This window comes from Catenulispora sp. EB89 (genome assembly GCF_041261445.1).
GTDB lineage: Bacteria > Actinomycetota > Actinomycetes > Streptomycetales > Catenulisporaceae > Catenulispora.
Genome location: NZ_JBGCCU010000017.1, coordinates 112,545 through 227,887, shown reverse-complemented (window position 1 = coordinate 227,887; position 115,343 = coordinate 112,545). Strand labels below are relative to the sequence as shown.

At 69.4% G+C, this 115,343-nt stretch carries 102 protein-coding genes and 1 tRNA gene (2 of these 103 cut by a window edge); 70 read left to right on the top strand and 33 right to left on the bottom strand.

Features of this window, described 5'->3' with window-relative positions; translation table 11 throughout:
• Positions 1-431: the 3' portion of a hypothetical protein gene (locus tag ABH920_RS31795; protein WP_370352892.1), read on the top strand. The gene continues 229 nt to the left of window position 1, outside the view; 431 of the gene's 660 nt are visible here — the last part of the coding sequence; its start codon lies off the left edge, out of view; the stop codon is at positions 429-431.
• On the opposite strand, the gene ABH920_RS31790 is transcribed toward ABH920_RS31795, so the two are convergent.
• A complete protein-coding gene (locus tag ABH920_RS31790) occupies positions 421-930 on the bottom strand; it encodes a pyridoxamine 5'-phosphate oxidase family protein (RefSeq protein ID WP_370352891.1) in 510 nt (169 codons plus the stop codon). The genes ABH920_RS31795 and ABH920_RS31790 overlap by 11 nt on opposite strands.
• Positions 931-1,116: 186 nt before the next feature.
• On the opposite strand from ABH920_RS31790, the gene ABH920_RS31785 reads away from it, so the two are divergent.
• The 3 genes from ABH920_RS31785 to ABH920_RS31775 all read left to right on the top strand — a co-directional run bounded on the left by ABH920_RS31785 (position 1,117) and on the right by ABH920_RS31775 (position 4,783).
• Complete coding sequence (locus ABH920_RS31785) at positions 1,117-2,559, top strand: DUF4082 domain-containing protein (protein WP_370352890.1); 1,443 nt, start codon at positions 1,117-1,119, stop codon at positions 2,557-2,559.
• Between the two features lie 122 nt (positions 2,560-2,681).
• Positions 2,682-4,232, top strand: coding sequence for an FAD-dependent monooxygenase (locus tag ABH920_RS31780; RefSeq protein WP_370352889.1), 1,551 nt, complete (start codon positions 2,682-2,684; stop codon positions 4,230-4,232).
• Positions 4,233-4,267: 35 nt separating this feature from the next.
• Positions 4,268-4,783 carry a MarR family winged helix-turn-helix transcriptional regulator gene (locus ABH920_RS31775; protein ID WP_370352888.1) on the top strand — a complete coding sequence of 172 codons (516 nt, stop codon included), beginning with the start codon at positions 4,268-4,270 and terminating at the stop codon, positions 4,781-4,783.
• 147 nt (positions 4,784-4,930) lie between these two features.
• Here ABH920_RS31775 and ABH920_RS31770 read toward each other — a convergent pair whose 3' ends face one another.
• Positions 4,931-7,009 carry a cell wall-binding repeat-containing protein gene (locus ABH920_RS31770; protein ID WP_370352887.1) on the bottom strand — a complete coding sequence of 693 codons (2,079 nt, stop codon included), beginning with the start codon at positions 7,007-7,009 and terminating at the stop codon, positions 4,931-4,933.
• Between the two features lie 392 nt (positions 7,010-7,401).
• Between ABH920_RS31770 and ABH920_RS31765 the strand changes: the two genes are divergently transcribed.
• A complete protein-coding gene (locus tag ABH920_RS31765) occupies positions 7,402-7,656 on the top strand; it encodes a hypothetical protein (protein WP_370352886.1) in 255 nt (84 codons plus the stop codon).
• Positions 7,657-7,701: 45 nt separating this feature from the next.
• Here ABH920_RS31765 and ABH920_RS31760 read toward each other — a convergent pair whose 3' ends face one another.
• Positions 7,702-8,556, bottom strand: a complete 855-nt coding sequence (locus ABH920_RS31760) for a hypothetical protein (RefSeq protein WP_370352884.1) — start codon at positions 8,554-8,556, stop codon at positions 7,702-7,704.
• Between the two features lie 648 nt (positions 8,557-9,204).
• Here ABH920_RS31760 and ABH920_RS31755 point away from each other — a divergent pair.
• The 4 genes from ABH920_RS31755 (at position 9,205) to ABH920_RS31740 (ending at position 11,407) form a co-directional block, all read left to right on the top strand.
• The gene (locus ABH920_RS31755; RefSeq protein WP_370352883.1) at positions 9,205-9,705 is read left to right on the top strand and encodes a WhiB family transcriptional regulator; all 501 of its coding nucleotides are present in this window, start codon (positions 9,205-9,207) and stop codon (positions 9,703-9,705) included.
• 95 nt (positions 9,706-9,800) lie between these two features.
• Positions 9,801-10,211 (top strand): hypothetical protein, encoded by a 411-nt coding sequence (locus tag ABH920_RS31750; protein WP_370352882.1) that lies wholly within the window; start codon positions 9,801-9,803, stop codon positions 10,209-10,211.
• Positions 10,212-10,339: 128 nt separating this feature from the next.
• A complete protein-coding gene (locus tag ABH920_RS31745; RefSeq protein ID WP_370352881.1) occupies positions 10,340-10,948 on the top strand; it encodes a phage tail protein in 609 nt (202 codons plus the stop codon).
• A gap of 165 nt (positions 10,949-11,113) precedes the next feature.
• The gene (locus tag ABH920_RS31740) at positions 11,114-11,407 is read left to right on the top strand and encodes a hypothetical protein (RefSeq protein WP_370352880.1); all 294 of its coding nucleotides are present in this window, start codon (positions 11,114-11,116) and stop codon (positions 11,405-11,407) included.
• Positions 11,408-11,442: 35 nt separating this feature from the next.
• On the opposite strand, the gene ABH920_RS31735 is transcribed toward ABH920_RS31740, so the two are convergent.
• Positions 11,443-11,631, bottom strand: a complete 189-nt coding sequence (locus ABH920_RS31735; RefSeq protein ID WP_370352879.1) for a hypothetical protein — start codon at positions 11,629-11,631, stop codon at positions 11,443-11,445.
• 30 nt (positions 11,632-11,661) lie between these two features.
• Between ABH920_RS31735 and ABH920_RS31730 the strand changes: the two genes are divergently transcribed.
• From ABH920_RS31730 to ABH920_RS31680, 11 genes are all read left to right on the top strand, one after another.
• Entirely contained in the window at positions 11,662-11,811 is a 150-nt protein-coding gene (locus ABH920_RS31730) for a hypothetical protein (RefSeq protein ID WP_370352878.1), read from the top strand.
• 66 nt (positions 11,812-11,877) lie between these two features.
• Positions 11,878-12,504, top strand: coding sequence for a hypothetical protein (locus ABH920_RS31725; protein WP_370352877.1), 627 nt, complete (start codon positions 11,878-11,880; stop codon positions 12,502-12,504).
• Between the two features lie 47 nt (positions 12,505-12,551).
• Positions 12,552-13,670 carry a hypothetical protein gene (locus ABH920_RS31720; protein WP_370352876.1) on the top strand — a complete coding sequence of 373 codons (1,119 nt, stop codon included), beginning with the start codon at positions 12,552-12,554 and terminating at the stop codon, positions 13,668-13,670.
• 242 nt (positions 13,671-13,912) lie between these two features.
• The gene (locus tag ABH920_RS31715; protein ID WP_370352875.1) at positions 13,913-14,800 is read left to right on the top strand and encodes a phage tail protein; all 888 of its coding nucleotides are present in this window, start codon (positions 13,913-13,915) and stop codon (positions 14,798-14,800) included.
• Between the two features lie 67 nt (positions 14,801-14,867).
• Positions 14,868-15,968 carry a hypothetical protein gene (locus ABH920_RS31710; protein ID WP_370352874.1) on the top strand — a complete coding sequence of 367 codons (1,101 nt, stop codon included), beginning with the start codon at positions 14,868-14,870 and terminating at the stop codon, positions 15,966-15,968.
• Positions 15,961-16,362 (top strand): hypothetical protein, encoded by a 402-nt coding sequence (locus ABH920_RS31705; protein WP_370352873.1) that lies wholly within the window; start codon positions 15,961-15,963, stop codon positions 16,360-16,362. The genes ABH920_RS31710 and ABH920_RS31705 overlap by 8 nt, the downstream gene beginning before the upstream one ends.
• Positions 16,363-16,434: 72 nt before the next feature.
• Positions 16,435-17,724: a hypothetical protein gene (locus tag ABH920_RS31700; protein ID WP_370352872.1), complete on the top strand. Its 1,290-nt coding sequence runs from the start codon at positions 16,435-16,437 to the stop codon at positions 17,722-17,724.
• A gap of 83 nt (positions 17,725-17,807) precedes the next feature.
• A complete protein-coding gene (locus tag ABH920_RS31695) occupies positions 17,808-19,094 on the top strand; it encodes a hypothetical protein (protein ID WP_370352871.1) in 1,287 nt (428 codons plus the stop codon).
• Between the two features lie 56 nt (positions 19,095-19,150).
• The gene (locus tag ABH920_RS31690) at positions 19,151-19,441 is read left to right on the top strand and encodes a hypothetical protein (protein ID WP_370352870.1); all 291 of its coding nucleotides are present in this window, start codon (positions 19,151-19,153) and stop codon (positions 19,439-19,441) included.
• Between the two features lies 1 nt (position 19,442).
• Positions 19,443-20,336 carry an N-acetylmuramoyl-L-alanine amidase gene (locus ABH920_RS31685; RefSeq protein ID WP_370352869.1) on the top strand — a complete coding sequence of 298 codons (894 nt, stop codon included), beginning with the start codon at positions 19,443-19,445 and terminating at the stop codon, positions 20,334-20,336.
• A gap of 2 nt (positions 20,337-20,338) precedes the next feature.
• Complete coding sequence (locus tag ABH920_RS31680; protein ID WP_370352868.1) at positions 20,339-20,788, top strand: hypothetical protein; 450 nt, start codon at positions 20,339-20,341, stop codon at positions 20,786-20,788.
• 74 nt (positions 20,789-20,862) lie between these two features.
• Here the strand turns inward: ABH920_RS31680 and ABH920_RS31675 are convergent, their stop codons facing one another.
• Positions 20,863-21,654, bottom strand: coding sequence for a hypothetical protein (locus tag ABH920_RS31675; RefSeq protein WP_370352867.1), 792 nt, complete (start codon positions 21,652-21,654; stop codon positions 20,863-20,865).
• Positions 21,651-22,547: a helix-turn-helix domain-containing protein gene (locus ABH920_RS31670; protein ID WP_370352866.1), complete on the bottom strand. Its 897-nt coding sequence runs from the start codon at positions 22,545-22,547 to the stop codon at positions 21,651-21,653. Before ABH920_RS31670 ends, ABH920_RS31675 begins: the two co-directional genes overlap by 4 nt.
• Before the next feature lie 232 nt (positions 22,548-22,779).
• On the opposite strand from ABH920_RS31670, the gene ABH920_RS31665 reads away from it, so the two are divergent.
• The 8 genes from ABH920_RS31665 (at position 22,780) to ABH920_RS31630 (ending at position 33,786) form a co-directional block, all read left to right on the top strand.
• The gene (locus tag ABH920_RS31665; RefSeq protein ID WP_370352865.1) at positions 22,780-23,013 is read left to right on the top strand and encodes a hypothetical protein; all 234 of its coding nucleotides are present in this window, start codon (positions 22,780-22,782) and stop codon (positions 23,011-23,013) included.
• A 570-nt stretch (positions 23,014-23,583) separates the two neighbouring features.
• A complete protein-coding gene (locus tag ABH920_RS31660) occupies positions 23,584-23,928 on the top strand; it encodes a CU044_2847 family protein (RefSeq protein ID WP_370352864.1) in 345 nt (114 codons plus the stop codon).
• Positions 23,928-29,624 (top strand): pentapeptide repeat-containing protein, encoded by a 5,697-nt coding sequence (locus tag ABH920_RS31655; protein WP_370352921.1) that lies wholly within the window; start codon positions 23,928-23,930, stop codon positions 29,622-29,624. Before ABH920_RS31660 ends, ABH920_RS31655 begins: the two co-directional genes overlap by 1 nt.
• Before the next feature lie 283 nt (positions 29,625-29,907).
• Positions 29,908-30,522: an HD family hydrolase gene (locus ABH920_RS31650; protein ID WP_370352862.1), complete on the top strand. Its 615-nt coding sequence runs from the start codon at positions 29,908-29,910 to the stop codon at positions 30,520-30,522.
• A gap of 91 nt (positions 30,523-30,613) precedes the next feature.
• Complete coding sequence (locus ABH920_RS31645) at positions 30,614-31,000, top strand: hypothetical protein (protein WP_370352861.1); 387 nt, start codon at positions 30,614-30,616, stop codon at positions 30,998-31,000.
• The gene (locus tag ABH920_RS31640; RefSeq protein WP_370352860.1) at positions 31,000-32,370 is read left to right on the top strand and encodes a hypothetical protein; all 1,371 of its coding nucleotides are present in this window, start codon (positions 31,000-31,002) and stop codon (positions 32,368-32,370) included. Before ABH920_RS31645 ends, ABH920_RS31640 begins: the two co-directional genes overlap by 1 nt.
• Positions 32,363-33,040 (top strand): hypothetical protein, encoded by a 678-nt coding sequence (locus ABH920_RS31635; protein WP_370352859.1) that lies wholly within the window; start codon positions 32,363-32,365, stop codon positions 33,038-33,040. The genes ABH920_RS31640 and ABH920_RS31635 overlap by 8 nt, the downstream gene beginning before the upstream one ends.
• Positions 33,037-33,786 carry an NDP-sugar synthase gene (locus tag ABH920_RS31630; RefSeq protein WP_370352858.1) on the top strand — a complete coding sequence of 250 codons (750 nt, stop codon included), beginning with the start codon at positions 33,037-33,039 and terminating at the stop codon, positions 33,784-33,786. Before ABH920_RS31635 ends, ABH920_RS31630 begins: the two co-directional genes overlap by 4 nt.
• Before the next feature lie 169 nt (positions 33,787-33,955).
• On the opposite strand, the gene ABH920_RS31625 is transcribed toward ABH920_RS31630, so the two are convergent.
• The 7 genes from ABH920_RS31625 to ABH920_RS31595 form a co-directional block, all read right to left on the bottom strand.
• Entirely contained in the window at positions 33,956-34,276 is a 321-nt protein-coding gene (locus ABH920_RS31625) for a hypothetical protein (RefSeq protein ID WP_370352857.1), read from the bottom strand.
• Positions 34,277-34,676: 400 nt separating this feature from the next.
• The gene (locus ABH920_RS31620; RefSeq protein WP_370352856.1) at positions 34,677-34,868 is read right to left on the bottom strand and encodes a hypothetical protein; all 192 of its coding nucleotides are present in this window, start codon (positions 34,866-34,868) and stop codon (positions 34,677-34,679) included.
• A 237-nt stretch (positions 34,869-35,105) separates the two neighbouring features.
• On the bottom strand, positions 35,106-36,461 hold the full coding sequence (locus ABH920_RS31615; RefSeq protein WP_370352855.1) for a TIGR02679 family protein: 1,356 nt from the start codon (positions 36,459-36,461) through the stop codon (positions 35,106-35,108).
• A gap of 5 nt (positions 36,462-36,466) precedes the next feature.
• Positions 36,467-40,681: a TIGR02680 family protein gene (locus ABH920_RS31610; RefSeq protein ID WP_370352854.1), complete on the bottom strand. Its 4,215-nt coding sequence runs from the start codon at positions 40,679-40,681 to the stop codon at positions 36,467-36,469.
• On the bottom strand, positions 40,678-41,877 hold the full coding sequence (locus ABH920_RS31605; protein WP_370352920.1) for a TIGR02678 family protein: 1,200 nt from the start codon (positions 41,875-41,877) through the stop codon (positions 40,678-40,680). Before ABH920_RS31605 ends, ABH920_RS31610 begins: the two co-directional genes overlap by 4 nt.
• Before the next feature lie 74 nt (positions 41,878-41,951).
• Positions 41,952-43,589, bottom strand: coding sequence for a TIGR02677 family protein (locus ABH920_RS31600; RefSeq protein WP_370352853.1), 1,638 nt, complete (start codon positions 43,587-43,589; stop codon positions 41,952-41,954).
• Between the two features lie 285 nt (positions 43,590-43,874).
• Entirely contained in the window at positions 43,875-44,411 is a 537-nt protein-coding gene (locus tag ABH920_RS31595) for a hypothetical protein (protein ID WP_370352852.1), read from the bottom strand.
• Between the two features lie 216 nt (positions 44,412-44,627).
• On the opposite strand from ABH920_RS31595, the gene ABH920_RS31590 reads away from it, so the two are divergent.
• Entirely contained in the window at positions 44,628-45,683 is a 1,056-nt protein-coding gene (locus ABH920_RS31590) for a LacI family DNA-binding transcriptional regulator (protein WP_370352851.1), read from the top strand.
• A gap of 86 nt (positions 45,684-45,769) precedes the next feature.
• On the opposite strand, the gene ABH920_RS31585 is transcribed toward ABH920_RS31590, so the two are convergent.
• Positions 45,770-46,768: a glycoside hydrolase family 11 protein gene (locus tag ABH920_RS31585; protein WP_370352850.1), complete on the bottom strand. Its 999-nt coding sequence runs from the start codon at positions 46,766-46,768 to the stop codon at positions 45,770-45,772.
• A gap of 357 nt (positions 46,769-47,125) precedes the next feature.
• On the opposite strand from ABH920_RS31585, the gene ABH920_RS31580 reads away from it, so the two are divergent.
• The 6 genes from ABH920_RS31580 (at position 47,126) to ABH920_RS31555 (ending at position 50,686) form a co-directional block, all read left to right on the top strand.
• On the top strand, positions 47,126-47,320 hold the full coding sequence (locus ABH920_RS31580; RefSeq protein WP_370352849.1) for a hypothetical protein: 195 nt from the start codon (positions 47,126-47,128) through the stop codon (positions 47,318-47,320).
• Positions 47,321-47,598: 278 nt separating this feature from the next.
• Positions 47,599-47,961, top strand: a complete 363-nt coding sequence (locus ABH920_RS31575) for a hypothetical protein (RefSeq protein ID WP_370352848.1) — start codon at positions 47,599-47,601, stop codon at positions 47,959-47,961.
• A 32-nt stretch (positions 47,962-47,993) separates the two neighbouring features.
• Positions 47,994-48,266: a cell wall-binding repeat-containing protein gene (locus tag ABH920_RS31570; RefSeq protein WP_370352847.1), complete on the top strand. Its 273-nt coding sequence runs from the start codon at positions 47,994-47,996 to the stop codon at positions 48,264-48,266.
• Positions 48,263-48,667 (top strand): cell wall-binding repeat-containing protein, encoded by a 405-nt coding sequence (locus ABH920_RS31565; RefSeq protein WP_370352846.1) that lies wholly within the window; start codon positions 48,263-48,265, stop codon positions 48,665-48,667. The genes ABH920_RS31570 and ABH920_RS31565 overlap by 4 nt, the downstream gene beginning before the upstream one ends.
• Positions 48,630-48,806 (top strand): hypothetical protein, encoded by a 177-nt coding sequence (locus ABH920_RS31560; protein WP_370352845.1) that lies wholly within the window; start codon positions 48,630-48,632, stop codon positions 48,804-48,806. The genes ABH920_RS31565 and ABH920_RS31560 overlap by 38 nt, the downstream gene beginning before the upstream one ends.
• Positions 48,807-49,312: 506 nt before the next feature.
• Positions 49,313-50,686 carry a hypothetical protein gene (locus tag ABH920_RS31555; protein ID WP_370352844.1) on the top strand — a complete coding sequence of 458 codons (1,374 nt, stop codon included), beginning with the start codon at positions 49,313-49,315 and terminating at the stop codon, positions 50,684-50,686.
• Positions 50,687-51,124: 438 nt separating this feature from the next.
• Here ABH920_RS31555 and ABH920_RS31550 read toward each other — a convergent pair whose 3' ends face one another.
• Together ABH920_RS31550 and ABH920_RS31545 are read right to left on the bottom strand one after the other, a co-directional pair.
• On the bottom strand, positions 51,125-52,783 hold the full coding sequence (locus ABH920_RS31550) for a UvrD-helicase domain-containing protein (protein WP_370352843.1): 1,659 nt from the start codon (positions 52,781-52,783) through the stop codon (positions 51,125-51,127).
• Positions 52,780-54,723, bottom strand: coding sequence for an ATP-dependent endonuclease (locus tag ABH920_RS31545; RefSeq protein ID WP_370352842.1), 1,944 nt, complete (start codon positions 54,721-54,723; stop codon positions 52,780-52,782). Before ABH920_RS31545 ends, ABH920_RS31550 begins: the two co-directional genes overlap by 4 nt.
• Positions 54,724-54,890: 167 nt before the next feature.
• On the opposite strand from ABH920_RS31545, the gene ABH920_RS31540 reads away from it, so the two are divergent.
• Positions 54,891-56,513 (top strand): endonuclease NucS domain-containing protein, encoded by a 1,623-nt coding sequence (locus ABH920_RS31540; RefSeq protein ID WP_370352841.1) that lies wholly within the window; start codon positions 54,891-54,893, stop codon positions 56,511-56,513.
• A gap of 89 nt (positions 56,514-56,602) precedes the next feature.
• On the opposite strand, the gene ABH920_RS31535 is transcribed toward ABH920_RS31540, so the two are convergent.
• Positions 56,603-56,749, bottom strand: a complete 147-nt coding sequence (locus tag ABH920_RS31535) for a hypothetical protein (RefSeq protein ID WP_370352840.1) — start codon at positions 56,747-56,749, stop codon at positions 56,603-56,605.
• Between the two features lie 250 nt (positions 56,750-56,999).
• Here ABH920_RS31535 and ABH920_RS31530 point away from each other — a divergent pair, with 250 nt between their 5' ends.
• From ABH920_RS31530 to ABH920_RS31430, 21 genes are all read left to right on the top strand, one after another.
• The gene (locus ABH920_RS31530) at positions 57,000-57,275 is read left to right on the top strand and encodes a hypothetical protein (RefSeq protein WP_370352839.1); all 276 of its coding nucleotides are present in this window, start codon (positions 57,000-57,002) and stop codon (positions 57,273-57,275) included.
• Between the two features lie 6 nt (positions 57,276-57,281).
• Positions 57,282-57,458 (top strand): hypothetical protein, encoded by a 177-nt coding sequence (locus ABH920_RS31525; RefSeq protein ID WP_370352838.1) that lies wholly within the window; start codon positions 57,282-57,284, stop codon positions 57,456-57,458.
• A 241-nt stretch (positions 57,459-57,699) separates the two neighbouring features.
• Positions 57,700-58,533, top strand: coding sequence for a transposase family protein (locus ABH920_RS31520; RefSeq protein ID WP_370352837.1), 834 nt, complete (start codon positions 57,700-57,702; stop codon positions 58,531-58,533).
• 202 nt (positions 58,534-58,735) lie between these two features.
• Positions 58,736-59,827, top strand: a complete 1,092-nt coding sequence (locus ABH920_RS31515; RefSeq protein WP_370352835.1) for an integrase core domain-containing protein — start codon at positions 58,736-58,738, stop codon at positions 59,825-59,827.
• A 632-nt stretch (positions 59,828-60,459) separates the two neighbouring features.
• The gene (locus tag ABH920_RS31510) at positions 60,460-61,305 is read left to right on the top strand and encodes a hypothetical protein (RefSeq protein WP_370352834.1); all 846 of its coding nucleotides are present in this window, start codon (positions 60,460-60,462) and stop codon (positions 61,303-61,305) included.
• Between the two features lie 46 nt (positions 61,306-61,351).
• Positions 61,352-62,032 carry a hypothetical protein gene (locus ABH920_RS31505; RefSeq protein WP_370352833.1) on the top strand — a complete coding sequence of 227 codons (681 nt, stop codon included), beginning with the start codon at positions 61,352-61,354 and terminating at the stop codon, positions 62,030-62,032.
• Between the two features lies 1 nt (position 62,033).
• Complete coding sequence (locus ABH920_RS31500; protein WP_370352832.1) at positions 62,034-62,819, top strand: PP2C family serine/threonine-protein phosphatase; 786 nt, start codon at positions 62,034-62,036, stop codon at positions 62,817-62,819.
• On the top strand, positions 62,816-63,904 hold the full coding sequence (locus ABH920_RS31495) for an FHA domain-containing protein (protein WP_370352831.1): 1,089 nt from the start codon (positions 62,816-62,818) through the stop codon (positions 63,902-63,904). Before ABH920_RS31500 ends, ABH920_RS31495 begins: the two co-directional genes overlap by 4 nt.
• Positions 63,901-65,379: a serine/threonine protein kinase gene (locus ABH920_RS31490; protein WP_370352830.1), complete on the top strand. Its 1,479-nt coding sequence runs from the start codon at positions 63,901-63,903 to the stop codon at positions 65,377-65,379. The genes ABH920_RS31495 and ABH920_RS31490 overlap by 4 nt, the downstream gene beginning before the upstream one ends.
• A gap of 25 nt (positions 65,380-65,404) precedes the next feature.
• Entirely contained in the window at positions 65,405-71,686 is a 6,282-nt protein-coding gene (locus tag ABH920_RS31485; protein WP_370352829.1) for an Ig-like domain-containing protein, read from the top strand.
• A gap of 14 nt (positions 71,687-71,700) precedes the next feature.
• Complete coding sequence (locus ABH920_RS31480; protein WP_370352828.1) at positions 71,701-72,669, top strand: AAA family ATPase; 969 nt, start codon at positions 71,701-71,703, stop codon at positions 72,667-72,669.
• A gap of 118 nt (positions 72,670-72,787) precedes the next feature.
• On the top strand, positions 72,788-74,020 hold the full coding sequence (locus tag ABH920_RS31475) for a DUF58 domain-containing protein (protein WP_370352827.1): 1,233 nt from the start codon (positions 72,788-72,790) through the stop codon (positions 74,018-74,020).
• Positions 74,017-76,389, top strand: coding sequence for a transglutaminase family protein (locus ABH920_RS31470; protein ID WP_370352826.1), 2,373 nt, complete (start codon positions 74,017-74,019; stop codon positions 76,387-76,389). Before ABH920_RS31475 ends, ABH920_RS31470 begins: the two co-directional genes overlap by 4 nt.
• On the top strand, positions 76,386-80,792 hold the full coding sequence (locus ABH920_RS31465) for an FtsK/SpoIIIE domain-containing protein (protein WP_370352825.1): 4,407 nt from the start codon (positions 76,386-76,388) through the stop codon (positions 80,790-80,792). Before ABH920_RS31470 ends, ABH920_RS31465 begins: the two co-directional genes overlap by 4 nt.
• 79 nt (positions 80,793-80,871) lie before the next feature.
• Positions 80,872-81,141 carry a WXG100 family type VII secretion target gene (locus ABH920_RS31460; RefSeq protein ID WP_370352824.1) on the top strand — a complete coding sequence of 90 codons (270 nt, stop codon included), beginning with the start codon at positions 80,872-80,874 and terminating at the stop codon, positions 81,139-81,141.
• Positions 81,142-81,801: 660 nt separating this feature from the next.
• Complete coding sequence (locus tag ABH920_RS31455) at positions 81,802-82,488, top strand: integrase catalytic region (RefSeq protein WP_370352823.1); 687 nt, start codon at positions 81,802-81,804, stop codon at positions 82,486-82,488.
• Positions 82,485-82,850: an integrase core domain-containing protein gene (locus ABH920_RS31450; RefSeq protein WP_370352822.1), complete on the top strand. Its 366-nt coding sequence runs from the start codon at positions 82,485-82,487 to the stop codon at positions 82,848-82,850. Before ABH920_RS31455 ends, ABH920_RS31450 begins: the two co-directional genes overlap by 4 nt.
• 207 nt (positions 82,851-83,057) lie before the next feature.
• Positions 83,058-83,393, top strand: coding sequence for a helix-turn-helix domain-containing protein (locus ABH920_RS31445; RefSeq protein WP_370352821.1), 336 nt, complete (start codon positions 83,058-83,060; stop codon positions 83,391-83,393).
• Between the two features lie 15 nt (positions 83,394-83,408).
• Entirely contained in the window at positions 83,409-84,272 is an 864-nt protein-coding gene (locus ABH920_RS31440; protein ID WP_370352820.1) for an ImmA/IrrE family metallo-endopeptidase, read from the top strand.
• On the top strand, positions 84,269-84,898 hold the full coding sequence (locus ABH920_RS31435; protein ID WP_370352819.1) for a hypothetical protein: 630 nt from the start codon (positions 84,269-84,271) through the stop codon (positions 84,896-84,898). The genes ABH920_RS31440 and ABH920_RS31435 overlap by 4 nt, the downstream gene beginning before the upstream one ends.
• Positions 84,899-85,432: 534 nt before the next feature.
• Complete coding sequence (locus ABH920_RS31430; protein WP_370352818.1) at positions 85,433-86,503, top strand: integrase core domain-containing protein; 1,071 nt, start codon at positions 85,433-85,435, stop codon at positions 86,501-86,503.
• A 112-nt stretch (positions 86,504-86,615) separates the two neighbouring features.
• On the opposite strand, the gene ABH920_RS31425 is transcribed toward ABH920_RS31430, so the two are convergent.
• Positions 86,616-86,688: transfer RNA gene (locus tag ABH920_RS31425), tRNA-Arg, on the bottom strand.
• Positions 86,689-86,925: 237 nt separating this feature from the next.
• Between ABH920_RS31425 and glnII the strand changes: the two genes are divergently transcribed.
• Together glnII and ABH920_RS31415 are read left to right on the top strand one after the other, a co-directional pair.
• The gene (gene glnII / locus ABH920_RS31420; RefSeq protein ID WP_370352817.1) at positions 86,926-87,948 is read left to right on the top strand and encodes a glutamine synthetase GlnII; all 1,023 of its coding nucleotides are present in this window, start codon (positions 86,926-86,928) and stop codon (positions 87,946-87,948) included.
• Between the two features lie 214 nt (positions 87,949-88,162).
• The gene (locus ABH920_RS31415; RefSeq protein ID WP_370352816.1) at positions 88,163-90,238 is read left to right on the top strand and encodes a PIG-L family deacetylase; all 2,076 of its coding nucleotides are present in this window, start codon (positions 88,163-88,165) and stop codon (positions 90,236-90,238) included.
• Between the two features lie 82 nt (positions 90,239-90,320).
• Here ABH920_RS31415 and ABH920_RS31410 read toward each other — a convergent pair whose 3' ends face one another.
• Positions 90,321-90,734, bottom strand: coding sequence for a VOC family protein (locus ABH920_RS31410; protein ID WP_370352815.1), 414 nt, complete (start codon positions 90,732-90,734; stop codon positions 90,321-90,323).
• 57 nt (positions 90,735-90,791) lie between these two features.
• Between ABH920_RS31410 and ABH920_RS31405 the strand changes: the two genes are divergently transcribed.
• A complete protein-coding gene (locus ABH920_RS31405; protein WP_370352814.1) occupies positions 90,792-91,241 on the top strand; it encodes a MarR family winged helix-turn-helix transcriptional regulator in 450 nt (149 codons plus the stop codon).
• Between the two features lie 258 nt (positions 91,242-91,499).
• Here ABH920_RS31405 and ABH920_RS31400 read toward each other — a convergent pair whose 3' ends face one another.
• Positions 91,500-91,733 (bottom strand): hypothetical protein, encoded by a 234-nt coding sequence (locus tag ABH920_RS31400; RefSeq protein WP_370352813.1) that lies wholly within the window; start codon positions 91,731-91,733, stop codon positions 91,500-91,502.
• A gap of 227 nt (positions 91,734-91,960) precedes the next feature.
• Between ABH920_RS31400 and ABH920_RS31395 the strand changes: the two genes are divergently transcribed.
• Both ABH920_RS31395 and ABH920_RS31390 read left to right on the top strand, forming a co-directional pair.
• Positions 91,961-93,646 (top strand): hypothetical protein, encoded by a 1,686-nt coding sequence (locus ABH920_RS31395; RefSeq protein WP_370352812.1) that lies wholly within the window; start codon positions 91,961-91,963, stop codon positions 93,644-93,646.
• Between the two features lie 118 nt (positions 93,647-93,764).
• Positions 93,765-94,616 (top strand): SAM-dependent methyltransferase, encoded by an 852-nt coding sequence (locus tag ABH920_RS31390; protein WP_370352811.1) that lies wholly within the window; start codon positions 93,765-93,767, stop codon positions 94,614-94,616.
• Here the strand turns inward: ABH920_RS31390 and ABH920_RS31385 are convergent.
• Positions 94,583-96,604: a ThiF family adenylyltransferase gene (locus ABH920_RS31385; protein ID WP_370352810.1), complete on the bottom strand. Its 2,022-nt coding sequence runs from the start codon at positions 96,602-96,604 to the stop codon at positions 94,583-94,585. The two genes, ABH920_RS31390 and ABH920_RS31385, sit on opposite strands and share 34 nt — an antisense overlap.
• Before the next feature lie 116 nt (positions 96,605-96,720).
• Here ABH920_RS31385 and ABH920_RS31380 point away from each other — a divergent pair, with 116 nt between their 5' ends.
• A complete protein-coding gene (locus tag ABH920_RS31380; RefSeq protein WP_370352809.1) occupies positions 96,721-97,734 on the top strand; it encodes a beta-ketoacyl-ACP synthase III in 1,014 nt (337 codons plus the stop codon).
• 109 nt (positions 97,735-97,843) lie between these two features.
• Here ABH920_RS31380 and ABH920_RS31375 read toward each other — a convergent pair whose 3' ends face one another.
• The 3 genes from ABH920_RS31375 to ABH920_RS31365 form a co-directional block, all read right to left on the bottom strand.
• Positions 97,844-98,467 carry an FMN reductase gene (locus tag ABH920_RS31375; RefSeq protein ID WP_370352919.1) on the bottom strand — a complete coding sequence of 208 codons (624 nt, stop codon included), beginning with the start codon at positions 98,465-98,467 and terminating at the stop codon, positions 97,844-97,846.
• Between the two features lie 464 nt (positions 98,468-98,931).
• Positions 98,932-100,083, bottom strand: a complete 1,152-nt coding sequence (locus tag ABH920_RS31370; protein ID WP_370352918.1) for an LLM class flavin-dependent oxidoreductase — start codon at positions 100,081-100,083, stop codon at positions 98,932-98,934.
• Positions 100,084-100,178: 95 nt separating this feature from the next.
• Complete coding sequence (locus ABH920_RS31365; RefSeq protein WP_370352808.1) at positions 100,179-101,249, bottom strand: FUSC family protein; 1,071 nt, start codon at positions 101,247-101,249, stop codon at positions 100,179-100,181.
• Positions 101,250-101,350: 101 nt separating this feature from the next.
• Here ABH920_RS31365 and ABH920_RS31360 point away from each other — a divergent pair, with 101 nt between their 5' ends.
• Genes ABH920_RS31360 through ABH920_RS31350 form a run of 3 tightly spaced genes read left to right on the top strand, consistent with a single transcriptional unit; the run spans position 101,351 to position 103,060 of the window.
• Entirely contained in the window at positions 101,351-101,713 is a 363-nt protein-coding gene (locus ABH920_RS31360; protein ID WP_370352807.1) for an L-rhamnose mutarotase, read from the top strand.
• Positions 101,714-101,719: 6 nt separating this feature from the next.
• Positions 101,720-102,559 carry an amidohydrolase gene (locus ABH920_RS31355; protein ID WP_370352806.1) on the top strand — a complete coding sequence of 280 codons (840 nt, stop codon included), beginning with the start codon at positions 101,720-101,722 and terminating at the stop codon, positions 102,557-102,559.
• A 36-nt stretch (positions 102,560-102,595) separates the two neighbouring features.
• A complete protein-coding gene (locus ABH920_RS31350; protein WP_370352805.1) occupies positions 102,596-103,060 on the top strand; it encodes a hypothetical protein in 465 nt (154 codons plus the stop codon).
• A gap of 84 nt (positions 103,061-103,144) precedes the next feature.
• Here ABH920_RS31350 and ABH920_RS31345 read toward each other — a convergent pair whose 3' ends face one another.
• Positions 103,145-103,969 carry a TrmH family RNA methyltransferase gene (locus ABH920_RS31345; RefSeq protein WP_370352804.1) on the bottom strand — a complete coding sequence of 275 codons (825 nt, stop codon included), beginning with the start codon at positions 103,967-103,969 and terminating at the stop codon, positions 103,145-103,147.
• A gap of 23 nt (positions 103,970-103,992) precedes the next feature.
• Between ABH920_RS31345 and ABH920_RS31340 the strand changes: the two genes are divergently transcribed.
• A complete protein-coding gene (locus ABH920_RS31340) occupies positions 103,993-104,844 on the top strand; it encodes a class I SAM-dependent methyltransferase (RefSeq protein ID WP_370352917.1) in 852 nt (283 codons plus the stop codon).
• Between the two features lie 111 nt (positions 104,845-104,955).
• Here ABH920_RS31340 and ABH920_RS31335 read toward each other — a convergent pair whose 3' ends face one another.
• The 8 genes from ABH920_RS31335 to ABH920_RS31300 form a co-directional block, all read right to left on the bottom strand.
• Complete coding sequence (locus ABH920_RS31335) at positions 104,956-105,780, bottom strand: NAD(P)-dependent oxidoreductase (RefSeq protein WP_370352916.1); 825 nt, start codon at positions 105,778-105,780, stop codon at positions 104,956-104,958.
• A 138-nt stretch (positions 105,781-105,918) separates the two neighbouring features.
• A complete protein-coding gene (locus ABH920_RS31330; RefSeq protein WP_370352803.1) occupies positions 105,919-106,689 on the bottom strand; it encodes a hypothetical protein in 771 nt (256 codons plus the stop codon).
• Positions 106,686-107,804: a globin domain-containing protein gene (locus ABH920_RS31325; RefSeq protein WP_370352802.1), complete on the bottom strand. Its 1,119-nt coding sequence runs from the start codon at positions 107,802-107,804 to the stop codon at positions 106,686-106,688. Before ABH920_RS31325 ends, ABH920_RS31330 begins: the two co-directional genes overlap by 4 nt.
• Before the next feature lie 2 nt (positions 107,805-107,806).
• Entirely contained in the window at positions 107,807-108,190 is a 384-nt protein-coding gene (locus ABH920_RS31320) for a group 1 truncated hemoglobin (RefSeq protein WP_370352801.1), read from the bottom strand.
• Positions 108,191-108,481: 291 nt separating this feature from the next.
• On the bottom strand, positions 108,482-109,426 hold the full coding sequence (locus ABH920_RS31315; protein ID WP_370352800.1) for a M48 family metalloprotease: 945 nt from the start codon (positions 109,424-109,426) through the stop codon (positions 108,482-108,484).
• A 140-nt stretch (positions 109,427-109,566) separates the two neighbouring features.
• Positions 109,567-110,517 (bottom strand): TNT domain-containing protein, encoded by a 951-nt coding sequence (locus ABH920_RS31310; protein WP_370352799.1) that lies wholly within the window; start codon positions 110,515-110,517, stop codon positions 109,567-109,569.
• A gap of 74 nt (positions 110,518-110,591) precedes the next feature.
• Positions 110,592-111,392, bottom strand: a complete 801-nt coding sequence (locus ABH920_RS31305) for an alpha/beta fold hydrolase (protein WP_370352798.1) — start codon at positions 111,390-111,392, stop codon at positions 110,592-110,594.
• Between the two features lie 52 nt (positions 111,393-111,444).
• Entirely contained in the window at positions 111,445-113,163 is a 1,719-nt protein-coding gene (locus ABH920_RS31300; protein WP_370352797.1) for a dolichyl-phosphate-mannose--protein mannosyltransferase, read from the bottom strand.
• Positions 113,164-113,231: 68 nt separating this feature from the next.
• On the opposite strand from ABH920_RS31300, the gene rsmI reads away from it, so the two are divergent.
• The 3 genes from rsmI to metG form a co-directional block, all read left to right on the top strand.
• On the top strand, positions 113,232-114,122 hold the full coding sequence (rsmI, locus tag ABH920_RS31295; RefSeq protein ID WP_370352795.1) for a 16S rRNA (cytidine(1402)-2'-O)-methyltransferase: 891 nt from the start codon (positions 113,232-113,234) through the stop codon (positions 114,120-114,122).
• Between the two features lie 48 nt (positions 114,123-114,170).
• The gene (locus ABH920_RS31290) at positions 114,171-114,356 is read left to right on the top strand and encodes a type II toxin-antitoxin system Phd/YefM family antitoxin (RefSeq protein ID WP_370352794.1); all 186 of its coding nucleotides are present in this window, start codon (positions 114,171-114,173) and stop codon (positions 114,354-114,356) included.
• Between the two features lie 139 nt (positions 114,357-114,495).
• On the top strand, positions 114,496-115,343 hold the beginning of the coding sequence (gene metG / locus ABH920_RS31285; protein ID WP_370352793.1) for a methionine--tRNA ligase. The gene runs 970 nt beyond the window's last position; the window shows 848 of its 1,818 coding nt (coding positions 1-848); its start codon is at positions 114,496-114,498; the stop codon falls past the right edge of the window.

Below are 115,343 nucleotides of genomic sequence, written 5' to 3'. Positions count from 1 at the left end.
CGATGACCGCCACCGCGATCACCATCGCCCTGTGGCCGTCCGGCAGCGCCGCCGGTCCCGGCCCGGTGGCGCCGCTCGGTCCGGGGGTGCACGCGACCGGCCCGACGAGCGAGGCGACTACCGGAGTCACGACCGGCGCCACGACCGGCAATACCAGCGGTACGACGCCCCACACGTCGCAGCCCCCGACGACACCGCCCGCCACGACGTCCACCTCGACCGGGCCCCTGGCAAGCGCCAGCACTTCCGCCTCCGGGCCCTCCTCCGCGCCCACCACCACGCGCTCCGAACCGGTGTCCCCCATTCACAATCCGCCGCGCACCGCCCCCACCACTCAGGCGCCGTCCGCCCTCACGCCGCCGAGCACCTCGCCCTCGGCCGGTGCCACGACCCGGCCCGGCGCCTCCGCGACCCCGACGGCTAGACGGTGAAGCGGTACCGGGTCTGGCTGTAAGGGCCCTTGCCGAACACGAGGACCTTCGCCGGGCTGACGCCGAAGACGAGGACGGGCCTGCCGAACACGTCGCGGAACCCGTCCTCGGTGACCTCGTAGTCCCAGTCGAGCCTGGACTTCCACAGCGCGGCCAGGAGCGGCAGCTGCTTGGCGTCGGTGACGCGGACGGCTTCCCCCTCGACGACCACGTCGAGGCCGGAGCGGAACCGGTTGGGGCCCGCGGTGAGGACGCAGTGCGCGTTGGCCTCCAGGTTCCTGGTCTTCTGCACGTGGGCGCCGGTGCAGAAGTGGAGCGTCCCGTCGAGCCAGACGGCGGGCAGCGGCGTCACATGCGGCCGGCCGTCCGCGCGCACCGTCGCCAGCCAGAACATCTCGCTGTCCGTCAGCAGTTCGGAGACCTCGGTCCACGGCGGGGGTGTGGCGCCGGGCTCGCTGAATCCCTCGTGGAGTTCCGTGGTCGGTTCGGTCCGGGGCATCGGCGTCTCTCCTTGACCGCTCGTGATCGCTGTCCCTGCCGGGGCACCCGGCCGTACTGGCACGAACCCCGCAATATCAGAATACTTACTTAGCCGCCGAGTCTCGCCTACTGTGCTCGGATATCCGGGTCGGTGCCGGTGCCCGCTGGTTCGAGCGGGTTGTTCCCGTATCGAGGGGGTTCTGGAATGATCGCGTCCACATCGCGCCGGGGTGCGCGCGTCCGAGCGGGCTTCGCCGCCCTCCTGCTGGCCCTCGCGGCCGCGGCCGGCGGCCAGATAGCGGCGGGCGGAACCGCGCTGGCGCAGACCCGGGCGCAGTGCGCCTGCTCCGTCTTCCCGGCGTCCGCCACGCCGGACGACCCTGATTCCGGCACGTACTTCCCGGTCGTGCTCGGCGTCAAGGTGGTGCCGTCGGACGCGGGCTGGATCCAGGGGGTGCGCTTCTACAAGTCGAGCGCCAACACCGGTACGCACACGGGATCGCTGTGGACGTCCGACGGGGCGCTCCTGGCGACCGGCACGTTCACCGGCGAGACCGCCACCGGCTGGCAGACGCTGATGTTCTCCACGCCGGTGCCGGTGCGTGCCGGTGCGACGTACATCGCGTCGTACTACGCGCCGAAGGGGCACTACGCCTACAGCGTCGGCTACTTCCTGAACGGCCCGGCCGGCACGGCGCCGATCACCGCGCCGTCCGACGCTTCTGCGGGTGGCAATGGCGTCTACAGCGACGCCGGCGCCGCAGCGTTCCCGGGCTCCAGCTACAACGCCGCCAACTACTGGGTCGACGTGGTCTTCGACGACGGCGGCGTGCCGACCGCCGCGCCGACGGTCACCGCCAACACCCCCGACGACAACGCCACCCAGGTGTCCGGCGTGAGCACGGTCAGCGCCACCTTCTCCGCGCCGGTGGACCGCGGCAGCGTGCAGTTCGGCCTGGCCGACGCCGCCGGGACGCAGGTCCCCGGCACCGTCGGCTACAGCGCGGACGACAGCACCGTGACGTTCACCCCGGGAACCCAACTCCTGGCAGGCGTGACCTACACCGCCTCGGTCCAGGCCACGGACGCCTGGGGCAACGCCATGACCGGCCCGAGCACCTGGAACTTCACCATCGGTACCACTCCGCCGCCGTATACGTGTCCTTGCTCGCTGTTCTCGTCCGGCGCGGACCCGGCGGTGGCTGATTCCACCGACCCCAACTCCGTGGAGCTCGGCGTCCGCTTCGTCCCGGCGGTAAACGGGACCGTCACGGGCGTTCGCTTCTATAAGGGTTCGACGAACACCGGGACCCACACCGGGACCCTCTGGAGCAACACCGGCACCGCCCTGGCGACCGGCACCTTCTCCAACGAGTCCGCGACCGGCTGGCAGACCGTGACGTTCGGGACTCCGGTGGCCGTCACCGCCGGGACCACGTACGTCGCCTCGTACCACGCACCGGTCGGGCACTACTCCTACACGACCGGCTACTTCTCCTACGCGCACCAGGCCTATCCGCTGACCGCGCCGGCGAACACCAGCAGCCAGGGCGACGGGACCTACGGCTATGGGAGCTCGACGACGTTCCCCGGCGCCGGGGGGAACGGGAACAACTACTGGGTCGACGCGGTGTTCACAGCGTCCTGATAAATCAGAGTCTTGCTATAGCCGTGCCTCGGGGCGTCAGACACTCTTGCCACTTCCACGAACGTTCATTATCTTCATGTTCATAGAACGAATCAGGGTTCTGTGAGGGATGGGAGACGGCTGTGGAGCTCGACGTGCTGGTGGTCGGCGGCGGCCCGGTGGGTCTGATGAGTGCGGCACTGCTGGACGCCGCGGGGGTGCGGGTGGAGGTGTACGAGCGCAATCCGGGGCCGAGCACGGTTTCGAAGGCCACGACGATGCATCCGCGCACGCTGGAGGTGCTCTCGATGCTCGACGTCGGGGACGGTCGGCGGGTGAGCGACGTGCTGCTCGGCGAGGGGAGGAAGGTGCCGAGGACGCACTTCGCGACGCTGCCGAGCCGGCTGGACTACACCGGCCTCGACACGCCTTTCCCGTTCGTGCTGATGAACCCGCAGTGGCGTACCGAGCACGTGCTCGCCGACCACCTGCGCGCGCGGTCCGTGCCGGTGCACTACGGGACCGAGGTGAAGGCCGTGTCCCAGCCCGAGTCCCCTTCGGACGAACCGGTGCTGGTCACGGTGGTCGGCGCCGACGGATCGGAGACGACACGCGCGGCGCGCTACGTCGTGGGCGCCGACGGTGCGCACAGCACGGTCCGGAAGGCTGTCGGCATCGGCTTTCCCGGGAACCCGCCTTCCACTCTCAACTTCGTCGCAGATGTCGAACTCGCCGAGCTGTTCACCGAGGCGGAGTACTTCTGGCGCCACGATGCGGGCCTGGTCGGCGTCATGCCGCTGCCCGGTGGTGTCTACCGGGTCTTCGGGGTCGAGGTCGGTGACGTGGGCCTGTCCGCGTACGAGGTGCGGCGCCGGCAGGGCGAGCCGCTCACGGTCGAGGAGTTGCGGGCTGCCTTGAAGCGGGTGTGCGGCACGGACTTCGGCGTCCGCAACGCGCTGTCGCTCGCGAGGGCCAGCAACAGCAGCCGGTACGCGGAGCAGTACCGGCTCGGGCGGGTGCTGCTCGTCGGCGACGCCGCTCACGTGCACCTGCCGGCGGGCGGCCAGGGCCTGAACGTGGGCCTGCAGGACGCCACCAACCTGGCCTGGAAGCTTGCCGCCGAGGTGGCCGGTTGGGCGCCGGAGCACGTGATCAGCGGCCCGGCGGCGTACGACGCCGAGCGCCGGCACGTCGCGCACCGCCTGCTGGACGACACGCTGGCGCAGGACGCGTTGATGCACACCTTCAGCCCCGCGGGTCGGGCGCTGCGCGAGAAGTTCAGCGGCTTCATCGCGCGCGGCGGCGAGGTTTCCGAGGAGCTGTCGGGCTGGCTCTCCGGACTCGCGGTCCACTACCCGCAGCCCGAGGGGAGTCATCCGCTGGTCGGTACGAAGGCGCCTGATGCCGTTCTCGGTGGCGAGGGGCTGGTGCGGTCGCTGCGGCCTGACCGGTTCATGCTGCTCGACTTCGGCGATGACAGTGCTCTGACTGAGCTGGGCGGCGCGCGGGTCGAGGTGCGCTCCGCGCGGCGGCACACCGGTGTGTGGGCCACGGTGCGTGCCGCGCTGATCCGGCCGGACGGCCATGTCGCGTACGCGACCGACTCGGCCGAAGCCCTGGCCGAATCCTTGTCGGCCGCCGTCGCCGCCTGGACCCGGCCCACGGCTCCCAGCGAAGGTCTCGTCTCCGTATGATGCCGCGCGGCCGATGACACGAGAGGGCGGAACCGATGGATCAGCGCTCAGCAGGGCAGCAGGACTACGTCGACCGGCTCATCGGGGCGATGGAGCGCACGCACGAGCCCGACGTGACCGAGGCGAAGGCGCTGGCCTACCGTCTCCGCCGGCTCGCGCACCGGCTGGAGACGGACATCAAACGGGAGCTCGCGCCGCACGGCATCGAGCTGTGGGAGCTGGAACTGCTCGCCTGCCTGATCCGCTCCGGGCCCGACCACCGGCTGTCCGCCGGCCGGCTCATGGCCCAGCTGCAGCTGACCTCGGGCGCCATCACCAACCGGGTCGCCCGGCTGGAGGGCAAGGGCTGGCTGGTCCGGGAGGTCGACCCGAACGACCGGCGCTCCGTACTGGTCACCCTGACACCGGCCGGGTACGAACGGGCGCTCGAGGTCTTCTCGATCAAGACCGATGCCGAGTTCTCGCTGCTCGCCTCGATTCCGCCGGATGCCCAGCGCCGGATCAACGAGGATCTGCGCTCCGTGCTCATCACGCTGGAGGGCCCGGCCTGAGCGAGGCGGGGCTGGAACGGCGACGGCGTCCAGTGGGGCCCGATGAATCAGGACCCTGCTGGACGCCCGCGGCGTGGATCGGCGTGATCGGCCCGGATCAGCGCGGATCACTGTGGATCAGCGCGGATCAGGGCCGATGAGCACCGATCAGAACGGTCCGGCGATAGTCGCCAGGTGCCGGTTGACGAAGACGTCGTACTTGCCCGCGCCGTACAGCGCGGTGCCGACCTGCTTGATCACGCTGTCCGGCACGGCGGCCGGCCCGCCGAACACCGGCAGCGCACCCATCAGCAGCGCACTCGGACCCGTGCGGGTCAGCGGAGCGTGCTGCTTCAGCCAGGACAGCTCGGCCGCCGGCAGCGTCGGCCCGTCGGCCAGCAGCAGCGGCGAGTTCCAGCGACCGGTCAGCGCGCCGCCGGACAGCGCGTCCGGCCAGTTCTGCCCGGTGGCGATACCCGGAACCAGCGGACCGCCGTTCCCGGCCTGGAACATGGTGCTGCCGGCGACCGCAGCGGCGGTGGCGTAGCGGTCGCGGCCGGCCAGGTCGGTGACCTTGCCGTGCCAGCCCGGCTCGCCGGTGGCCACCGCGGTGACGCCCTGGCCGCCGACCGCGTAGACCTTGCTCACGTCGGGGTTGATGCCCGCGAGGTAGGACTTGGTCTCCGCCGGCATGACGCCGTCGTGGGTGAGCAGGACGACGCCGGTGCCCAGCTGCGGCGAGGTGCGGTTGCCGTTGACGCCGGCGCCCGCGGTCAGCGCGTCGGGGAAGTTGTCGCCGGTGGCGATGGCCACGCTGCCCGGGGTCCCGCCGATGGTCTGCGCGATGCGGACCGAGGTCGCGTAGCGGTCGGTGCCGCCGATCCGGTCCACCTTGAAGCCCAGGGCGGTCACATCCGCCGCCACCTGAGGCGACAGCGCCTTCTCGCCGCCCAGCAGGTAGATGGTGGCGCCGGGCGGCAGGATCCGGGTCAGCTCCTTGGCCACCTCGGGGGAGAGCTTGTGCGGGTCGCTCAGCAGCAGCGGGCCGGCCTTCGCGACAGCCAGGGCGTTGCCGGACAGCGCGTCGGCGAACTGGTCGTCGCGGGCGATCACCGCGGACTTGGCGACGCTGTTGCCGGCCATGTCGGAGAAGGGGGTGCCGCGGTCGGCGGTGTTGTAGCCGGACACCTTCACCGCGGTGTCGACGCGGTCGGTGCCGCCGAGGCGGTCGATCGTGGGCCGGGTGACCGGCGGCAGGAAGGGGGTCGGCGTGTACGACGGGCCGGAGTAGAGCGGTCCGTTGTCCCAGTCCAGGTATCCGCCGGCGATCGAGGCGTTGGAGACGACGGCCTTCGGGGACCCGCCGGTGGCCGCGATCACGTCCAGGCTGTTGCCGCCCCAGTCGCCGCCGGTGCTGGACGAGATCCAGGCCTGCTCCTGGAACGCGATCTGGGTGCCGTCCGGCGACCAGACCGGGTGGAAGGTCGAGCCCGCGACGTTCGTCAGCTTGGCCGGCGACGTGCCGTCGATGTTCGCGATGATGATCTGCGCGGTGCCGTGCCCGCCGCCGTACACGGTGTAGGCGATCTTCTTGCCGTCCGGCGAGAAGCTGATCGAGTCGGCGTTCGTCACCGTCGCGACCTTGGACGTGGCCGGGTCGAAGATCGAGATGTTGAACGTGTACGCGTTGCTCGAGATCCCGGCGACCAGGCCGCCGGGACCGAACACCAGCTGGCCGGTCAGCCCGCCGGGCGCCTTGTAGGCGGTGAGCCCGGTGCCGTCGGCCTTGATCTGGAAGGATCCGCCGTTGTTGTTCCGCTCGAACACGACCGTAGCGTCGTCCATCCACTGGGGGTAGAGGTCCGCGGGGTTGACGCCGTCGAAGGGCTGGCCGGTCGCCTTGTCCAGCAGCCGGGCGCCGGTGCCGTCGGCGTTCGAGATCCACAGATCGCCGGTGTTCTCGTCGGAGAACACCGCCTTCGTCCCGTCCGGCGAGAACACCGGCGAGGCGATGCCGTCGGTCGGGTTGAAGCCGGTGCCGGACGGGGTGACGATGTGCTGCCCCGACCCGTCCGGGTTGACCGCGTACCAGTTCTGGCCCTCGCTGTAGCTGAGCTGTCCGTTGTGCGGCGCCCCGGAGGCGGCGTTCGCCGCCGGCGCCGCGAGGCCCCAGACGCCGGAGGCGGTGGCGGCGCCGACCGCGGCGGCCACGGTGAGGGCGCGGGCCGCCCTCGAGTCGCGAGTCAAAGTGATCTTCCTCCCCGTGCCGCGGTTTCCGACCGCGGTGCAAGAACCTCTGAAGTGGGCGGCTCAGATTAGCGCCAGGATTCCTCAGGCGGGAAGGTGTTCGACTGTTTGCATTTCCGGCCCACCGGGATGCACAACCATGCCGAATCCTTAATTTTCACAGCATCCTGAAGTAGGATGCGCCGGACCGATGGGCCCGGCGGGGGCGCGGCGGGCCGCGGCCCCGTTCCCCTTGCGGCCGATTGATCCGAGACGCATCCTTGTGGACAGGTCTAGCCGTTGGGGCGCGATCTGCGCCGGGGGGCGAAGAAGGATCACACGTCGACGACGCTGGATACTAGGGGCCTCACACGATGGAAGTTGTTCGGGGAACGGAATTCCGGGATGTCGCCATGCCGGACGACGCCGGGGCGGCGGCCGCCGCCGACCGGCGGATGGCCGACGCGGTGGCGGCGTCGTGTGCCAGGAACGGCGCCGATCTGAACGACGACGCCGCGCACGCCGGGTTCACCGCCGCGCTGGTGACTCTGACCGGGATGTTCAAGGGCTACCTGGCGAACGAGCTGGTGGATCAGGACTCGTACGATCTGGTCGTGGCCACGGTGGCCGCGCTGGTGCAGGCCGGCGACGTCATCCGGCAGGACTAGGCACGGCAGGACCGGACACGCACGGCAGGACCGGACCGGGCCGGGTCAGTCGCGGAGCCCCCCGAGCCGGACGCGCGTGGCTCTGCGCAGCGCCGGGAGGGCCTGGACGTCCGCGAGACGGAACAGGCGCGTTGCGGCGCCGGCGTTCGTCGAGGCCGCCGCCGAAGCCGCCGCCGACGCCGAACTCGATGACGAGTTCGATGATGACGACGTCGGCACCGGCGCGATCTTCGCTCTGCGCACCGCGCTGTCCAGCGTCCGGTACGGGATGCCGGTCATCGCCGCGAGCTCCTTCAGACTCACCAGCGCGCCGCCGTCGACGCCGGGGATGATGCCGGAGTCCCGGACGAGGTCGAAGCGGCGCCAGCGGCCCGGCGCCGGATCGCACTCCGGGGTGGAGCAGACCAGCACGTGCCCCCGGCCGTCCGGTGCGACGGCCGTCTCCGGGAGCAGGCTCGCCTGGTCGCAGGTGGGGCAGCGGCGAGAGCGTTCGCCGTACGCGCCGGCCAGGGTCCTGGCGTAGCGGCCGTGCTCCCTGCGGCACGTCATCGCCACCGTGTCGCCGACTTCCTCGGGGACCTCGTCGAGGTGTTCGGCGAGGAAGGCGAACCCCGCCTGCAGGGTCTGGACCGGCACGTTCACCGTGGCCGCCGCCGGGTCGGCCAGGGCCTGCCGCATGGTGTCGATCTCGTCGAGCACCACCTCGTAGGACTGCACCAGGCAGTCCAGGATCGTCACGTCCAGTGGTGCCGAACCGTGGACGGGAGCCTTGCGGCCGCCTCCGGTCCGTTCGGAATCCCGTGCCGATCCGCGTCCCGACGCTCCGGTCTCCAGAGCGTGTTGGAGCCGATCGGCTGCCCGCGCGGCTTCCCGCACGATGCGCCCCCGTTCCTCGATCACGTACCTCATCTCCTGTGTCACCGAAGGTGTCATCGGATCCGCTCCCGCCGCGGTGCCGCCGGCTGTGTGCGTTCCCGACAGTTTGACAGTGCCCTCATTCACTCTTCATGGTCCCGGACCTGTGGGTCCGCGCGCCACCGAACCTGCCGGCGGCCCGCGTGGCGATGGCCACGCCTGCTCTGGCGTGCCCTCGGGTCAGCCAAATCAAACATCAGTTCGAATTGATTTGAAGCATATGCCGAGGCGGGCTTCGAGGGCCACCGTTCAGGCCTTGGCTGGCCGCATCCGGCCGTGCGCCTCGGCGCCGCCGTCATCGACCCCTGATCCGGGCCGATCGCAGGTCGGACCCTGTGGATAACTAAACGCTTGCGCCGCCGTGGTCGGAGGATGCAACATTCCTGACGATAAGTTGTTCTCGGTGTGGCCGCAGGGCCCCGGAGCAACGAGACCCTCGAGCCCGACGATCGTCGACCTGTTCCCAGGTGCGGTCGCCGGGCTTTCGTCTTCCCACGCCCCGCCGGCCACGCGCCGCGCGGCGTCGGGAGCCCGGCCCTGTGTGGTCGTCATCTGATTCCCCGAATTCCCGCGAAGGGGTGGCTGCTTGTTCTCGACTCGTATGACGTTCTCGCGCTGATGGAAGTTGCCGATGTGGACGTCGCAAATCAGTCACCGATCGATGACGGACCCGAAGCCCAGGCGGCGCGTCGGCGCGCGTTGGAGCAGGCGCTGGTCGGGGTCCGGACCGCACGCCGCCGCCGGCCGCCCGAGCCGGCGGCGGCGGTGACGGTCCAGCCACCGCCCGAACCTTCTGAAACCGTTGCCGCTGAACCTGGAGACCCTGGTGATCCGGGCGACGGCGGCGACGCTTGGCCCGCGGTCTCGACCCTGCCCTGGATCGTGCAGGCCGCTTGTCAGGGGGCTGATCCGACGCTGTTCTTCGGCCCGGATGTCCTCAGCACCGACGGCCGCCGCGAGCGGATCGCCGAGCGCCGCCGCCGGGAGGCCGAGGCGATGGCCTTCTGCGCTGACTGCCCGGTCCGTGCCCGGTGCGCCGAGCACGCCTTGTCCCTGCCCGAGGCCCACGGGGTCTGGGGCGGGATGGGCGAGATGGAGCGGCTGGCGCTGCTTCGCCGCGCCGTCGTCGCCTGACCGTCGCGGTTCCCGAAATCCCCTGCCCCGGCTTCGTGCCGCGCTCTCGTGCCGCGGCCTCGTGCCCAAGACCTGCAACGAAAGGAGTGATCCGGATGACCACCTCACCTCCGAGCAGCCTGCCCGACGTCGAACTCGTCGTCATCGACTGGCTCAAGAACACGGCGTCGGCGCCGTGGACCACCGTCGACCGCGTCCCGCCGAGCGGATTCGACGGCACCCAGGCGGTGGTGCTCGTCTCCCGGATGGGCGGCGCCTGGATCGACACGACCTACGAGGACGTCCCGATCATCCAGCTGGAGTGCTACGGGTCGACCAAGCTCATCGCGATGACCGTGGCCATGGCCGCCCGGGCGCGGCTGCTGGCGATCGACGGCTTCGTCGACGGCGGCGCGACCGTCGTGATGGTGACCGAGTGCGACGGTCCGCGCTGGCTGCCGGACTACCTGCACAACGGTGCCAACCGCTACGTCTCGATGACGCAGCTCAACCTGCGCATGGCCTGAGCGCCGCCACTGCGCCTCCCGCGCGCCGCCGCCGCTTTCCGCGGACGCGGGCCCACGACACCGGCGGGCCGTCCGGTACCGACCGGGTGAGGTAACCCTCAACAGACAAGTCAAAGGAGAGATGGTCCATGCCTGGAACCAACCCGAGCCAGATCCGCGTGGCCGGCCACGGTCACGTCTTCGTCGCCCCGCTGGGCACCGCCGCGCCGGCGGACACCACCACCGCGTGGGGCGCGGCCTGGCACGACCTGGGCTACACCGACAACACCGGGGTGAAGTTCAGCAAGAAGGACAAGCTCGACAAGATCGACTCGTGGCAGACCGCGTCCGCGGTGCGCCACGTGTTCTCGGCGCGCGAGCTGACCCTGAAGTTCTCGATGATCCAGATCAACACCGACACCCTGCCGTTCTTCTTCGGCGGCAACCCGACCGCCAACGCGGTGACCAACATCGGCACCGGCACCCCGCCGGCCCCGCTGTGGTCCTACGCCGTGCAGACCACCCCGGACCTGGACGAGCGCATGCTCGGCATCGAGTTCACCGACACCGTCCAGGGCTCCGGCGGCGGCGCGGTGAAGTACCGCATCATCGTCAACCGCGGCTCGGTCACCGACACCGACGACCTGTCCCTGGTCAACAACGGCTCGATCAAGCTCGGTGTGACCTTCGAGGCGATGGAGGTCAACGACGCCACGCCGCTGGCGACCTGGCTGATGAACGACCCGGCGCTGTCGTAGTCGGCCGCGCGACCCAGCCGCGCGCTCCAAGCACCGAACGCGCCGACCGGACCGGCGGCCGGGGCTCCTTCACGGGAGCCGCGGCCGCCGTCCGCTCGGCGCGCCCCGTTTCTCAGAACCCATATTCACCCGCTTCCACACCCGCTCGTCCCGAAGGAGACATCCATGACAACGTTCGATGTCAACGCGGCGCGCGCCCAGCGCCTCGAGGCCGCCGGCGGCCACACCTGGCCCTTCACCCTCGACACCGAGACCTTCACCCTGCCGCGCGAGCTGCCCCGGGCAACCGCCCGCGCCATGGCCGCCACCGACGACAACGACATCGACGCGATGCTGCGCCTGCTGCTCGGTGACGTCCAGTACGAGCGCTTCGCCCGCCACGACCTGACCGTCCAGGACATCGCGGCGATCCTCACCGCCTACGGCGAGCAGACGGGCCTGTCCCTGGGGGAAGGCTGAGCCTCGGCGTCCTGGTCGAGGACCACGCCGAGGCGCTAGAAGCCGACCTGCTCCGGCACTACCGGGTCGACCTGCTCGACTGGTACCGCGGCGACCTGTCCTCCCGCCGCCTGTCCATCCTGATCCGCCACCTCCCCACCGACAGCGCCCTGGCCCGCGAACTGCACGGCGAGGGCGCCGAGTGGAGCGTCGCGGAGTACCTGCTCGCCGCCGCGGTCGACCACCTGGCCATCGGCAACTGGATGTTCTCGGCGGTGAACCGGGACGAGGACAGCCCCATGCCGGAGGCGCCGGAGCCGGTTCCGCGACCGGGGGAGGCGGAAGCCGCGCCCGAAGCCGCCGGCGAGGCCGTGGAATCGGCGAGGGCACCGTCGCTGCCGGAGATCGCCAGGTTCTTCGCATGAGTTCGCCGCGGCCGGACTCTTCGCGACTCACAGACATCCGCGTTCGTTCCTCAAGGAGGTGTCGCCATGGCTGACGACGGCGGTGACGGTTACACGGCGATCGTCAATGATCTCAACATGTTGTGGGGCGCCATAAGACGTGACGGCGCCGCGTGGAGCAGGGTGCTCGCCTCCGCCAAGAGTGCCTCGACGACGACCGGCAGCCTGTCGAACACGGCCGTCGGCATGGACAACACGGTCTCGGCGGTCTACACGCAGTTCCAGGCTGTCAGCATCGGCGGGAGCGCCTTCAAGTTCGACATCAACGACTGGCTCGCCGACCGCAAGTCGCGGCTCGCGACCGGCGGCACGAAGGGCGGCCTGGGAAAGATCACCGGCGGCAAGAAGGTCGCGGAGAAGGCGGAGGACGTCTACAAGGCCGTTTTCCCGCACGGCACGGACCTGGTCAACGAGCTCTATGTCTCGGTGCACGGGTCGCCGGGCGGTCTGGAATCCGAGACCCGGCGGGTCCGTGACATGGCCACGGAGACCCGAGGCAAGGTCGCCAGTATCCAGCGGACTCTCGAGCGGCTGCCGAGGACCATGACGCAGGCCCGCAGCGACGCCGGGCGGTGGTCGTCGAAGAACGCTGCCGAGATCAAGGCGCTCAAGGACGAGGTCACAGCGCTGAACAAAGAGCTCGGCAGCAGCTGACCGCCCTCGCCGATGAGACCCCGAACCAAGTGGAGTGGAGATGAACCATGGCTACGTTGAACGCGAGTCTCAACACGGCGATCGCGAGACTCGGAACCTTCAGCACCAGGACGTCCGAGGCCGCCCGCTCGGCCCGAGAACTCGCCACCGGCACGGCGGCCGCCGAGCGGGAGGTGAAGAAGTCCGGTGAGACGGCGGCCACCGGCGGCGGCCTGTTCACCAAGCTCAAGGCCGGCCTCGGGCTGTCCGAGGAGGGCATGAAGGGCCTGAACGGGGCGATGAAGGCCAACGCGTTCGGCCTGCTGCTGACGCTGCTCTCGCCGCTCATCCAGAAGTTCACCGACATGATCATGAACTCCAAGGCGGTGCAGGCCGCGATCCAGATCGCGTTCAAGATCATCGGAGACACGATCAGTACCGTCTCCAAGTTCGTCAAGGGCGTGTTCGACCTCGTCTGGCCCTATGTCTGGGGCCTGTTCAAGTCGGTCATCGGCAACATCGTGACCGAGGTGAAGTCCGGGTTCGAGATCGTGAAGAACCTGATCATGATCCCGATGAACTACGTCAAGGGCGAGATCAAGGTCACCTGGGACATCATCTCCGGGATCTTCAACGTCGCGATGGACCTGCTCACCGGCAAGACGGGCAAGGCCTGGACCGACATCAAGAACATGATCAGCAGCGTGATCAACGACGTGGCCGGCACGCTGCGCTCGGTGTGGAACGGGCTGGCCGGGATCGCCAAGGCGGCGTTCGAGGGCGTGCTGGCCGCGGTCCGGGATCCGATCAACGCCATCATCGGGCTCGTCAACATGGCCATCGACGGGCTGAACTCGGTCCACATCTCGATCCCGTCCTGGATCCCCGGCATCGGCGGGAAGTCCTTCGGGGTCCACATCCCGCACATCCCGACGCTGGCCGACGGCGGCATCGTGCTGCCGCGTCCGGGCGGGACGCTGGCCCTGATCGGCGAGGGCGGGCAGTCCGAGGCGGTGCTCCCGCTGTCAAAGCTGTCCGCGATGCTCGGCGGGCAGCGCGGGCCGGTGCTCGGGGCGGCGGGCGCCGGGGGCGGCGGGTTCACCGTCACGAACTACTACGAGTCCAACAGCGGTTCGGCGCGGCGCACCGCCGAGGAGCTGATGTTCCTGGCCAAGGCGCGCGGCTGAGGGCTGAAGCAGAGGGCTGATACAGGGGGCTGATACAGAGGCCCATCGTTGGTGCCCGCCAGCCCCGCCCTGCCTCGCCCCGCCCCGCCTCGCCCCGTCCCAAAAAATCGCCGGCGCCCCGCCCCCGCGCGCAGCGGCGCCGGTCCGGGTGCCCCCGCACCCGCCGCCGTGCCCGGCCTCCCTGCCCTCCAGGCCGGGCACGGCCCATCTCAGATTCCTGACACATCTCCAGGGAGATCCGCATGTCCGTCATGCTCACAGATCCGCCCGCCCTGAACGCTGACGGGCAGATCGGCTACAACGGCCTCGTCTTCGGCTCGGGCACCTCCTATGTCATCGCCGAGACCGGCATCACCGGCTGGGAGGACCTCCCCGGCTTCGACACCGCCGACTCGCCGCGCTCCGGGGACCACGGCTCCTGGCCCGGCCCCCGCTACGCGCAGCCGCGCGTCATCACCGCCACCGTGTGGCTCGCGCCGGCGGCCCGTACCGACACCTCCGCGCTCACCGCGCTGCGCGGCGCGACCGGCATCGACCTGGACGAGCGGTGGCTCACCGTGCAGCTCCACGGCGAGACGCTGATCAGCGCGGTCCGGATCAACCAGCGGGCGATCCCGACCGACCGCCAGTACGTGCTCTACGGCGTGACCAAGGCGAGCCTGCAGTTCATCGCGACCGACCCGCGCCGCTACACCCTCACGCTCCAGACCCTGGCGACCAACGTCCCGCAGCCGGAGACCGGCATCGTGTGGCCGCTGACCTGGCCGCTGTCCTGGGGCACGGCCGGGTCCAGCGGCAACCTGCAGGTCACGAACGTCGGCAACGCCGCCACGCACCCGGTCGTCACCTTCACCGGACCGTGCACCGATCCGCAGCTGGCGAACGTCGACACCGGCCAGATGATCGGCTACGACCTGGTCCTCGCCGCCACCGACGTGCTGACCGTGGACACCGGCAGCGGCCAGGTGCTGCTCAACGGCGCCGCCGACCGCCGGTACGCGGCGATGCCGAACGCGACGCTGGAGGAGGCCTTCGTCCTGCCGCCCGGATCCACCACCCTCGCCTTCCGTCCCTCGGCCGGTGCGCCGCCCGCGTCGGCGCAGGTCGCGTGGCGTTCGGCGTACATGTAGCCGACCGGCGCCCCGACACTACCCCGACACGCCCCGACACCGCATCGACACCCTCGAAGGAGGCCGCATGAACGACTCCACCTACCGGGTGATCTTCGCCGATGTCAGCACCGACCAGACCATCGACGTCCTCCCGGTCGACGACGTCGAGTTCGACGACTACATCGGCAAGCCCGGATCCCTGTCCGGCACGGTCCCGATCCCCAACACCGACCTCGGCGCGCGGGCCGCGCGGCTCATCGAGGGCCGCACCGCGGTGTACCTCGCGCGCGGCAACGACCTGTGGTGGGGCGGGCTGCTGTGGACGATGACGCCCCAGTGCGACGACACCGGCGTCATCACCTGCGCGATCCAGGCCGCCACGTTCGACTCCTACGCCGCCCACCGCTACATCCGCGCCGACCTCGGCTACACCGCGGTCGACTCGCTCCAGGTGGTGCGCGACCTCTGGCAGTACGTGCAGTCGGCGCCCAACGGGAACATCGGGCTCTCGTTCGGGACCGAGACCTCCGGCGCGGTGATCAGCCCGTCCTGGCGCGACGGCGACGAGACCCTGGTCGACGACGCCATCACCCAGCTGGCCGGCGCGACCCCGGGCTTCGAGTACTGCGTCAGCGTCTACCGCGACCCGGACTCCGGGAGCCGCGTGCGGCTGCTCAGGCTCGGCTCGCCGACCATCACGACCGGCGCGACGCCGCTGATCGTCGACAAGCCCGGCACCATCCTCACCTACGCGTTCCCGCGCGACGCCACCCGCGCCGCCACCGCGACCCGGGCCCGCGGCGGCTCGGTCCCGGCGTCCGACGGGTCCGGGCAGGACGTGCCGCTGGTGTCCAGCGTGCACAGCGTCAGCGTGCCCGGGTTCCTGGAGCTCGACGCCAGCGCCGACTACAACGACGTCACCGACCAGCCGACGCTGGAGAACCTGGCGCAGGCGAACCTGGCCGCGGCCGGCACCTCGGTGGTCGTGCCCTCGCTGACCGTCCAGCTCGACGGCTCGTTCGGCCCGCAGCTGCTGGGCGCCACCGTCCGGGTGCGCATCAACGACCACTGGTTCCAGCCGCCGCTGGACCAGACCTACCGGATCGTCGGCTTCCACGTGCTGCCCGCGCAGCGCGGCCGCCCGGACACCGTCGACCTGTTTCTGGACGGAGGCTCCGATGCCTAACCTGCCCGAGGACATCATCGACCGGATCCGGCAGATCGAGCGCAAGCTGCAACGCACGGCGACCGCCGCGGCCACCTCGGCGGCGGTGGTGCCCTGGCAGAACCTGCCGCTGGCCGCCGGATTCACGACCCAGACCACCACACCGCAGTACCGGATCCAGGGTCCGGTGGTGTTCGTGCGCGGCGACCTGACGGCCACCGGCGGCAGCCTCGCCGAGGGCGCGGTGGTCGCGCATCTGCCGTCCGGTGCCAGGCCCGCGCTCCAGCAGGTCATCACGGTGGCCACGCCCAACACCACGGCGTCGCGCGTCGACGTCGACACCGACGGCAGCGTCGTCTACCACGGGCCGAACGCCGCGTGGATCGCGTTCAACTTCGTCGTCGCGCTGGGCTGAGGGCCGGGAGGCCGGTTCTCCGGCGGCTCCTCAATCAGGCTTCTTATGTACGTCAGGAAGGAAGGGATAGCCGTGGCTATTCACAGTGCGTGGCTGGAGCTGACCGGTCAGAGCCGTGCGGACACCAGGCTGGCCACGTCGGTCGGGATGGCTCCGGCCGGGGTACTGACCTCTCGCTCCGGTGTGGTCCCCGACGGCGGGTTCGCGCTGCAGTCGGTGGCGGCGATGCAGTGTCAGATCATGCCGGGGCGGGCGTTCGTCCAGGGCGTGGTGGCGCAGGGCGGATACCAGATCGCCTCGGACGCGCCGGTGGTGTTGACGGTTCCCGACGGTGATCCGCAGTACGGCCGGATCGACGTCATCGCTCTGGAGATCCAGGACCAGCAGTTCGACAGCTCGGGGCAGACCCAGGCGGCCGTGGTGCTGATCAAGGGGACGCCGACGGCCACGCCGGTGGCTCCGGTGGTTCCGCCGGCGGCTCTCGGACTGTTCCAGATCAGCGTGCCGTCGAAGACGTCGGCCGGTACCACCGGCGTGGCGTGGTCGACGGCGGTCACGGATCTGCGCGTCTACACCTCGGGTCTGGGCGGGATCGTGCCTTCCGGGACGACGCCGTGGACGCCGCCGATGGCGGGCCAGTACGCGGACCTGAACGGCGAGTTGCAGCGGTGGAACGGTGCTGCGTGGACGCCGGTGTACGACGCGATGACCAGTGGCGGCAATCTGCCTCCGGTCACTTCGACCACGCGGCCGTCGAACGCCCCGGCGGGCAAGCTGGTGTACGAGACGGACAGCGGTGCTGTCGCGCTGTGGAACGGCACGAACTGGCGTCATCAGCCGGGGCTGATCGCGGCCCAGACGGTGGCCACCGCGACACCGTCGATCACGTTCACCGGGATTCCGCAGGTCTACCGGGATCTGCGGCTGGTGATCAGCGCGAAGTCCGACGGTACGACCTCGACCACTGGATGGGACACCGTCCTCATGCAGTTCAACGGCAACACCACCGCGAACTACAACTGGATCTCGTACTGGGCCACGCAGGGCGGGACCAGCATGACGTGCCAAAGCGGGTGGCAGGCGCCGTGGATGCTGTGCGGCAAGTCCTGGAACAACCACTACCCGACGCAGGGCCGAGGCGTCTCGACGATCGACATCCCCAACTACGCCGATCCCGTCGGGGCCAAGAACTTCGTGGGTCTGACGTCGGCGACCGACGGCGGAGTCGCCGGTCTTCTCCAGTCCTTCTCCGGGACGCTCTCGCCGAGCGGCAGCGGCAACAACATCACGTCGATCACGCTGACCATGGACGTGGGCAACTTCCTGCCGGACTCCACTTTCACGCTCTACGGGCTGGGCTGAGCGTCGCCCTCGGCGCCGCTGGCGCCGCCGGCAGGCCCGTTCGTCAGGATTCTTATACATCATCGAGAAACAAGGGGATAGTTGTGGTCATTCACAGTGCCTGGCTGGCGTCGACCGGTCAGAGCCGGGTCGACACCCGGCTGGCGACGTCGGTCGGGATGGCTCCGACGGGCGCGCTCGTCTCCCGGTCCGGCGTCGTGCCGGACGGCGGGTTCGGGTTGCAGTCGGTGGCGGCGATGCAGTGCCAGATCATGCAGGGGCGCGCCTTCGTCCAGGGGGTGGCGGCGCAGGGCGGGTATCAGGTCGCTTCCGACGCGCCGGTGGCGCTGACCGTTCCGGACGGAGATCCGCAGTACAACCGGATCGACATCATCGCTCTGGAGATCCAGGACCAGCAGTTCGACAGCTCGGGGCAGACCCAGGCGATCGTGGTGCTGATCAAGGGGACGCCCGCGGCCACGCCGGCGGCTCCCGTGGTTCCGCCGGCGGCTCTCGCGCTGTTCCAGATCAGCGTGCCGTCGAAGACGTCAGCCGGGACCAATGGCGTGGCGTGGTCGACGGCTGTGACAGACCTGCGGGTGTACACCTCGGGTCTGGGCGGGATCGTCCCTTCCGGGACGACGCCGTGGACGCCGCCGATGGCCGGGCAGTACTCGGATCTGAACGGCGAACTCCAGCGATGGAACGGCGCCGCGTGGACTCCGGTGTACGACCCGATGGCCACCGGCGGGAATCTACCCCCGGTCACCTCGACCACGCGGCCGTCGAACGCCCCGGCCGGCAAGCTGGTCTACGAGACGGACAGCGGCGCCGTCGCGCTGTGGAACGGCACGAACTGGCGGCACCAGCCGGGGCTGATCGCGGCCCAGACGGTCACGACGGCGACGCCGTCGATCACGTTCAGCGCGATCCCGCAGGTCTACCGCGACCTGCGGCTGGTGATCAGCGCGAAGTCCGACGGTACGGCCGCGACCGCTGGATGGGACAGCGCGTACATGCGCTGGAACGGCGCCGCCGACAGCATGTACCTCTGGAACACGTACTACCTGGCGCAGGGCGGGACGGCCGTCGGCGTCGCGAACACCAACCAGGTGACGAGTGCGCAGTGCGCCGCGGTCTGGAACAGCCACTGGCCGACCCAGGGCAGAGGCATCGCGACGATCGACATCCCCGAGTACGCCGACCCCACCACGCTCAAGGCCTTCACCGGGACGTCGATGGCGACCGACGGCGGCACCGCCGGGGTGCTCCAGACGTACGGCGGGGGGTACATGACCACGACGCCCGTCCCCATCACCTCGCTCACGGTCTACCTCCCCGGGAGCAACTTCCTGCCCGACTCCACCTTCAAGCTCTACGGGCTGGGGTGATCCCCGCGGAGCCGACGGAGGGAGCACCCGAACCACCTTCGACCCACGGGACATCCATGAACGTTGAAGCCATCACCGCGACAGCCTCCTCGCTGTGCATCACCGGCGCCGCCATCGGCGCCGGTTTTCGTTGGGCCAGCCGGTTCTCGCACGTCATGCACGTCGTGGAGGCCCGCTCCAAACAGCTCGAAACCAACGGCGGGCAGTCGCTGCGCGACGACGTCCGCGAGATCCGCGCGGCGGTAGACGCGCACACCCACGAGTTCGCCGCGATCCACCAGACGGTCGGCGCGCTGGCCGTCCTGGTCGCGGGCCAAGCCGCGCACCACTTCGACGAAGGGGGCTGACATGGCCCGATTCCCCAAGGCGACCTGGCGCGGCCCGGTCCCGAACCTGACGCCCGGCGGCATGTCCGCGCACCGCGGCCTGGTGCTGCACATCCAGGAGGGCACCGAGTCCGGCACGGACGCCTGGTTCCACAACCCGGCCTCGCAGGTCTCCGCGCACTTCGGCAACCCGAAGTCGGGCCCGCTGGACCAGTGGGTCGACACCGACGACCGGGCCTGGGCCGAGGTCGACGGCAATCCGGAGTGGATCTCGGTCGAGAACGAAGGCAACTCCGGCGACGTCCTGACCGCCTCGCAACTGGAGAACGCGGCCCAGCTGTTCGCCTGGATCCACACCACCTACGGCGTCCCGCTCCAGCCCTCGGACAGCACCGTGCCCGGCCTGACCGGCCACGGCCTCGGCGGCCAGGCCTGGGGCGGCCACCTGGACTGCCCCGGCCAACCGATCCTGGACCAGCGTCCGCAGATCATCGCCCGCGCGGCGCAGATCGCCGGCGGCGCGCCGACGCCCAAGCCGCCGACACCGAACCCGCCGACACCCGCACCGCCGACCCACCCGTCGTCACCCCTTTTCGGAGGCAATCCCGTGGCCACCATCCCCTCCAGCATCGGCCAGTTCTGGCCGGAGATCGCCGGCCAGTTCCCGGCGAACCAGAACTTCGACAACGAGACCGCCCTGATCTGGGCCGACGGCGGCGCCCGAGCCGCGGCCCTGTACGCCAAGCAGGCCCGCGACGCCGTCACCGCCCTGGCCGGACGCGTCGGCGCCCCGCCGGCCGTCGACATCAACGCCCTCGCCGCCGCCCTGGCCCCGCACCTGGCCGGCGGCGCCAATGCTCAGCAGATCGCCCAGGCGGTGGCCCAGCACCTCGGCGCCGACCTGGCGAAGGGCTGACGATGTCGAGCCTGACGACGCTGGAATCGGGGCTCACGAAGGACTTCCGCCGCTATCACCTGGCCGCTCAGGCGCTCCGGCTGCTCGGCGGATCGGTGTCGACGTTCCTGGTGGAACTCGCCGCCGACGGCACGCACGGCTGGAGCACCAAGGCGCTGATCGCGGCTGCGGTCGGCGCCGTGTGGACGACGGCGCGGGTGCAGTGGCCGACGCTGCCCTGGAGCTTGGTGAGCGGGCACTTGCAGGCCGCCAAGGCTTCGGAGGCGGCGGCTGTTGCCGCTGGCCAGGGCGGTGCTGCGCCAGGCAGCGCTGCGCCGGACAACGCCACTCAGGGCACTGTCACTCAAGGCAATGTCATTCCGATCAATGCGGCTCAGACCAACGCCGCTCAGACCAGTGCCGCTCAGGACAATGCCGGCGCCGACGCCGCGACCTGTGGCCCCGGCGCCTGATCCACCTCGCCGTCATCGCCCCGGCACACAGATTCGTTCTGTGTGCCGGGGCCTTTTTTGCGTTTGCCGGTCAGCTAGCTCCAGCAGACCCAGGGGCGGCCGTTGCGCACGCCGAGGAAGCAGGAGAGCCCGATCCGCGTGCCCTTGATCTGCTTGGCGACGCCGTGCAGGGCGGTGGCGTCGATCACCACGAGGTCGCCGGGGGCGACGGCGAGGACCACGTCGGGCGCGGGGACCAGGGACCGGTCGGTGCCGTATCCGCTGCCGTCGGCCTGCCAGGACGCCAGCTGCTCCTCGGTCGGCCGCAGGTTCCAGATCTGGAGTTCGCCGCCGACCTCGGGCGCCCGGAGGTAGATGTTGGCGGCGAGCTGCGCGTCGAGTTCGAGGCCCAGGGGCAGCCCGGGCGCGTCGCGGGCCAGCCGGTCGTTGTGCGGCAGCAGTTCGGTGCCCTCCGGGAAGACCCGGCCGATGCCGGCGAACATCTCGCGGTCGACGATGCGGGCCCGTTCCAGCCCGAACTCCTTTTCCAGCATCAGCCAGAGCTGGTCCAGCGGCGACTGGTGCGGCGCGCAGGCGGCGCGGATCTCGTTCATCAGCATGTCCGCGCGGCGGAGGTACTCCTCCAGGGCCGCCTCGTTGGTGCTGCCGTCGTCGTCGTGGGTCTCCCAGTGGCTCTCGCCGACCCGCACGAGCTCCGGCGTGTTGCGGTACCGGGACAGGCTCCAGTGCCTCGCGAGGCTGTCGCCGATCTCCACGGCCGTCCCGGCGGACACGAAGCCGCGGACCCGGACGGCGGAGACGTCGCCGGCCACCAGACGGTCCACGTGCTCTTGGCGGATCTCCGCGACGTCCAGGACAGCGTTCACAGGGCATCTCCAGCGGAACGGTGGCGCGCGATCAGGCTTTTGATGAGCGTTCGGCTGTCGTCCGGGCTCAGGGCGAGCTCGGCTTGCCGGTTGAAGAGGCTTTCGAAGTGTTCGACGTTGACCGCCTGCTCGAGGAAGGGGTTGCCCTGGATGCCCTCGACGTAGCACACCTTCGGCATCTGGATCTCGTCGTTCTCCAGCAAGGTGTAGGCCGGTGCGTACATGCCGGGGTAGTAGCCGACGGTCCGAGCCAGGATCTGGAGACGGATGTTCGGCTTCGCGCAGACGGTGTAGAGGTGCTCGAGTTGCTCGAGCAGCGTCCCGTCACCCGGCTCGCCGATAGGCCGGTGCAGCATGTTCTCGTCGATCACGGCATGGACGAGTTCGACGGCGCCCGGACCCGTCAGCCGCTCCTGCCGGCGCAGCCGCGCCTGGACCCGCGCCGCGACCGTGTCCGGGTCGAAGTCCACGGCGCTGGTCGCCGTGGCGTACCGCGGCGTCTGCAGCAGACCGGGCAGGACGATGGCTTCGAAGGTCCTGATCCGCGCGGCGACACTCTCGAGCTCGATGAAGACGTTGTACTGGTCGTCGATGTTCGGATACCCGTGCCACCACTGGTCCTCGGTGGCGGGCCGCCGGGATTCGCGGGCCTGCTGCAGCAGGACCACGGTCGTCGCCTCGTCGGCGCCGTAGAGCGCGCACAGGTCGCTGACGTCCCGGGGATTGACCGGGAGCTTCCCGGTCTCGATCCGGCTGATCTTCGCCGCCGACATCGGATTGCGCACCTGCAGCTCGCGGACGACGTCCTCGATGGTCCTGCCACTGCGCTCCCGCAGGTCGCGCAGCGCGCCACCCAGCTTCCAGCGCAGCAGCCTGGGTGTCTCTCCTGCCATCGCGCGCCTCTCGACCAGGGCCCCGGAGCAGTGTGCACGTGTGCGATGCATTCGCGCCATGCACTTGCATTTCGACCTTACGCGATGGACATTATCAGTAGTCGCAGATGAAAGCACGGCCCCGAACCCCAAGGCCGGCACGAATCTGGAGCGATGAGTTCGGGCCGGTGCAGCCACACCGGCCCGAGCTGGGAAAGCGTCCGCGCCCGTCAAGGAACGAAAGGACCCTTCCATGAACCAAGCTAGCAAGCCCCGGGGCCCCGGTCACTGGGTGATCTGTCCCCTCTGTGACGGCACCGGCCGCAACGGCCCGCTCCGCGCCGTCTGCAACCTGTGCTGGGTCACCGGCGTCATCCCCTGGTGGCGCTACGAGCACCTCCTCAACGACCACGAGCGCAGGCACCGCACCTCTCGCGCACAGGAGCCCGACGGCCCGCCGCCGGAGGCGCTTGATCTCGCGGCTTGAGGGGCCGCGCAGTTTTCATGACCCCGTCGCGGCCCTCGCGGATTGGCGCAGTCGGTGGACGACGGATGCGGCGGGTTCGCGGGGGCTGGTCGGCGGCTGTTCGTGACTGTCGGCCGAAGACAGCTGGGCCGCAGCGAGCGTCGTGCCGCAGGACGGAAGCAGCAGACGCCGGGGCTCAAGCCTGAAAGTCGCAAAGGCCTGTCTGTGAACACCAGTCAGGAGCTTGAGCCAGTCGCTGCGGAGCGTACCGTCCGGAGGAATTCCGGCAATGGAACCGATACGGACTGGCACGGAAGCCGAGTGGCGATTCCTTGTGCACTTTCGAGAAATGCTCTAATTGGGCCGCCCTCTAGCGAACCGACACTCGACACCAGATCAAAGACTGTACAAGGCACATCGTTCGCACACGCAGGACTGGTGGCTTGGCGGCCGCCGCCGAACATGGCCTGGTTGCATTCTTGGGATTTCGAGCGAGAGTGGTCAAGATCTCGAGAGTGACATCGTGCCGTTCGCACATCTCGATTTCCCCACAACCGCTCGCGCTCGCAGCTGGATCAGTACACTGCGATTGTGGTCAACATCCTGCAAATCCCGCTGGACGGCGGCGGCGAGCTCCTGGTTGAGTCTGTGGATTCAGGCGCCGGAGATCTCGGGCTTGCGTCTCCGAACGGCGACCGTACCTTTGCCGTGGCAAGCCAGTCCCTCGAACGTTCCCTTGACGAGATCACGCCCGCATTGCATACGGTGGCGAGGCGCCTGCGCGCCATTGCCCCTCAGGAGTACACCGTCGAGTTCGGGCTGACCTTGGCCGCAGAGGCTGGACTCATCGTCGCGAAGGGCAGCGTTGAGGCGCACTTCACCGTCACGTTGAAATGGAAGTCGGAGGAGCACGCAGATCGTTCCTCGACCACGTGATGGCTGCTCATTCGAACACAGAAGGCTCCATCGTTCATGTACGCGCTCACGGCGGCAAGAGCGCCGGCGTCGGGGTGATGGTGAGCCTGAACGAATTCGTTACGTGCGCACATGTGGTGAATGTCGCGATGGGACTGGATCCGCGGTCACAGTCTATACCGCGTGGTCTCGTTGAAGTCGCCTTCCCGCTGCGCAGTGCGCAGCCGTCCGGGATTGTGTTGGCCTCGGTCACGTTGTGGAGGCCACCGCCGCAAGAAGGTGTCGACAGCGGAGACTTGGCCCGTCTGCGGATCCGCTCAGATGTCCGTCCCGAACCCGTTCCCGCCCGACTCTTCCCGGACCCGGTGAGATCAGGGCTGAAGGCCCTGGTATTCGGTTTTCCGACCAAGCCTGCGCGCCCGGGTGGGGCTTGGGCCGAGGTGGTGGTGCGGAACCGTGTTGGTGGTGGACGTCTGCAAGTCGACAGTGCGCATGACTCCGCTGTGCGTATTCAACCGGGGTTCAGTGGGAGTCCCGTCATCGATATGGCCAGCGGGTATGTGCTGGGAATCGTCTCAGCCGCGCCTTCGGCCGCATCCGGCGAGCGCGATGCCTACGCGATCTCGGTGCAGGAATTGTCCACACTGGTGAGCAGCCGCGACCTCCACCTTCCTGACGCGTTCAGTGTGCTGGCTTCGGGCATTCGCCGAGCGCCGGTCGACACGGTGAATGTGCTCCATGTGTCGGACACGCTGTTCGGATCGCCGAGGAAGCACGGCGGTAGCGACGGAGCGCTCGAGGCCGACACCGACGTTCTCTTCGACGGTCTCCTTGCAGACCTCGCGGACACGGTTTCCTATACCGGCGTAAATCCGGATTTGGTTGTCGTCGCGGGCAACCTGGCTGCGAGCGGGAAGCCGTCGGAGTTCTCAGCGGCTGGGCGCTCCCTCTCCAAACTCGGCGTCGCTGTCGGGCTGCCCCGGGATCGAATGATCATTGTTCCCGGGAGTCAGGATGTGAATCGCTCGGACTGTGCCGCATATCATCTGAGGCAGGAGGGGAACGAGAAAACGCCACTTCCCCCGTTCTGGCCGAAGTGGGAGAAATTCGACGCGATGTTCCGCGAATTCTATCGCGACCGGGACGGCACCAGTTTCACGCCTGACGAGCCCTGGACCCTGTTCGAGATACCGGACTTGTGTGTCGTGGTCGCCGGGTTCAACTCGACCATCGCTGAATGTCATCAGAACCAAGACCGTAATGGCTTCATCGGTAGTGCGCAAATGCAGTGGTTCGCCGAGCGGCTGGTGCGGTACCGGGACGAAGGATGGCTTCGGCTGGCGACTGTCCATCACAATTTGCGGGGAGCGGCTGACCCGTTCGGTGAGAACTTGCATGACGCATCCGATCTCGAAAGGATGTTCGGCGAGGAGGACTCCCAGGGCCGGCGGCTGATTCAGGTGCTGTTCCACGGGCGCGGTACCGACGGGTGTGCGCGAGTACTGCCGTCGGGAATCGCGGCAATATCATCCGGGGCCTCGGCCATGGTCAAGGGGCCATTCGCGGATGTCCATCCTCAGCAGTACCAGCTGGTGGAAATCAACCGCGACGGCATTACACAGCATGGCAGGATTTACAACCATCGCCACGGGCAGTGGACGGGCGATATGGAGGTGTCCGAGTCACGCTCCAGCTGGCAGGTGCAGAGCAGTCATCAATTGTCCGACTCGGTCGCGGTCTTCGCAGACCCGGAAGCGCAATTGGGCTGGGGAACAGCGCTGGATATGCGGAATTCGGAATCCGCGGTGCGGCCGACCGCCATGGACGGCCTGCTGGAACAGGTCCGCGAAGTCACGGCGATGCTGCACCAGCATGCTTCGATAGTGGTGTGTACCCGTGACGGCCGCGACCGGTATCTGCGGGTCACCTCGAAGCTGGCCGACGAGGCGTGTGAGCAGTGGGCCGTCGGCGTCGTGGAAGGCGTCCCGGACAGGGCGAGCATCGATGGTTTCGTTCGGAATGTCCATGACCACTTCGCGGCCGCGGACCCGGGCACCCCGTCGAAGCTTGTGTATTTCGGGGAGCCGGCCGCTCCCGACCTGGTCCACACTGCGATTTCCAGCGGCGTCCGACTGATCCGCTTCATCGAGTACCAGGGCATTGCCGACCTGTCGGCGTTCGACAAACAGCAGAGGCGCAGGCTGGCGACCGACCAGCGCTATCCGTCACGGCTTTACGTCCCGCAACGCTTCTTGGAGGACAACAGGAGTCATACACGCGCCGTCAAGGAAGACCTGCTCGAACGCGTACTGGGCTGGCTCGCCGATGAGCAGGCGATGTTCATCATGGTGCTGGGCGACTTCGGACGGGGTAAGACCTTCCTCCTCAACGAGTTGTGCCGTCGCATGCCTGACCGCCTCCCGAGCCTGCAGCCGATACTCGTCGAGCTGCGCCATCTGGAGAAGCGGCCCAGCCTCGACGAGTTGCTTTCCCAGCATCTGGTTCGCATGGGTGAGCGGCAGATCGATCTGGAGAAGCTGAGATACCTCGTGCGCAGCGGCCGGATAGCCCTCTTGTTCGACGGCTTCGACGAGCTTGTGCTGAGAATCAGCTACGACAACGCCGCACTGCACCTCCGGTCCCTGATCGACGCCGCAAGCGGACAAGCCAAGATCGTTCTGACCAGCCGCACGCAACATTTCCGCTCCGAGCAACAGGTGCGCACTGCGCTCGGCGAGCGTGTCATCGGCAGGGACGTCAGCCGGGTCGTCGAGCTCGCCGACTTCAGCGACGATCAGATCCACGACTACCTCGTCAAGTACTTCGGCGGAGACGTGGACGCGGCAGCCGAACGCTACACGCTTCTTCAGGACATCAAGGATTTGTTGGGGCTTTCGCACAACCCCAGGATGCTGTCGTTCATCGTCGGACTCGACATCGAGCGTCTGCGGGAGATCCGGAACGCGAAGGGGCGAATCAGCGCGGCCGACCTCTATCAGGAACTGATAGCCAGATGGCTGGCGTACGAGGCCGAGCGTCAGCACCATGACGGGGGTCTGCCGTCGTTCAGCGACGGGGATCGACGACAGGCCTGCGAGGCGCTGGCTGTGGCCCTCTGGTCGTCGCCCACAGGCGTGATCACGTTGACGGACCTGTCGATGGAGGTTTCGCACGCTCTCGTTCGCATGTTCGACTACGGGTACAGCTCGGATCAAGCGACACAAGCGATCGGATCGGGAAGCCTCCTGGTTCGGACGGCGGACGACGAGTTCGATTTCGTTCATCGATCGGTGATGGAGTGGCTGGTCGCGGATGCGGCGGCGCGGTTCCTGAAAGCAGGCGTCTCGGCCGATGTGCTGTCAGTCCAGCCGCTCTCGCCGTTGATGATCGATTTTCTCGGCGATCTCGCCGGGACGGAACTGGTGATGGCTTGGGCGGAGAGGACCGTCCAGGACGGCCGAGCCCCGGCGCCGGCCCGGCAGAACGCCGCCGCCATCATCCTGCGGCTGAGTCAGAACATGAATGTGCGAGTGAATCTGGCGGGCATCGACCTGCGGGGGCTGGACTTGTCCTCGACGAACTTGCGAGGTGCTGATCTGCAGCTGGCTGATTTCCGCGGCATGCGGTTGGTCGACCTGGACCTTCAGGACGCTGATCTGCGGGGAGCCGATTTCACCGGCGCGTGGATGATCAAGGGCAGCCTTACGGGGACGAGTCTGACCGGCAGCCGATGGGAGCGTGCCGCGCTCGTCGGGGTGGCTGGCATCGAAGACAGGCCGGACGCGGTCGAACTCCGGTCGGCCGCTGTGGTGGGCCGGGACGCCGCGACTCCGGCGCGGCCGGCGGGCGGTCGGGCCCGCAGTGTCGCGGGTGATTTGGGTGTCAATGGCCTGGTTGCAGTGAGCCGACATCAATCGGTCGAGATCGTTGACACCGTTTCTGCCCAGACGCTGCGGGTCCTCACCGGTCATACCGCTCCGGTGTTGGCCGTAGCCGTATCGCGTGACGGTCGGCTCGTGGCCTCTGCATCCGCAGATCACTCAGTTCGCGTCTGGACGATGACCGGTGAGCTGCAAGCAACGTTCACCGGGCACTCTGCCGCGGTGACCGCCGTGACGTTCACACACAACGGTGCCCTTGTCGCAACCGGGTCGGCGGATGGGTCGGTCCGCTTCTGGAGCGTAGGAGGCGGGTCGCTGTCCGAGCTTCGACTCGGTCAGAGGGGAGCGGTGACCGCGATGGCCTTCTCTGCTGACGACGACTATCTGGTCTTTGCCACGGCACAGGGGATTGTCTCAGTGCTGGACGCCCGCAATGGCGGGCAGACGTTGCTGGGTGAGCATCCGGCTGCTGTGACCTGCGTTGCGATGTCTTCGGACGGCCAGATCGTCGCCACCGGGTGCAAGGACGGTATCGCACGGCTTTGGGAAAGGTCCGGCGCACAATTGGCGGCGGTACCTTATCTGGATGCCTCGGTGGAGGCTGTTGCGTTTTCCCAGGAGGGAAACCTCGTGGCCGTCACGGTCGGTGCGGGGCGGACTCGGGTTTGCGATGCCCACCGGGGTGTGGTTGTCGCCGATGTCCCCCAGGGCGCCGTCGGGGTCGCACTGGCGTCGAACGCCCAGGCGGTCGCCCTGGTCCTGCCGGGCGGCGAGCTCGCGACGTGGCAGGGCGCGGGGGAGTTCCAACTCGTCGACAGCCATCGCGCCGAACCGATCTCATCAGTGGCCTTCGCGCCGGACGGCCGGCTCATTGCGACAACCGGGGACCGGGTATGGGCCTGGGACACCAGAACTGGCCAGGCCACGGTGATGAGGTCGGACGAGGGTTCAGCCGGTTCCGGCGCAATCCTCACTAGCGACGGTCGTTGGGTGGCACTTCAGGATTCCAGCGGGGCGGCTCACATCTGGAGCACCGCTCCGGCAAGGCGCGTCATCACTGTCCGCAATGCCGGCCGGCTCAGAAGCCTCGCGGTGTCTCGGGACGGCACCATGCTGGCCACAACGAGCTGGAACGGCCCGAGCCGGCTGTGGAGCGTCCTCGACGGCCGTGAAATCGCCACGCTCACCACATACGAGTCCAGCAGGGTCGCGTTCGCTCCCGACGGACAGCTGGCCGTCACTGGGTTCAAGGACGGAAGCGTGTCGCTCTACAACCAGTCGGGATTCTCGTCGGGGTACAGCCATCAGGCCGTCGACAGCGTCGCGTTCACGTCGGACGGGGCGCGAATGGCCAGCGCCTCCCGCAACGGTTCGGTGCGTATCTGGGACACGCGTGGTCGCTCGTTGCGCAAAGAGTTCCGGGCCAGTGCGACGGTTGGGGTCGTGTTCTCCCCGGATGGTGGCCTGATCGCGACCGTGTCCTCTGAGTCGATGCGCGTCTGGGACTGTGTTACGGGCCGGTGCCGTCTCTCGCTCTCGGACTCCGCGGGTCTCGTCACTGGCGGGGCGTTCAGTGCTGACGGTACACAGATCGCGACCTCGGCGATGGATGGGTCGATCCGTCTGTGGGATGCTTCAGGCCGACTTCTCGCCACGTTCGTCGTATATCCCACCGGCACGGCTGTCCTCTTGCCGGACGGCTCGTACAAAGTACAGGGCGATGTCGGCGAAGGTCTCTGGTGGGCGGTCAAGTTGTGCAGATTCCGTCCCGGCGAGATCGACAGATTCTACCCGAATATCAAACTACTCGCAGCGGACGAGCCGATTTTGTCTTGATGCGTTCGAAGCCCTCGAGATCGGTGCCCAGGGGCGGCATCCTGGGTCGATTCGCTCGTTGCCGGTCGGTCGTCTCAGGATGGTGGATGCTTGTGTGTGCTCGCGGGGAGAAATTCCCGTCCTGTTACATCCCGTCCACGTCAGGCGTTTCAGGGTTTGATCTGACCCCCTTTGGTCGACCACGGTGCTACCTTGAGTGTTCGGCAGGTAACTCGGCTTCCGGCGATGCGGGCAGGCAGGCCGCGCTCCTGGACGTAGGGCGAGATATGGGCGGTGGGGCCGCGTGACGGACCGTGCGAGCGAGAAGATCCTGAATGACCTTCCCGAAGAGCTGGTGGTGCTGCTCGGTTTCGAGCCTCTGAAGGATGTCGAGCGCCAGAACCCTCTGTTTTCGGGAGAGCGCAAGGAACGGGTCGCCGAGCACTCCTGGCAATTGGCTGTAGCTGCGTTGCTATTGGCTGAATATTCGCCCGAGCCCATCGACGTCGCCAAGGCCGCATTGCTCGCTGTGCTGCACGATGCGGCCGAGGCGTTCGTCGGCGACACCTTCGCCTATGACGCTGTCGCGATCGTGGGCAAGAAAGACCGCGAGGTTGCGGCGATGCGCGAACTGCGCGCACGGCATCCGAACAACGCGGCAGTGGGCAGGCTTGTGGATCTGTGGTCGGAGTACGAGGCCCAGACCACTCCCGAGGCGCGTTTCGTGAAGGGTATGGACACACTGTGTCCGATTGTCCTGAACTTCAGCAACGTCGAGCGTTCCTCGTGGGTGGAGCACGGCGTTCGCGCCGACGACGTGCGGAGCAGGCTCAAGCGGGTTCGCGACACCATCGGTGCTCTCGCGGCGGTCTGCGACCAGATGATCGACCAGGCCGAGAGCGACCGGCATCTGGGTTGACCGGGTATCTGTGGTCTGATTTGATGCGCTGAAAACCGTATCGTCACACTCAGTGCCGTCTTGTGCGTGGTGCGCCGCCGAAGGGGGGTTGGTGCTGGTGGTACAGCAGGTGTTCACTCTGGCGGGCACCACTCTGGGTGCGGTGCTGGCGCTGCTGGCCCCGATGACGACGTCGGCGCTCTCCCGCCGTGACAAGGACCGTGACGTGCAGCGCGGGACGGCCGCCGACATCATGGCCCTCTTCGATGACGGCGCGTCGCCGACGGCGGTGTTCACCGGCCGTCAGAGCCCGCCGCGTCGGCGCCTGTACCTGCTGGCCCTGCGACTTCAGGACGCCGCCGCCCGCGAGGCGTGCATGCGATTCATCGCCAGTGCGGGGCAGTCACCTGTTGACGAGGACGCCTTGATGGAAGCATGGGAATCCATGATGGACCGGATCGGGTCCGTGTATCGGCGGGGCCGCCAGGCGGTGTCCTGATGGCCGTTGACGAGGACGTCCCGGCCGAGGTCCGGGCGGCGCAGCGCGCGCTCGGCGGGAGAAGATCCCAAGGCGCCGCTGCCGGCTCGGGGACGTTACCCGCCCACACGGATTCCAGCATGGCCATCGCTTACGCCCCGATCGGTCCGGACATCGAGGGCCTGATGCAAGAGGTGATCGCCGCTGATGTGGTCGACATCCTCGGCGTCCTGCCCTGGCCTTGTGCGGAACGGCTCATCGAGTTGGAGGGTGAGCGGACTCGCGAAGGGCTGCCGGTCATCCACCCGCGCCAAGTTCGCTATCTGACGCCCGCGCGCGACCGGATCACCCTGTACCGGCACTCCGGTGTTCTGGGGCGAGTCGTGCAGCGATGGGTCGCCGGCATCACCGGACTGCGCAACTGGCTGGCGCCGCTGTCGGACGGTCCGGAGGCACTGCAGATCTTCGAGTTCGACGACGTGTTCCTCGACTGCATCGTCTACACCCGGCGCGGACGGACGCACAGCATCACCATCATCAGCCAGCTGCCGCCGGTTCGTACGGCCGCGGCGGCCGGCGGTGCCGACGAGACCACCCTCGTCCTCTCGGCGATGCCTGCTGACCAGGTCAGCGACTTCCTGGAGTACCTGGAGTCACTGGTCGGTCGGTCCATGCCGTTGGCGCCGCGCCAGGTGTTGTGCGGCCTGGAACCGGAACCGGCCGAGCCAGCGACAACCGGCCGTGAGTTCCATCCAGTAATCACCGGATTCAACACCCAACGCAGGCCCGCCGATTCCGTGGTCCCAGCAGTGGCCGTCGCGATCTGTACGCCTACCCCGCGCGGGCCGGCCGTCTTGCTCAAACTCCGCACCCCGCGCAACTCCCGCGACGACTTCGGACTGCTGTCGCTGATCAGCGAGCGGGTGCTTGTGGAGGACCTCGCAGAGCTGCTCACCGGACCAGCCGATATGGACCTGGAGAAGGCGCTGGAGGATATGTGGCTGCGCGCCGGCCAACCGGAGACCTTCGAAGTGCCGGAGGCAGCCTTCCGACGTGCCGCCCAGCGTGATCTGTTCATGAGCTGCGGTCTGGACATCTCCGCCGACCGGCTGGACTTCCGCGGAACCTGCCTGCTGGATCGCGAAGGCGAGAACTCCTGGCTGGGCTTCTACGTCTACCGCCTGGATCTGGTGCGATCCTCGACCGCCGACGAACTGGCGCATGCCAAGAACTGGAGTCCTGACCTGCAGACCGTGCCGCTGCGGAACCTGTACGCCAGCCAGACCAGGCCCCAGCTGAATCGATTGCTGCGGCGTCGGGACGCATGGCTGCGCGAGGCCGTGTTCGGCTACCGATTCCCAGGGAACGCCAAGGGGCAGGGCGATGCCTGACGAGGCCATGGCGAACCTGCTGCGCACGACAGAAGGTGCGGACAGAAACAACCCAGTGCGTGTGGTGTCTCTCGTGTTGTTCCGCGACGATACCCGGCAAGAGGTGCTCCTTGGGGTCCGGCGCAACGTTCCGTCGATGCCCAGGCACCCCGGTGTTCTGAGCACGCCCACCGCCCGTGTTCCCGAACCCCTGTTCGCGATACTCGCCCATGAGGCCTGTCCGCGCCTGACCGAAGTTGGCATCAAGCCGAGGAGCGCGGGTAGATCCTTCCGACTCGGGACAGGCGACGTCTCGCGCCATCCTGCGGCGTTCGTGCTGGAGAGCCTCGTCGCCCGGAAAGTCGGCATCGCCGATGCCCTGGTCGGCCAGCGCTTCGAGGCTGTCGCGACCTTGGCAGCCACCGCACTGGACCTCGTCGAGGACCCGCTGGGTACCGAGACTGCCGAGTGGACCGAGATGCTGACCTACGAGGCCGTCGTCACAGCCGGGGCCAAGGAGATCCCCGAGTCGACGCAGGCGTACACCCGACTTATCTGGGCGCGGCACGATTTGGTCGTGCGCGCGATGAACGCCGGCGACGCGCTCATCGTCGACGACTCGCTGAACCCGTTCGAGGTCTGCATCGGCGGTCTGTGTATCCGCTCCGCTATACCGCTGTTGGAACGATGAGCATTGACCACAGGTGGCGAGCGCAGTCGGTCGTCGTTCTGGCCGGGGGCAGCAATACCCGGATGGAGTCGCTTCGCGGGACCATCTACAAGGCGTTCCTGCCGGTTCACGGCATGAGCTTCGTCGCCCGCCATGTCCTGCGCGCGCAGGCATATGGCATCACCACGGTCGATGTCATCGTCGATGAGCCGGACCCGGTCCTGAGTCTGCTCGCGACACCGGCCGACGAAGCGGACCGGGCCAAAGCGCCGGAGGTACGCGTCCTTGTCCACCGCGGAACCCAGGCCGAGAAGATGACCTGGTGGCACACCCACAGCGACCAGGCCCTGCCGACCCTCGTCGTTCTCGGCGATACTCTCGCGCCCGTCGATCTGGCGGCACTGTGGCACCTGGCAGCCTCCGGTCGCTTCGACAGCGCTATCGCTGTCGCCGAACTGCGGCTCCCGTTCGGATTCGTCCAGACCGCCGACGACCATGTCACGGCCTTCCACGAGCGACCGATCATCGACCTGCCCGTCAACACCGGCTACATGGTGATCGGCCGAATCCTTCTCGGCTACCTGCGCGACGGCATGGCCTTGTCGGACGCGCTCGCCAGGCTCGCCGACGAATCGCTCCTGGGGTGCCTGGCCTGCCCGGGACCGATGATCACCGCCGACTCGATCGAGAGCCTGACCGCAGCCCATGCATACCTCGGCCGCGAAGCCACCCCCGAGGACTCACAGGCACAGTCGGGACTGCCGTGAACGCCAGCCACCCACATGGGGTGCTTCGCACCACCCGAGCCGCGGGAGCCGCCCCGCAGGGGCGGGGGCGCGCGTCGTGAGGCGAAAGCTCTTGGTCACGCTTAAGGAACCCGAAAGGCGGGCGCTCTCGTAGCTGGTTGGCTGGGTTGTCGGATGAGGTCTGGAGAGCTCAGAAATGAGGCCCTCGTGCTTTGTCGGGATGGTTACGGCACCGGTCGGCCGTGACCAGCGCGATGACGATGGCCGCCTCGGGCCCGATCATGCCGCCGCCGACGAGCGCGGCGAGCAGTGCGACGTCCGGCTTGCACGGCTCGGAGGTCCGGTCCAAGGCTGATGTGGAGAGGCGGCTGGGGCGCGAAACAGGTCGAGCCCGTCCGGTGACGTAGCGAATCGCGGGAGTCGAGGCCGCGTACCAGTTCCACGCACGACGGACGGCGGCCCACATGGCGCGGGCCACCACCAGCGAAGCGTCAGCGATCTTGTGCACCATTCAGATCATGCTGGGCTCCTGGTCAAAACCACGCGAGCGTGGGGATGGCGGGTGAGGCGTGTCGTGATTGCCACGCATGAGCACGGCTGCGGCTGGGCAACCGAGTGGCCGAACCGTGGCTGGTGCGGACGGCCATTTATGATCAAACGAGAACTGCCAGGTCAGTATGCCTGACCTGGCAGTTCTTCGACTGTGCGCACGGAGGTGCTTCATGCTGCGGCGCAGCGGAGACTCCACGTTCCTTGACTCCGACTCTCGTTGATCGTGGCGGAGACTGCCAGTCGGTGCTGGGACGCGCGTTCCCGGACCGTTCCCGGACTCTGCCGCGTTGTGTCACCTCGTAGCGATCCATACGGACACGAATTCGAACCCAAGACTGGACCCTCGCGGAACGCTCGTACTATGCGTCCTGTATCTCGCGCTCGGAAGCGTCGACGTGAGCGAGGCCGAAACTGTAGTCCGGCCCCTTGACGGTAGCGGCGTCGGCCCCAGCAGCCAGCAGGTACTCGGCCAACGTGGACAAGAGCATGTCCGAACAAGTCTCCAGCTTCGAAACGCTGCTCTGGTCCCGGCCGGAGATCGCGGCGTTCATCTCAGTTCAGTAGTCTCGTCCTCCGCGCCCGGCGGTTCGGTCAGCGCGCGCATCACGGCCACCTCACTCAAGACCAACCGGCGCTTGAGCGCGGCCTGTTCGTCGCCTTCGGCAGCGGACTCGGCCAGTTGGGCAGGCCGCTCCTGGAACTCTGCGGGCCCATGTATGTATGCCCACAACCCCCGTATGCATCCAACTGCCTATGTCTGGCGCCGCAGCTCAGCCGCTCCGTCGCCGTCAGCGTTCTCCGCGAGCGAGGTCGTCCAGGAGCTCGCCCACGACATGCTCCTCCTCGACGCGGACGGCGTTGGTCTCGAGGTGGTGGCGCAGGTCGGGATCCCAAGGCGTGTCCGGGGACGACGGCGCTGCCAGCGGACTGCCGAGGCCGCGCGCGGCGGCGTCGAGGTAAGCCCGACTGTCGTAGCGCCAGGGGGCGGCGGGGATGCCCGCGCGAGCGGCGAGGGCGAAGACCTGGACGGCGATGCGGAATCCGCCCGGGTCGAAGTCGCCGTGGTAGCGGAGTCGTGCTCCCCGGTCCAGAAGCCAGCGGAGCAGGCGGGTGGCGGCGACCGAGGGGGTGCCCTCGAGGCACACCAGCGGCAGGCACTCGGCGCTGAACGCGTCGGCCGCTGCCGAGACCACCGCCGGGTTCTCGCAGACGCTCACCGTCTGCCCGGACAGGTCGGCGTGGCCTGCGGGCAGCCCCCGCAGCTGGCGGAGAGTCAGCGTCAGCGGTTCGCCGTCGGCCGCGGCCAGCTGTAGCACGCGTGACAGGATGCTGTCATCGCCGGGCGGCGTCGGGATGTTGAGGACCAGGACGCGCGACGACAGGTCGTCGGTGGCGACGCCGACGCCCGCCCAGGCGGCGCGACGACCCTCGGCGTGCGCGGTGTCGGCGGCGGTCAGTCCCGACAGGGAGCGGATCGCGGACAGGATGAGGGCGCTCAGCGGGCGGCCGTCGTCCAGCGCGTGCGCGTCGCCGACGGCGCCGGCGGCGAGGATCGGGCGGACGGTGCCGGAGTGCGGCAGCGCGGACAGTACGCGTGCGGACTGCTCGGCCAGGCCGAGAGCCGCATCAGGGGTCGGAGCATGTCGCTTGAGCAGGCCGGTCGCCCGGGCGTGACGCAGCCACGGCGCCAGTTCGGGACGGTCGGCGGCCAGGCGCTCCAGCGGTTCGTGGGCGGAGTCCCAAGCCGTACGGTCGGCGGCCGCGGTCTCGTGCCGGACCGGGATCGGGCCGCGCAGGGCGGTGACCGCGGCGGCGAGGCCGTCCGGGCTGATCCGGGAGTCGCAGAGCACTGTCTCAACGTCGCCGAGCCTGATCGTCAGGGTCCTGCCGCGGCCGGGCGGCCGGCCGAGCAGGCGTTCGGCGGCGCGGCGCTGCTCCGGGCTGGGGTCGGTCAGCGCCGCGGTGCCCTCGGCGGCCGGGGTGCCGGCTGCGAGCCGTTCGGCGACCCGGTCGACCAGCCAGGCGAGTTCCGGTGCGCCGAGCAGGCGGCGCAGGCGGTCGTGGTCCACGTGGTCCATGTGGTCCACGTGGTCCATGTGGTCCACGTGGTCCACATGGTTGGCGGGGACGTCGGGGGCCGCCATGCGGATCAGGTGTAGAACAGGGGCTGGTCGGGGCCCGTCGGGGCCCCTGCGTCGCGGGCACGCTGCGGCGGCAGATACGGCTCCGGCCGCGGCAACCGCAGACGGTCGCGTCCGTCCCAGCGCCACGGCGTGACCAGGACCGCGTCCACGCCCTCGGTTCGGGCCAACTGGGCGATCCCGATGCCCGGCACAGTCGGATAGCACGCCCACTCCCGCTCGGACGTCATGACGACGTCCAGGTCGAACGCCGCCAGCAGCCCGAGGCACTTGGCACGCGAGTCGTCGTCCACCCCCGCGAACGCCTCGTCCAGGGCGATCAGCCGCGGTGCGTGCGGATGTCCGGACGAGTAGTGCGACGACGCGGCGGCGAACAGCGGAACGGACGCGGCCAGGACCCGCTCCCCGCCGGACGCGGGACCGGCGGCCGACGTCCAGGCGCCGTCGGTGCGGCGCTGGATGCCGAACTCGTGCCAGGCGCGGTAGTCGAACGCGCGGGTGAGCTGGTCGTGCCAGGTGTCGGCGGGGTTGGCGGCACGGTCGTCGGTGATGCGCCGGGCCAGGAAGTCACCCACGGCCGTGCGGTCGGCCGGGCTCCACGCGTCGACGGCCTTGCGCAGCAGTCGCGTCCGGATCGCCTCCAGCCCGTCGGGCGCGCCTTTGGCGGTGCGCCAGACCAGGCGCAGGGCCATGCCGGTGGAGGTGGGGCGGGCCTCCAAGTCGTCGTTCATGGACTGGACCGTCGCCTCGGCTTCGGTGATCAGTTCCTGGAGGGCTCCGGCCACCTCGCCGACGAGGTGGTTCTCCAGCAGTTCGCGCTCCTTCGCGGACAGCAGGCGGGTGCGCTGGGCGACCTCGGCGTCCAAAGCAGCGGTCAAGGACGGGACGTCCTGGGTACGGCCGGCGAACAGGACGTCGACGACCATGAGGCCGTCCTGCAGGGTCATGCCGACCTGGTGGCCGTGGCGGGCCAGGGCTCCGGAAAGCTCCTGCTGTTCGCGGGAGACGCGGGCCTGGACGCGTTCCCACGCGCCGTCGGAGTCGTCGACCGCCGCCAGAGCCGCGTCGATCGCGCGGGCGAGCGCGACGGCCGGGGCCGGGACCCAGGCCTCGGCGGGGTCGGGGTGTTCGAGATCGGGCAGCGCGGCGGTGAGCAGGCCGGTGGCGGCGAAGCGCCGCAGGAGGGTGATGGCTTCGTCACGCAGGCTCGTTGCCTCGGTGATGTCGGTCTCGAGCTGGAGCCGGCGGCCCTCGGCGCGTTCCCGGTCTTTGAGCGCCTGCTCACGACGGCTGCTGACGACCTTGGTGGCAGCCGATGCGGTGGCCAGCTCGACGCGGACGGCCTCGAGCCGCCGGTAGAGCTCCTCGACCGCGGCTCCCGAGGTCGCCACCAGGGTGCGGTGCTCCTCGGCGGCGGCCTCGGCGTCGTGGCGGGCCGCGAGTCCGGCCTCGTCGGCTTCGGCCAGTCGGGCGGCGGCGAGGCGACGCTCCTGCTCGGCCACGGCGGCCTCGGCGGCGGCACGCGCGGCGGCGGTCACCGCGGGCCACAGCCCCGACAGGCTGTGGCGATACTCGGCGAGGGCTTCGGCGACCGTCTCCAGGGCAGGCGCCTCGGCCGGCAGGCGGGTGTCCTCGGCGAACGCCAGGACCGCCGCCACACTGTCGGCGGCGGTCTCGGCCGCCGGCTCCACGGCGGCGAGGGCTTCGGCGCGCGCCGCGGCCGCCTCCCGCGCGGCTGCGGCGTGTGCGGTCGCGAGGGTGTGCGCCTCGCGGAGTGCGGCGTCGGACGGCTGTTCCCTCATCTCGCCCGCGAGCGCGTCCAGCCGCGCGGCGATGGTGTGGACCTCGCCGGTGAGAGCCGCGATCTCGGCCGTCAACCGGGCGGCCTGCCCGGCGAGTTCGGCGAGGCGGGCCCGGCGGGCGGTCTCGCGGGAACCCTCGCCGATGTAGCGGGCTGATTCCTTCTGCCAGGCGCCGCGCAGCACGCCGACCCGGAACCGGCCGTCCGGGCTGATCCAGGTGTGATGACCGGGCTCCGCAGCCCCCGCCTGGACGCTTCCGATCCCCGCGAGTATCGCCGCGACGGCCTCCTCGTCCAACGTGGCGGCCTGCGGATCGGCGGAGTCGATCGCGGGACGGAGGGCGGCGGCCAGACTCGGGTCCGGAGCGGCGGCGGTCGGCGCGACGACCACATCGCCGGTGACGTCGTCGAGGAGCCGGCCGTCCGGGGCGAGCCACGCGTCCAGCAGGCCCGAAGCCTCCAGCGCCGCCTCCAGGCCGGCGCGGTCGGCGGCCGTGACGTCGTCCAGGTAGTCGACGACCTTCCACAGCGGCGCGCCAGGCCGGGCCGACCGGGCGTCGGCGGCGCGGGTGTGGGGCTTCGGCGGCGCGTCGTGGCCGCCCTGCTCCAGGCGCGCGATCTCGGCCGCGAGCGCCGAGTGCTCAGCCTCGGCGCGCGTCCGACGTCCGTCGACCTCCGCGACGCGGCGGTTCAGGTGCGCGGCGTGGACGCGGCCGGCCTCCTCGACGCGCCGGGCAAACGGGTTCGGGCCGTCGAGTGTCGTCACCCACAGACCCAGCTCGGACACGGCCGCGTCGCGGTCGGGCAGGGCAGTCTCGACGCAGTGCGCGCTCCAGGACTCCCAGGCGGCGACCAGGGATTCGCCCCGTGCGGCGACGGCGTCGGACGAGGCGGCGGCGCGCTCGGCGGCGGCAGTCGCCTCACGCGCGGCACGTTCGGCGGCGGCACGCGCGGCGGAGAGCGAACGCGCGGCCGTCTCAGAAGCCTGGTGCAGCGTCCGCAGCCCGCTGATCGCCTGCTGCCGGTCGCGGATGAGTGCGTCGCCGGACCGGCGCGCCGCGGCGACGGCGGCCTCGGCGACCGTCACCTCCGGCGTTTCACGCGACGGGACAGACCGAGCGTTCGGGTCCGAAGCGACCGACGCGGTGACGAGCGCTGATCGGAGCGCGCCGTGGTCGACGCCGGCCGCCTGTCCGGCGGCGTCGGCTTCGCCGTGCCGGGCGTCGACGTCGGCCGCGTCGGACTCGGCGCGCTGCTGCGCCTGCCCGGCACGGGCCGTCCAGTTGTCCGCGTCCCGTACCGCGCGGCGGCGGTCCTCCTCACGTGTCCGCACGACGCCGGCGAGGGTTTCGGCGACCTTTGCCAGGCGGTCGATCTCGCGGGCTGTGTCCATGGCCGGGTCGCGGTTGTACGCGTCCTTCTGCGCGGTGAGCAGCGTCTGGCGTTCGTCGAGCTCGGCCAGCTCACCGTCAGCGGCAACGACTGCGGCGTGCGCCAGTTCGCGGGCGGTGGTCGCCGCGCCGAGGTCCCGCCCCAGCTGCTCGTACCGGCTGTGCGACTGCCTGACGCCGGCGGCGGTGCGCTTGGCGGCGACCTGGGCGTAGCGGCGGTAGTGGGCGAGGAACGCGGTTGCCGCGCCGTGCGCCTCGACGAGGGCGGCCAGCGCGTCGCGCTCGTCCTGCAGGCCGCGGAACGCCTCGGCGATCTCACCGACGAGGCCGTCGGCCAGCGGCGGCAGCGCTTCGGTGAGCGCCCTGGACAGCAGCTTCTCGTCGGGCTTCTTCGACAGCTGCGGCTGGCGCAGCTGGATCAGCAGGTTGACGAGTGCTTCGTAGCGTTCGGCCCCGAGGCCGAACAGCGCCTCGTCCACCGCCCGGCGATAGGCCTTGGCAGTGGTGAACACCGCGTGTGCGCCGACCCTCTCCTCCAGGGCCTTGCGGGAATAGGAGACGCGGTGCTCGTTGCGCAGCGGGAGATCGGGGCCGACGCGCTCGTCGGTGACGAAGAACCAGTGGTCGGCGATGCCGCGTCCCTTGACCGCCTTCAGCCCGCACCCGATGGTCCGGTACTGCGGCACGCCGTTCTCGTCGAGACGGCCGAACTCCAGCCAGGTGTAGCCCAGCCGCTCGTCGTTGGGGTGCTTGCCGCCCAGCAGCAGGTTCCACTCCATGCGCTTGGCGCGGTCGCCGTCCGGTTCGACGCGGGACGGGGTCAGCTCCCCGTCCAGCAGGAACGGCAGCGTGAGGGCGAGGACTTTGGACTTCCCGGTGCCGTTGTTGCCGCGGAGCAACAGCCGTCCGTCGTGGAAGCGGAATTCCTCGGCGTCGTAGTAGAACACGTCGACCAGACCCGCGCGCAGCGGCTGCCACCGGCCGCGGGAAGGGGACGGGAGATCGGTCGGTTCGGCTGTCACGGTCCTCACGCGCGGGTTCCGGTCTTCTTGATCGTCGGGTCGGTCATGGCGTAGCGCATCAACGCGGAGCGCGGATGGATCCGCACTTCGCCGCGGTCGTCGAGGACGCGGATCACCAGGTTCAGGGCCTCGAGCTTGGCGACCGCCTGCTCGGCCAGGTCGGCGGCGGCCGCGGGTTCGACTGCCGTCTTGCGCCAATACGACGCGTGGAGCTTGGCTTGAGTCTGAACGAAGCCGATCAGTTCCGGGACGGTCGGGGCCTTGCCGTCGGTGGCGAGCTTGGTGGCGATCAACAAGGTGACGTGTCCGTCGGTGCCCTGCTCGGGCATGCGGACGTCGGTGAGCGCGTCATCGGGGTCGACCATGGCGATGCCCTCGGCACGCATCTCCGGGATCAGCCCGGTGAGGTCGGTGATCCGGCGGGTGATGGCGACGCGCTGGTTGGCGAGGTAGGCGCGTTCGGGCTCGGTGAGATCGGCGTAGTAGACGACCGGATCGTCCAGCAGGCGGCGGGTCATCGCGTGCCGCAGCGCGCGCAGCCGCAGGTCGTCGGTGTCCGGGACCGGTTCGGCGGCGAGCGCCGTCAGCCGCTGTTCGAACGCCGTCTCGGTGACGGTCGAAGCACTGCGCGAGGTGGCCAGGAGCCCGCCGGTGACCTGCCGGTCGAGGTCGTAGAGCACGTCGTTTCCGCCGTCGGCGACGAACGCCTCCTCATCACCCTGGACCCGGGCCAGTACTCCCCAGGACAGCAGGAGCCTGACGACGGCGACCAGATCGGCGCGTTCCTCGCGGCGCTCCATGGCGAACGTGATCCCGGCCTCGGCCAGGGCCGGGTCGGCGGCGCCGGTGAGGACGCCTTCGGCCAGGCGGCCCAGGGTCGTCTGCGACTCCGACCGCTCCAGGGCGGCCAGGGCCAGGCAGAGCAAGACGTATCGGCGGCGCGTGAACGGGACCTTGGTCTTCGGCGCTCGGGCCGGGCGGGTGCTGTCGTCGAGGGCGGCGGGCTTCTTGAACAGCCGGGCCGTCTCGGCGTCCACGGTCAGTCGCCAGCCGGTCTGGTCGGCGAACCAGCCGGCCAGTTCGGCGGCGTGCTTGCGGACCAGGCGGAAGTCGTCGTCGCGGGCGGTCAGCAGCGGCGAGGCGAGCAGGGCCCGTGCCGCCCGGCGACGCTCGACGTCGTGGTCGGACGGCTGGTGGAATGCCATCGGACCGGGCCCGGCCGGCTCCGGGTCGCCCAGCGGTTCGTCCGCCGTTTCGACCACCGTGTCGCCCATGGCGCTCATCGGACCGCCACCGGACGCGCGGTCAGGTCGATGATCTCCACCACGTGCTCCGGCCCGGACAGGACGCCGTCCTCGGTCGGTATCGCGACGATCGTCCCCGCGTCCACCAGCTTCAACCGGATCTCCATCGTGCCGTCGCCGCTGGTGGCCGTCGTGGTGGCGATGCCGGGACGGCGCGCCGCCAGCGCGTCGCCGAGCACGGACAGAAACAGGCGGAAGGCACGCGGGTCCAGACCTTCGTCTCCGGCGAGCTCGGACAACAGGACGGGCCCGTCGGTCGCCAGCAGCCGCCGCGCCTCGGCGATCTCGGCGGCCTCGCGCTCGGCCCGCTCGGCGAGCTGTCGACGTCCCTGCTCGCGATCGACGGCCCTGTTCGGAGCGCCGCGCCGCTCGTAGGATCCGGTCTCGCGCAGGCGCGGGCTGATCAGCAGCGGCGCGGCGGCGGCCCACGGCGTGCCCGGCGGATATTCGGCCTGTTCCCACGTGTCCTCGGTGTCGGAGTCCACGGTCAGGTGCCGGGCCGGAGCCAGGGCGAACGCCGCGCGCCACAGCCGGTGTGCGGCGGCGTCGTCCGGGGCCTGGGCGAAGAAGCGGGCCAGCGTGCGGAAGTCCGCCGACCGGTCTGACCGTCCTCCGCGCCGCTCGTTGAGTGCGGCGACCGTGTTCACCAGGTTCGTGATGCCGCTGACGGCCGCGTTGCGCAGCAGCCGGGCCTGCGAGGGACGGCGGGTTCCGGAGCTGACGAACCACTCACGCAGGCCGCGCCAGCGGTTCTCCCAGTCGCGGGTCGCTGCCTGTACAGCCGTGGCGTGGGCGTGGGCGACCCCGGCGTCCGCTCCATCAGTTCGGTCGGTGTCGGGAATGGCGTCGACGGCGTCCCGACGAGCCGCCGCCTCCAGGATCCGCGCTATGCCGGCCGTCTCGATCCGCTCGATGAGCCCGGCGATCTGGGCTCCGCGGTTGGCCAGGTCGGCGATGAACTTGTCGATGTACTCGATCAGCCGGTCCTTGTAGGCCAGGAACGCTTCCTCATCCCCGTCACCGTCACTGAAGTCGACGGTGCGCCGAAGCGAGGACATGAACGCCTCGGCGTTGTCGGCCAGACCGGTGAAGCGCTCGGTGAGGGCGAACAACAGCAGACCGACCGTGGCCTGGTCCGGCGCGTCGGCGGCCTCGGCGTGGAGCGCTAGCGCGGACAACTGCTCGGCGATGTCGGCCAACGCGACCGTCTGCAGCCGCCCACGCTGCCCGAGGGCCTGCTCGTAGTGCTCGATCGCCGCCAGCGCCGCCTGCCCGTGCCGGGTGAGCTGGTAGATCCTCCGGGCCCGGTTGAAGTCCTCGACCGTGGTCACCCGCCCGGTGTCGGCGTCCGAGCGGAGGTTGCCCCACTCGACCAGCTTGTCCAGGGCCTGGACCAGCTGCTCGACCGTAGGTCGGACCGCATCGGCGCGGCCACCGTCCAGTGCGCCGGGAGCACCGGGCCAGTCCGACAGGACATCCTCGGGCCGGAGGTGGACGGTAAAACGCTGCTTGGCCAGGGCGAACACGTCCAGGATGCCGGCGTAGAGCGGCGCGTTCGGGGTGCCGAGGTAGGCGAAGGGCTGTGGCGGCGGCACGTCGGTCACGTATGCCATTGTGGCAGTTCGTGCTGGACCATCTGATCCAAATGGGTGAAACCAGGCCACAGCCACTCCGGGCGCGGCGAATTCGCGTCACGCACCAAATGTCGTGGCAGCCGTCGCGACGCCCCATACGCCGTCCGGATCATCGGCGGCAATTTGGCCAATCCGCTTGGCCGCGCATGATCCGGTGGCATCATCGGGATCTGTGCCGGCGTGTCGAGCCGTGTCCGCCTTGATACGGAAACGCAGGACGCCCGCCTGCGTCTGTGGGATGAGAGGCTGGTGGCGCTCGCGGAACTACTCGGCCGCGGCCTCGATGAGCGCCAGGATTCGTCGCTGGTTGCGCAGGCCGTCCGGTGCGTCGGACTCGGGGTCCACAAGCATCCAGCCGTGGCCGTCCCCGACGAAGGACTTGAAGTCGAATAGCTGCCGCCGATAGCGGTCCTCGGCCTCCGGCAGGTCGCGCAGATGCGCCAGCGGTGCCCAGGACGACGGCTCGCCCGCCAGCCGCCAGCATGCGGCGTGCAGCGCCATCCGGTCGTCGCCTTCCCCGTCGAACAGGTCGGCGCTGAAGAGTTGTCCCGCCGGACTCTCCAAGTCGCCATCGTGCACGATCCCTGAGACGGTCGGCATAAAGAGTGCGTCGCCGTCGATCCGCAGCCCCAGTGCGTCGCGCAGCCAGGCGTGTTCGGCTTCGAAGGCGATGATCGGGTCGCACGCGTCGTCGCCGTCGCCGCGCCAGATATGGAAGTAGTCGCCGACCTCGGCCGGAACGTAGTGGTCCTGCTGGACCGGTAGACCGCACACCTGGCAGTACGTAGCGAAGACGGCCATACTCTCAACCCCCACGGAGACGGCGCCCCTGCGGGGCCGGCGCTGAAAGCCTCACGGTATCGGCCTGGTCCGACTGCGCGCCGCCGGACCGAACGGATTCGCCGGAGACGACGTCTTGGAGCGACCACGACCAGTCCGGGGTGTGGGAGCAAGACATCGAGGGCTGATCCGCTGCTACTCTGACCGAAATTTTCGGTGAAGACGGGTGATGTTTCGATGGCGTCTCACAAGCTGCGGAACGGTCCGGACCCGGTCTCGCCGACCGCCACCATCGCGGCCATCGCCGAGGAGGTCGGCGTATCGGTGGCGACCGTTTCGAAGGTGCTCAACGGCCGTGCCGACGTCGCGGCTCAGACCCGGGCCAGGGTCGAGGAGAGTCTGGAACGGCACCGCTACCGCCGGCGCGCCAAGAAGAAGCCGGTCGGCACCGGGCAGATCGACCTGGTCTTCCACGAGTTCGACTCGGCGTGGGCGATGGAGATCATCCGGGGTGTGGAGGCGGTGACCGAACCGGACGGGGTCGATGTGGTCCTGTCGCAACTGGGCGGCGCGCACCATCCGCCGCAGCACTGGCTGGACGCGGTCCTGTCGCGGCGGCCGCTCGGAGTGCTGTTCGTCCTGTGCAGCCCGACCCAGGTGCAGCAGGAGCGGCTGCGGCGCCAGGACATCCCGTTCGTGGTGGTCGACACCGACAGCGCCACCACGGCCTCGGTGCCCACGGTCGGCTCCAACAACTGGAACGGCGGCCTGCTCGCGACCCGCCATCTGCTGGCGCTCGGCCACCGCCGGGTCGGCATCATCTCAGGGCCCGCAGACGTGCTGTGCAGCCGTGCCCGCCTGGCCGGGTTCCGCGCCGCGCATGAAGAGGCGGGCATGGAGATCGACCCGGACCTGATCCGCTACGGCACCTTCCACCTCGACGCCGGATACCAGCACGGTCTGGCGCTGCTCGACCGCGCCGACCGGCCGACCGCCGTGTTCGCCGGCTCCGACATGCAGGCCCTGGGAGTACTGCGCGCGGCACGGCAACTCGGCATCGACGTACCGCGCGGGTTATCGGTGATCGGCTACGACAACCTGGAGGTCGCCGCCTGGACCGATCCGGCGCTGACCACCATCGACCAACCGATAAGGGACATGGCCGGGACGGCCGCGCACATGGTCCTGGACCTGGCCCGCGGCCAGGTCCTGCGCACCAGCCGGATCGACCTGGTCACCGAGCTTGTGGTGCGGGAGAGCACAGCGCCGCCGGCGGCTGGGCTCAGTCCGTGACCGCGGGCTGTCCGGCGAGGTCACCGCGATTCGCGAGACCTCGCCGGAGCCGGGCCGGTGTCCTTCTCGTTGTGTTTCTCGATGCGCTACGAGGTACTACAGGACACTGATGGCCATGTCCATTGGCCGTTCGGACTTATCGTGACGCCCCAGTTGTTGCCGCTCCCGTTCGGTTTGGCGACCATCACGTACTGGCTGGGCCATGTGGCGCTGACGTTCCACGTGCTGTAGACGACAGCGGGCGAGACGAGGTTCATCGTCACTGTCCAGTTGCTGGAGCCGGTGACGGCGACGTTGAGGTTGTACCAGTTGCTCCCCTGCGAGCCGGCCGACAGGGTCGCTGTGCAGCCGCCACCGCCACCGCCTCCGCCGCCTCCGCCACCGGAGCTCACCGAGACGTTGGAGCTACCGCTGCCACCGCCCCAGGCCTCCGTGGCGAGGATCTGGTAGTTGAGCGTGCCCAGGTTCATCCCGTGGCTGGCCCACGCGTTGAAGAAGTTGGACACGGTGATGGTGCCGCTGGACACCGGCGACGTCCGGATAGCCAGGTACTGCTCGAAGGTGGCGGTGCCCTGGATGGAGGGCTGGTTCACCTGCTGGTGCTCGTAGATGTTGAACGTGCCACCGTCACTGGTGACCTGTCCCATGTAGGTGCCGGCCGTGGGCGGCGAACCGACGTAGTTCTCCATGACGTAGTACTCGACCAGCGGACCGGTCGACCAGCCGTACAGCGACACGAGCGAGGTGCCTCCGGAGGCGTTCAGGCTGCCGGTGAACGACTTCGTCGACGTGTCGCCGGGGTTCCAGCTCACGCCGGCGACGAAGTCGCCGATCCCGCTCCAACTGGAGCTGTAGCTGTTTCCCGAGCTCATGTTGATACAGGCCGACCCTTGGCCACTACTCCACATCTGGTAGTAGTAACCGCCGTTGTTGCCAGTCTGGTTCGAGCAGATACTCGTCGCCGCAGACGCCGGGCCGGACGGCATCACCGTGGCCAGGAACAAGGCGACGGCGGCGCCGATGAGCAGCCGGAGCCGGAGCCGGCGGCTCCGGCGGGTTCCGGGGAGACGTGGGTTGCCGGACATGCGAAATGCGCCTCCTAGCTGTGATGGAGTCGCCGAGCGGTGGCGACCGGGATCAGGTCGCTGAGACCTATCGGCAGTGTTGAATCTCGGCGAACCGCCGTCAATGAGTTTCGGAAATGTTTCGAAGAACCACAGCACGTCGTCGCCGTCGATAGACCACGCTATGGCCGTAGTACTGCGGCCCCAACAGGGGAAACGGGCGAATAACCGCTGCGATGATCGAGCCTCGGCTCGCCACTTATCGCCGAAACTTTCGGCCGCCACGACGACCTCGGTGTCCGGTGGAAGCCAGCAGATCAGGTTGCGGTGCTTCGCCGGGTGCGCCCGAACCCGAGGCTCGCCCGGTAGGACGGGGCCGTGCGCGCGGCGTTGTCCAAGACCCTGCCCAAGGCACTGCGCGGCCAACGGATCATCGGGCCGGGCACGCTCGGGACCGCTCTTGTCGGCGCCGGGATGGGCGTCTTCGCGGCGCCCGCCGCACTCGCCGCCTCTCTCGGCGACGACAGTGGCGTCATCGCCATCGCCGGGCAGGCTGCGTCCGCGAACGGCTAGGGACAGGACCAACTGGAGTCGATGCGTCCGGACGGTACCGGCGACCGGGTTTGGCGGCCCGCGGCGGTGGCGGTGATGCACGACAGCATGCTCTCGATTCAGTACTCGCCCGACGGAAACCAGTTCCTGCTGTCGGGAAGTGCGGCGTCTGGCTCGTCAACGCCGACGGTTCGGACGCGCGGCGGGTCCTGACCTATCCGAGCCGCGTCGACTTCATGACCTGGGGTGCCGACAGCGCACACGTGGTCTTCGTGGCCGATACACCACAGGGTGACACCATGACGTCCGCGTCCACAGTCGTAGAGTCCCAGATCGACGGTGCGGGTCAGCGTCCGCCGTTCATCGCCACCGGGCTGGTCGGTAACTACCTGCGCGTCGCGAGCAATGCCCCCGACGGGAACCACTTGGTCGTCAACGATCTCCAGGACCTGTCTGGTATGTATGTCGCCTCTACGACATCGCCCACGCGGACCCTCGTCGGCGAGCTCAATGGCACGATGCAGCCGGTGTGGTCGCCCGATGGTGCGCGGATCGCCGCCGCCATGGGTAACGGGCAGATAGAGATCGGACCGCCGGGTTCGACGCAGACGCCGATTCGGTTGAACACTCCGGCGGCGCCTACGGCATCTCCTGGCAGCTGACGAACGCCCAGTCAGTACCGACGCCACAGCCGATGGTGGACCGTGTTGGCGGGCAGGACCACGTCGACACCGCCGTCGACGCCCTCGCTGGCAGCGCTCTGGCTGGAGAGAAGCGCGGTCCGCTCCTGCTGACGCCGCGCGACTCGCGCGACACGCGCGATCTTGCCGAGCTGCACCGCACGCTGCCGCGCGGGGCGACGGTGTACCTGCTCGGCGGAACCGACGCGTTGTCGGCGAACGTCCAGAACCAGGTCACGGCTGCCGGGTTCGTGCCGAAGCGGCTTCAGGGCGCCACCGCTACGTGACCAGCGTCGCGATCGTCGACGAGATCACCACGCGCCCGCGAAAGATCCTCGTCGTCACTGGTGCCGATTATCCCGACGCGTTGGGCGCCGGAGCCGTCGCCGCGACGCAGACGGACTCTGTCGTGATCCTGACACCGCCGCATGTGGATGGTCCCGACAACTCCGATCCGTCCGTAGCCCGCTACTTCGCCACCACGATGCCCGCGAATCCGGCCGCATACGTGACCGGCGTCGGCGGCCAGGTCGATTGGACCCAGGGCAGCTGGGTCCCGGTTCGCTTCAACCAGGTCGCGGGCGTGGACCGATTCCAGACGGCGGCCAAACTGTTGTCCCTCCTGGGCCGACGCGCTGGCCGGCGCCGCCGTGGCCGGAGCCCACGGCGGCGGTCTGGTCCTGGCTGACGGGGCATCGGTGCCGCCCGGCGAGCTCGCAGCTGTCGGGTCACCGACCAAGGCCATCGTGTTCGGAGGGACAGCGGCAGTTCCCCAAAGCGCAGTCACGGCACTGACCTCCGCGACCGGACGCACGGGCTGGGTCTAGTAGCTGAACCGGTCTACGCCGACCCTCCAATAGGGGACGGCGAGTCTGGCGTTGTAGGCGGCCGCAAAAGGAGTCTCCAGAGGCGCCGGAGTATGACGCGGAAGACCTCGACTGAGACAAGAAGTGAGACCGGCCCCGGAACAGGGCACGCAAAAGCCCCTCCACTTGCGATGGCGGAGGGGCTTTGACCTGCGGTTCATGTGCCTAACATGAGTGCGCACGAAGGGATTCGAACCCCTAACCTTCTAATCCGTAGGGCATTAATATAAGGCATCTGTCAACACTCACGCCTCTGCTTCGTGATGGGTATTGCCGCTTTGTCCAGAACGTAAACCCCTGAAGGCGCCAGATGGGTCGGGAGATGTCATGCGTTGTCACGACGTCCGCCCCCACACCACACCGGATCGAGTGCGGCAGGCCCGATGATAACTGGCGCTGAGCGTTTCCTTCTCTGCATCGCCCGAACTGCCATGCAAGCGACTATGAGTTCTGCGACTATCGGATCCGTGAAGACCGTCGCTGCAACCGTCGCCGATTGGCGAAACTCGCTACCTTCTGTAGCGGCCCCAACGGCGCTTAGCGCAGAACCTGCGTACTTGCTGTCTACGCCGTGGGCCAGATTTCTCAACGCGAACCGACATCTTCTGCCCCAGCCGGCCTACGACGAGTTCTATGAGTCTCAGGGCTCCGCAACTAACTCGCGCGGCAAACCGCGTCAGAGGCGCGGCGACCACGTGCTAGTGATCAACAACTTCCTGCGGAGCGCGTGGTGCCCCGCCACAAACGAAGACTTCGAGACGGTCACGTCCCTTCTTTCCGAGGCGTGGGAGACGTACCGGTCGCTCTCAAGCTCCTTGACTGACATCGGCAGCAGCCGCCCAATGTGGAAGATCAACCCTGGCCACTCCGACGATGAGCAGAGCCGCTTCTATAGGGAGATGACGCGCAGCGAGCGAGCCGCTGCTTGGGTCGCCGATGAGTACGTATCCGTCGGCTTCGGAGACGTTACCGAAGATCTATACGGCAGATCTTGGGAGTCCGTTAAGGCGGCGGGTCTGGAAAGGGGGCGGAGTGTCTCAGAGTCCAGCAGCCTCAACAGCTTTCTCAACATCATGGCGCCCGGCGATCTTGTCGTCTTCCGCACTGCCGCAATCGGTACTTCGCCCGGCGAGATCTGGATCGGTCGTGTTGGTGCCTACTACCGTGCCACCACAGACCATCGGCATCGTCGCCGCGTCCAATGGCTTGGTCGCCTCGTTCGCGACAAGGACGACCGCGACATGGAACGTGCCACCTTCCTGCGCGGAACCATGGCCTCCATAAAGGACAAGGCCCAGGAAGACAACGTCAGCTTCTACACCACGGTCGTCGACCGCTTCGCACTACACGACGAGTTCACCGCCGCCCGTCGCCCCCTCGGCCGGGTCGCCGAACCTGTCAAAGCCGACTATCTCCCAAACGGCGGCAGACTTGCTTTGGGCGCCCCCGAAGCTACAGTCACCGCGACCAATCTCCACAATGAGACCCAGAACGCCCTCCTCACCTGGCTCCGCTCACAGTTCGGCAAGGACACGGTCCAGACCTTCGACAGAGCCCTCGGTTGGAAGGCCGAGGTGGACCTTCTCCTCGAGGAGGACGAGCGGATCACCATCATCGAGGTCAAGTCCCTCCAGGACGGCAACGACTTGGCTCAGTTGCGCTACGGCCTAGGCCAGACGCTCGACTACATGGATCGGTACCGCTCAGACGGGCGCGATGTGCACGGTGTCCTGTGGCTCTCATCCGAACCTGAAGACTGCGCACGCTGGCAGCAGCTGTGCGGTAGCTGCGACATCCAGTTGGGCTGGCCTGGCACAGAGAACGATGCGTTCCAGCGATAACCGCCCGGCCTGCGCTGGACACGTGGCTCTAACAAGATTTTTGTGACGAGCGCTGAAGTCGCGAGGCCATCGCCAGCTTGATCAGCAGCGGAGCTGTGCGGGTGCCGATTATCCATCCCATGCAGGTCAGGCAGCCTGCTCGTACTCGTGCAGGATTCCGCCGAGTCGGTCGCGTCTTCGCACGTTCAGGTCGACGGCTTGCCGACGGAGCGGAGGTGATCATGCGTATCTCGGGGGCAGTGTGCGGCACCCGGGTGGCGCACTCCAGGTTCCAGAACACAGGCCCTCCTGACATCGTCGAACTGAATGTGCAAAGACGCGACCGACTCGGCGGCATCCTGCATGAGTACGAACACACAGCCTGACCTGCATGGGTGAGAATCGGCCGCCACAGCGCTGCTGTTGACGGCCTCCGGAGCGTTGAGGGGTGAAACAATTCTAGGTTTCGTGGGCGAAATCCAAGAACGGTTGGTACGGCGTACGCCACTCGTCCCATCTCCCAGCGAATCCCTCTGGTCGAGCGCGGCGCTGTGTGTGCGTCAATACGAGATGCTGCTTAGCGCGGGAAATCGCGACGAAGAACTCGGACGTCGCCACGATGGGCGTGCTCCAGAAGAGCTGCTCCTCGACCCCGAGGACGACAACCTTCTCGAACTCCAGGCCCTTGCACTTGTGAATGGTCAAGAACCGAATAGCGTCCATCTCTGAAAGGTGTCGGAGGGCTTGGATGGCGTCCCCATCAACAGCAAGCTCCCGCTCGAAAACGACTAGCGTATGCTCGATCAGGTCAGCCAGCCGAGTGCCCTGTTGATACCCGGTTGACAACGAGGTCAGCACCGGCTGTGGCACCAGTTGCAGGAACTCGTTAACGAGAGACCTCCATGCCTCAGGCTCTCCGCCCTTAAACGTGGCGCAACGTACGGTCGCTCGGGCCTGGCCCAGCATCCGCTTCAACTGGCCGTTGAAGCGTGATGCTTCTTCCTCGGATGCGCTGGACCGCTTAGTGATCCTCATGAGTTCGGTATATGCGTCGGGTTGTCTGTCATCGGCGATTACGCGGATGAAGTTGAATACCAGCGCAACTATTGGCTCTACAATGAGGTCTTGGCTCTCTTGCTCATTGCGAAAGGGAATGCTACGGCCTGCGAGTTCATGGCCGAGGGCTGCCGCGACCAGGTGCGGCTGTTGGCGCACCAGGATGGCAATCTCGGTAGGTGTCGTACCTTTGCGGAGCCAGCCGCCGATGAGCTCCGCAACAGCTTGCGCCTCGTCGTGTTCGGTATCGAAGGCGAGCACTTCGATGACGCCGTCATCTCCGACCGGCTCCTCGTCGGGACTGACCGCCCCTGGGTCCATCTGAGCGATCATTCGGTTCTGCATCCGTCGCAGTCGTGGCGCCGAACGGAAGTTCTGATACAGCGGTAGCGGTCGGGCTGAGAAGTCGCCGGCGAAAGTCTGTAGGACTCCGTCCAGTGCGCCAGCCCAAGCCATGATCCGCTGCTTGGTGTCGCCTACGGCAGTCAGGACGGCCGTTGAGTGGCCGAATGCCGCCTTGATCAGCTGATACTGCTGCTTGGTGCAGTCCTGGAACTCGTCGAGGAAGACGTGGCTGTATGTCTGGCGGATCCCTCCTCGAGCGTAGGCGTTGGCCTCGACGATCTCCAACGCCAGCGGCACGAGGTCGGCAAAGGTGATCTGCTTGGCTTGGATTCGCGTGTCAGGAGCGATCTGGTAGTCGGGGTCAAGGGCGTTGTATCCGGTCAATGCGGGCCGGAAATTGTCGATCACGCGCTTAGCGAAGGCGTGGAAAGTGAAGCTATCGAACCTGGAAGCGAGCCGCGGGCCTGAGCGACGGCGAACTCGCTCGCGCAGGTTGCGGGCGGCGTCGACCTTGAATGAGACAGCCAGGATCCTGCGCGGGTAGGGGCACTGTCCGGTGCGCAGCAGGAAGTCCGCCCGTTGGGCGAGAAGCTCAGTCTTGCCGGCTCCTGGTCCAGCGGAGACGACCACGTTTTTGTCCATCAACGTGACGGCCGACATCGCGTTTGGCTCGAGGCTGAGGCCGTCTACCGGCTGCCACAGATCGGGGGAGATCATTCCGGAAGCTCCGCTAGCTTCGTACGCACGTGCTTGACTAGTCGCGAGAGTACGTCGGGGAGGTTCATCAGCAACTGCTCGTCATTCAGGCCAGCGAGGGCAGCGAGGTGCGCAGCAGGCTTGCTTCCGAGATCGAATATGGCGTGGTAGTCATCGAAGAGCGCCCGGATTTCCTCGGGGAGGCGGTCTTCGTTCGCGTGGCTCTTCCCGAGTACAGCCACGATGGTGCTCTCGTCAGGCTCCGTTGACTCGCCCGGCACAGCAGGACTGACACCGTAGGCTTCGGGATAGGCGGTCAGCAGCATCAGGTCGAGGTCGACTGGGTGGGAGAAGAAGACCCCTTCTCGCTCCAGCGCCTCGATAGGGCCGTACCGGTGGTCCACCAGAGCTGGGAAGTAGTGAGCTTCATTCCACTTGGGGATTCTACTGACTTGTTGTTCCGTGAAGCTGTTCGGACGGACTGCGTTTGTCTGCTTCAGGGCGTTGCGCACCCGTCCCCAGCCGCCCTGGTAGCGGCCGGCGTCGAGGTCGAGAAGTGTCACGTGCGGGATCTGCAGCTCGTTTAGGAGGCGCCAGAAATGGTTGACATGCCGACCACCCAGGGGTACCACTGACACGGATGCGTCGTCTTCGGTGATGCCGACGGCCGCCAGAATACGTGGCAGGACCACCTGCTCACTGTCGCCCTCACCCAGCACGACGAGCCGAGAAAAGTACAGCTTGGGGTAGGCCTGTACAGCTTCCCGTACGTACTTGGCGGCCAGCTCTTCCCCCTCGGGCAGGACGATCCGGCGGACGGCCGTCTCCCTGTCTGTGTTTAGCCGTAGGAAGCAGATCGAGCGGGGATCGACGCGCCGGAGGAGTGTGGGCGCATGCGTGGCGATGAGGGATTGCACGTCGCCGTGTGCGCACGCACCACGTAGTTGGCGGATGACTCGGCCGAGGTACTGCGGCGCGAGACTGTTCTCGGGCTCCTCAAGCGCGATAACGGTGTGCACGGGCGGGCGTAGGCGGTCGGCGTCGACGGAGGTCTCCTCGCCCTTGAGGACTCGCCGAGCCAGGGACTGCCAGGCAAGCACGAGCGAGATGTAAAGCAAGGACTTCTGTCCGTCGCTGAGCCGCTCGTACGGCAGCGGTGGTCCATCGTGTGTGGGTGAGAAGCTCACGGTGAGCAGGCGCAACACACCCTCCAGCTCGCCTCGCCCGAAGGCGATCGACGGATCCCTGAAGTACGTGCCGTGGTGCAGCCGGTGCCACTCGTCGGTCAGACGAAGGCCAATGCTCGCTACTGTGGTGTTCGCGACGAGCGATGCGGTGATCTGAGCCGTGAGGTCGCTCAGTGTCTCGCGTTCCGTGGTCCAGTCAGCGGCTCGCAGAGCGCGTCCGATGAGCGATGCCGTCGTGTACGAGACATGGTCGGCAGGATCCCGACGAGCCGGAAGGTAGTACACCTCGATGTGCCCACGGTCATACCGGGACATGTCGGCGCAGCGAGTCGGCTCACCCTTTCCGTCTTCCTCCAGCACGTACTCGATCCTCTCGTCGATGACGCCATCTGGCGCCAGCGACGCTGTCAACCGCACACGGGTCCGCGGAACCCCGTTAGCGGTGGTGATCGCCATATGAGAGAAATTCGGTGGGACCGACGCATGCTGCCCGTCGGTTCCTGCTTCCGGGAACTCGACATCCACCTCTAGCCACAACGTCGGCTCCCAGGCCTCCAAATTTCCTGCGGATTGGTCGACGGGCACATGGAAGTCCTCAAGGCGGATCTTGCGCTGGGCCTCTAGCGGGCTGAACACCCGGGACAGGGCCTGAAGGACAGCGGTCTTGCCTGAGCCGTTTGGACCGAGGACATATGTCAGTTCATCGAGGTCGATTGCCGTCGGTTTCGGACCGAAGGACTGGAAGTTGCTCAGCCGCAACGTCGTGATCTTCACTGGCTCCGCTCCCCTTGATTGCTGCATCGACCCAGCCGCAGGATATCGGTGAGCTAACCTCAGTGACTCAGGGTTCGCAATTCCCTATTTCATACACTCGGTGTGTCCGTTATGTCGGTTTCGGCACGCGATCTCAGCCGTCAGGGCTCTGTCGTAGTCTTCAGCACATGCCTGTGCCATCGGAACTGGAACTCCGTGATCGTCTGGTACGGAACCTGGATGTGATCGAACCAGGCCTCAAGCCGGTCCGCTATGGGGAATATCCGCTGCCGAACAGCAACGGAACGCGTGGGAGCATCGACATCCTGGCCCGTGACCGACACGGGATGTGGGTCGTGATCGAGCTCAAGCGCTCGAAGGCAGCTTCCCGGCAGGCGCTCCACGAGGTGATGAAGTACGCCGAGCTCCTGTGCAGCGAAAAGCACCTCCCGGCTGATCGCATCAGGACGATCGTCGTGTCTACTGAGTGGTCGGAGTTGTTGGTCCCGACGAGTAGCGCCGCCCGCGACTGGAGCTATGACCTGCGCGGCTATCATCTGCGACTGGATGAGGAAGGCGCGATCGTTGGGGCTGAGCGCGTAGAGTTCTTGGAAGCCTCTTTCGAGCACTGGGTCTCGCCGATCCACATGCTGTTCTTCTTCGACAGTGCTGACCAGCGCGATCAGATGTGGGATCACATCGTCTGGTGGGCGTCCCAATTCGACGCCCCCGACCTGGTAGCGGCTGACTTCGATCGCGTCGCGCGGAAGGAGATCATCCCCAGGCCTTTCGGTCTGTACCTGGCGGTCGGTGTCGTTGATCCTGCGCAGGCGTCGGACGATCTCTTGGTCGGATATGACGGGCCGGAGCCGTTCGCCGAGGAGTACCCCGCCGAGTATCTCCTTCTGTGCAAGATCTGTAATGGCACTGCGGGCGCGGATCATGATCTGGAGGGTGCAGTACCTGGGCTGCTTCGGAACATCGCGGCGGACTCGTCGTGGAAGATCCAAGGCTACCGCGTCTCCGGGGCATTCCAGGCCATGGAGGATCTCAGCGACACCGATCTGTTCCTGGCTCTCAGCGGAGACGCTCACGGGGACAGCCAGATCATCTTCACGGGCTCGGCGAACCCGCAGATGGCGACGCGCTGGAAGGGATTCCTGAGACAGACCGAGAACAGCCTGGCCGGAAACGAAACGTGGGAGATTCTCGTGCGCGGTTGGCTGAACGACGCCGCAGCGCGCGTTGGCGACGGCGATGTATGGCTTCACGTTTACAACCCGTGTGATCTGTTGGAGGCTCTCGTGTTCGCGTGGCCTGACAAAGTCGGCAAGTACCTACCGAACCTGGCCGCCGGGACACATCCCAAGGCTGGTGATGGTACTTTCGCGCGCGGGACGCTGTGCTGGACCCGCCAGACCCCCTGGAACTTTGCGGACGCCGTGCGCCTGGTCTATCAGGACCCCCAGTACTGGTCGGCGACTCGTTACGGCGGCATCACCTGGCAACATGACCTTGATCTGCTGGACTTGCTAGGTCTGGAATATGTGCTCCTCGACCAGATAGGCGTCACACCTCACGAGGCCAGCGTCGACAACGAGCACCGCATCTGGACCGTCCAGAACAGCAGCGCTGTCGTCCACTCGTCCAGGACTCATCCATCTGAATACTCGGAGACGTTCCGCCGACTGGCTCAGGACCGGCATATCATTTCGATCATGCAGTACCTGAAACATAACAGCGAGTACGTCGACATTGTGGTTCAGGAGTACCGCGAATTCGTCTCCATCTTGGATCCCGAGCGGCTTTGACGCGGTCCGTGATCGGGCTCGGTACCAGGAACCAACCAGCCGAGGCAAACCTGTTCGGGCCTGCCCCGGTTGATCGAAGGCACCGACTGTCAGATCTCCTTGATGGAAGCCACAGTGATACTTGAGCCGCCGAGCACGTAGTCGAGCTGGAGCAAGGCGACTTGCGCGAAGGTCGGGAGACTCGCGGCGGTGACCGGCTGGCCGTCTTTCCACTTGATCGCCAGGCAGATGTTCACCGGAACGAAGCCGGGATCGACCGCGATGGCGCCGCCCGATGCCTCCCGGACGCGGTCGCTGAACAGCCTGCGGGCGTCTGCCTCATTGAAGATCCACCATCCTGAAATGGCTGGTCAAGTGTCTGTTGTTTCAGGGTTCGTGGGTGATCGCGGTGGTGGCGGGCGGGTGTCTCAGCTGTAGATCGTCCGTCAGAGTGGTTCCTGACGGTTCCGGCGCGCGGCTTTCGCCACGCTTCCTACGCTCGTGGTCATGTCGGATGCTGTGATGCTGGAGCGGATCGCCGCTCGTCGTGCCGAGCTGGATCTGTTGGAGGAGCAGCTGGTCAAGCAGCTGGCCGAGGTGCGTGGTGAGCGGGACGAGTTGGTGGTGGCCGAACGGGTCGTCCAGCGGATCAGCGAGCAGGGCTTCGGGGAATACCTGTCGCTCGCGCCGGCGCCGGAGGCGCAGGTGGGCGGGCGATCGGTACTGCTGATCCCCACCCGCGGCGCCGGCATCGGCCCCGAGGCGCTTCCGGATGACTACTAACGCATCATGGCGATCATGCGCGACGCAGCCGGGCCGGTCGCGGTCAAGGAGGTCGGCTCGGTGCTGGGTCCGCCGGTCGACGTGCGGGGCAAGCTAGAGCCGCTGCGCGCGAAGATGTACAAGCTTGCTGACCGGGGCTGGCTGTGCAAGCTCGGCGACGGCCGGTTCGCTATCGCGTTCTGAGAGCAGCCGGGCACCCCTTACGGCTGCGGGATCAATCACCGATCCTGAAACCGTCGTTGATCTGTGTGGGAACGATGGCTGCCGGCTTGCGGGCGGCGGCGTCCCGGGGTGCCGGGCGACGCTTCAGGCCCCGGGACGGGGTCCCACATACTGGCGATTATGCGGACACTGATATCACTCCAAAGTGGGGCGGTGATCCAGGCCGCGGGTAAGGGGTGTCCCCGGTGCTCATCGACGTTGTGTGACGAACACCAACGAGCAGTCCGGGAACACGGTCAACCTTACCTACTCCTGCCGGCTGCCGCTGTCCACGACCACCGTCAACCACGTCGCCGACCTGCTCCGCGAGCACTTGAAGGCGATCGGCTCGCGGTGGCGGTCCCGCACCCCGGGCCAGATCGTCGTGCTGGTCCTGGCGGTGCTGCGCCACGACCAGCGCGCCGCCGACCTGGCCGGCGGCAATCAGGTCTCGGCCACCACGATCCGCCGTTGGACCGACGAGATCGTCGCCCTGCTCGCGGCCCAGGCCCCGCGCCTGGACCGCGCCCTGAAGAAGATCACCCGCAAGGGTGAGCAGGTCGTGCTGCTGGACGGCACCCTGATCCGCACCCGCCGCCGCTCCGGGAAGGCCAACCGCAAGAACTGCAGCGGCAAGCACCGCTCGCACGGCCTGCTGTTCCTGGCCCTCACCGACGAACGCGGGAACCTGATCTGGATCTCCGCCGCTCGCCGCGGCGCGGCCAGCGAGATCAAGACCGCCCGGCACGACAAGCTCTGCGAGCACCTGCGCACCGCCGGCCTCGGAGCCCTTTCCGACCTCGGCTTCGTCGGGGTGAACGACGACCCCGACGACCCGGTGATCATCACCGGGGTGAAACGGATCCGGAAGAAGAAGCTCACCCCCGGGCAGAAGCAGGCCAACCAGATCATCGCCGCCGCCCGCGCCCCCGTCGAGCACGGCTTCGCCACGCTCAAGAACTGGCGCATCCTCACCCGACTCCGGCTGAACCCGACACGGGCCACGAACCTGCTCCGAGCCCTGCTCGTCCTCACGAACCTCGAAACCGCCCGCTGACAGATGATCTACACCGAGGACACCCGCTCACCACCAGCACGAGCACCCACGAATCCGCCACACCAGCACCCTGAGCAGCCGCTTCAGGTTGGTGCGACCTCATTTGGGAAGCCATCGCCCTGTCCTTGCCGAGAACCTCATCCGTGCCGGTCAGGTGGGATGCCCGGACAGCGGCGGGCTGCCGGTGGGATCGTGAGTTCTTGTGTGTCTGCGCTTCGTCTACCTTCTGGCCGTCCGTATCGTGCCCGCGCTTGGACTGTGGCGGCGCTGCGACGATCACAAGACCATCGAGATACTGCTGCTACGCCACCAACTCGCCGCCTTGCAGCGGCAGCTCGTCTCGGTAGGAAGACGTCCACGACCTGACTGGGCGGATCGCGCGGTGATCGCTCTGCTGGTGAGTCTGGTGCCCAAGGCGCGTCGCGCTGGATTGCGTCTGATCGTCACGCCGGACACGATCCTGCGTTGGCATCGCGACCTGCTGCGGCGTCGTTGGGCGAAGAAGTCCCGCCCGAAGAACGGCCGTCCGGCCATGCACCGGAACATCAAATCCCTGGTTCTCCGCATGGCACGCCAGAACCCGGGATGGGGCTACCGGCGGATCCACGGCGAGTTGGCCGGACTTGGCGTGCGCGTCGCCGCCTCCACCGTCTGGGAGATCCTCAAGGATGCAGGCGTCGACCCGGCGCCACGGCGTGGCTCGGTGACTTGGGGGTGTTTTCTCCGGTCCCAGGCGGAAGGGATCATCGCCGCCGACTTCTTCACCGCCGACCTGCTGGACGGAACGAAAGTCTACGTCCTGGCCGTCATTGAGCATGCCACCCGCCGGATCCGCATCCTTGGCAGCACGCTTCATCCGACCGGTGAGTGGACCACGCAGATGGCCCGCAACATGGTCATGGAACTCGACGACGCGGCTGTTACTGTGAAGTTCCTGATTCGTGACCGAGGCTCCAACTTCACTGCCGCCTTCGACGCTGTCCTGGCCGATGTCGGCATCCGCACCGTGCTGTGCAACGTGCGAACCCCACGCATGAACGCGACCATGGAACGCTGGGTCGGTTCGGTCCGACGTGAACTGCTGGACCGTACTTTGATCTGGAACCACGCACACTTGCGGCGGATCCTGCACGGCTACGAGCTCCACTACAACGCTCACAGGCCACACATGAGCCTGTCAGCAGCGGTCCCGCTCAAACCGATACCGCCGAACGTTACTGACCTCGATGCCTTCCGAGCCCGCAGAACCCGCCGCGCAGGCGGCGTGATCAATGAATACCGGCCGGCGGCCTGACCTGCACGGATGAGGTTTTCGGCAAAGACAGGCCTTCCTTGCGGCGCTGCTCAAGCCTGCGTGGTTCAAAAACCCGACCACCGCAGGGCGGCGAGGAGATTCCGGGTAATCCCTGAAGGATTCATATCCGGCTGGTGAAACATCGCAAAGCATTGATAGCCAGCTAAGGGTATAAGCCGAAGCCGTGGCTACTTGCCGCAAGAGCATCGGAAATGGCGCGAACCCGCGGCCGAGGGCGTTACGCAAAGTGATCACGCCAGGCGTGCGCCAGTTGGCGACAGGTATGTCAGTGCCGCGCTATAGTCGCGTCCCATGCGTTGTCGGCGGGTCCGCCGGGCGCTATTGGGGAGAGATCTTTGATGCGGGCTGGCATCTGTTGATCTCGGTCATGTTTACAGGGTATTGAGGGTTAAGTCCGCGTTCCGGAAGTGATGCGCTCGGTGAGCGAGCGCGGCTTCGCCGGCGACTCGAGGCATTGTCTCTCTCTGTCCTGATTCATATTTCCCGTTTGGAGGCATCCACCGATCATCACGGATTTATTCCTCGATCTGCGCTGTGAAAATAGGGGGAAGTGCACTGTGTCCTCGCTGAGCGGAGCGGACCCGGACGCGCTGGAGATACAAGCCCAGCGCATGGTGACGGCCGCGGAGCAGTTCGACACCATTCGGAACGAGGTCACGACGCTGCTCTCGCGCTTGTACTGGGAGGGTGGCTACGCCGACGAGTTTCGACACCACTGGGACACCGTTCTGGCGGATCGGCTGGCCCAGGTCGAGCAGTGGCTCCGCGGGGCCGGCTTCATCCTGCGGATCAACGCGGCGCAGCAGCGGCAGGCCAGTGAGGGCTTCGGGGGCTCGGCCGGTGGCAGTGGCGATGGCGTGGCCTGGGATCAGGACATCGACAAGCTCCTGAAGGTCGCCGACATCTCCCAGTTCCCCTTCACGTTTCCCAAGGAGTTGGAGGAACTCGCGCCTAAGACGGCCAAGGTCCTCTACGCGGGGAGTCTCCGCGTGGCGCAGTATCTGGCCGGTGCGACTACGCCAGACGAGCTCAAGGCCGTGGAGAAGAACCTGGAGGAGGTCAACAAATGGCATGTCAGCAAATGGCATGTCAGCAGCGGATTCGCCGCCGTGGACCTGGTCTTCAACGTCGGCTCCCTGATGACGGGCAAAGCCCCGACCACCGCACGCGAGCGTGACGAGGCCGCCGACCACCAGGTGAACGCCGTTCTCGATGGGCTGAGCCTCGTTCCCGGCCCGCAGCAGCCCGTCTTCATCGCGGCCACCGTCGCCTACGAAGCCGTCAGCCTTGTCGACCCGCATGTCGGCCTGCAGATCGAGCACGGCGTTCGCTGGGCGGCCACCAGCGTCGTCGACTCCGCCGTCTTCGCCGCCGAATCCCACGTCCACGCTGCGGAAGCCGTAAACCGGATCATCAGCCGCGGCGTCGGTTCAGTCCTTGGCAGCATCCATCTGTGAACCCGGAACCCCCGCCTCGCGCCCCCGTCTCGAAGGGCCACGCCCCATGTCCGCTCCACTGCTTCTGACCTTTGCCGAGCTCGAATTCCTCCTGGTGTCGTGCCCGGCCCCGGCCGAGCCGATCCGTGAGCGCCTGCGACTGACGCCGAACGGCCCCGGCGCGGGCGTGGTGGCCGCGGGGTTGGCATCGCTCGTGATCCGTGGCCTGTGCGTGGCGGACTCTGCGGATCCGGAGAACCCGGACGGTGTCACTCTGCAACGGGAACTCCTCGCAGTGGCGGCGACACTGGCCTCGAGCCACACCCGGACCAGTGTCGGAGGATGGCATGGCGAACAAGCCGTCGTGACGCACTTCTTCGACACGCCCCGACTCCGGCTCGCCCTTCGCCTCGGGAGGTTCGGGCACTTCGCGGTGGATCTCGGCGACGGTGCCGAGCCGCTGTCCAAAGTCGTCAACACCTTCGTGGACTGGTGTGCCCGTGAAGGGGGACCCGCGGCAACGGTGGTGCAGTCGACGGCCGGCGGGCACACCGTGAGCCTCGCCGTCGCGCTGAAGCCGGATGGCGCCTGGTACCTGTCCGATGACGCAAACAGCCCGGACCACGGGACCCCGACGTCGCGGGCGGTGATCCGGCGGCGACTCGCGGACCTGCTGGACCGGACGCCGGACCTGCCGAGCCGCACAGGCGGCCCCGTCCCGGCGGCTCGCCCGCAGACAGGAGCTTGACATGCTCGGAATCTCGGCTGGGGCAGCCAGCGAGGCCGGAGGGCGGCACGGAGCCAACGAGGACCGGGTGCTTGCCGGACGGTCCGTCTTCGCTGTCGCCGACGGAATGGGCGGCCACGCCGCCGGCGAGGTGGCCAGCGCGCTGGCGGTCGCGCGCCTGGGACTGCTCGACGCGGAACCGGTGCTGACGCCGGACGGCTTCCGGGCCCAGCTCGCCGAGGCGAACGCCGACATCCTCGCCTCCGCATCCCGGGAACCGGATCACCGAGGCATGGGGGCGACCGTCGCCGGCATCGGCATCGCGCGGGTCGCGGGCACGGAGCACTGGGTCGTGTTCAACGTCGGGGACTGCCGTGTGTACCGGTGGGCCAAGGGCCGGCTCACCCAGCTCACGCTCGACCACAACGAGGCCGCCGAGGTCGCGCAAGCCGCTGTGACGTTCCGCGACGCCGCCGTCGGAGTCGGCCGACGGAGCCTGGTCACCCGCTCGCTGGGCTCGGAGCCCGCCTCCGAACCCGATATCAGAGTCTTGCCGACGGTACCCGGCGAACGCTTTCTGATCTGTTCCGACGGACTGTGCCTGGAACTCCCCGACAGTGTGATCGCCGAGACGCTGAACGCCGAACCTGACGCGGCAGCCGCGGCCCGGGCCCTGGTCCGGGCCGCGATCGCAGCCGGCGGCCGGGACGACGTTTCTGCGGTGGTCGTCGACCACCGGATCGTCGCGGCCGGAACCACGGGTGAGGACACCCAGCCTCGGCACATAGGGACGGAGGCCCTCCGGTGACCGCTCACGACCCGGTCGCCGACCTCGTCTTCGCGCCGGGCACCTGGACCGCCGTCGCCGGCCCCCGATCCTGGCTCCTGGCCGAGGCCTCGCCCGAGGACCCGGCCGTGGCCCGCTGGTGGCGCCTGATCCGCGACGCGGCGTCGTCCGACGAGGTGCTGAACACCCTGGGCACGACGCCGGCCGCGTACGCGTTCGTCCACCGGGACGGCGACACCACGCGCGCCGTGGTACGCGGCGCCGCCGAGGCCGTGCTGCACCTCACCGACGGCAGCCTCGTCACCATCGCGTCCGGCGCCGACCGTCGAGTCTCGGGAGCGCTTCAGGGTTTCCGCCTGTCGGCCCGCGACCAGACGGGATCCGCGGAAGCCTCGGTTCCGCTTGCGGTCGGCGTGGTCCCCGCTTCAGCGCTCGGTACGCCGATGCCGAAGCCGGAAACCACATCAGTCGGGTTCTACACCCAGATCATCGCCGAGCTGCCCTGGACCAAGCGGCTGCTGGGCGAACACAGCGTCGAGGACGAACCCGTCCGTGTAACGGTTCCGGACTCCCCGGTCTACGAGCCCGAAGATGTCGACGCCGAAGCAACGAGGCGCCGCACCTGGTCTCCCCGTTCCGCGAACGGCTCCGTCACCGTTTCGGCAGTCCACTGTCCCGGCGAGCACCCGAACCCGCCCGAGGCCGAATCGTGCCGCGTCTGCGGATCCCCGATTCCGGACCGGCGGGTCAGCACCGTGCCTCGCCCTCCGCTCGGCGAGCTGATGCTGTCGACCGATCCGGAGCCTCTGCGCCTGGAGCGAGACGTGGTCCTGGGCCGCAGTCCCGGCGATACCGACCTGCCCGCCGGCCGTCGTCCGGACATCGTCCGGGTCAGCGACCCCGAGGTGTCCCGCGAGCATGTCGAGATCCGTCTGGACGGCTGGCAGGTCCTCGTCGTCGATCTCGGCTCGCGTAACGGTACGTACGTGGCCCCGCCGGCGCGAGAGCCCGAACTTCTGCCGCCGCATACCCCGATCGCCATCAGCCTCGGCACCGTGGTGCACCTGTCCGAAGCCGTCTCCTTCGAGCTCCGGGCCGTGCGATGAGACCGGGGAGCGACAAGCTGCTGCAGATCTCCGGCTACGTGCCGATCCGGGACCTGGCGAGGGGCGGCCACGCGACCGTCCACCTCTACCGGCAGGTCGGTACCGGCCGGCAGGTTGCGGTGAAGGTGTTGGACGCCCTCGGCCCGGAGGCGACCACCCGGCGCCGGACCGGCGAGGTCGAGGCCATGGCCCAGTTCGACGGGCATCCGCACATCGTGCGCATCATCGACGCACCGCCGACAGGCGACGGCCGGCGGATCCTGATCATGCCGTACTACCCCGGCGGGGACCTGCTGACCCGGCTGAAGCAGGACGGGCCGTTCCCGGTCGCCGAGGCGGTGCGGGTCGGAATCCAGATCGCGAGTGCTCTGGCGAAGGTGCACGAGACCGGCTTCGTGCACTGCGACGTGAAGCCGGCGAACATCCTCATCAACGAACACGGCTACCACCTGTCGGACTTCGGCATCGTGGGTACGCGTTCCGGGACCCGGACCTCGTCCGAGTTCAACGTCTCGGTGCCGTGGTCGCCGCGGGAAACCCTGGCCGGCGAGGCGGCCACCGTGCAGTCCGACCTGTACTCGTTGGGCGCGACGCTGTGGCATGTCCTGAAAGGACAGTCGCCGTTCCACGACCCCGGGGGCGCGAACTCCGCCGACGAGATCGAGCAGCGGATCATGACCCGGACCGCGCCGGCCCTGGCGCTGCCCGGCGGGCCGCACGAACTCGACCAGCTCGTGACCGCCCTGCTGGCTCCGAGGCCCGCGTCGCGGCCGGAGTCGGCCGAGTCGGTGTGCGCACGGCTGACGGCCATCGGGGAGCGGCTCGGCGGGCACCGGTCCGAGCCCGGACCGGTGCCGGGGCCCGGATCCAGGCCGGAGGCGACTCAGCGGCGCGGTGGCGCCGGCCAGTTCAGGCCTGGTTACCGCCCGGAGGACCCGTCGTCCCAGACATCACTGCGGCCCGGACCCCCGTCCCACGTCATATCAGACCCTGAGCGCACAAAACTCAAGGTCAACGAGCCGGAGTCGGTCGAACGCCCCGTCCCGGACGGCGCCCGGGGAAAGTGGGTCGCCGCAGGCGCCGCCGCCGTCCTCGTCTGTGCCGCGATCATCGCGGCGTCCGTCCTGACCGGCGGCGGACATGGAACCCCGGCACCCCGCGCGTCGGGCACCGGGGACTCCGCACCCGGCGGCGCGGGCCTGGTCGGCGAGGACCTCCCGCCGGGCGTCCCGGTGGTGGCCGTCGTCCGTCCCAGCCCGGCCGTCTTGCGCTTCACCTGGAACTACTCGGCCGCGCAGGCCAGCGACACCTTTCAATGGCAGACCTCTGACGGATCCCGTCACGGCGTGACCAGAACCGCGACCCTGGACCTCCCCGATCCGGCCGGGACCCGGCTGTGTGTGCAGGTCAAGGTCGTGCGCGCCGACGGGAGCGACGCCCAGCCCGACTGGTCCCCCGAAGGATGCGGGCGCTGAAACACCACAGGGAGTTGACACGACCATGATCGTCCTCCACGGGATACCGTCGCGCTGGCGCCGCGCCGTGTCCGGCACCGCCCTGGCGGCGAGCGTCACCGCCCTGGTGGCCTCGGCGGTGTTCGCGACCGGGTACACCGCGCGGCACGCCGACCTCAACGACGGTGGCATCTGGGTCACCAGCGACCGCGACGGCGAGTTCGGCCGGGTCAACAAACCGGCTGGTCAGCTCGACGGGTTCTTCAACCCGCCGGGGCAGGCGCAGGAGGCCTACCAGTTGGATGTGCTCCAGGACGGCTCGGCCGTCGCCGCGTGGGACCGCGCGGCGGGCCGGCTCTACCCGGTCGACGTCGACCGCGCCGTCGCTCAGTCCGACCAGTCGATCCCGGTGCCGGCCGTGGACCGCGTCGAGCTGGCCGGCGGCACGCTGGCGCTCCTGGACCCGAGGGCGGGCCAGGTCTGGGCGATGCGGGTGAGCGCGGCGGGTCTGACCTCCTTGGCCGCCATCGATCCGACCACGGCTGCGCCGACGGCCAAGCTCGGCGCGACGGGCGCCGCCCTGGCGGTCGGCGTGGACGGAGCCGTCCACGCGCTGTCCGCCGCCGGGAAGACCGTCACGATCTCGGTCGGCCACGACGGCACGTTCGCGGCACCCGTATACGGTCGGCTCGGCTCGACCACGGCCGCCGGCGCCGGCCTGACGACTCAGGCCTCGAACCCGGGTCGGTCGGGGACGTCCACCCCGGACCCGAGCCGGTCCGGGTTCCAGGCCACGGCCGTCGGCTCGCATCTGATCGCCTTCGACACCGGCTCCGGCACGCTGTCCGTGGCCGGCGGACCGACGGTGCAGATCCCCGAGCCGGACCCGGCAGCCGTGCTCCAGATGCCCGGGCCTGACGCCCCCGCCGTCGTCGTAGCGACCCCCACCGCGCTGGACGCGGTCGACCTGTCCTCGGGCTCGGTCACAGTGCTTTACCACTCCGGCACGGGGACTCCCGCGGCACCGGTTCTGCTGGACGGCTGTGTCAATGCGGCCTGGGCCGGATCGGCGTTCAACTACGTCCAGTCGTGCGACGGCCGACCCGCCGCGCGCGGGGACGTCGACAACGCTTTGGCGCTCATCCGCCCCGTGTTCCGCCAGAACCGCGGCTCCCTGGTGCTCAACGACCTCACGAACGGCGCGGTCTGGGACCTGACCGACCAGCGCAGAGTAGACGACTGGTCCGCCACACACCCGCCGCCGTCGCCGAAGGCCGGCGATCCCCAGCAGAACAACGGCGACGACAACTCGGCGCGCAAAAAGCCGCCGAAGGCGGTCGACGATCATCTCGGAGCACGCCCCGGGCGCACCACGCTGTTGCACGTTCTGGACAACGATTCCGATCCGGCCGGAAGCATCCTGGCGGTATCGCAGGTCACGAAGCCGGTAGCGGCGTCCGCAGGCACTGCGATCTCCCCCGACGGCCAGACCGTCGCTCTGACCCTCGGACCGGATGCGCGCGGCACCGTCGAATTCCGGTACACCATCGACGACGGGAAGGGCCTGAGCGCGAGCGCAGCGGTGACGGTCACGGTGAGGACGGCCGACGAGAACGGTGTCCCGCAGTTGCGGACCGGCTACCAGTCGAAGCCGTACCCGGTCACCGAAGGCGCCCGCCTCGACCTGCCGGTCCTCGCCGACTGGCGTGATCCCGACGGCGATCCCCTCTCGCTGGCCTCGGCGACCGCCAAGGCGGGGACGGCGGTCGCGAGCCCGGACGGGTTCCTGGACTACACGGCGCCGGCGACGCCCGGCACCCAGACCGTGAACTACCAGGTCTCCGACGGGGTCGGCACCCCGGTGTCCGGTACCGTGACGATCGCCGTACAGGCCCCGACGGCCCGGCCGACGGCCGCGGTCACCGAGCCGGACCTGGCGCGCGGCGAAGTCGGGCGGCCGATCGTGGTGCACCCGCTGGACAACGACCTGCCCGGGTCGGACCCGCTGAACCCCTCAGCCGAGCTCGCCCTGGCCTCCACGCTCGCCAGTCCCGCCGGTACCCAGGTGGCCACAGACCAGCGGACCGGCACGGTCACCATCGCTGCGGACCGTCCGGGCACGTTCGTGCTCTCGTACACCGCCCGCTTCGGGGACGCGCCGTTCGCACCGGGCACGATCCGGGTCGACGTCGTCGCGGTTCCGGCCACGGCCCAGCCGCCGGTGACGGTACCCATCACGGCCGTGCTGCACGGCCAGCAGCCGACGCGCGTCGACGTACCGGCTGCGGACTACGACCCGTCCGGGGCGCTGCTCGCCGTCCAGGGCGCGACGCCGTCAGACCCCGGCCAGCTGGCCGCGGCGGTCGTCGACGGACGCTGGGTCAGCATCAGGGCTCTGACTCCGACGCTGGCTCCGGCGTCGCGGATCGTGCGCTATACGATCACGGACGGCCAGACGGCGCCGGTCACCGGCGAGATCACCGTTACGCAGCTTCCGCCTCCGGATGTGGACACCCCGGTCGCCGGCGACAGCGAAGCCACGGTCCGGGCCGGCGACAGCGTCGCCGTGCCGGTCCTGGACGACGACACCGATCCCGGCGGAGCGCCGTTGAGCCTGGACGCCGATGTGCAGGGAGTGCCGATTCCCGGCACGCTTCGCGTCACCGGTCCCGACGGCGGCACCACGGGTGTCGGATCCGCCTACGTCGCCGGCTCGACCGTCCGCTATGCGGCTCCGGCGTCGGTCCTCACGCCGCTCACCGTCGAGGCGGACTATGTCGTGCGCAACCCGGAAGGCGGGTCGGCGGTCGGCCGCGTGCACATCACCGTCGAACCGCTGCCGTCGCCGTCGAACCCGAACCGTTCGCCGGAGCCCTATGACGTAGAGGCGCGCGCCGTGGCCGGCGACACCATCACGATCCCGATCGCCACGGTCGGAGCCGATCCCGACGGCGACTCGGTCGCCGTGACCGGCCTCGCCTCGGCGCCGGCTCTGGGCCGGGTCCTGTCCTGGAACGCGACCTCGCTGACCTACCAGGCCTTTCCCACCGTGTCCGGGACCGACGAGTTCGAATACCGGGTCGTGGACCCGTACGGCGGCTCGGGCACGGCGAGTCTGCGGATCGCGGTCGTCCCACCGGGTCCGCCGCAGCCGCCGGTCGCCGTCGACGACGACGTGACCGCGGCCCCCGGAGCCCGGATAGCGGTCGACGTCCTGGCGAACGACCTCATCGCGCCGGACGACGCCGTCACCCTCGAGCCGCTGGCCAAGCTCAACCCGGACCTCCCGGCCGGAACCGCGCAGACGGGGCCCCGGGGCCCGATCCAGCTGACGGCGCCGGCGGCGAACGGCAGGCCGCTGGTGGTCTCCTACGGGGTCGGCGACGGGGTCGGCACGCCGTCCCTGGCGGTGGTGACCGTGCACGGCCGCGTCGGGTACGACATCCCGGCGGTGTGCGCAGACGCGTATCCGAAACCGGCCGGTGCGGCGAGTGCGACCGTGGACATCGCGAAACAGTGCTCTGATCCCGACGACCCCGGCGGCCCGATCGTCGTGACCCGTGCCTTCGACGCCCACGCGCAGGTCTCGGCCGGACAGGTCGTCGTTCCGCTGGACAACCGGCCGCATGTCGTCGCCTTCGAGGTCCGGGACGCCGGCGGGGCGTTGTCGCTGGGCCTGATCCACGTCCCGGCGGCGGGGACCGGCGCGCCGTATGTCAGGGACGCCTCGCCTATCGCCGTCCCGGCGACCGGCAGTACGACCGTGGACCTGGCCGGCCGCGTGGCAGACCCGGCGGGCAAACCGGTCCGGCTCACGACCACCGACCGTCTCTGGACGGCCCCCCGCGCGGGCCTGACCGTCCGCAGCCAGGGTGTGGGGCAGCTGGTGTTGTCGGCGGCCGGCGGCTACACGGGGCCGGCCGCGGTGACCTTCGAGGTCACCGACGGCAGCTCCCTGACCGATCCGGCCGCGCAGGTCACGGTCTTGACCATCCCGGTGCAGGTGGGCAGGGACACCCCGGTCCTGCGGTGTCCGAGCGATCCGCTGACGCTCGTCGAGGGCGGACCGGCGGCGACGCTCGATCTGGTCTCGGTGTGCCATGTGTGGGTCGGCGATCCCGCGACGCTGGCCGGGTTGCGTTACACGGCCGCCTGGCATACGCAGGTCGGCGGCATGTCCCTGCCGCAGCCGCAGGGTTCGACACTCACCCTGGCCGCGGACGGCAAGGCCGTGCCGGGCGCGCAGGGGTCGATCGACATCGGCGTCGCCGGATTCGCCTCGGCGCGGTCGACGCTGGCTATAGCCGTCGAGCCGGCGCCGCCGCCCTCGGTCGTGCCGATCACTGTCGACGGGGTGAAGGCTGGCGAGACGAGGACCGTGAACCTGGACTCCTACGTCCGTTCCGAACTTCGGGATCCGGCGGTCTCGGTCGTCTCCGTGCACCAGGAATCCGGTCTGGCCGCCACGGCGACCGTCGCCGGCGCGACCGTCCGCGTCACCCCGGGCGCTGCGTCGAAGGGCACGATGACGTTCAGCGTCGCCGTGAGCGACGTGGCCGACCGGACCCGCGCCGACCGGATCGCGGTCGGCCTGATCACGCTGCATGTCCTAGGCCTGCCCGACGCGCCGGGCGCCCCGGTCGTGGGGCGGACGGTCCTGAGCCACAGCGTGGACCTGTCGTGGGCGGCCCCGGCCGACAACGGCGCGCCGATCCTGTCCTACGAGGTAGACGCCGCCGGGCACCGTCAGACCTGCCCCGGCTCGCCGTGCACCATCATGGGCCTGACGAACGGGACGGCCTACAGCTTCACGGTGCGCGCGACGAACCTGGTGGGGCAAGGCCAGCCGAGCACGCCCTCGGCGCCGGCCGTGCCGAACACCGTGCCGGGCGCGGTGACCGGGTTGGCAGCCTCGCTGCCTCAGGACGGAACCCTGCACTTGACCTGGAACCCGCCGCCCGATGACGGCACTCCGGTGCAGACGTACCTCGTCACCTGGACCGGCGGCGGACGGCAGAGCGTCACGGTCTCGTCGGTCACTGCCACCGGGCTCGCCAACGACGCCCAGTACACCTTCACCGTCGTGGCCGTGAACGCCCAGGGCACCGGCCCGTCGGTGAACGTCACCGGGCAGTCGGCCGGGATCCCGAAGACTCCGGGCGCGCCGACCCTGACCTCGGTCGATTCCGCGGATGCGGCCAGCCGCGCGGTTTCGGTGTCCTGGACTCCGGTCGACCCGAACGGGCCGAGCCCGACGACGTACACGGTGACCCGGACGGGCAACGGCACGAAGACGGTCTGCACGAACGTGGCGGCGGCCGCGTGTACCGACGACGGCCTGGCCAACGACGGGACCGTGTATTCGTACACCGTCACGGCGGCCAACGCCGACGCCGGCTCGGGTTCCGGACATAGCTCGCCGCCCGGTCCTGCCGCCCAGATGGTGGCGACCGCTACGCCGGATCCGATCACCGGCGTCTCGGCCACGCCCACCGGCACCGACGGCCAGGCGCGGTTGCAGTTCGACGCACCCGCCTCGCACGGCGCGTCCTCCACGGTGCGCTGCACGTGGAGCGGCGGAAGCTGCGGAACGTGGACGATGCCCGCGAGCGGGCAGTCCCATGTGACCGAGACCGTGGACGGGCTGCCGAACGGCACGACCGTCACGCTGAACGTGAGCGACTGCAACGGGAGCCCGGGCGGTGCCTACGCGGGCAATCCCTGTGACAGCACTGTCGGGACCGACATCACGACGTACGGGCCGTTGAAGAACCTGGCGATCTCGACGTCCGCCAACGCGCAGACCGTGAACTTCACGGTCTCGGTCGACCCGAACGGCAGGCCCGCGACGGTCACCGTGCGGACGAGCAAGCAGACGCAGACCTTCAACACCGGAACCAGCGGCTGGAGTTGGAGCGGCTCGGACACGATGGGCTACAGCGCCACGGACACCATCACCGTCACGGTGTCCGATTCGGGGCGGGCGTCGCTGAATCAGAGCGCCCAGCAGAGCACCCCGGCACCGCCGCCTCCGCCCCCGTCGCCGACCGTCACCGTCACGAAGGGGACAGCGTGCGGCGGGGGCGGCGGTACCGCGTGCAAGGGCGGCAGTTGCACCGACAAGTCCTGCGCCTACGTCCACGTCCAGACCGCCAACTTCGGCGGCACCGTGAGCTGCTCCTTCAACAGCGATCACGGCAACGGGGGCTGGTTCCTCCAGACGTACGGCCCGAACGACAGCCACGACTCCATCAACTGGTACGGCTGGCCGGGCACCACGGTCACCGTGACCTGCAACGGCGTCGTCGGATCGATGCGATGGTACTGAGAGGGGAACGCAGCATGACCATGAACGAGGAAGACGCCCGGCACTTCGCCGCGGCCTTCGAGCGGATGGTGGACGCTGTCAGCGTCGCTCTGCTGGGCAAGCAGGACGTGGTCCGGCTGGCCTTGACCTGTATGGTGTCCGGCGGCCATCTGCTGCTCGAGGACCTGCCCGGCACCGGAAAGACCTCGCTGGCGCGGGCGATCGCCCGCTCGGTCGCCGGGACCAGCGCCCGGATCCAGTTCACCCCGGACCTGCTGCCCTCGGACATCACCGGAGTGCAGATCTACGACCAGCGGCAGCAGCGGTTCGAGTTCGTCCCCGGCCCGGTCTTCCACTCGATCGTGCTCGCCGACGAGATCAACCGCGCCTCGCCGAAGACCCAGTCGGCGCTGCTGGAGGTCATGGAGGAGGGGCGGGTGACCGTGGACGGCCAGACCCACGAGGTCGGCCGGCCGTTCATGGTCATCGCGACGCAGAACCCGATCGACAACGCCGGCACCTACCCTCTTCCGGAGGCGCAGATCGACAGGTTCCTGATGCGCACGGCGCTGGGCTATCCGGACCGGGACTCGCTGATGCAGGTTCTGTCGGGTGTCTCCTTGCGGGACCGCACGGAGCTGGTCCAGCCAGCGATCACCGCTCCGATGGTCGAGGAGCTCGGGCGGGTGGCCGATCACGTGATGGTCCGTGACGAAGTCCTCGGCTACGTCAGCGACATCGCCGACGTGTCCCGGGAGCACCCGAAGGTCAAGCTCGGCGTGTCGACCCGCGGCTGTCTGGCCTATGTGCGCGCCGCCAAGACCTGGGCAGCCGCGGACGGCCGGCCCTTCGTCACACCCGACGACATCCGCCGGCTCGCGGTCCCGGTACTCGGCCACCGGATCCGGCTCAGCCAGGAGGCACGGCTGAACGGCGACGACGTCGAGACCGTGATCGACGACATCTTCATCGACGTCAAGGCGCCGCTGCGGCGTGCGGTCTGACGGGGCGCAGCCGATGACGATTCTTCAGCGGGGCGCGCGAGCGCTTCGGCCGACCGGATCCGCCGCGGATGACGCGGCGGGGAACGCGCGCGGCTTCGGACCGAGGATCCCGACCTGGGTGAGGGCTCGAAGCCTCCCTCGCATCGTCGCCCGCGCCGTCACCCGAACCGTGGGTCGGGCCCCGTTGCTCGCGGCGGTGACACCGCTGGGCTGGAGCGTCGTGGTCGGCGCGGCCATGGCCTGGATCCTGGGAGCCGGCTTGCACTGGGTCGAATTCTCGGCGCTGGCGGCCTTCTGCGCGCTGGTCCTGCTCGGGAGTCTGCCGTTCGCCGTCGGCCGTACCGAGCTCGCCATCGACGTCCGGACCGAACCCCGGCGCCTGCGGATCGGACAGCCCGGCACATGTGCGGTCGGCGTCGTCAACATCGGCAAGCGCCGGTTGCTGCCGGTGGACCTGGAGATCCCGGTCGCCGGGAGACCGGGACCGCCTTTCCAGGTGCCGCGGCTCAAGCCGGGCGCCGCGCACGGCTTCGAGCCTTTCGAGATCGATGCACGCAGACGGTCCGTCATCACCGTCGGCCCGGCCACTTCGGTGCGTGGCGACCCGCTCGGCCTGGTGCGGCGTACCGTCACCTGGACTGGTGCCACCGAGATCCTGGTCCACCCGCACTACATCGAGCTGCCGGGGTTCGGGGTCGGCCGCATGCACGACCTGGAGGGCCGCACCGCGGATGCGCTGTCCCCGAGCGATCTCGCCTTCCATGCGCTGCGCGACTACGTGCCCGGGGACGACCCCCGGCACATCCACTGGCGAAGTTCGGCCCGGGCGCGGTCCCTGGGTACCGGCACCGGCCTGGTCGTGCGGCAGTATCAGGAGACACGCCGTACCCATCTGCTGGTCGTGGTCGACGGCCGGACCGCGGCTTATCGGGACGGTGAGGATTTGGAGACCGCGATCTCGGCGGCGGCGTCGCTGGCGCTGTGCGCGCTGGACAACGAGCTGGAGGCCAGCGTCGTGGTCTGCGACCGGACGGCTCCCGATGCTACGGACCGCGCGGTCCTGGACGTCTGCGCCCGGGCGCTGCCGACCGACCTCACGCTCGACGAGCTGGTCGACCGGGGCGTCCACGAGGCGCCGCACGCCACGGTGGCGGTCGTGGTGACCGGCGGGGTGCCTGACTCTGGCGAGCTGTTCCGGGCCGCGGCGCGCATTCCGCAGTCAGCACGCACCGCGCTGCTGAGGGTCGATCCGGGCGCCCGCACCGGGGCGTCCGGGAGCGTGCCGGCGGTCTTAACCATGAACACGTTGCGCGACCTGGCGTTGCTGTTCTCCGAAGGAGATCTCTGGTGACACTGTCCCCTTCTCATTTCCTGTCCTGGTCGCGGATCCGTCCGGACACCGGCTCGGCAACGGACGCGGTTTCCTCCGCGCTGCTGGCCGGACTCGCGCTTGTCGGATTCCACACCTCCTACAGCAATTGGTCCTTCCTGGTCGCGGGCCTGGTCGGCTTGGTGCTCGGGCTGCTGGCCGTGTCCGTCGTCACCCGTTTCACGCACTCGGTGTTCGTTCTGGCCACCATTCTCACGGCTGTCTACTTCCTGGTCGGCAACCACTTCGTGGCTCCCGGCCAGTCGCTGGGCGGTTATGTCCCGACTGGCTCCTCGCTGCAGGCCACAGCGCTGGCCGGTGTCGAAAGCTGGAAGCAGCTGCTGACCACGGTCTCTCCCGTCGACGGCGCCGGCAGCCTGGTGGCACCTCCGTTCATCCTCGGACTGGTGACCGGTGCGGTCACCTTGTTCCTGGCGCGCCGCACGGCATTGGCCGTCGCTCCCGCCGCGGCGCCGGTCTGCGAGCTCGGCGTCGTGATCGCTCTCGGATCGCACGTCACGGCGCTGGCCACGGCGGTGATCGTGGTGTTCGCCGGAGTGGCGCTCGGGTGGGCAGCCCAGCGCTGGAGCCGGAACCGCGGCTCGGCGGCCACCAGGACGCGCGGCACTCGGGTGGTCGCCGGGGCGTCGCTGCTGGCCGTGTCCGGATCCGTGGTCGTGGTGATCGGCCCCAGCCTGCCGGGCGGCGACGACCGGTCGCGGGCGGTGCTGCGCGACACCGTCAGCCCGCCGTTCGATATCAGCGACTACCCGAGCCCGCTCGTGGGGTTCCGGAAGTACACCAAGGACTCCCACCAGCTCTGGGACCAGACGCTGTTCACCGTCCGCGGCCTGCCGCAGGGCGTGCCGGTGCGTATCGCCACGCTCGACAGCTACGACGGATCAGTCTGGGGCGCGTCCAGCGGCGCCGGCGGGGGAGTCTTCCAGCGGGTCGGATCGCAGGTCACCCCGGCCGCTTCGGGCAGCACGCTGACCACGGTCAGCGTCACGGTCGGCCCGGCCTACGCCGCGGCGGCCGACACCGATGTGTGGCTGCCGGGCGCGGGGACGGTCAGCGACATCGGGTTCGCCGGAGGCGACGCCGACCGGCTGGCTTCGTCAGTGCGCTACAACCTCGCCACCTCGTCGGCGATCGTGCCAGGCCGCCTGCACGCCGGGGACACCGTTGTGTATCGGACCGCGGTGGACCCCGCGCCGGTGTCGAGCGCCCCGCAACCCTTCGACAGCCCGCCGGTGGACAGCGTTTCAGAATCTGTTATCGGCAGCCGCTCGGCGGTGTGGACGAAGGCCGGGACCGACGCGTGGTCCCAGCTCCAAGCCGCGGCGACGTATCTCAAGGACACCGGCGCCTACAGCGACGGCGGTCCCGGGGAGACGCAGTACCTGCCCGGGCACAGCGTCAACCGGCTCTCGGCGTTCCTGCACGGCGCACGGCCGGTCGGCGACAGCGAGCAGTACGCGGCGGCGTTCGCGCTCATCGCGCAGAGCGTCGGGATGCCAGCCCGCGTCGTCCTCGGTGCGGTCCCGGAGGCCGACGGGCCGGGGCAGGGCAAAGTGTTCGGCCGCGACGTCCAGGCATGGGTCGAGGTGCACATCGCCGGCGGCCTGTGGGTGCCGTTGTACGACAGCTCGTTCATGCCGGATCCGTCGAAGAAGCCCGACGCGCAGACGCCGCAGGACGCCCAGAACACCAGCTCGGCCGCCGTCCCGCCGCCCCGGACGGTCAAGCCGCACGACGTGGCCGCTGACCCCGGGGCCGGGGCGGTCGCGGTCGGCGGGACGCCTCGGTCGTGCACATCGGCGGCCGCTGCGGCGGCCGACCCGGCCTGCCGGATCGCTCGCGCCGGATCGTGGTGGCCCTCGCTGAGCACCGCTGCCCTGGCTGGCAGCCCCTTGCTGGCAGTCCTGGTCATCGTTATGACGATCACCGGGCTCAAAGCACGCCGCAGATTCCGGCGACGGACCCGCGGCGCGCCGGCCAATCGGATGGCGGCGGGCTGGCAGGAAGTCCTCGACCGGGCCCGCGACCTGGGCCTGATCCTGATCGGGACGACGCGGCGGGAGCAGGCCGCGTCCCTGGCGCGGCTGACGGACATCACTCTCGCGGCGGTCGACGGAGACGGTGCCCACGCCCTGGTCCGAGCGGTCGACACGGCGGTCTACGGCGCTGGCGACCCGACCGAGCAGCAGATCGCCGGGTTCTGGCTCCAGGTCGCCGAGCTCTGCGACGCGCTGCGGAAACGGTCTTCGCGACGCCGCCGGCTCCTGGCCGCGGTGAGCATCAGCACCCTGTACGCCTTCGGCGTCGCCGGGAGGAGCAGCACCCGATGAGGATCAAGCTGACGCTGGACCGTCCCGGCACCACCCCGGTCGACCTACAGATCACGGTGGACGTCAAGGCCACCATCGGCGACCTGGCCGAGTACCTGGTCCGCTCCGAGCCGGTACCGCGAGGCGCCGGCGCGCGGCCGGTGCCGGCGGCGGCGACCCTGCACGTCCTCGACGGGCCGGATCCCGGTCGGCTCGACCCCCGGACCACCGTCGGGGACAGCGGCCTGCGCTCGGGCGCGACGGTCCGGGTCGAGGGCCACGGCGGTCTGCGTCAGGGAAGTCGGGCCCGGACGACCGCCCTGGTCACCGTGGTGTCAGGACCCGACGCCGGAACCCGAATCGAGCTGCGCGGCCGCGAGGGTCTGATCGGCCGGGACGCCGCGTGCGCGGTGCGGCTCAGCGATCAGCTGGTCTCGCGGCAGCACGCGCGCGTCACCGTCGGCCGTTTCGCCGAGATCGCCGACCTGGGCTCGGCGAACGGAATCCAGATCGCCGGCGCCACGGTCGCGCGGGCGACGCTGCAGCCGGGCGACATCGTGCAGCTCGGCGACACCGAGATCACGGTCACCGTCACCCAGGCCGTCCAGGAGGTCCCGGGCGGCACGGAGGTCGGGTTCATCCGCTCGCCGCAGCTGTCGCCGCACTTCGACGGCGAGGAGTTCGCCGCACCGGAGCCGCCGCAGCGGCCGGCCCGGGCGCGGTTCCCGATCCTGCCGCTGGTGACCCCGCCCGTCGTGGGCGGCATGATGTACCTGGTCACCGGCTCGGTGGCATCGGTCGCGTTCGTCGCTCTCAGCCCTTTGATGGCGATCGGACAGGCCGTTGAGTCGATCAGGTCCGGGCGGTCGGAGTACAAGCGAGGACTGCGGGCCTTCCGCGCCGAGACGGCGGACCTGGTCGCCCGGATGGCGGCGGCCGTCAAGACTGAGACCGTCGTGCGCGGGCGGGAACACCCGCCCCTGGAGGACTGCCTGACGGCGGCGGAGCGGCGCAGCACTCTGTTGTGGTCGCGGCATCCAGGGCGCCCTGGCTTCGGCGAGATCCGGCTGGGCGTCGGGCGGTTGCCTTCGCGCGGCACGGTCGGCCTGCCCGCCGCCCGCGGCCTGCCGGCGGACTTGATGGCCGAGCTGTTCGCCGCGGTGGCGGCGTTCCGGTTCGTCGACGGGCTGCCCGTGGTCGTGCGGCTCGGCGAGGACGGCGCGCTCGGGTTGGCGGGGGAGCGCCAGGCCGTGCTCGGGGCCGCCCGCGCGGTGCTCGCGCAGGCCGTCGTGCTGCACTCCCCGGCCGAGCTCGTGGTGGCCGCCTTTGTTTCCGGAGAGAGCAGCCGGGTGTGGGATTGGCTGAAGTGGCTGCCGCACACCACATCCCCGCACAGTCCGCTCCCGCGCCGCCACCTGGTCTCCGGCACCGTCGACACGGCCGCGCTGGTGTCAGCGCTCGAAGACCTGATCCGGCGCCGCACGGAGAAGGACGAGCCGGTGCTGCCGGCGGTCCTGATCGTGGTGGAATCGGACACCGTGGCCGAGCACGCCCAGCTCGTCGACATCGCCGAGCGCGGGCGGGACGTGGGTGTATATGTGGTCTGGCTCGCCGAGGACACCCTCAGGCTGCCGGCGGCGTGCCGCACCGTGGTGCGGGTGCACCCGGCGGCGCCGGGATCCGGCGGTCCGAGCCGGGGAACGGCGGTGTTCATCACCGCTGGTGAAAAGATCGACCCGGTCGCGGTGCAGCTCCTCGACGAGCGCGGCGCATCGGCGACTGCCCGGGCCCTCGCATCGCTGACCGACATCGGGGCGCGGCTCGACGACGACAGCGACTTGCCGCCGTCGCTGTCGCTGCTGGCGGTGCCAGAACAGCCGACGAGCGTGACCCCGGAAGGGGTCGTCGAGAGCTGGCTGGCGAACCGCTCGATCGTCACCGGGCCGTACGCGCCGGCGCAACCGGTGAAGAAGGCCGGCTCGCTGCGGGCTGTGATCGGCGTGTCGGCTTCCGGTCCGCACGCGCTGGACCTGCGGGCCGACGGGCCGCACGCGCTCGTCGGCGGCACGACCGGCAGCGGCAAGAGCGAGCTGCTGCAGTCGTGGATCCTGGCGATGGCCACCGCGCACAGCCCGGAGCGGCTGACGTTCCTGCTGATGGACTACAAGGGCGGGTCGGCGCTGAGTCACTTCGAGCGGCTCCCGCACACCGTCGGCCTGGTCACCGACCTCGATGACCACCAGGCCGGCCGGGCCCTGACCTCGCTCGGCGCGGAGCTGCGGTGGCGTGAACAGGTACTGGCCGGGCACCGGGCGAAGGATCTGGTGGAGATGGAGAAGCGCGGCTCACGCGACGCGCCGCCGAGCCTGGTGATCGTGATCGACGAGTTCGCCGCCCTGATCAAGGAGCTGCCGGGCTTCGTCGACGGCATGATCGACGTCGCGCAGCGCGGTCGCTCACTGGGGGTGCACCTGATTCTGGCCACCCAGCGGCCGGCCGGCGTCATCCACGACAACCTGCGGGCCAACACCAACCTGCGGCTGGCACTCCGGACCGCGGATGTCGAGGACAGCGTCAACGTTCTGGGATCCCCGGATGCCGCGTTCTTCGACGCCGCGCGACCGGGGCGGGCAGTGTCCAAGACCGGTCCGGGGCGACTGGTCCGGTTCCAGACCGGCTATGCCGGCGGCTGGACGTCACAAGAGCCAGAGCCGCCGGACATCGTCGTGGAGGAGCTCCGAGTGGGCCCGGTCCGCAGATGGGAGGCCGAGCGCCCCGAACAGTACCGGGACGACCAGGCCACAGACCTGAACCGGCTGGTGGCGGCCATCTCCGCGGCAGGAGCGAAGGCGGCGCTGCCAACGCCGCGCAAGCCCTGGCTTCCCGCCCTGGAACCGGTTTGCAACCTGCTGGACCTGGTGGCGGACCCGGACCCGGATCCGCGGCGGGGCGAGGCGCTGGTGTTCGGCATCGCCGACCGGCCGTCGCGACAGGACCGGGTGACGGTCGCCTTCGAGCCGGACCGGCACGGCAACCTGGCAGTCGTCGGCACCGGCGGGTCCGGCAAGAGCGCGCTGTTGCGCACCCTGGCAATCGTCGCGGGGCTGGCCGGACAGAACCACCCGTGCCAGGTCTACGGGCTGGACTTCGGAGCGCGCGGACTGAGCATGCTTGAGCCGCTGCCGTATGTCGACATCATCTCCGGCGACGATCGCGAACGGCTCACCCGCCTGCTGCGGATGCTGCTGGAGACGATCGCCGATCGCGCGCGGCGGTATCCGGCCATCGACGCCGGCACCATCACGGCCTACCGCGAGCGGGCGCGCCGACCTCGGGAGCCCCGGATCCTCCTGCTGCTGGACGGCATGGCTGGCTTCCAGGCTGAGCATGCGAACAATGCCTTCGCTGTTGAGGCGCTGAACCGGATAGCCACCGAAGGCCGCCCGTTCGGCGTCCATCTGGTGCTGACCGCCGATCGGCCGCAGACGATCCCGTCGAGCCTGGCGGCCGCGATGCAGGCCAAGGTGGTGCTGCGGCTCGCCGACCAGGAGGCCTACGGGCACATCGGATTGCCGATGAACATACTGACCGCGGCTTCGCCGCCCGGCCGAGGACTCCACGACGGGATGGAGATTCAGGTCGCGGTTCTCGGACATGGCCCGGAACCAGCCGCGCAGGCCGCGGAGGTGGGGAAGATCGCCACGGCGATGACGAGTCTCGACGTGCCGCGGATTCCACCCATCCGGAGACTCCCGGAAATGGTGCCGCTGGAGGACCTACCGGCCGAAGTCCACGGCCGACCGGTGCTCGGAGTGGCCTCGGACACCCTCGAACCACTGACTTTCGACCCGGCCGGCGCGTTGCTGGTCTGTGGGCCGCCCCAGTCCGGACGCACCGGCACGGTCGGGACCCTGGCGGCCGCTTTTCACCGCTGGCGACCCGATGCTCGGCTGTACCATTTTGGTGACATCCGGTCGCCGTGGGCGCAGGCACCGATCTGGTCGGACGAGGCGTTGGACGTCGAGTCGGCCGCAGATGTCGCCAAGAACCTGCTGGAGCAGCTGGCGAAGCAGAACTTCACGCATCCCGTCGGAGTGTTCGTCGAGAACGTCGCGGACTTCGCCGGAGGCCCTGCGGACATGGCGCTGGCAGCGCTGGCTCGGCACTGCGCGGCCCAAAGGCACTTCCTCGTCATGGAAGGCGAGTCCAGCACGCTCGGCGGCGCCGCCGCCGCGCTCACGGCGGCGGCCAAATCCCGGCAGACCGGCCTGGCCCTGGCCCCGGATGCGAGCGCGTCGGACTACGTCCACTTCCGCACCACCTTTCCCCGAGGACTGTCCCGCTCGGACTTCCCGCCGGGACGAGGCCTGTACGTAGCGGCGGGGAAGACGACGGTGGTCCAGGTCGGTCGAACGCAGTGGTGAGCGGCCCGCTCCACCTCCACAAGACCCGGATCCGACCTCCAGGGCGGATCCCGAGAGATAGAAACGAGGCGACACAAGCATGTCCAACGTCGAAGGCATGGACGTCGAAGCGGGCCGCATTCTGGCCGGTCACCTGAGCGACCGAGCCCACGAGATCGACATCCTCACCAGCGCCCTCCACACGGAACTGACCAATCTCCAGTGGCTCGGCCCGGACGCCGACTCGTTCCGCCACGAATGGGACACCGACTACCAGGCCCAGCTCCGCAACATCGCCGCTATGCTCCGCGACGTCAGCGGTCGCGTAACGGCCAACGCGACACAGCAGGAGACCGCGTCGAACCACTAGTGTCCTGCACGGCTACGAGCCTGCTGCCTGACCTGAGCGGATGAACAATCGGCACGTGCGGGGATGCCTCGCGCGAGTGCCGCGCGGCCTTCAGAGCGCTGAAGACCGTCAGGTCGCGGCCCTGAGCGGCAGCAGCCGCGGGCGTTGCGCAACTGGGAGTGCTCGGATTCGCGACGGCGTCGGCAGAACCGGCCCACGCCGTCGCGATCGGGGCGTGCCTTTGGCAAGGGCTGAGCGCCCGGCGGCAGCTTCAGGGTGCGGGGCCTGTCCTGGTCGATTTGGAACCCGACAGGATTTGAGCGCCTGGTTTTGAGCGGGCACAGCCAAGGTGGTCTCGTGATCCGGCGATGCCTGGTGCGGATGCTGTCCGAAGGCCGGGGTCTGGAGCTGGCCAGGATCCGGGCGGTGGTGCTGTTGGACACGTCGAATACCCGTTCGTATCTGTTGCTTGCTGTGCGACGAGACTTCGTGCGGCGCAACCCGCAAGAGGCTGAGCTGCGGCCGTTCAAACGAAATGGTCACCGAGACTCTGCAGATCGTGTTGCGGGACGTCGTCCACGCCGCGTCTGAGCCGACCGACGCTCGTGTCGGATCCCTGTCCTGGTCGAATACTCAGATACCGGCCGTGACCTGGGTGATCGGCGCATATAGTCGGTGCTCGTGGCTGTGCGACTGCTGTACCGGATCCTGGTCCAGGTGTTGTCCTGGTTGGCGTTGTTGGCCCGGTCTTCAGCGTCGAAGGATGTCGAGATACTCGCGCTGCGTCAGGAGGTCGCGGTGTTGCGCCGGTCGAACCCGACGCCGCGGATCGGTTGGACGGACCGGGCTGTGCTGGCCGCGCTGTCCCGCCTGCTGCCCAAGGCGCTGCGTGCACACCGAATCGTGACTCCCGGCACACTCCTACGCTGGCACCGTCGTCTGCTTGCCGCGAAGTGGCGCCAGCCCAAGTCGGCGGGACGCCCGCCGATCCCGGATCACGTGGTGGCGTTGATCGTCCGGCTCGCCACCGAGAACTCCACCTGGGGGGTCGTTCGTGTCCAGGGCGAGTTGCGCCGGCTCGGACATCGCGTGGCTGCCTCCACCATCCGCAAGATCCTGCGGGCACACCGGATCCCGCCGCCGTCCCGGCGCGACGACACCTGGCGTACGTTCCTGCGCTCCCAGGCCGGAGCGATCCTGGCGATCGATTTCCTGCATGTTGACACCGTCATGCTGAAACGGCTGTATGCGGCGGTCGGTATCGAGGTCAGCAGTCGCCGGGCCTATCTGTTGGGTGTCACCGATCATCCGACCGGCGCCTGGGCCAAGCAACTGGCCCGAGAGCTGGCCTCCGCTTTACCCGGTTGATCCGTGACCGGGACGCGAAGTTCACGGAGGCCTTCGATGCGGTGTTCGCCTCCATCGGCGTCGAGATCCTGCTCACCGCGCCCCAGGCACCCAGGATGAACGCCTACGCGGAGCGGCTCATCGGCTCCATTCGCCGCGAATGCTGCGACCGGATCCTCATCATCGGCCAACGCCACCTGCAGCGGGTGCTGACGGAGTATTTCGATCACTACAACGCCGGCCGATCCCACCAAGGCCACGGCATGGCACTACGCGCACCGGACGACGACGCTGCGGTGCTCCGATTCCCCACCCAGCCCGGTCAGATCCACAGGAGACAACGCCTCGGAGGACTGCTCAACGAATACCATCCCGCAGCATGAAGACCCAGGTCAGTGCCGGTATCAGCGTTTTCGACTAGGACAACCACCGGGCAGCCTGACCCAGCCATACATCGTCCCAGGTCATAGCCCGGCAACACGAATAAGGACGCACTACTGGCAGGCACCCACAGCTCTGGCTAGTGTGTGGCGCTTGCCCTATACTTGAATCAAGTTTCGCGATCATGATTCAATCTTGGGAGGGTTGTGATGACGATCAAGGCCGGTGCGCTCATCGATCGCGCCCGTGTCACCGCGGGCCTGAGCCAGCGCGCCCTCGCGGATGCGACCGGCATTTCTCAGCCCACCCTCTCGCGCATCATCTCCGGGGATCGGCAGGTGAAGATGCCGGAGGTGGTGGCGATCGCGTGGGCGACCGGACACACGGTCGCCCAGCTCACCGGGCTTAGAACGGTGGCCGATCGGGCACAGTGCGCGGCGCGTGCGACCAACCACTCCGGCATGGACCGCATGCGCGAGGCGCTGCTGAACTTCCTGGAACTGGACGACTACCTGAACGACCTGGCCATCCCCGCCACGGTCTGACCCGGAGAGCAGAGCGTGAACACCGAAGCCGAAGGGCGCGCCGCGGCCGAGCGCTTTCGCCAGGAGCATCACCTTGGCGTGCAGCCCCTCGGTGACCTCGTGGCGGTCATCGAGCAGGCCACCGGTATCGATGTGGCGGTACTCGACGCGGGCCCGGACGAGCACGGGCTGACGATGCGCGACCCGGCGCTCGGCACCGTGTTCATCGGCGTCGCACGCACCGGCCACCCGATGCGGCAACGCAGCACGCTCGCTCACGAGCTCGCCCACGTGGTATTCGAGGACTGGACGGATAGCGACGCGGGCAACTGGGGCCAACGCAGTCCCGCGGAAATCAGGGCCGATGCGTTTGCGCGGCATCTGCTTGTGCCCGCTGCGGGTTTGCGTGAGTTCCTCGGGACCCAGACGACGGCCGAATCTACCCTGTCTGCGGTCGTGCAGCGTTTCCTGGTGTCACCGGTGATCGCCGCCATCGCGTTGCACCAGGCCGGATACATCGACGCCGTCACCAAAGAGGCATGGACGGGCCTGTCTGCGCCCCAGTTGGCCGCCCGGTTCGGATGGAGCGATCAGTATCGTGCGTTGCAAGCCGACTCCGATCAGCGGCGGGCACCGCAACGGCTGCTCGCCCGCGCGATCAGGGGTTACGTGGAGAAGGTGCTGCCCGCGCAAGCCATCGCCACCTTGCGCGGCATCACGGCGGAAGCTGCCGAAGCGGACCTGCGGGCGGCGGGCGTCGTGCCCGCTGCCCGGCCTGTCGCATGGGCCGACGTAGGCGAGTTGCCCGAAGTGCACGTGGATCTGCAAGCCCTGGACGAGGCTCTCGATGCACCGGACGACGGCAGTGATGACCTAGCGGCGAAGGAAGACGCGGGGTGAGCCACCGGCCGATTATCGACGCTGGACCAGGGCTGAATTTCCTGTCCATCAGGAAAGAACGCATCCTCATCGGCGCCTTGGGATCCCTTAGCGCCCCGGAGTGCGTGGAGAACGAGGTGCTGCGCAAGGCGCGGCAGGATGAGCGCTTCAAAGCTGCCGCAACCGTCTGGCGCAAGCTGACACCCACCTGGATGCAGATCCTCTCCGACGACCAGACACCCGAACTCGCAGCTGTTGTCCACAGGCTCGCCCAGCAACCGATGGCAGTACGCCTGACACGCTCGAAAGACCTAGGCGAGACGATGGTCATCGCGCACGCCGTAGTTGCAGCCGAGGCCGGCGAGACCGTGACCGTGCTCATCGACGACGGAGAAGGAGCGCGGACGGCCACCAGAGAGTGCGACCGGCTGAGGCGGCTACGATCCGACGGCCAGGCCGTAGGGTCGATCATTCTGGTCAGCACGCTCACCGTCCTGGAGAAGGCGGCAACCAAACATCTCATCGCGGATAGGGCCGCGATGCGCGATATATACAAACAACTGCGCGGCCTCGACGACGGCTTGCCGCCAATCGAGACGACCAATCTCCTCTCGTCTCATCTCTGGTCGCGCATCGCTCAGTCCTGAACCTGTCCTGGTCAGTAATTCGGCCACTGCCCCGGACCTGGGGTGATGGGGGCTTGACCCCGGAGATTGGACACGGGTTATGCGGCTCTGGGCAGCGTAGCCGATGTGGGGATCAAGCTGTTCTCGTAGTTGATCGGTGATTGTTGGCCGAGGTGGGAGTGGCGGCGGCGGGTGTTGTAGCGGTGAGCCCAGCCTGTGCTGGTCAGTAATTCGGCCACTGCCCCGGACCTGGGGTGATGCCGTGGGACGATCGGGTCTGTGGCTGTCGGTTTGCTGTACCGGATTTTCGTGAGCGTTCTGTCATGGCTGGCTCTGCTGGCCCGATCGCAGGCGCAAACGCCGAGATACTCGTGTTGCGCCAGGAGGTGGCGGTGCTGCGCCGCACGAATCCGAAGCCGAGGCTCGCCTGGACCGACCGTGCGATGCTCGCGGCGCTGTCCAAGCTTCTGCCCAAGGCGCTGCGCGGCCTGTCCTACACCAAAACTCGGCCACCGGGCGTGACCTGCGAAGGGGCATCTGGGAGGATCAAGCTTCGTGGCTGTCCGTCTGCTGTACCGGATCCTTGTGGCCGTGCTGGGTTGGCTGGTGTTGCTGGCCCGGTCCTCGGCATCGAAGGACGCGGAGTTACTTGTACTCCGGCATGAGGTTGCGGTGCTGCGCCGGACCAATCCTAAGCCGCGGATCGACTGGCCTGATCGGGCGCTGTTGTCTGCGCTGGCCAGGGTCCTACCGAAGCCGCTGCGGGCACACCGGCTGGTGACCCCTGGCACGTTGCTGCGGTGGCATCGCCGGCTGATCGCGAACAAGTGGCGCCAGGCCAAGCCGCCCGGCCGTCCGCCGATCCTGGACGACGTGGTGGCGCTGATCGTCCGGCTCGCGACCGAGAACCCGAGCTGGGGCACGGTGCGGATCCAGGGCGAGCTTCGCCGGCTCGGGCACCGCGTCGGCGCCTCCACGATCCGTCGAATCCTTCGTTCACGCAGGATTCCGCCACCGGATCGGCGTGATGATGCCTGGCGTACATTCCTGCGTGCCCAAGCAGAGACGATCCTGGCGATCGACTTTCTGCATGTCGATACCGTGATGCTGAAACGGCTGGACGCTGCGGTCGTCATCGAGATCGGCAGCCGCCGGGCCTATCTGCTGGGTGTCACCGATCATCCGACCGGTGCCTGGGCCACTCAGGTCGCCCGGGAACTCGCCGCGGATTTGGAGCAGGCCGGCCACCGCTTTACCCGCCTGATCCGGGACCGGGATGCGAAGTTTACTGACGCCTTCGACGCGGTGTTCGCCTCCATCGGCGTCGAGATCTTGCTGACCGCGCCACAGACACCGCGGATGAACGCCTACGCCGAGCGGCTGATCGGCTCGATCCGCCGCGAATGCTGCGACCGGCTCCTCATCGTGGGGCAGCGCCATCTGCGTCGGGTCCTGGGCGAGTACCTCGAGCACTACAACGCTGGTCGGTCCCACCAAGGCAACGGCATGGCGCTGCGCGCCCCGAACGATCGATCCAACGTGATCCCGATGCCTGTGCCTACTGACGAGATCCGCCGTCGAAAACGGCTCGGAGGCTTGATAAACGAGTATCAAACAGCAGCTTGAATCCCCAGGTCACGCCCGGTGGCCGGGTTTTGGAGTAGGACAGTGAGCGTTACGAATCCGGCTCAAACGAAAACTGCCAGGTCAGCGAGCCGACCTGGCAGTTTCTCGAACGTGCGCACGAAGGGATTCGAACCCCTAACCTTCTGATCCGTAGTCAGATGCTCTATCCGTTGAGCTACGCGCGCTTGCGACGTTGTCGATAGTACACGCCCGACGCCCTTCCTCGAAAATCGATATCGCTGGGGGGCTTTCGTGCAGGTCAGGCGGGGTGTGGGGGGTGACGGTGGGTCGTCGGGGGGTGATCGTGGGTCAGTTGATGTGCCGTTAACACGGTTGAAACGGTGGGGACTCGGGGTGTGGCGATGGTGGGGGCGCTCGGGGTGCGGGGCCGTTTTTTGTCGGGTCTTCTGGTGAGGTGCGGGATGGTCTACAAGGCTGAGTACATCTGGATTGATGGGGCGGTGCCCACGGCGGGGCTGCGGTCGAAGACGCGGGTGCTTGCTGACGGTGCTGAGCCGGGGGTGTGGGGCTTTGACGGGTCCTCGACCGGGCAGGCCGAGGGGAGTTCTTCGGATCGGGTGCTGCGGCCGGTGTTCACCTGCGCGGATCCGGTGCGGGGTGGGGCTCATGTGCTTGTTTTGTGTGAGGTGGAGGACATCGACTTCACGGCGCATGCCTCCAACACGCGGGCGGCGGCTCGGGGGGTGGCTGAGCGGTTCGCTGAGCAGGAGGCGTGGTTCGGGATTGAGCAGGAGTACACGCTCTTCCGGGGTGCGCGGCCTCTGGGGTTTCCGGAGGGTGGTGGGTTTCCGGCGCCGCAGGGTCCGTATTACTGCGGGGTCGGGGGTGGTGCGGTGTTCGGGCGGGAGTTGGTGGAGCGGCATCTGGATTACTGCCTGGCTGCCGGTCTGACCATCTCCGGGATCAATGCCGAGGTCATGCCGGGGCAGTGGGAGTTCCAGGTGGGGCCGGCGGGGCCGGTGGAGGTGGCCGACCACATGTGGGTGGCGCGCTATCTGCTGCTGCGGGTCGCTGAGGAGTTCGGGGTGTCGGTTTCGTTTGATGCCAAGCCTGCCAAGGGGGACTGGAACGGGGCCGGGGCGCATACCAACTTCTCCACCAAGGCGATGCGGGAGTCGTACGATCCGATCATCACCGCGTGCGAGGCGTTGGGGGAGGGCGACAAGCCGGCCGAGCACGTGCGCGCCTATGGCTCCGGCATCGAGGAGCGGCTCACCGGGCAGCACGAGACCGCCCCGTGGCACGAGTACAGCTACGGCGTCTCGGACCGCGGTGCCTCGGTGCGCATCCCGTGGCAGGTCGAGGTGGACAAGAAGGGCTACATCGAGGACCGGCGGCCGAACGCGAACGTCGATCCGTACGTCGTGACCCGGCTGATCGTCGACACCTGCTGCAGCGCGCTGGAGAAGGCCGGGCAGGTCTGAGGCCGAAGAGGCAAAGCGCAAAACGCGTAACGCGTAACGCGCAAACGCGCCCCCGATCCAACCACGGATCGGGGGCGCCGCCGTGTGTGCGCGCGAATCCTGACCGTGACGGGTGACTTCCAGGGCAACCCGGTCTGACTCCGGAGACAACCTCCGGGCTGTCCCCCGCGTCCCGATTATGGTTTGCGGGGAATTCAGCCACACAGGAGTCAGGGTGCCTAACTTGTCTCGGCGCGAGCTCGGGCTGCTTGGGATGGGGGCACTGGCGGTCGGCGCGCTTGGCGCCGACGCCGGGGTCACCACCGCCGAGTCCGACATGGTCGAGCGTCCGGCGCGGCTTGCCGGCCGGGTCGCGTTTCTGCAGGTCGTCGCCCATCCGGACGACGACCTCTACTTCATGAACCCGGACATCGCCGACTCGGTGCGGACCGGGGGCGAGGTGACCACCGTCGTGCTGACCGCGGCCGAGGCCGGCGGCGGGGCGTCCTTCGCGGCGGCACGGCAGCACGGCCTGCGCTCCGCCTACGCGCGCATGGCCGGGGCGGAGGACGACGCACCGTGGCGGCGCAGCGTGCTCGTCACCCGTGGGGGTGAGGCGGAGCTGTGCGAGCTGGCGGCCGACGCTCGGGTCCGGCTGGTCTTCCTCGACATCTCGATGGGCGCCTACACCGGGTCCGCCCCGGGCGACACGAACCACACCCCGCTGGCCGCCCTCTTCCACGGCACCGAGACCACCCGCCCGGTCCTGCAGCCCAGCGAGAGCGCGATCACCGGCGGCGTCTACACCCGCGACCAGCTGGTCGGCACCCTCACCGACCTGATGGACCGCTACCAGCCCACCGTCGTGCGCACCATGGACCCCGACCCGGAGCGCCGCGGCGCCGGCCCGAAGGAGCGGGCCTGGCTCACCGACTCCGGCGTCCACACGGACAACGAGGACCACACCGCGACCGCCTGGTTCACCTATGCGGCCTACGCCGACCACCGGGCCCGGCGTGGCCCCTCCGCCGTCACCCTGGACTCCTACGTCGGCTACGGAAACGCCCGCTGGCGCCACAACCTCGGCGGCTTGAGCGGCCGCGAGAAGCTGCGCCTGCTGGGCGTCTACGGCTGGGCCGACCGGCGCAAGTGCGGCGACCCTGTCGGCTGCGGCGACACCACCGTCGGCGGCGACGCGGCCCGCCCCGGCTGGTCGCAGAGCACGAACCTGCGGCACGTCGGCAGCACCGGCTGGCTCGGCACCGGGCCGGACGGACGGCTGCGGGCGTTCGCCGCGGTCGGCGGACGCGCCGTGATGTGGACGGAGACCGCACGCGGCAGCGGCCGGTTCCGGCCCGGCTCCGCCGCCAACCCCGACCCGGACACCGCCTCGTCGCTGACCCCTCATCTGGTGGTCGCAGTCGACCCCTCGCACCGTGCGCATCTCGTCGGCCTGCGCGCCACCACCGACCCCGACCGGGGCGTCTGGTCCCAGGAAGTGGTCGTCTGCAGCGAGCGCACCGACGGCAGCTTCACCCCCTGGACCGGCCTCGGCACCCCGACCGGCGCGAAGACCAGGGACTGCCAGGCTGTCGGCTGCCCGACCGCGGTGGTCGACGGCCGCGGCGTGCTCCACGTCTTCGCCCGCGATGCCGACATGTCCGTCTCCTGGCGCCACCGGGACCTGACGAAGCCGGGCGCGGGCTGGAGCGGCTGGCGCGACATAGGCGGGCACCGGGTCCGCGACGGCCTGACCGCCGCGGTCACGCCTGAGGGTGACGTCGAGCTGCACGCCGTCGGCCACGTGCTCTGGACCTGGCGCATCGATGCCTCCGGCGAGCCGCGCCCCAGCCACGCGGCCCTCCCTCCGATGGGTGACCCGCCGACGGTCCACATGGTGCGCGGCGGCGGCGCGCTGCTGGCCGCCCGCGCCGCCGACAGCGGGGTCCTGACGGTCCTGTCGCGGCCGTCCGGCGGCGGCTGGCAGCCGCCGGAGAAGGGCGTCGCGCTCGGCGGGCAGGGCGGGTTCGGCGTGGTCGCGATCCAGCCGCACGCCGGGGGCGTCTTCCTGGCCCAGCGCGGACAGCGCGGGCTGGTCGAGGTGGTCTGGCAGCCGCGGGTCGGCGCGCCCGACGGGGTCCGGCGCTGGCGCGGCGGGCCCGGGCCGATCCTGCACCCCTCGCTGACGGTGGACGCGCACGGCCGGATCGTGGTCGCGGCGATCGGGCCGGAGGGTGCGCTGTACACGGCGCGGATCGACGTCGGGAACCCGCCGCGGACGCTGCGGTGGGAGTCCTCCGTGCTGGCCTAGAACTGGCGCGACTGGCGCGACTGGCGCGACTGGCGCGACCGGCCCGACCGGCCCGACTGGCCCGACTGGCCCAGACGGGTGATCAGCCCTCGTACGACTGCAGCTCGATCAGGTTCCCCTCGGGATCCCGCAGATGCGCGGTCCGCAGCGTCGGGCCCCACTCCGGGCGGTCCGTCGGGCCCACGACCGGCGTCGCCCCGTGCCGCAGGCACAGCTCGGCGCCGGTGTCCACGTCATCGACTCGGCACACGAACATCGTGCGGTCCTGCGCCGGCGCCGCGGTCGCCGACAGGTGCGCGGTCCCGGCCAGGACGGCCATCGCCCCGCGGTCGAACAGCACCAGCGCGGCCTGGTCCTCGACGTCCCAGTTGGCGTACGGGCCCTGCGGGCCGCCCTTCATCAGCTTCGCGCCGATCAGCTCGGGCAGGACCGCCTGGTAGAAGTCGAACATCTCCGCGAAACCGGTGACCAGCAGGCGGGAGTGCAGCGCGTCCATGGCGCCTCCAAATTAGTGGGTGTTCACCCATGATGGGCTGGCGCCTATAGTCATACCATGGATGACCTGCGTGCCGCGCCGCCTTCGCTGACCGGCCTGACCACCTACCTGCTGTCGCGGACCGGCAAGATCGCGCGCGGCCGGCTGGCCGGCCGGTTCGCCGGGCGGGGCCTGCGGCTGTGGCACCACGCGGTGCTGGCGGCGCTCGCCGACTTCGGGCCGCACGTGCAGCGCGACCTCGCGGCCCGGCTGGCGATCGACCCCAGCGACATGGCCAAGATCGTGGACGAGCTGGCCGGGGCCGGGAGCGTCGAGCGGGCCCGCGACGCCGCCGACCGCCGGCGCATCACCGTCACGCTCACCGACGCCGGCCGCGCGCTGCTCGCCGAGCTGGACGCGGAGGCCGCGGGCGTTCAGGACGAGGTCCTGGGACCGCTGGACGAGGGCGAGCGCGAGCAGCTGGACGCGTTGCTGCGGAAGGTGTTCCAAGGCCTGGTCACGGAGTGAATGACCGGCCTGGTCCGATAGGGTTTCGACGGCCGTCGCGCTTCCTGGGCTTGGGGAGCGCGGCGGCTTCGTCGCGACCGCGCAGCTCATGCAGCCCACGCAGCCCCCGCACACGACACCGACGAAGCAGACCCCGCCGAACACACAATTGACCCGTCCGGGGCCGACTCGAAGAAGTCGTTCCCGAACGGGCCCGGGATCCCCGTACACCGCGACGCGGACTGCGAACGCGCCCCGGTATCCCCCGGCAGGCCGGCGCTACAGGCGGATCCCCCCGCACACCGACGCCGGCGCCACCGGCATCCACGGGCCGCGCGGCAGCTGCCGCACCCGCACCTGTTCGATGCCTCTACCCCCCGGCGAGGACCAGGTGCACTGCCCGTAGTACTCGGCGTCACCGCGGCTGGCGAAGCCGTCCTCCACCGACTGGTCCTCCCCGTCGGTCCGGATGAACTCGACCGCCCAGTTCTCCGACTCCTGAGTCGTTCGCACGGCGAGTCCTCCTGAAGTCCGCCTCGGTTACACCAACTGGTCCACATCATCGCGCCGGCCGATGGGACAATGCGGCAACCGACATTTTCTCCCGGCTCGGCTGGGAGGAAAAGGCCCCGGTCCTGCCGCGGGTGTGGGAGCGCGCCACATTCGACGTACGGGATGCACAGCGAGTGACGGGTCCGGACGGTACAGGGGCCGCCCGCCGAGGCAGGGATCGCCGAATCATGAGCAGGAAACCCAGGAGCCTGAAGCAGATCCAGGCCCAACTGTCCGAGCAGCTGCGGGCCACCGATCACTCCTGGGCGGACATCGGCCGGGAGTTCCAGCGGCGGTTCCACGTCAACGCGCGGGTCGCGCTGCGGCAGGCCCGCGGCTGGACCCAGCCGGAGGCCGCCGAGCGGTGGAACCGGCGCTGGCCGGAGGATCCGAAGACCTTCAAGAACTTCTCGTACTGGGAGGCCTGGCCCAGCTCCACCGGTTACTCGCCGTCGCTGGAGGTCCTGGACCGGATGGCCCAGCTGTACGAGTGCAGCGTCGCCGACCTGTTGTCCGACCTGGACGACTACGGCGCCAAGAAGCGGCCGGTGTTCAGCAACGTGCGCGAGCCCGGCCCGGCCGGCCTGATCGGGCCGCCCCGCCATGCCCCGCAGCCGTACGCACTTGCGGCTGCGGCCCCCGCCTCCGGGCCCGGCGCCGAGGTCCGGTTCGACCCGTACTTCGGCGCGCCGCCGGCGCCGCCGGTCCGGGACGACCTCGGTGCGAACCCCGGCGAGCTGCTGTCGTCGATGTCGGCGGCGGCGATGTCCTCGGCGGCCCAGATTAGCTCCCTGATGGAGCCGCCGGACGGCGGCAACAGCCTGTCGCGGCGCTCGGCGCTGCTGAATCTCAGCAGCCTGTTCGCGGTCGCCGCGGCCGCGCCGCTGGCCGGCGACAAGGCGCTGCCGACCCCGGCCGGCCGGGTGGACGCGGCCATGGTGGACAACACCGGGCTGATCGTCGGCGGGCTTCGCCAGCAGAACGCCGCCCTGGGCCCGTCCGCGACAGTGCAGACCGGGCTCGCGATGCGCGCCATGATGGAATCCGTGGTGAAGGACGCCCCGGCGGGGCTGACCGGCCAGGCCTGGGTCGTCTACGGCGACCTGTCGCACCTGCTCGGCTGGATGATGTTCAACATGGGCCAGGACGACGCGGCCCGGTTCTACTACGACGACGCCCGCAAGGCCGCCTACCAGGCCGACGACTACGAGCTCGCGGCGAACATCCTGGCCGCGCAGGCGCACCTGAGCATGTCCGCCGGCGACCACCAGACCGCGATCGACCACGCGCAGGCCGCCGAGGAGGCCGCCAAGCGCAGCCCCAGCCGCCGGGCCAAGGCCTACGCCGCCGACATGACGGCCCGGGTCTACGCCTCGGCGGGGCAGGGTGCGCGCAGCCTGGCGGCGCTGGAGCGGGAGCGCCGGCAGATGCAGCGCATCGACTGGGCCGAGCCGGCCGCCGAGCGCTGGGGCTTCTACGGCCCGGCGTTCTACTGGGCCCGGGAGAGCGAGTGCCACCTGCTGCTCGGGCACCCGGTGGAGGCCGCCGACGCCGGGGCGCTGGCGCAGCAGCGGTTCAACCCGGCCTACCTGCACAACAACGCGATGGCGCTGGCCCGCCGGGCCCAGGCCCAGGTGCAGTTCGGCGACGTCCCGGCGGCCTGCCGGGCGCTGGCCGAGTCGGCGCGGATGGCCACGCTGGCCGGTTCGGTGCGGCTCAGTACCGAGATGGCCAGGGCCCGCCAGCTGCTGGCGCCGTACGAGAACGAGTCGGTCGTGCAGGCGCTGGACGTCCGGCTGGACCGGTACCGCAAGCAGCGCGGCGTCGCGGACAGCGGGGTGCAGACCACGAATTCGACGGAAGAGGTCTTATAAAGCCGCATTCGCCAGCGGCGGGCGGCGGAGAAGTGCAAGCCTAGAGGGTGGGTTGCGGCGATTTGCGAGCGCGGACGCCTGAGACATCCCTCCGACTTCCCCAAGGAGCACGAAGACGATGACCGATCCGACCGGAGCGCACGCCGGGAACGACGTGGACGCGATCTTCGACGACCTGCCGTCGAACATCGACACCGACGTGTTCAGCGTCGCGCGGCTGTACGACTTCCTGCTCGGCGGCAAGCACAACTTCGCCCCCGACCGGGACTTCGGGCGGCAGCTGCTGGCCATCGAGCCGAACGGCCGCATGATCCTGCAGCAGAACCGCTACTTCCTGGCCCGGGCGATCCGGGTGATGCTGGACGACGGCGTCCGCCAGTTCCTGGACCTGGGCAGCGGGATCCCGACGCAGAACTACGTGCACGAACTCGCGCACGCCGTGGACCCGGCCGCGAAGGTCGTCTACATCGACAACGACCCGCCGGCCGTGAGCCACAGCAACTACATCCTGCGCGGCGACGACAACGCCGGCGCGGTGCTGGCCGACATGATCGACGCCGAGCGGGTGCTGGGCGACCCCACCGTCAAGTCGCTGATCGACTTCGACAAGCCGGTGGGGCTCACGGCACTGGCCGCCTGGCACTTCGTGGACGACGGCGACGACCCGGCCGGCGTGCTGGGCGCGTATCGCCGGATGCTCGCGCCGGGCAGCTACCTGGCGCTGACCCACGCCACCATCGACGGCGCCACCGGCGACCTGGTCCGCAACGTCCAGAGCCAGTACCAGGCCGTGATGAAGAACCCGTCGCCGCGCACCCGCGAGGAGATCGCAGGGTTCTTCGAAGGCTTCCGGATCCTGGACCCCGGGATCGTGAACCTGCCGGCCTGGCGTCCGGACAAGCCCGAGGACGCCGCCGGCGCGGAGAACGTCTGGTTCTACGGGGCGCTGGGCAAGCTGACCGCCGCCTGATCCGCACAGGGCGCCTGATCCGCACGAGACTCCTGACCAGGCGCTCGGCCGGGTACCTGACCCGGCGCCTGGTTCCGGTCCGGCGCGATCAGCTCCTCCAGGTCGATGTAGAACCGGCCGGACGCGCAGGGGCCGCCGAGCAGGATCCGTCTGGCGGCCTCGGTCACCAGCGCGCCTCCGAGCGCCACCCCGGAGGCGAGCTGCGGCCAGCTGCTCAGTGTGCGGCCGATCTTCGGGATGCTCGCGGCCAGCGCCGGGGAGATCCGGTCGCCGTCCACCATGGCCAGGATCAGGTCCACGCGCTCGGCGAAGGTCAGGTCCAGGCAGTCCTCGGGGGTCAGCGCGCCGAGCAGGCCGTGCAGCAGCGGCCGGTGCGGTTCGCGGTCGAAGCGCTCGACGTCCAGCAGGCCGCGGTCGTTGGCGTCCATCACCACCGGCACCCCCAGATCCCGGGCGGCCTCGCGGGCCGCGAGCTTCACCCACGGCGTGTCGCACTCCTCGACGAGCAGGTCGATCGGGCCGTGGCCGCCGAGGAAGAACTCCTTCACGGTCTCCTCGGTCAGCCCGCCGGGGAAGATCTCAATGTCCAGATACGGGTCGATCTCGAACATCTGCCGGGCGGCCAGCACGGCCTTGTTCACGCCGATCTGGTGCAGGCCGGCGCGCAGCCGGTTCAGGTTCGACACGCTCAGGGTGTCGAAGTCGGCGAGTTTGAAGGCCCCCGCCACGCCTTCCTGCGCCAGCGTCAGCGCGGCGCTGTTGCCGACCGACAGGCCGATGACGCCGATCCGCTTGTCCAGCAGCCGGCGCTGCTCGGGCCGGTCGATCTTGCCGCGGTTGCGGTCGGTGCGGACCAGGCGGAACTCCTCGCGCGGCAGGACGTGCACCAGGCGGCCGGACCACGGGTACCAGGCCCACGTGCCGTAGTCCCAGGGCTGCCCGCCTTCCAGCTGGTCCCGGCGGGCCGCGGCCAGCGCCTCGGCGTCCAGGACGCGGCCGGGGTCGCGGGCCCGGATCAGTTCTTCCAGCTGGGCTTCGATGGTGTCGGCGACTTCGCGGACGGCGCCGGTGTTCAGGAGCGCGGCCAGCGCGACCCGGTCGTCGTGCTTGGCGGGCTGGAACAGCAGCGGCTTCCAGCGGTGCGGGTCGGACGGGCCGATCGCGGTGAGGCGGCGGGGCGGGGCCTGGCCGGAGACCGGGCCGCGCACCGGGACCGGGATGGTGAATGAGGGTTCTGCTTCGGTGTGCGCGCCGAGGCTGAGCAGACCGGACAGCTCGTCCAGGCCCGCGTCCTCCAGCAGGTCGTAGCGGAACAGCAGGCGGTAGTCGTCGACCAGCGCGGTGTGCTCACCGGCGCCCTCGGCGGACCGGTGCAGCAGGATGACGACGTCCTCGGTGTACTGCTCGGCGTAGCGCCGGGTGCCGGGGACCGGGTGGAAGCCGAAGCGCGCGTGGAAGCGGTCCTGGCCGTCGGCGGTGCCGGAGGTGCCGATCATCGCGGCCGCGCCGAGCTCGTGCGCGGCGGCGATGGCCAGGGCGTTGAGGTGCAGGCCGAGGCCGAGCTTGCGGGCCCGGTGCTCGACGACCAGCCGGCTGTGTTCGAAGACCGCCTCGGGGGCCAGGCGCTCGGTGCGCAGGAGCTCGTCGTAGCGGGCGGCGCCGAGGAATTCCCTGGACTGGTAAAGGGAAGCGGTCACGGGTGTCAGGAGGCGGACATACCCCAGCGGCGGTCCGTGCACGCCGTCGCGGCCGCGCCGGGCCGCGAAGTGCCAGGCGCCGTGGTCCTGCGGCTGGGCGTCGGGCTGTGCGTCGGGGTGGTCGCCGGGGCGGTCGCCGGAACCGTCGCCGGCGTGGCTGCGGAAGGCCGGGCGGCGGCCCTGGTCGAACAGGATCCGGGCACGCAGATGCCGTATCTCCTGGAGTGCTTCGGGGGCCGCGTCCGGGTCGGCCGGGGCGCGGAAGGCGGTGAAGATCCACGGGGAGTCCATGATCGCCCACGATGGGATGGCGAACCTGGCGGAGACAAGCCCGAGATGCACCTTACGGGTGAATTGTGCGCGAAAGTCCTATGTGAGTCCGGTCCGGGCCCGTGACAATCGAGCGTGTGAACACACGCGCGGCAGTCGTCCAGGGAGTGGGCGGGTGCGTACCGCCCCGCTCCGTCGACAACAACGAACTGAGCTCACGGCTGGACACCACGGACGAGTGGATCCGGGAGCGGCTGGGCATCGCCCGGCGCCACGTCGCCGACGGGATCTCCACGGTCGACCTGGCCGTCGAGGCCGGCGCCCGGGCCCTGGAGATGGCCGGGGGCGGGTTCGGGGCGCTGGACGTGGTGCTGCTGGCGACCACGACCCCGGACCGATTATGCCCGGCGTCGGCGCCGGAGGTGGCCTCGCGGCTGGGGTACACGGGGATCGCGGCGTTCGACGTCAACGCGGTGTGCGCGGGGTTCGTGCACGCCCTGGCCACGGGGAACGCGCTGATCCGGGGGCACATGGCGGACCGGGTGCTGGTGATCGGCGCGGACGTGTTCACCACCCTGGTCGATCCCGGGGACCGGCTCACCGCCTCGATCTTCGGTGACGGTGCCGGGGCCCTGGTGCTGCGGGCCGGCTCGCCGGACGAGCCGGGTGCGGTGCGGGCCTTCGACCTGGGCAGCGACGGTTCGGCGGTGGCCGCGGTGGAGGTGCCCGGCGGCGGGGCCCGGGACCGGTTGGGGATGCCGCTGGCGAATCAGCGGCCGTATCTGGTGATGGACGGGCCGGTGGTCTTCCAGCGCGCGGTCCGCGAGATGACGGCGTCCTCGAAGCGGGTGCTGGACAAGGCGGGGTGGGACGTGGGGTCGGTGCGGCGGTTCGTCCCGCACCAGGCGAACATCCGCATCATCCACGGCGTGGCGGGGAAGCTGGGGATTGACGCGGAGCGCGTGGTGGCGAACATCGAGGACGTGGGGAACACGGTCGCGGCGTCGATCCCGCTGGCGCTGGCCGACGCGCACGACACCGGCCTGCTGGCCGCCGGGGACCGGGTGCTGATGACCTCGATCGGGGCCGGGCTGGCCTGGGGGTCGGCGGTGCTCACCTGGCCGGAGCTGCACGGGAAGGCCCGGCTGTGAGCTTTCTGCCGTACCTCGCCGATCCCGCCGGACCGACTCAGGGCCCGACTCAGGGCCCGACTCAGGGCCCGACTCAGGGCCCGACTCAGAGCTCGACTCAGAGCTCGACTCAGAGCCCGGACCTGAGCGCGGCCATCCGCTGCTCGAAGGGCACGACGTCCTCGAACTCGTCACGGCGCCGCCGGGCGGCCGCCGGGGCGCCGGCCATCAGGTCGGCCAGTTCGCTCCCCGAGCGCTCGATGCGCTCGAACAGCGCGCCCTCCCCGGCCGAGGCCCAGTCCTCGGAGGCGGCGAAGACCGCGGTCGGGACGATGAACGCGCGCAGGTAGGCGAACATCGGGCGCAACGCGTGGTCCAGCGCCAGCGAGTGCCGCGCGGTGCCGCCGGTCGCGGCTATCAGGGTCGGCTTGCCGGTGAGCGCGTCCTTGTCCAGGACGTCGAAGAACGACTTGAACAGGCCGCTGTAGCTGGCGGTGTAGATCGGGCTGACGGCGATCAGGCCGTCTGCGCCCTCCACGGCGTCCAGCGCGGCGCGCAGCTTCGCGCCCGGGAAGCCGGCCACCATCGCGCCGGCGATGTCCAGCGCGAGGTCGCGCAGCTCCAGGACCTCGACGAGCACCTGGCGCCCGCGCTCGCCGAGCCGCGCGCGGGCCGCGTCGGCGAGCCGGTCGGCCAGGATGCGCGCGGTCGAGGGCTGGCCCAGGCCGGCGGTGACGGCGACCAGGCGCAGCACGTCGCCGGCCGGGGCGGGCCGCGGCGGGCCCGGGTGGGCCAGCGCCGGGAGCAGGGCGCTGCTGCTGGTGGGGTCCGCGGGGCGGGTGGCCGGCGGAGCGGAGAAGCTGTGGCGGGCGGCGGGGGCGTAGGAGGGGGCGTCGGAGAAGGCCTGAGCGTCGCCGAAACCGGGGTCGGCGTAGGCGACGCCGTTGGTGCCGTTCGTGCCGTCGGTGTCGGTGAACCCGCTGCCGTTGGCGTATCCGGGTTCTGCGAAGCTCGGAGCCGCGAAGCCCTCGCCGTGCGCCGGGCCGTAGGCCGGCACCATCGGCGGCCGCGGCCCGAAGCTGCCCGGCACCGCGCCGAAGTCGTGCCCGTTCAGCGGCCCGGCCGGCAGCGCGCCCGGCGTCCCGCCGAACCAGGCGCTGCCGCCCGAGGGCGCGAAGTCCTCGTCGCCGAACCCGTTGTTCGCCGCCTCGTAAGCACTCACGGTGCGATGGCCTCCTTCGTGTCGAACAAAGCCGACCGCTCATCATCCCGCGTCTCGGCCGTCCCCGTGGTGCCTCCGGCGCTCCGGGCCACCAGACCCGCGTGGGTCGGGGCGTCCGGGACCTCGGCCGGCCGGCCGATCGCGAACTCCTTGCGCAGCACCGGAACCACCTTCTCGCCCAGCAGGTCGATCTGCTCCAGCACCGTCTTCAGCGGCAGGCCGGCGTGGTCCAGCAGGAACAGCTGGCGCTGGTAGTCGCCGACGTAGTCGCGGAAGGACAGCGTGCGCTCGATCACCTGCTCCGGCGTGCCCACGGTGAGCGGGGTCTCCCTCATGAACTCCTCCAGCGACGGACCGTGGCCGTACACCGGGGCGTTGTCGAAGTACGGACGGAACTCGCGCACCGCGTCCTGCGAGTTCTCGCGCATGAACACCTGGCCGCCCAAACCGACGATCGCCTGCTGCTCTGTGCCGTGCCCGTAGTGTGCGAAGCGCCGACGGTACAGCGCGACCATGCGCTGCGTGTGTTCCTTCGGCCAGAAGATGTTGTTGTGGAAGAAACCGTCCCCATAGTACGCGGCCTGCTCGGCGATCTCGGGGGAGCGGATGGAGCCGTGCCAGACGAAGGGCGCGACGCCGTCCAGCGGCCGGGGCGTGGCGGTGAAGCCCTGCAGCGGCGTGCGGAAGCGGCCGGACCAGTCGACGACGTCCTGGCTCCACAGCTGCCGCAGCAGCGCGTAGTTCTCCAGCGCCAGGTCGATGCCGTCGCGGATGTCCTTGCCGAACCACGGGTAGACCGGGCCGGTGTTGCCGCGGCCCAGGATCAGGTCCACGCGGCCCTCGGCGAGGTGCTGGAGCATCGCGTAGTCCTCGGCGATCTTCACCGGGTCGTTGGTGGTGATCAGCGTGGTCGCGGTGCTCAGCAGCAGCTTGGAGGTGCGCCCGGCGATCCAGCCGAGCAGCGTGGTCGGCGAGGAGGGGACGAACGGCGGGTTGTGGTGCTCACCGGTGGCGAACACGTCCAGGCCGGCCTGCTCGGCGTGCTCCGCGATGGCGGCCATGGCCTTGATGCGCTCGTGCTCGGTCGGCGCGCGGCCCGTCGTGGGGTCGGGCGTCACGTCTCCGACGGTGAAGACGCCGAACTGCATCTGGCTCACTGGTTCCTCCTGTAGTTGAAGGTTCAACAGTCCCTTCAACCGGATATGCGGAAATCGTATTCCCCGGAGTTAGGTTCCCCTATCCTTCAGCGCTGTCTGCTTGACCACATCCGCCACGGCAGGTAGCCCACGCAGAGCCCGATCGCGCAGCCGATCAGCGTGTCCAGCACGCGTTCCCGCAGCACGGCCCAGGAGATGTCGTGGCCGAGCTCGTTCAGCATCGTGATCAGCGGGGTCATCACGGCCGCGTAGGCGGTGTAGTTGGCCAGCTTCAGATACGGCCGCACCGCCCCGATGACGCCGATCAGCGCCACGATGCCCCAGGTCGGCAGTACGCCGATGAGCCCGCCGCCGACCAGCACCCCGATCGTCGTGCCGAGCCCGCGCTCCAGGGCGCGCATCGGGGCCGCGGCCTCGTCGCGCAGGACGACCAGCGAGACGGTCAGCGCGATCCAGTAGGTGTGCGCGCCGGGCCGGAACTGGGAGACCACTTCGGCCACGGCCATCGCCGTGCCCAGGCGGACCGCGTACTGCCAGCCGTGCCACGTCCGCAGTCCCGTCCGCCACTTCTCCACGCTGCGTTTGAACGGCCACTCCGGCCCCGGCGGCCCCTCCAACTCCCTGCGCCAAAGGGGTGAGAGCAGACGGCCGAGGGCGTGTGTGCCGAGGGTGAGGGCCGCGGCGGCCGCCATGCCCAGCGCGACGTAGAGCAGGATGTGCCCGGGCGACTCAGGGCCCGTGCCCAGATGCGCGCCGATGACGGTGAACACGGTCGCGTTCGCGGCGATCCGCGCTTCGAGCGTCCCGATGCCGCCGACCAGCGCCGCGCCGACGGCCACCGCCACGATCCAGACGCTGGCCAGGCTCCCGTGCCGGCCGACCAGTGCGCCGAGCCAGACCACCAGCGCGCCGACCGCCGCCGTGGCGCCGAGGTCGACGCACCGGGCCCGCCAGCCGCCCTCGTGTCCGGCGGCGCTGACCAACAGCGCGCCCATGACCGCGGTCAGGCCGTCGGCGAGGTGGCCGGTGGCCGCGCCGACAGTCACCGGCAGCGCCAGCGCGACGCCGGACAGGGCCAGGCGCGTGGCGTCCACCTCGATGCGCTGGAAGCGGACGAGGCGCGCGGCGTGGTCCTTGACGGCGGTCGGGTCCTTCACCTGAGCCATTGGACGTGTTCGTTTCCCCGGGCGCAAACAGGCACTAGACTCGGCGGCCGTTCCGGGAAAGATCCGATGAATCTCGATGAAGACGAATCTCGATGAATGAGGGGGTCCAGGTGCGGGTCGCCATCCACACCCGGCTGAAGCCCGAGGGCGTCACAGGGTACGAACAAGCCCACGACGACATCCCGCCGGAGATCCCGGAGCTGCTGCGGGCCGGCGGCTGCAGCTCGTGGACGATCTGGCGCAACGGCGTGGACCTGTTCCACCTCGTCGAATGCGAGGACTGGGAAGGGCTTCAGGCCTTCATGGCGGACAAGGCCGAGGATCACGCGTGGCAGGCGCGCGTCGGGGTGTTCCGGGACTTCTCGCTGGCCGGCGGGGACGAACCGCTGCCGGTGATCTTCGAACTGCCGGACCCGGCGGACCGGCCGGACCGGCCCGAACCCTCGGAGGCCTGACTCAGCATGCGGATCGTCGACGCGCACCACCACCTGTGGGATCTGACCGTCCGGGACCAGGCGTGGACCGCGGACCTGCCCGCGCTGCGCCGCAGCTTCCTGCTGTCCGACCTGGAGCCGCTGGCCGCGGCCGCCGGGGTCTCGGCGACCGTCCTGGTGCAGACCATCCACGCGGTCGACGAGACGCCGGAGATGCTGGCGCTCGCCGAGACGTCGGATCTCGTCGCCGGGGTGGTGGGCTGGACCGACGTCACCGTGCCGAACTTCGGCGAGCGGCTCAGCGAGCTGCTGTCCGGGACCGGCGGCCGCCGGCTGGTCGGCATCCGGCACCAGGTGCAGGAGCTGCCGGACGGCGGGTGGCTGACCGAGGCCGACACGCTCAGGGGTCTGCGACAGCTGGCCTCGGCCGGGCTGGCCTTCGACCTCATCGTGCGCGCGGACCAGCTCCCGGACTGCGTCGCGGTCGCGCAGGCCGTGCCGGACCTGCGGTTCGTCCTGGACCACCTGGGCAAGCCGCGGATCGCCGCCGGCGAGCGGGAGCCGTGGGCCTCGGACATCAGGGCCCTGGCAGAGCTGCCGAACGTGACGTGCAAGCTGTCCGGCATGGTCACCGAGGCCGACGTGGAGCGCTGGACGATCGCGGACCTGCGGCCGTACTCGGACCTGGTGCTGGAGGCCTTCGGGCCGGACCGCGTGATGTTCGGCAGCGACTGGCCGGTGAGCACGCTGGGCGCCGGTTACCCACAGGTTGTGGAAACGACGATGCAGCTGACCTCGGAGCTGTCGGAGGCGGAGCGGGAGGCGGTGTTCGGCGGCACCGCCACCAGGGTCTACGGGCTGGGCTAGAACGGTCTGGACGCCCCGCGCCGGTAGCCTGGCCGCGTGACCGAACGCTGGGAGACGATCGAGGCGGTCGACGCCGCGCGTGCCGCGATGGAAGCACGCCTCGGCTGGGAGCAGCCGGCGGCGTGGGGCCTGCTCACGCCGGACGGCGCCGTGGTGCGCGCGAACGTGCGCGGCGGCTACCTCCCGGGCGTGGCGGTGGCGATGGTGGTCGGGCATCGGAGCGGGAGCAGGTCGTATCCGCTGACGGCCGAGGCGATCGCGGCGGCCATCGCCATGGTCGAACCGGCTGAGGCGTGCACCGACATCCCGCACCCGAACATCGCGGTGTTGCGGTTGCTCAGCGGCGGGGATGCGGTCGTGGCCTACGTTTCCGAGGCGGGCTTCGTGGAGGATGTCGAGGGCATCGGGCACGTCGAGGAGGTTGAGGACCGGTACGTCGCCGCGCTGCTTGCCGAAATCCGCCGCGGCTTCCCCACCAGCCGATCTTCTACTCGGTCCTGAACGAGTAGTCCGCCTCGACGATCGCGCGCGATGGGAACGTCGCGGCCTCCGAGCTCGAAGCCTTCGACGACGCGATCGGCGTAACTACTTCGCCGCCCGCCGCTGCCGCGCCGCTTCGTACAGAACCACCGTGGCGGCGTTGGCCGCGTTCAGTGAACTCGCCGTTCCGCGCATGGGGATGCTCAGCACGCGGTCGCACGCCTCGCGCCAGCCGCTGCTCATGCCGACGGTCTCGTTGCCGACCACGATCAGGGTCGGTGCGCAGAAGTCGTAGTCCTCGATGTCGGTGTCGCCTTCCTCGTCGGTGCCGACGACGGTCACGCCGGTTCCGCGCAGCCAGTCCAGCACGTCGCGGTGCGACTCCGCGCGCACCGTCGGCAGGCCGAACAGGGAGCCGGTGCTGGCGCGCACGGTGCGCGGGTCGTAGACGTCGGCGGCGTGGCCGGTGACGATGACGCCGCCGGCGCCGAAGGCGTCCGCGGAGCGGATCAGGGTGCCGAGGTTGCCGGGCTGGGTGGGGCGGTCGAAGGCGACGCCGAGGAAGTCGGCGGTGATCGGGACGCGGGTCAGGTCGTCCGGGGGCATGGCCACCACGGCCAGCAGTTCCGGGGCCGCCTCCTGGTCCTTCTCGCCGAGTTCGGCGAGCATGTCGGCGGGGAGCGCGATCACCTCGGCGTCGGCGGTGGCGTCGGTGGCCGCGATGAACTCCTCGGCCCAGCGGGACAGCCGGCGGTCGTCGTCGACCAGCAGCTCCTCGATGCGCCAGCCCTGTTCGGCGGCCAGGGTGAGGGGGCGGACGCCCTGCACGAGGAAGCGGCCCGCGCGCTGGCGCTTCTGGCGGTTCGTGAGCAGGGTTTGCCATTGCTGGAACCTGGCGTTGCGGGAAGCCACCCGTTGGTGTGCGCGCATCCCGCTAGGCTACCGGCGTGTCCATGCCCGAAGATCCCTCGACCTCCGCGACACCATCCCCGACCTTCGACGAGGCCGAGCGCGTGCTCTGGGCCGACTCCGGCGCCGGCTACGAAGCCGTCTACGCCTCCATGTGCGCGAACACGATCCCCGCTCTGCTCGACGGCGCCGCGGTGGCCGCCGGCAGCGCCCTGCTGGACGTCGGCACCGGGACCGGTACCGTCGCCCGGGCCGCCGTCGCCCGCGGCGCGGCGGTGACCGCCGTCGACGCCGAGCCCTCGATGCTCGACCTGGCGCGCGGGAAGGCGCCGGAGGCGGAGTTCGTGCTGGCGATCGTGCCGGACCTGCCGTTCGAGCCGGCGACGTTCGACGCCGTGGTCGGCAACTTCGTGCTCGACCACTTCGGGCGGCCGAAGGTCGCGATGCGGGCGCTGCGGACCATCGCCAAGCCCGGCGGGCGCGTGGCGTTCACGTTGTGGCCCGCGGAGCGCTCGGCCGGGCGGAGCGTCTTCTCCCGCGCCGGAGCGGAGACCCAGGGCTGGATCCCGCGGCAGATGCCGCCGCTGGTCCTCGCCGACGACTACCCGCGGACCGAGGAAGGGCTCGCCGGGCTGTTCCGCGAGGTGGGTCTGGAGGACGTCACGACCAGCGTCATCGACTGGGACCAGCAGACGACGGCAGAGGAGTGGTGGATCTCGGTGGGGTCCGGCGTCGGGCCGTCCGGCCGGACCTACCAGGCGCAGACCCCTGAGGTCCGCGCCGCGTTCCGCGAGAACTACCTGAGGATCGCCGCCGAGATGACCGACGGGGACGGCGTCATGCGGCTGCCGTATCGGGCGTTGCTCGCGGTCGGGACCGTGGCCGAAGACAAGTGAGCACAAGGAAACACGGCGCACCCTGAGCGCACGGAGCCGGGCCGCTGTTTCGGGGCGGCTCGGTTCCGTGCTCGGAGTCCGTTCGTGGTCCGTGCTCGTAGCCGGATCGGATCAGCGCTTCTCGTTGAGCGCCCGCACCGCCTCGCCGAGGTCGGCGTTCTGATCCGGCGCGGACTCCAGCGCCCGCCGCGCGGCGGTCATCACCGGCAGGTCCAGCAGCTCGCCGGCCAGCCGCAGGTCCTTCGCGGCCATCTCGGCGGAGAAGTCGACGCCGGTGGCGAAGGCGCGGGCCACCAGCCCGCCCAGCGGACTGGCCTCCAGCACCGCGTGCGGGTCCGGCACCCCCAGCCGCTCGGCCAGCGCCAGCGCCTCGCCGACCACCGTCACCCCGGCGACGATCCCGCTGATCAGCACCAGCTTGCGCGCCGCGCCGCTGCCCGGCCCGCCGCATTCGGTGACGCTGCCGAACACCTTCAGCAGCTCGGCCGTCCGGGCCAGGTCCTCCGGCGTGCCGCCGGCCAGCACCGCCAGCGTGCCGGCCGCGGCCCGGTCCACGCTGCCCATCACCGGGGCGTCGACCATGCCGACCGAGTCCGGGATCAGATCCCTGACCAGGGCGGTGCTCTCCGGTCCGGCCGTGGACATCTCGACCAGCACCGCGTCCGGCCGCAGCGTGCCGGCGAAGGACGCGACCACCGTGGCCACCGCCTCCGGATCGGCCAGCATCGTCACCACGAACTCCGCGCCGGCCACCGCCTCGGCCGGATCGGCGGCGGCGCGCGCACCGAGCGCGACCAGCGGCTCGGCCCGGGCGGCGGTCCGGTTCCACACCGCCACGTCGTATCCGGCGCGGACCAGCCGCGCCGCCATCGGGGCGCCCATGGCCCCGAGCCCCAGGAAGGCAACCCTTGTCGTCATGACTCCCAGCCTAGGCAGGGCTCGGGGATCGTGCCTGGTCGTGCGATGCCCAGTGTCGGAGGCACCTGGCAGCGCGGAGCGTGGTTCGGACCCGCGCTGACCCGCGCTGACCCGACCCGCACCGACCCGGCTCGCACCGACCCGAGCTGCCCGGTGTCAGACGGCGCCCGGCAGCGCGGAGCCGTAGTACGGACCGCCGACGCCCGCCATGCCGGGCATGCCGGCCTGCGGGGCGGTCCCCGCGCCCTGCGGCGGGTTCCGGTTCAGCGCGTCGAAGGCCTGGTGGATGTTCTTGATCATGCCGTGCACTTCCTCGCGGGCCTTCTCCAGCGCGCCCTCGACCTGCACGCCGAAGGCCACACCGAACGCCTTGAGGAATTCCAGCTGCTGCTCCAGCGACTTCAGGCTGGAGGACAGCTGCTCGCTGCGCCGCTGGAACGCCGACTCCGCGGCGAGCAGTCCCTGCCGGTGTCCCTCGTTCACCGTGACCGCGTACTGGTTGCGGGCGTACTCCGTGACGTTGCGGACGTACTCCTCGGCGGCCCGGATCTGCTCTTCGGCCTGGCGCTGCGCCATCGCGATCGCGTTCACCGCGGCCGCGGTCACCCGCTGCTCCGGGGCGAAGGCCGAGGGGGCCGCCGGTGCCGCCGCGGCGCCGCCGTTGGCCGGGTCGCTGCCGGCGTAGGAGGTGCGCAGCTGGTTGGTCAGCTCGTCGTTGCGCTGCCGCAGCTCGGACTCGATCTGGGCGGCGGCCTGCAGTTCGGCGAGCACCCGCCGCTTGAAGCGGAGCACACCCTCCTCGTCGTAGCCGCGGTGCGTCAGGCCGGCCCGGGCGAACTCCCAGGCGTCGATCTGCTCGGCGCTGAGCCGTTCCGGACGCCGGGCTCCGGTGCCGCCGGGCGTGCCGTCGTACTCGCTGAAGCTCACGGCTGACTCTCCTCCAGGTGGATGGCCCCCGGGATCACTCCCGCTTCCTTCAAGCGGGCCGCGGCGTGCTCGCACATGCCGGCCGAACCGACGATGAAGACCTCGTGCCCCGGCCAGTTGCCGTAGGCCGCCGCGGCCTCCCCGACCAGGCCGTGCCGGCCCTCCCAGGCGTGGTCGTCGGAGACCACGGGGATCACGGTGAGCCAGGCGTGGCGCGCGGTGAGCTGTTCCAGGCGGGGCAGGTCGTACAGGTCGCTGGCGATGCGGGCGCCGTAGAAGAGGGTGACCCGGCGCCCGTGGTCGGGCGTGCGGGCCAGGTCCTCGACGATCGCGCGCAGCGGTGCCAGCCCGGTGCTGCCGGCGATCATCAGCAGGTCGGTGCCCGGGGCGGTGGAGGCCAGGGTGAGCTGGTGGCCCACCGGCGGGCCCAGGCGCAGCCGGTCGCCGACGCCCATGACGTTGACCAGCTGCCACGACACCGTCCCGATCAGCTTGATGTGCAGTTCGATCAGGCCGTCCTGGCGCGGCGGGTTGGCCGGGGTGTAGAAGCGCCAGCGCGCCGGGGCCATCGCCGTCTCCAGCGTCATGGACTGCCCGGCGACGTAGGGGTACGGCAGGCGGGTGGCGATGGTGACCCGCGCGATGTCGCGCCGGCCGCCCAGGATCTCGTGCGCCACCACCTCGGCCTCCCACCACGGCGGGGTGCTCTCGGCGGCCTCCGCGGCGGCGTCGGTCATCACCTTGGCGACGATGCCGTAGGCCTCGGTCCAGGACTCGGCGACCGCCGGCGTCCAGTCCGGGCCCAGGAACTGCTCCAGGGTGGCCAGCAGGCTGGCCCCGACCGCCGGGTAGTGGCCGGGCTCCACCGCGAACTTGCGGTGGTCCCGGCCCAGGCCCTGCAGGAACGGCACGGCCGCGTCGAGGTTGTCGACGTTGGCCACGACGGCTCCGAGGGCGGCGACCAAGCGGTCGCGCTGTGCCGCCATCGAGGGCGGGAACATCGAGCGCACCTCGGGATGGCTGAGGAACAGGTGGCCGTAGAAGAACAACGGCACCTGCTCCCCGTGCTGGGCGACCTTCGCCCAGGAGGTGCGCAGGAGGTGCGGATCCACCACGGCTACACGGCCACCACGAAGGGCTGCACGGTCGCCAGCGCCCCGGCTATCGTCTCGACGATGTCGGCCGGGACGTCGAACTCCTTCAGCGTGTCCATCAGCACCTGGCCGGTCAGCGAGTAGTCGGACTCCGAGACGCCCAGGTCGGAGTGCGCCTCGGTGAGGTACTCGGCCAGGTCGATGTCGGTGCGCGCACCGGGGCCGCCGAGCACGACCTTCAGGACCTCCGCCAGGTGCGGCTTGATGTCGTCCACCGCGACGTTCTCGAAGAAGCCGGCGAGCTGCGGCTCCTCCAGCACGCCCTCGTAGAAGCGGTCCAGGACGGCCTTGACGGCCGCCTCCCCGCCGACACGCTCCCACTGGGACTGGATCTGGCTGTCGCTCATGCTGCGGATCCTTCCGATGCCTGCAAAGTCAGGGGGTGGTGCTGCTCGGAAAACTCGCGAAGCATAGCAGGCATTTATCAAAGGACTCGAACATTCGTATTTGATCAGTCTGTGACCTTGGAGCGCCCGGAATCAACGGTCCGCGGGCGTGTGAGCGCGCTGCGACGACCGGCCTCCGCCGCTGCATACGGGCATCATGCGGGCCGCGTATGTGTCGCAAACACCTGAAACGCCGACGGCCGGGCCCGCCGCGAGGCGTGACCCGGCCGTCACAGACCGAGAAGCCAATCCTTATCGGTTCTTTGACATCTCCGTCGACATTCTCACCAACCGGTCCAGCCGCGCCTGAGTCGTCGGGTGCGTCGACAACAGGTGGTGGGCCGTGGTCTTGGCCGAGGTGACCGGGGCGAAGTAGAAGGCGTTCAGGGCGCCGGCCTTGCGCAGGTCGGTCTGCGGGATCCCGCCGCCGCCGTGCACCTTCGCCTCGACCTTCGTCAGCGCCGAGGCCAGGGCCGAGGGGTTGCCGGTGAGCTGCGCGGCGGAGCGGTCGGCGGCGAACTCGCGGTAGCGGGACAGCGAGCGCGTCAGGACCAGGGAGACGAACCAGGTGGCGGCGGCCAGGGCGATCAGGCCGATGGCCGCGACGATGATGTGCCACAGGCCGCGGGCCCGGCCGCCGATGTAGATGAAGCGCAGGCCGACGCGGGCGACCAGGCCGGCCAGGACGCCGACGAACGCGGCGACGGTCATCACCGCGGCGTCGCCGTGCTGGACGTGCGACAGCTCGTGCGCGATGACGCCTTCGAGCTCCGGCGGGTCCAGCGTGTCGAGCAGCCCGCGGGTCACGCACAGCGTCGAGTCGCCCTTGGAGCGGCCGACCGCGCAGGCGTTCGGCACCCGGGACTCGGCCACCGCGATGGCCGGCTTCTTCATCCCGGCCAGCGCGCAGAGGCGGTCGACCACGGCGTGCAGCTCCGGCTCCTCCTCGGCGGTCACGACACGGGCGCCCATGGTGCGCATCGCGATCTTGCCGGAGGTGAGCACCTGGAACGTTGCGAAGGCGACGACCACGGCGAGCCCGAGCGGCCAGGCGCGGCCCAGGAACCGGATCATCAGGAAAATGGCGCCGCCGTAGACGGCTGCCAGCAGGACCATCACCGACAGCATCCGCGCGCTGAGGTTGCGGTCGGACCGGAACCGGGCGGCGGTACGACGATCGGAGAGCGAAGAGGACACAGCGTCACCTCGACACGTATTACATCTTTAACTGGGAACGCGTGACCAGTGTCGCGCGTTCCCGACGCGCTGTCGAGAAATGCTTACAGCCTTACAGCGAATCTCAGAGCGAACGCCGGAGCGAATCTCAAGTGCGAACCTCAGGAGGGAGCGAGGGTCGCGGAGGCGATTTCTACTAGAGCGCCCTCATGCAGGAGGTCTCTTATAGGGCGCGGCAACAGGTACGCCATACCGCCTCCGGGCTGCCCGAACCATGGGATCGCGGTGCCGGTGAGCGCACGCAGAGGGTCGCGCACTCTGTAGACCCGGTACGGCCGGTCTATGTAGTCCGGAGGCAGAGACCGGTGCGGGTACCTGGTGCGGGCCGCGTAGACGGTGTTGCCCATCTGGTCGCCGAAGCGGTCCACCTCGGTGCCCGGGGTCAGGATCATGAGGCGCTGGTCGGTGTAGAGGGTGGTCGGCGGATCGCCGGCCAAAGGGGTGATCGGAGGGCCGGCGAGCATTTCGGCCAGGGGGTCGCTGGAGCGGCCGGGGAGGGCCGACGGGCCGGCGTGCTTGGGGAGCGCTCCGCGTTCGGCGGCGGCGAGCAGGAGGACGCCGGCGAAGTGGACGGCGGCCTGGACGGGGTCGTCGAAGACGCCCGCGTAGCGGCGCAGGCCGCCGTCGGCGAAGAAGACGGCCCAGCGGCCCTCGTCGGGGATCAGGCAGACGGCGCCGTCGGTCACCGTGCCGAAGGAGTAGAGGTTGGAGTCCGCGTCGAGAGAGTCGACGGCGTAGCCGAGGATGCGCTCCGCCTCCTCGACGGTGCCGATCTCCGGAGGGCGGGCCGCGCGGCGCTGGACGGTGCCGACCGCGACCATGATCGTCGACATGACGTCGATGGTGTCGTCGGTGGTGTCGATATACGGCTGCTGCGTATACGGCTGCTGCGTATAGGACTGCTGGGTATAGGGCTGCGCTATATAAGGCTGTGCAATATAGGGCTGGGACTGCCCTGTGTAGGGCGCCGGGATCGAACCCGGCCCCGATTCACCGCGATCACGCGGGGTGGACAGCCGCGGTGCCGGTTCCTGCTGCCAGTTCTCGGTCATCAGCTGCGGTCCGTCCCCCTGGTGGCAATGACTCCCTTCCCGCGAGTCTACAAGTCGGGTCTTTGGACGACCGGTCACCTTTGGGCGGGAATGGCGCCCGTGGTCTCCAGGATCAGCCGGCTGACGAGGTCGGGGTCGTCGTTCATCGGCACGTGGCCGCAGCCCGGCAGGTCCTCGAACCGGGCCTTCGGCAGCACCCGCTTGGCCCGGGCGAACTGCCGGCGCAGCAGGATCCGGTCCTTCGTGCCCCAGGCCACCGTGGTCGGAACGTCGCTCTCACCGGTGTAGCGGTAGTTCTTGGCCTCTCTGCCGACCAGCCGGAACGAGCGACCCTCGCGCAAGGCGATGGTGTCCTCCAGGGCCAGCGTCGGGTCCAGGCGGCGCGGTTTGCCGAAGATCATGCCGAACGCCAAGGCGCGGGCCGTCCCGTGGTCGGCGACATAGCGCAGCACGGGCTTCGGGGCGAAGGCCGCGGCGCGCGTCGCGCTCAGGTTCCCCAACGCCCACGCAGTCTCCCAGCGCGTGTTCCAGAACCCGGCCGGGGAGAACGCGGTGACCGAGGAGGCCAGCCCGCTGCGGGCCATTTCCAGCGCCAGGGCGCCGCCGAGGGAGTTGCCGGCGACGTGCGGCCGCTCGATCTCGAAGCCGGCGAAGGACTCGGCGATGCGCTCCATCATCAGCCCGATCATGGGGCGCTGGCCCGGGGCCAGCTTGAGCGGCGCGGACTTGCCGAAGCCGGGGATGTCGATCGCGATCACGTCGTGGTGCTCGGCGAGCCGGTCCAGGACCGGCTCCCAGGCTTGCCAGCGGTGGCCGATGCCGTGGATCAGGACCAAGGGTTCGCCGGAACCGCGGCGCGCGTAGGAGAGTTCCACGTTACTGGACGGTAGCTCCTGGTCGGGCGCTGCGGAAGGCGGCACAGCGGTCTCAGATCCAGCTCGGCCACCACATGCGGTCCAGCCACTGGTTGTAGGTGATCGTCTGCGCCGAGAGGATCGGATAGAAGTAGATGAACATCACCAGGATGTAGACGGTGATCGCCCCGGCCACGACCGCGCCCCAGACCCTTCGGTACTGGAGCGCGTCGGACCGGCCGACGATCACTCCCAGCAGGTACGCCGCCGCGAAGCACATGAAGGGGACGAAGGCGACCGCGTAGAAGGTGAAGATCGTGCGGTGCTGGTAGTTCAGCCAGAACGCCCAGGCCGCGAGCATTCCGCACAGGATCGAGCCGGCGCGCCAGTCACGGCGGAAGAGCCAGCGCCAGCAGCACCAGATCAGCGCGATGGTCGCGAACCACCACAGCGGCGGGGTGCCCAGCGCCAGGACCTGCTGGTGCTGGTTGGCCGCCAGGGGCGGACAGCCGGTGGCGCCCTGGTTGCAGTAGTAGTAGTCGGTGGGGCGGCCCATGATCAGCCAGCTCCACGGGTTCGACATGTACGCGTGCGGGGAGTCCAGGTTGACGTGGAAGTGGTACGTCTGCCAGTGGTACTCCCACCAGCTGCGCAGTGCCGAGAGCACCGGGAAGTGGATCGCGTTGTTCTGCGCCGCCCACTGCCGGTAGTTGCCGTCCTTGGTGACGAACCAGCCGGTCCAGGTGGCCGTGTAGGTGGCCAGGACCAGCACGCCGAGCACGAAGCTCTGCCAGGTGTCGCGGCGGAAGAAGCCGTACCAGTGGCGGCGGATGCCCACTGCGCGCAGGGCCGCGTGGTCCCACAGCAGCGACATCACCATGAAGCAGGGGATGATCCACAGCCCGCTCCACTTGGTGCCCAGGTCCAGGCCCAGGCAGACGGCGCCCGCGAGGCGCCAGGGGCGCCAGCCGAGCGGCGGGGCCTTCACGTCGTCCGGCAGCGGTGTCGGCGGGAAGCTTTCACGCCAGTCGACGAGTCTGGAGCGCATCTTGTCGCGGTCGATGAGGAAGCAGCCGAAGGCGGCCAGCGTCCAGAACATGACGAAGATGTCGAGCAGTGCGGTGCGGCTCATCACGAACTCGAGGCCGTCGCCGGCCAGGAGCAGACCGGCCAGGCAGCCGATGAGCGTGGAGCGGAACATGCGCCGGGCGATGCGCGCCGTCATCAGGATCGCCAGCGTGCCGCAGACCGCCGGGATGAAGCGCCACCCGAACGGGGTGAAGCCGAACAGCCACTCGCCGGCGCCGATCATCCACTTGCCGACCGGCGGGTGCACGGCGTTGCCTTGGTGGTTGGCGATCAGCGTCCGCCAGATGTGCGGGTTGGCGATGATGGCCGCGTCGTCCTTGGCCATGCCGACCGGCGGGTCGTCGTGCCAGCCGATCTCGTGGCCGAAGTGGATGGTGGCCCAGGCGTCCTTGGCGTAGTAGGTCTCGTCGAAGATGACCCACTTGGGCAGCCCCAGGTGCCAGAACCGCATGAAGCCGCCGACCAGCATGATCAGGATCGGGAAGCCCCAGGTGATCCACCGCGGCTCCTGCGCGAAGGAGGGGACCAGGCGCTCGCGGAGCGTCAGCTCGCCCTGCTCGTCGTCGCGCGGGTGCAGGTTCGGGCGCCACCAGACGCGCCCGCGCTCGCGGTGCGAACCGCTACGGCCGCGACGGCGGCCGCCGTAGTCCTCCTCGCTGTCGTCATCCGGCAGCGAGGAACGGGTCGGGGCGAGGCTCGTCACCCGGTCATCGTAGGGAGTCGTCCGGCCGTTCGGACAGGGGATCACCGTTTTTGGGCGAGGATGGTCACGTGACTGGAACAGAACCGGCCCCCGGCCTCCTCGTCCTCGCCGGCACCCCGATCGGCCGGGATGAGGATGCGCCGCCGAGGCTGGCCGAGGAGCTGGCGTCGGCGGACGTCATCGCCACCGAGGACACCCGCCGCCTCAAGCGCCTGCTCCGCGTGCTGGACATCACCCCGAAGGGCCGCCTGGTCTCCTACTTCGAGGCGAACGAGACGGCCCGCACCCCCGACCTGCTCCGCGACCTCCTCGCCGGAGCCCGCGTGGTGGTGGTGACGGACGCCGGCATGCCCTCGGTCTCCGACCCCGGCTACCGCCTGGTCGCCGCCGCGGTCGAGGCCGGAGTCCGGGTCACAGCCGTCCCGGGCCCCTCCGCGGTCCTGACCGCCCTGGCCGTCTCCGGCCTGCCAGTAGACCGCTTCTGCTTCGAAGGATTCCTCCCGCGCAAAGGCGGCGGCCGCACCTCCCGCCTGGCGGAACTTTCAGCCGAACCCCGCACGATGGTCTTCTTCGAAGCGCCGCACCGCCTGGCCGCCTCCCTCGCGGACATGGCGGCCGCCTTCGGCCCCGACCGCCCGGCAGCGGTCTGCCGCGAACTGACCAAGACCTACGAGGAGATCAAGCGCGGCCCCCTCGCCGAGTTGGCGAAGTGGGCCGACGAAGGCGAGATCCGCGGCGAGATCACCGTCGTGGTCGGCGGCGCCACCCCCGGAGCTGGCCGCGAGCTGAGCGCAACGGAGCTCGCCGACCTGGTGTTCGCGAAGGAGGAGGACGGCGGGCTGCGGCGGAAGGAGGCGATCGCGGAGGTCGCCGCCGAGGTCGGGCTGCCGAAGCGGGACGTCTTCGACGCGGTGGTGGCGGCGAAGGAGGCGGCTGAGGAGGCAGCGGAGGAGAGCTGACCGTGCGTTGATTTGTCACCGAAGCGATGCAGAGGGTTACATGTGGCCATGCGTGCCATGGCTAGTTCCGACGCGAGAGCTCACCTCTACGAGACATTCGAGCAAGTAGTGGCTGATCGCGAACCGGTGGTCGTCACCCGCTGTGGGCGCGAGTCTGTCGTGATCTTGGCGCTTGACGAGTATGAAGCCATGCTGGCCGGACTTGCTTCGGTGCCCTGCGGCGTCGAGGGCTGATTTCTCAGCCGGCCCACCTCGCCGCACCCACGACCCGCACCGGGCAAACGGGCCCATCGCACGGCCGCTCCACGTCCAGTATCTGGACCCCGTCCCAACCGCACCAGGTGAGCCCGCCGCGGCAGATACCCTAGGCCTCATGCCGTCCACCCAGCGCACCATCCTCACAGCCGTGGCGTGGCCCTACGCCAACGGCCCCCGCCACATCGGCCACGTCTCCGGCTTCGGCGTCCCCTCGGACGTCTTCAGCCGCTACCAGCGGATGGCGGGCAACCGGGTGCTGATGGTCAGCGGGACCGACGAGCACGGGACGCCGATCCTGGTCCAGGCCGACAAGGAGGGTGTCACCGCCCGCGAGCTGGCCGACCGGTACAACCGGGTCATCGCCGAGGACCTGCGGTCGCTGGGTCTGGCCTACGACCTGTTCACCCGCACCACCACGCGCAACCATTACGCGGTCGTGCAGGAGATCTTCAAGGGCCTGTACGACAACGGCTACATCTTCCCCAAGACCACGCTCGGCGCCATCAGCCCCTCGACCGGCCGGACGCTGCCCGACCGCTACATCGAGGGCACCTGTTATATCTGCGGCTACGACGGCGCGCGCGGGGACCAGTGCGACAACTGCGGCAACCAGCTGGACCCGGAGAAGCTGATCAACCCGCGCTCGCGGATCAACGGCGAGACGCCGAAGTTCATCGAGACCGAGCAGTTCTTCCTGGACCTGCCCGCCTTCGCGAGCGTCCTCGGGTCGTGGCTGCAGGAGCAGAAGTCCTGGCGTCCCAACGTCCTGAAGTTCTCCCTGAACCTGCTGGACGACCTGCAGCCCCGGGCCATCTCCCGCGACCTGGACTGGGGCGTCCCGGTCCCGCTGGAGGGCTGGGTCGACCGCCCCGACAAGAAGCTGTACGTCTGGTTCGACGCGGTCGTCGGCTACCTGAGCGCCAGCGTCGAGTGGGCCCGCCGCAGTGGCGACCCGGACGCCTG

What these genes read in the sequence shown, in the direction of transcription:
- ABH920_RS31790 (WP_370352891.1), bottom strand. Translation starts at nt 930, where the DNA reads ATGCCCCGGACCGAACCGACCACGGAACTCCACGAGGGATTCAGCGAG.
- ABH920_RS31785 (WP_370352890.1), top strand. Translation starts at nt 1,117, where the DNA reads ATGATCGCGTCCACATCGCGCCGGGGTGCGCGCGTCCGAGCGGGCTTC.
- ABH920_RS31775 (WP_370352888.1), top strand. Translation starts at nt 4,268, where the DNA reads ATGGATCAGCGCTCAGCAGGGCAGCAGGACTACGTCGACCGGCTCATC.
- ABH920_RS31765 (WP_370352886.1), top strand. Translation starts at nt 7,402, where the DNA reads ATGCCGGACGACGCCGGGGCGGCGGCCGCCGCCGACCGGCGGATGGCC.
- ABH920_RS31750 (WP_370352882.1), top strand. Translation starts at nt 9,801, where the DNA reads ATGACCACCTCACCTCCGAGCAGCCTGCCCGACGTCGAACTCGTCGTC.
- ABH920_RS31745 (WP_370352881.1), top strand. Translation starts at nt 10,340, where the DNA reads ATGCCTGGAACCAACCCGAGCCAGATCCGCGTGGCCGGCCACGGTCAC.
- ABH920_RS31740 (WP_370352880.1), top strand. Translation starts at nt 11,114, where the DNA reads ATGACAACGTTCGATGTCAACGCGGCGCGCGCCCAGCGCCTCGAGGCC.
- ABH920_RS31725 (WP_370352877.1), top strand. Translation starts at nt 11,878, where the DNA reads ATGGCTGACGACGGCGGTGACGGTTACACGGCGATCGTCAATGATCTC.
- ABH920_RS31720 (WP_370352876.1), top strand. Translation starts at nt 12,552, where the DNA reads ATGGCTACGTTGAACGCGAGTCTCAACACGGCGATCGCGAGACTCGGA.
- ABH920_RS31715 (WP_370352875.1), top strand. Translation starts at nt 13,913, where the DNA reads ATGTCCGTCATGCTCACAGATCCGCCCGCCCTGAACGCTGACGGGCAG.
- ABH920_RS31710 (WP_370352874.1), top strand. Translation starts at nt 14,868, where the DNA reads ATGAACGACTCCACCTACCGGGTGATCTTCGCCGATGTCAGCACCGAC.
- ABH920_RS31705 (WP_370352873.1), top strand. Translation starts at nt 15,961, where the DNA reads ATGCCTAACCTGCCCGAGGACATCATCGACCGGATCCGGCAGATCGAG.
- ABH920_RS31690 (WP_370352870.1), top strand. Translation starts at nt 19,151, where the DNA reads ATGAACGTTGAAGCCATCACCGCGACAGCCTCCTCGCTGTGCATCACC.
- ABH920_RS31685 (WP_370352869.1), top strand. Translation starts at nt 19,443, where the DNA reads ATGGCCCGATTCCCCAAGGCGACCTGGCGCGGCCCGGTCCCGAACCTG.
- ABH920_RS31680 (WP_370352868.1), top strand. Translation starts at nt 20,339, where the DNA reads ATGTCGAGCCTGACGACGCTGGAATCGGGGCTCACGAAGGACTTCCGC.
- ABH920_RS31670 (WP_370352866.1), bottom strand. Translation starts at nt 22,547, where the DNA reads ATGGCAGGAGAGACACCCAGGCTGCTGCGCTGGAAGCTGGGTGGCGCG.
- ABH920_RS31665 (WP_370352865.1), top strand. Translation starts at nt 22,780, where the DNA reads ATGAACCAAGCTAGCAAGCCCCGGGGCCCCGGTCACTGGGTGATCTGT.
- ABH920_RS31655 (WP_370352921.1), top strand. Translation starts at nt 23,928, where the DNA reads ATGGCTGCTCATTCGAACACAGAAGGCTCCATCGTTCATGTACGCGCT.
- ABH920_RS31640 (WP_370352860.1), top strand. Translation starts at nt 31,000, where the DNA reads ATGGCCGTTGACGAGGACGTCCCGGCCGAGGTCCGGGCGGCGCAGCGC.
- ABH920_RS31635 (WP_370352859.1), top strand. Translation starts at nt 32,363, where the DNA reads ATGCCTGACGAGGCCATGGCGAACCTGCTGCGCACGACAGAAGGTGCG.
- ABH920_RS31630 (WP_370352858.1), top strand. Translation starts at nt 33,037, where the DNA reads ATGAGCATTGACCACAGGTGGCGAGCGCAGTCGGTCGTCGTTCTGGCC.
- ABH920_RS31625 (WP_370352857.1), bottom strand. Translation starts at nt 34,276, where the DNA reads ATGGTGCACAAGATCGCTGACGCTTCGCTGGTGGTGGCCCGCGCCATG.
- ABH920_RS31620 (WP_370352856.1), bottom strand. Translation starts at nt 34,868, where the DNA reads ATGAACGCCGCGATCTCCGGCCGGGACCAGAGCAGCGTTTCGAAGCTG.
- ABH920_RS31615 (WP_370352855.1), bottom strand. Translation starts at nt 36,461, where the DNA reads ATGGCGGCCCCCGACGTCCCCGCCAACCATGTGGACCACGTGGACCAC.
- ABH920_RS31605 (WP_370352920.1), bottom strand. Translation starts at nt 41,877, where the DNA reads ATGGCATTCCACCAGCCGTCCGACCACGACGTCGAGCGTCGCCGGGCG.
- ABH920_RS31600 (WP_370352853.1), bottom strand. Translation starts at nt 43,589, where the DNA reads ATGGCATACGTGACCGACGTGCCGCCGCCACAGCCCTTCGCCTACCTC.
- ABH920_RS31595 (WP_370352852.1), bottom strand. Translation starts at nt 44,411, where the DNA reads ATGGCCGTCTTCGCTACGTACTGCCAGGTGTGCGGTCTACCGGTCCAG.
- ABH920_RS31590 (WP_370352851.1), top strand. Translation starts at nt 44,628, where the DNA reads ATGGCGTCTCACAAGCTGCGGAACGGTCCGGACCCGGTCTCGCCGACC.
- ABH920_RS31585 (WP_370352850.1), bottom strand. Translation starts at nt 46,768, where the DNA reads ATGTCCGGCAACCCACGTCTCCCCGGAACCCGCCGGAGCCGCCGGCTC.
- ABH920_RS31575 (WP_370352848.1), top strand. Translation starts at nt 47,599, where the DNA reads ATGACGTCCGCGTCCACAGTCGTAGAGTCCCAGATCGACGGTGCGGGT.
- ABH920_RS31570 (WP_370352847.1), top strand. Translation starts at nt 47,994, where the DNA reads ATGGTGGACCGTGTTGGCGGGCAGGACCACGTCGACACCGCCGTCGAC.
- ABH920_RS31550 (WP_370352843.1), bottom strand. Translation starts at nt 52,783, where the DNA reads ATGATCTCCCCCGATCTGTGGCAGCCGGTAGACGGCCTCAGCCTCGAG.
- ABH920_RS31540 (WP_370352841.1), top strand. Translation starts at nt 54,891, where the DNA reads ATGCCTGTGCCATCGGAACTGGAACTCCGTGATCGTCTGGTACGGAAC.
- ABH920_RS31530 (WP_370352839.1), top strand. Translation starts at nt 57,000, where the DNA reads ATGTCGGATGCTGTGATGCTGGAGCGGATCGCCGCTCGTCGTGCCGAG.
- ABH920_RS31525 (WP_370352838.1), top strand. Translation starts at nt 57,282, where the DNA reads ATGGCGATCATGCGCGACGCAGCCGGGCCGGTCGCGGTCAAGGAGGTC.
- ABH920_RS31510 (WP_370352834.1), top strand. Translation starts at nt 60,460, where the DNA reads ATGGTGACGGCCGCGGAGCAGTTCGACACCATTCGGAACGAGGTCACG.
- ABH920_RS31505 (WP_370352833.1), top strand. Translation starts at nt 61,352, where the DNA reads ATGTCCGCTCCACTGCTTCTGACCTTTGCCGAGCTCGAATTCCTCCTG.
- ABH920_RS31500 (WP_370352832.1), top strand. Translation starts at nt 62,034, where the DNA reads ATGCTCGGAATCTCGGCTGGGGCAGCCAGCGAGGCCGGAGGGCGGCAC.
- ABH920_RS31490 (WP_370352830.1), top strand. Translation starts at nt 63,901, where the DNA reads ATGAGACCGGGGAGCGACAAGCTGCTGCAGATCTCCGGCTACGTGCCG.
- ABH920_RS31485 (WP_370352829.1), top strand. Translation starts at nt 65,405, where the DNA reads ATGATCGTCCTCCACGGGATACCGTCGCGCTGGCGCCGCGCCGTGTCC.
- ABH920_RS31480 (WP_370352828.1), top strand. Translation starts at nt 71,701, where the DNA reads ATGACCATGAACGAGGAAGACGCCCGGCACTTCGCCGCGGCCTTCGAG.
- ABH920_RS31465 (WP_370352825.1), top strand. Translation starts at nt 76,386, where the DNA reads ATGAGGATCAAGCTGACGCTGGACCGTCCCGGCACCACCCCGGTCGAC.
- ABH920_RS31460 (WP_370352824.1), top strand. Translation starts at nt 80,872, where the DNA reads ATGTCCAACGTCGAAGGCATGGACGTCGAAGCGGGCCGCATTCTGGCC.
- ABH920_RS31445 (WP_370352821.1), top strand. Translation starts at nt 83,058, where the DNA reads ATGACGATCAAGGCCGGTGCGCTCATCGATCGCGCCCGTGTCACCGCG.
- glnII (WP_370352817.1), top strand. Translation starts at nt 86,926, where the DNA reads ATGGTCTACAAGGCTGAGTACATCTGGATTGATGGGGCGGTGCCCACG.
- ABH920_RS31410 (WP_370352815.1), bottom strand. Translation starts at nt 90,734, where the DNA reads ATGGACGCGCTGCACTCCCGCCTGCTGGTCACCGGTTTCGCGGAGATG.
- ABH920_RS31405 (WP_370352814.1), top strand. Translation starts at nt 90,792, where the DNA reads ATGGATGACCTGCGTGCCGCGCCGCCTTCGCTGACCGGCCTGACCACC.
- ABH920_RS31395 (WP_370352812.1), top strand. Translation starts at nt 91,961, where the DNA reads ATGAGCAGGAAACCCAGGAGCCTGAAGCAGATCCAGGCCCAACTGTCC.
- ABH920_RS31390 (WP_370352811.1), top strand. Translation starts at nt 93,765, where the DNA reads ATGACCGATCCGACCGGAGCGCACGCCGGGAACGACGTGGACGCGATC.
- ABH920_RS31385 (WP_370352810.1), bottom strand. Translation starts at nt 96,604, where the DNA reads ATGGACTCCCCGTGGATCTTCACCGCCTTCCGCGCCCCGGCCGACCCG.
- ABH920_RS31370 (WP_370352918.1), bottom strand. Translation starts at nt 100,083, where the DNA reads ATGCAGTTCGGCGTCTTCACCGTCGGAGACGTGACGCCCGACCCCACG.
- ABH920_RS31360 (WP_370352807.1), top strand. Translation starts at nt 101,351, where the DNA reads ATGAATGAGGGGGTCCAGGTGCGGGTCGCCATCCACACCCGGCTGAAG.
- ABH920_RS31355 (WP_370352806.1), top strand. Translation starts at nt 101,720, where the DNA reads ATGCGGATCGTCGACGCGCACCACCACCTGTGGGATCTGACCGTCCGG.
- ABH920_RS31345 (WP_370352804.1), bottom strand. Translation starts at nt 103,969, where the DNA reads ATGCGCGCACACCAACGGGTGGCTTCCCGCAACGCCAGGTTCCAGCAA.
- ABH920_RS31340 (WP_370352917.1), top strand. Translation starts at nt 103,993, where the DNA reads ATGCCCGAAGATCCCTCGACCTCCGCGACACCATCCCCGACCTTCGAC.
- ABH920_RS31320 (WP_370352801.1), bottom strand. Translation starts at nt 108,190, where the DNA reads ATGAGCGACAGCCAGATCCAGTCCCAGTGGGAGCGTGTCGGCGGGGAG.
- ABH920_RS31310 (WP_370352799.1), bottom strand. Translation starts at nt 110,517, where the DNA reads ATGACCGAGAACTGGCAGCAGGAACCGGCACCGCGGCTGTCCACCCCG.
- ABH920_RS31290 (WP_370352794.1), top strand. Translation starts at nt 114,171, where the DNA reads ATGCGTGCCATGGCTAGTTCCGACGCGAGAGCTCACCTCTACGAGACA.